Consider the following 101,049-nt stretch of genomic DNA (forward strand, 5'->3'; position numbering starts at 1 on the left):
GAACTGGAAACCGTTCTTTCCGCGGGTTTTTACGCTGTACATGGAATCGTCGGCGCGTTTGAAGGCGGTTTCCAGCGTATCCAGCGGATGGATCAGGGTTCCGCCGATGGATACGCCCACCCAGTCTTTTCTGTTTTTCCCCGCATCTGCAATATTCTTTAAGATCCGCTGCAGCAGTTCTTTTGCCTCTGTTTCATTATGGAGGTCATTGCACAATAAAAGAAATTCATCTCCTCCCATGCGGCATACAATATCATAATAACGAACTGTGGACCGTAAAACGCCGGCAACCCGTATGAGCACCTGGTTGCCTTCCATGTGTCCGTAGGTATCGTTAATATTTTTGAAATTATCCAGATCAATCACAAAAATCCAGGCCCCCTCACGTGATTTCGTATGATACAATTCCTCAAAGGTGCGGTAGTTGATCAGATCGGTCAGACTGTCCTTCTGAGCCAGCCGCATCAGGGCGTCTACTTTTTTCCGTTCCTCAGCCACCTGCATGGACAGCGTTTTCGGGTAATATTCCCCGTCTTTCTGCTCTATATTCGGCACAGAATGGTGAATGTGCGTGATCTTCCAGTCATCATCAAAACGTTTATAAAGGATGGTAAAGCGGCTGTCCATGTTGATAAAAACATCTTTATCATTGCTTTCCCACCAGATGAATATGCCTCCGTATACCAGATAAACTTCCGGGCTGATCTGCCGTTGTTCACACCAAAGATCCTTAAACTGAAACGCGATATCTTTCCGATCAGCCATCTCATTTGCAAATGAACGGGAAAAATCTTCTAAATTCCGAAAAATTTCATGTTTTCCTGTGCCTATTACTACGCAGTCCGGCGCAAACAGCTCCATGTTGGTATAGTTGTCGTCTTCACTTCCATGGAAATATATATTCCACAGGCTTTCTGTCTGCTTGATAAAGTCCATTCTGTTCCCTCCGTATAAATATATGATGTGGGTATAATATAAGCGTATCATTGTATTCGGATGACAAAAACGCCGTTTCTTCTTCTGTCTATAAAAATTCGGTCATATAAATTGATTATACCACATAGGCAGATATGTATCTACTAATAAAACATGAAAGTATAATTTATGACTATACAATTAAAAAAATGTTAAATTATGTTAACTGTATAAGCAGAAATGACCTTACAGTAAATCGACAATTATTTAAAATGTGAATACAATAAATAAACACAGAAGCAGACAGGAGGTAAGCGCAACAATGGGAGTGAACGAGGTAGATTATGTAAAAATCGGGCAGCGTATCCGAAAAGTCCGTACAGAACAAAGGCTGCAGCAGGCAGAGCTTGCTTATCGTGCCGGTATCACAACCTCTCATATGAGCCACATTGAAACCGCGCAGACAAAATTGGCGCTGCCGACGATTGTTAAGATTGCAAACGCGCTGTTCGTTTCGGTGGATGAACTGCTGTATGACAGTCTGGAACAGGTGCGGCCGGTGTATGATAAGAGGATTGCGGAAACGCTGTCTGACTGCGATCCAGATGAACTTCAGGCCCTGTCTGAAGTGATCGGAACCATAAAGACACTGGTTAGAAAAAAACATAAGGCTTCAGATACACTCTGATGTATAAAAATTCCTCTGTTTTCAAATACTACTTATTAAGAAATGGAAAGTACAGTCAATGGAGGAATTTATATTATGAAAGCTACGGGAATTGTAAGAAGAATTGATGATCTGGGACGTGTGGTGATCCCAAAGGAGATCCGGCGTACGCTTCGTCTGAGGGAAGGGACACCCCTTGAGATCTTTACAGACAGAGAAGGAGAGATCATTTTAAAGAAATACTCCCCTATGATGGAGCTGACTGCCTTTGCGGGCCAGTACGCCGATGCCATGGCGCAGTCCACAGGCCTGATCGTATGTGTTACAGACCGGGATCAGGTGATTGCCGTATCGGGAGGAGCCAGAAAGGAGCTTCTGCAAAAGACTATCAGCCGCGCTCTGGAACAGGTGATCAACGACCGTGCACCGGTGCAGACAGGAAAAGAGGAGAAAGACTTTGTGCCTCTGGTAGATGAGGAATTAGAAGGCGTTACCGCCCAGGTCATTGCCCCGATCATCTGCGAAGGAGATGCCATCGGAGCGGTGGCCCTTATGAGCCGGGAACCGCGGGTGCGGTTTGGAGAAATGGAGATGAAACTGGCTGTGACAGCAGCCGGATTTTTGGGGAGACAGATGGAAGGGTAAGAAGGAACCCGCCGCATATCAGGATGATCGTCCGATGCGGCGGTTTTTTGTGGGCCGGATGGACTGTACAGCGATTGTGCACTGCCAGTCAATCGGAATATGTGAGGGTTCAAGATAAAACTGAGCCATAGTCAGGAACAGCCTGGCTATGCTGCATCTTGAAAATTGAATAGTCATTCATCAGGCGCGCTCCCGATACTCCCTCGGGGTCATGCCGGTTGCCTGCTTAAAAACCTTGCTGAAATAGCGTGGGTTATCATAGCCGGTCATGGTACAGATTTCCACGATTTTTAAATCGGAGTTTTTCAAAAGCTCTTTAATATGTTCAATCCGTACTTCTGTAAGATATTCCACAAAGTTTTTTCCCGTTTTTTCTTTGAAGAGGCGGCTTAAATAGTTTGGGTGCAGAAAGAAGCGTTCCGCCAGGGAATTTAAGGTAATATTTGTGCTGTAATGCTGACGGATATAAAGCTGAACCTCCCGGATCACACCTTTGCCCAGCTGCTGCTCATCAAAACGATTTAATAAGGAGATCAGCCACTTCATATAGTCCATCATACAGGCTGTGCTGCCTGCATAGTCACTGCAGAGCAAAAGCCGGCCCAGAGTGTCGTTGAGCTGGATATGCAGATCTTCTTTTGGGAAATTCTGTTCCTGCAGGTAGCCGTTGAGTTCGACTAAAAAACGGATACATACGGTCTGGTACTGTGTGAGCGTCAAGTTCTGTGATAAAAGGGAGGAGAGAGTTTCGGAAAGCTGCTCTGCGGATTCATTGCGGGTGTCTGGATCGGTCAGAAGGCAAAGGATCGAGGAAAGCGACTCTGACACAGTGGAAACAGACTGGGAAAAGAGTGTTTCAATATTCTGATAGAGAATGACGCGCCCTTTCACGCCTGCACGGCGGTAGCGCAGGGCGCGGGCTGCCTCTTCGTAGGCGGTGTGGATTTCGCCAAGGCCATTTCTGGGTTTGCTTGTGCCAAATCCCCAGGTGGAAAAATCAGTTCCCAGCTGCTCAAGAACCGTGAGAAATGAATCAAATTCCCCGTCAGAACTGCATGGCAGGATGCAGAACAGTGAAAACACGTCATCGCTTAACACAATGGCAGAGGGCAGAATGGACGCGATCTGCAGCGACATCTGTTCTTTTTTTGCAGCAATTTCTGATTCTGGAAGTTCCCGGTTTAACAGCGACATGGAAAGACCATACCAACGGTCCAGAACCGGCAGATTATACTGACTGACATCTGCGTCTGCATAGCCTTTAGCGGCGGAGAGAAGCAGTGCTTCCAGACGGTGGGTGTGGATTTTGGATTCCTCCTGCCGATCCTCAAATTCTATGCGCAGGCGGTCCAGCAGGGCCTCCACTTCCCTGAGGTTGACCGGTTTGGTCAGGTAGTCTGCAGCGTCATAACGAAGGGCCTCCTGAGCATAGGAAAAATCAGCGAAACCGCTCAGGATCACACATTTGATGGAAGGCGCCTCCAGCCGCAGCGCCTTTAATAAGTCCAGACCGCTCCTGCCGGGCATACGGATATCGGTAAAGACAAGGTCGATGGGCAATTTTTCCGCCAGTGTCAGCGCATCATCTGCGGAATGGGCAATGCCGGCAACCTCAAAGCCGTGCTCCTCCCACTTGACAAACTGGGATAGTCCGCGGCAGACGATTTCTTCATCATCAACAATTAAAACCTGATAGCTCATATATATTTCAACCTCCTGTGCTGTCCGTCATATTTTCTGATACGGTTCGTATGGGGAGCGTAATGGTGATCGTTGTGCCTTTCCCCGGTGTGCTTGTGATATGGATTCCATAGGAATCCCCATAGAAAAGCCGGATGCGCTGATGGACATTTTGAATACCGATTCCTTTTTCTGATGCTTCGCTGCGTTCCAGAGTGGAGTTTAGGGCGTCAAGTTCTTCAGGCGTCATACCGCAGCCGTTATCCTCCACTGTTATCAAAAGCCGGTTATCCTTCCTGCTGGAGCAGAGCGTAATCCTGCAGCCGCGGTTTACGTTCCTGAATGCGTGTGTCACAGCGTTTTCCATCAGCGGCTGAAGCATAAACTGCGGAATATACAAGGTGTCGGTATCCCCCTGGGTGTCCAGACAAAGCTCGATTTTTTCACTGTGACGGAAATTGATGACATCCAGATAGGTGACGGCGTGTTCGATCCCCTCAGAAAGAGGAATGGTATTGCTTCCGGTTTTCATTCCCATGCGGCAGAGCCGGCTGAATTTTTCAATCATTTGAGTAACAGGACTTTCCCCATTGGCTTCATACATGGCCTCCCAACGGATGATATCCAGCGTATTGTAGAGAAAATGCGGGTTGATCTGCATCAGCATGGCGTCCAGCTGTGCATTTTTCCAGCTGATTTGTGCCCGCTGCCGCCTGATTTCAGAAAGATAGACCTGTTCTATAAGCTGATTTGTCTTTTCTGCCATTTCGTTAAACTGATCTCCCAAAATGGTGATTTCGTCATTCCCCGAATTTTCATACCGCGCCGTCCATCTGCCGTCTGCCGTTTTCCCCATGACGCGGACAAGGCGGCGGATGGGATCAGAAATACTGATGGTTACGTAGTGGGAAAGGATGAAGGCTGCAATGACCACACAGATCAAAACGAGAATACACAGGTTGCGGATCCGGCGGGCGTTTGCAAGAAGAACGTCCAGGTCGGCAATATAAGTGGCAAACATCTGTGAGCGCGGAATCTGCTGGTATGCAAACAGCAGCTTTCTGCCGTCAATTACGGTGCGTGTGATTCCGCTTTTATTTTCCAGCATACTGGCATAGAGGTCGGGATTGCTGGGAAAAGAAGGTGCCAAAATACTCGGATTGAACCATGTCAGTACGCCGTCTTTTCCCACCAGAAATGTATTGCCGTCTTTGTACGCGTCGTAACCGTCGATAGAACCGGAAAAAGCGTTTAAATTGACATTGAGCAGCAGTACGCCGAGGAAATTGCGGGTTGTCGGCTCATAGACGGCGATGCCCAGGGTAACGGTATTGCCGATCCCGTATACCGACTGATCATTGCGGTAAAAGGTATGAGACTGTGAACGGTCATCCATCCAGACCGGATAGCCATTCTGTTTCTGGGGGAGAAGGTAGAAATCACTGTGGTAAAAGCCGTCCAAATCCCGGATAAGGCCGTTGCGTACAAAGCCGTTTTCCTCCACCATGCGGTATTGTCTGCCTGGAGTGACAAACTGGACATTTTCAATATATTTCCGGTTCTGGCTCATGGTATAGAGCTTATATTCAATCATACGGGTGTTCTGCTCAGTCAGCGCCGCTTCTTCGGAGTCTGCGGGGCTGCCGATCCGGGCATTCTCTGAAACAGCAGCCAGCACCCTGGCGTCATCGTAAAAGCGCAGCGCAATATCCTCGTAGGTTTTCATCGTATCAGCCGCCTTAAGCTCTACATTCTGCACCAGAAGAGAGACATAGCGGTCCAGGCGTAAGTTGATTTCCGTAGAATACTGATGAAAGGAAAAAAAGGTTAAAAAAAGTGAGGAAGTCAGTAGCAGAAGCAGAAAGGAAAGATTCAGGCGCCAGAAGATGCCGACTCTGCGAAGCTGTTTTTTCATCCATAAATTGCTGGACTGCTGTAGTTTGGAAATAAGGTGGAATGTATGCATCGGCAACCTCCTGAGCTTTGGGTTTTTCTGTTATTATAACATTATTTCGTAAGAAATGCACAAAAAACAGCGTGAGATCGCCCACGCTGTTTTTGATATACCGTATGTATTATTTTTTATTTGCCTCATTAAATGCTGCAAGGGCTTCGTCCTCACAGAGTTTCTGCGCTGCCGCAAATTCCGTCTCAGGATCGGCATTCGGGTCGGTCAGGATCTTCTGAACGGCACGGTCTATATACGGACCGAAACTGGATTTTCCATAGAACTCAAGGCGTCCCACCATCTTGGCAGACTCAAGAACCTCCTTATACTCATCCGGGAACTCATAGAAATCGGTTACAGTCATATCGTCTCTTGGGATGATAACCGGGCTGGTTGCGCCTTTGGTTGCAAGGTTCTCGTAGTAGGAGGCGAGATAGGCATGGCTGGTGTAGAAGGAAATATACTCCCATGCGGCATCTTTCTTCGCCTGATCTGTCTTTGCATTGATGACGTAGCACTCCCCTGCGATTGCGGTAGATTGTTCGCCGGAAGGTCCTGCAGGAGGCAGGCACAGACCGAGGTCATCAGGATCCATGCCGTTAGAAACAGCATCGGTCACCCAGTCAGAGGCAAACGGCATCATACCGATTTTGCCAAGTGCAAAGTTTTTGGTCAGATCATTGAATTTCAGTGTCAGATCACTCTGAAGCACACCTGCGTTCTTTAAGGACTGGTAATACTTTGCAGCCTCAATGACAGCGGGATCTGTAAAGGTAAGCTCAGCGGTTCCATCTTCGTTCTCTTTCGTCAGATCACCGCCGGCCTGCCATACATAGTACTGGAAGAACCACTCGGTCCACTCTGCTGCAAGTGTGGCATAGCCGGAAACCTGATTGTCAGGATTGTTGATTTTTTTCGCCATTTCCAGTGCCTCATCCCATGTCTTTGGCGGCTCCTGCAGCCCTGCCTCAGCAAAGAGAGCTTTGTTGTAGGCAAACAGCATTGGATTGACGGCAATTGGTACGGCGTAAACGGAACCGTTTCTTGTAAACATATCAACATATTCTTTTGTAAAATTGCTCCACTCATCCCATGAATCCACGTAGGTGTTTAAAGGTTCCAAAATCCCGGAAGAAATGTAGGAATCCATCATGGTAAAGGAACACTTTACAAGGTCGGGGGCAGTGCCGGAAGCTACGCCCTGATAAAATTCATTTCCCGGATCGCCTTCCTTGACTACTTTATTGATTGTGATCCAGGGATGCTCTTCAAGGAACTGTTTTTCCATAGACAGCGACCAGTCGTCTTCGTTGCGGCTGGTCATCCATAAGGTCAGCTCTACCGGTTCCTTATCAGCGGCCGTCTCTGTACCGGCAGAACCTTCTGTGCCTGCAGTCTCAGGGGCCTTTGTGCCCGCTGCTGTCTCTTTGCCCCCAAAACTGCCGCAGCCTGCAAGTGCGCCTGCTGTCAGAGATGTACACAGCAGTGCAGCAAGAACTCTTTTTTTCATCGTAAGATCCTCCTTCTCCGTTTGTTCATGCATCTGACATGAACCCTTTTGATAAAGCTATCATAACAGATTTGGGAACGGATGAAAATAAACTAAAATTAACGGAAAATGAAAAAAAGGTCACATATTTTAAGATGTTTTCTCAGTGCCGGGAAATGGTTAAAAAAAGTGACATAAAAGTAAAATAGAAACATTTTCCCAGGAAAGGAAATTTTCTATACTTAAGAAAACGAGTGCGGAGGTGTAAGAATGCAGATGACGAAAAAAGAGAGGAGTATCGGAAAACCCGGCGGATACCTGTTTCGGAAAAAGGTGACGCCATGGTGTATTCTGTTTATTCCCATGGCGTGTACGGTCTGGCTTAAATATTACCCTATTTTAAATGCTTTTTTTATTTCTTTATTTAAATACGATCCGATCAATCCTCCGGGACGGTTTATAGGGTTTCAGAATTACATCAGTATGTTTCAGACACAGTTTTATTGGGACTCCTGGAAAAACACATTTATTTTCCTGCTGCTGCAGCTGTGTATGTGTTTCTTCATCCCGCTGATCCAGGCGCTTTTGCTGAATGAACTGACGAGACTGAAAAAGTGTCTGACAACCCTGTATATTCTGCCGGCGCTGATTCCCACATCCGTCAATGTTATCATATGGAAATGGATCTGGCATCCAGATTACGGTGTGGCAAATCAGATCGTTAAGTTCTTTGGAGGACAGCCCCAGGCGTGGCTGAGCGATCCGAATCTGGTAAAGTTCTGTATTATTTTCCCTGGTGTGCTGGGAGGCGGCCTGACGGTGCTTTTGTATCTCTCGGCTATACAGGGAGTATCGACGGATATTATGGAATCGGCAGCGCTGGACGGATGTACAGGCTTTAAGCGGATTATCCATATTATCATGCCGAATATTTCATTCATGGTGTTTATCCAGCTCATCATGTGTGTGATTACAACCATGCAGCTTCTGGATGCACCCTATATGTATGCGTCAGGCGGCCCCAGCGGAGCATCCACCACCCAGGGCATTTTTATTTACAAGACTTTTAATCAGGATCTGAATTATGGAGTAGGGTCTGCGGCTTCCGTTGTCCTGCTGTTAGTGATTACGCTGCTTACGGTGATGCAGATGCATTTTGAAAAGTCAGAAAAGGCATAGCAGGAGGGAGAAATACATATGCAACAGACAGGTAAAAAGAATAAAAACCGATGGAGAAGATCGGAGTCATTTCTTAAAATTGTGGCGGCAGTTATCTCGCTTCTGTTTGCAGCCCTGATGCTTTACCCGCTGATCTTTGCCATATCCAGTTCCATGAAGGACAACGCAAAAATTTATGAGGTGCCTCCGAAGCTTTTGCCGGATGCGGCCAACAGCGTCTCCCTGGTGCTGGATTATACGGGCATGGAATTTGACAGCGAAGAGCAGATGAAGGATGCCATGATGAAGGACAATGTGCTGGCAATGTTTGGAGTAAACTATAAGCTGTCCGATCAGTCCATTATGGAAATTCAGGTTTATGGAATGAAAGACGGAAAGACGGTTTTCCATTCCCGTGCTCATCAGATGAAGCTTCAGATGGAGCGGGATTACGGTGTATACAAGAGCACGGCCATTAAGAAAGAAGTGCTTTTGCACGGAGACCGTTATCTGCGGGCAAATGAGTCTATCGGCTATGAATTTGACGCTTCAGGCGGGTTAAAACTGCCGGAACAGGGGCTTTCTGACCACTTTTTAGAGCCGGTGTCCTCTCTTTTGTCAGAAAAATATTCCACCAGCGGAACCCTGGTAAGTGTGGGAGATCAGGTAAAGAATCTTCTGAACCTGGAAAGCTTTAAATATTATCTGGAAATGCCGGGCTATATTTATCCGAACAATGAGCGTATTGCGCACATGGGCTTTATGACGTTTGTGATAAACAGCGTGATCGTCATTGGATTTGCAATGGCGGCACAGGTAATTCTCTGTTCCATCTGTGCATTTGTTATCAGCAGGCAGCTTTCTGAGCGGGCGGCAAAGCTGGTGCTGCTGTTCTTCCTGGGAGGCATGATGATACCGTTTGCGAGTATCATGCTGCCGCAGTTAATCATGTACCGTGAGATGGGAGCTTACAATAACTATGCGGCTCTGCTGCTGCCGTTCCTCTATCCCTATGGTTTTTATGTCTATCTGTACAAGGGATTTTTTGACCAGATTCCAGGCAGCTATTTTGAGGCGGCGTCTTTAGATGGCGCAGGCAGTCTTTATCTGTACAGCAAAATATGTATGCCGCTGTCAAAGCCGATCATTTCCCTGATCGCGCTTCAGACCTTTATTGGAAACTGGAACGACTTTTTCTGGGCATGGCTGGTAACGGAGGATCAGTCGCTGTGGACATTAAATGTCGCGCTTTATAATATTTCAAACAATGCGGGAACAAAGCAGAATGCACTGATGGGCCTTTCCGTTGTGACTGTGCTGCCGGTTATTATTCTGTCCATCCTGTTCTCCAAGCAGTTAAAACAGAGTATTGTTGCCTCTGGTGTGAAAGGATAATGAAACGAGATGAACGATTTAAAGGAATTTAACCAACTGACCGAAGAATTAAACAGGATTGCCATTCATCTTCCCTGTGAAGAATGTACGGTAAATGCGGCAGATTTTGGCGTGCGCCCAGGAGAAGAATGGGATAATGCCAAAGCCTTTGGCGAGGCGCTGGCATACTGCAGGAAGGTGGGAGCGGCAAGGCTGACTGTGCCCAAAGGAGTTTACTATTTTAAGTCCTGCGAAGGGGACGCCCATATTTCCCTGGATGACATGGAGGATTTTACACTGGATGGAAACGGCAGCGAGTTTATTTTTGAATCGCTGTACTCTTATATCTCCATTCGGCGAAGTCGCCGGGTCCTGGTAGAGAATCTGATCCTGGACTGGAACTGGGAAAAGGCCCCTTTAGCAAGCGTGGGTGTTGTTACAAAGGTAGCAGAGGACGGCAGTTATCTGGAATGCAGTTTTCCTGAATACGAGAGTGTTTCTGCAGACATGAAGTTTTCCATTGTGGGGCCTTTTGATGCGGCCCGCTATACGCCGGGATGTCCGGGGGGAATTGAGTTTCGTCCGTACCGCAATGACCATGTGAAAAAAAGCGGGGATGAGGTTTCCGATGAAAAGATGCAGCAGCTGGTTCGGGAGCTGTCGAATGTTTTTCTGCCGAAACAGGAAAAGGCAGGGGAGAATGTGCTGCGGTTTTATACCGTGGATGCCAATTTTACTAAAGCGCATTTTAAACGTGGGGACTGTTTCCGTTTCCGCCATTATGAGTACAGTATTTTAACCGTTCCGATTGAGGATTCCAGAGATGTTACGCTGGATCATGTGACGATTTACGGTTCTCCGGGCAATGGGTTTGTGGGAAACGGAGATATCCATGGACTGCATTTTAAAAGCTGCCGGGTGACCGTGCGCCCGGGAACCATACGCAGTATTTCTACAGTAACAGATTGTCTGCACGTCTGCAATTCTCAGGGAAATTTCATCATTGAGGACTGTGAGTTCGGATATGCGGGAGATGACTGCATCAATATTCACGATAACTCATCCATGGGAATTGTGCCCATGGGGCCTCATACGCTGTTAGCGCTGCGCGTGACCAAAGAAGCGGTTCTGTTTGAAGCCGGCTATCCGGTGGAACTGCGCAATCCCGATCTGTCACCCACCGGTTTTTCCTCAGTGGTGCAGGAGGTTTCCTATCGTCCTGAGGAGCGAAGCTGCGTTTTGACATTTGAGGATCCGCTGCCAGAGAAACTGTCTCCTGATACGGTTCTCTGGAATAAGCGTTTTCAGACGCACAATTACATTATACGCAACTGCCGTTTTGTGAACAACAGAGCCAGAGGCGTGCTGCTTCAGGGCTCTAACGGACTGGTGGAAAATAATATTTTTGAGAACATTCAGGGCGCGGCCATTCAGATCGAGACAGGCTGCGAGTCACGCTGGAGTGAGGGGCATGGCGTGAAAAATCTGATCCTCCGGGGAAATATCATTCGCCACTGTGACTTAAATGCATGGCAGATGGCGGAGCTTTATATGGGCGTGTATCTTCCCGATGGAAGAACCGGAACGCCTGTCTTTGAGAATATTCTCATCGAGAATAATTCCTTTATCGACTGCCCCAGATTGGCTATGTATCTGTCCTCCTGCCGCAATGTGATTGTGCGCAATAATGCGATCATCAATGCGGGAAAGCTGCCTCTTGATGCGCATAATTACGGTTCAAGCACACTGGAAGGGCCTATTTACGGGGAAGAATATCATGGGATAATCCAGTTTGAGAAAGCCAGTGACTGCGCAGAGGAGGGGAACCGTATTATTTCCACTCTGCTGTAAAATATATACGGGTTTCAAAGCATATAAAATATGAAAACAGGCTGCCGACGACCAAAGTTTTGGGAAAGTCGGCGGCTGTTTTGTTTTATGAGCGTCAGAGGATATTAGCAATATTGGGTGAGAAAAATGAAAAACAGCGGAACGTAAATTTTTACGAAAAATTTTCCTGAAAAATGACGGCGGATGAACGGGCTGCACATATAAAATAAAAAAACCAAGGATATTTAGACAGGCTGCGGCAGCGAAGTAATGATGGAGGGGGTGATATGTTGTTTAAAGGACTGTTGTTTTGGGTGGAAATTACAGAAAAATTGTGAATGTTGTATAAAAAATAGTCGTACTTATTGTGCAAACAACCATTTACATTCATGTTCTAAATAGGTAACATAGAAATTGTAACCCAAAAGTAAACGATAACGTAAACATTTACGTAAACGTTTACGCAACAGTTTTCGCTGGCCGGCAGAAGAACTGAGGAAATTATGAGCAAATCAACAACTACACTGAAGCAGATTGCAGAAACAGCCGGGGTATCTATTACAACGGTGCACAGAGTGATGAATGGAAAAGAGGGCTGCGGAGAAGAGCTTAGAAGGCGCATTATGGAGATCGCAAAACAGCAGGGGTATGAGGCAAATTATGTGGCCTCTTCCCTCCGAAAGAAACCAGTCCATATTGCATTAATCTTTCCAAAGGGCGACGCAGACAGTCATTTTTATGTACAGGAGATTTTGAACGGATATTTTCAGGAAAGAGAGGAAATCGAGCACTATAATATCATTTTCCAGGAATATTATTATCCGGCGTATGATATGGGAAGTACAGCATTTCTAAATTTTCTGAACAATATTTATCAGGAAAAACCATTTCATTATGACGGGATGGTGATTTATAAGGAGGATCTGGGAGAGGACAGGCGTTATACGGCGCTGTTAAACCGGATTCTTGGAAAGCGTATTCCTGTTATTGTGCTGGAAAAGTGCGCAAGTGAAACGCCATATTCCTGCCTGGTAGGACCCGATGAGGCCCTGGCTGGAAAAATGGCTGCGGAAATGATGGCAAAGATGGTCTGTCAGGGAGGCAATATAAAGGTCTTTGGACAGGAGCTTCCCTTTGAGGACAGGAATGCCGCCGCTTTTTCAGAAGAACTTAAACGTCGCCGTTCAGATCTGAGCTGTGAAGTAGTCGCACTTAAACTCAATGAGGAGCAGTCGGAGAGGATCCAACGGGAATTGACTGGAAAAAATGCTTTTGAGGGGATATATTTTACCTGCGCCCGTCATACAGCCGCATTCCTCAGAACAGATCTGTCCTGCAGGCAGGGGATAGGCGCTGTAATCGGGAGTGAACTGTTTGAGGAAAGCTACCAGGCATTACAGACAGATACTCTTGATGCTGTGATTGATAAAAAGCCGTTCAGTGTGGGATATAAGGCTCTGAATTTACTGTTTAATAACATTGTGAAGAATGAGAAAATGCCTGTAAGGCAAAGTATTATTCCGCGCATTATTATTCAGTCCAATAGTTATGTTTATTACAGGAGAAGGAAAGAGAATTATGGCGGCAGCAAAGACTTTGAATACACAATATATTAAAAATGTAAAAAATGCGCCTGCATTTGGTCTGAAGGATAAAATTGGCTATATGTGCGGCGATCTGGGGTTTAACACCCTTCAGGTAATTGTGAACAGCTATCTGATGCTGTTCTGTGTTAACATACTGGAAATGGATGCGGTGCACTTTGCAGCGATTGTTTTTATCTGCAAGGCATTAGACGCGTTGAATGATACCTTTATTGGAAGAACGGTAGACCGGCGTTTGCCGACAAAGAATGGAAAAATGAAACCATACCTTTTGTGGTTTTCCATTCCCTATGCAATATTTACGCTGATATTATTTTTTAATGTTCATGCAATGCCCTATATGGCAAAGGTCGCCTGGGTTTTAATCGTATATTTTATTTGGGGAATTGTAGGAACCTTTATCAATGTTCCATATGGAGCAATGTCAAATATTATCACAACAAACCAGATTGAGCGTACAGAACTGTCAAATTTCCGAAGCATCGGCAGCTTTGTGGCAAGTATGGGAACGACTACAATCGCTCCGCTGCTGTTATTTGATCAGAATAATGATCCGGTGGCAAGCCGTTTCATCCTGCTGTCTGTTGTTTTAGGTGTGTTCTGTACCGTCTGTCTTGTTCTGGCTCATACGCTGATTCATGAGCGGGTGCTGGTAGAAGATGTACAGACCAGTGAGCAGGGAGAAAAAATCCATTATCTGCAGGTAGCAAAGTCTTTTTTGCATAACCGTGTCATGATTGCAGTTGTATCATCCTATGTGATTGCAAAGCTGTTTGTACAGCCTGTATCAACCTTAAATCAGTATGTATTTATGACATATTTTCAGGATACGTCCCGCCTGGCAATGGCATCCCTTACGACCCTGATACCCATGCTTTTGGGAATGGTTCTTTTAAAGCCCCTTGTAAAACGGTTCGGTAAGAAAAATCTCGTTACGTGGCCTCTTTTAGGAGCGGCAGTGCTGTATGCGTTTACCATGATCCTGCCGATCGGACCTACGGAATGGATCATCTGTCAGACTCTTGCATCTGCATTTACCACCTGTATGAATCTTCTGCTCTGGTCTCTGATTGCAGATGCTGTGGATTATCAGGCTTATCTGACCGGGCAGAGAAATGACGGAACCGTATATGCGACGATTACGTTTATTGTATTTTTTGCCGCCAGTGCCAGTACATCTGTAATTGCCCTTCTGCTGGAGGCAGTCGGCTACGATGCGTCACTGGGATCCATGGGGCAGCTTGCGGGCGTTCCTGAGCGGATCAAGATGTTAGGCGGCGCATGGCCCATGATCGGTATTATCCTGACATTCATTTGCTTTAAGTTCATTTACAACATCAGTGATGAGCGCATGAAGCAGATCAGCGAGGAGCTGCGCAGAAAGAGCGAGGAAACAGAGGAGAGAATTTTAAATGGAAAAGAATGAGTTAAAGCATGAGGTGACAAAGATTGCCGGGAATACATGGTGCATTGGAGAGTTTCGGCTGGTAAATGCATTTTTTGCTGCAGGAAGAGAGAAGGCGGCGTTAATCGATACGGGCTGCGGAATTGGAAATATCGGAGCTGTGGTACGGGAGCTGACAGACAAGCCGGTTGAGATTCTTTTGACACATGGACACGCAGACCACAGCGGAGGCATCTATACCCTGCCGGACAGTCCGGTCTATATGGAGCCGCAGGATGAGGAGATGTTTCGTGAAATGCCTGCAACTAATGAAATGCGCCGTCTTTATATAGAGACAAGGGTGCCGGTGCGGTTTCCGGGAGAGGGACATATTGAGGCGGTATCGGCGCTGGTGCCAAAGGAGGAGCCGGTATATCCCAAACAGTACATACCGGTAAAAGATGGGGACGTATTTGAACTGGGAGAACGGAAATTGACGGTGCTGCACACACCAGGCCATTCAGACGGCAGCGTATGTTATCTGGACAGCCGGAGCCGGATCCTGTTCAGCGGAGATACAGTCAATCACAGTATTATACTCATGCGGCAGCCGGACAATGATAAGAGACTGATCCGTATATACCATGAGAGCCTGAAAAAGATATGGGATTATCAGGAGCAGTTTGACCAGCTTGCCATCGGTCATGACGGAATATTGATCGATAAATCCATTGTCAGGGATTATCTGGAACTGACCGGGGGGATTCTTAACGGAAGCATTACAGGAAAGTACGAGGAAGTTGGATTCAGAAAAGGAGATGTAGCGCGTCTGGGACAGGCAGAACTCTGGTATCAGTGCGACGAATAACGGACAGATAAAATGCCATCCGCAGATGAGGAGAGCAGAAGCTTTCCTGTCTGCGGATGGCATTATTTTCACGCAGGGCTTTGTGTGAGTTTATTCCCCTGCAAGCCACTTTTGAAAATATGTGCGGATTACCCCGAAAGGCGCAGGCCCCATATCCAGGATGAACCGGTTAAATTCCAGCTGTGAATAGTTTGCCCCCTGGGCCTGCTTTGCTTCCCGCTCCATATTCAGGATTTCCAGATACCCCACATAGTAACTGAGGTAATTGCCCGGGTTTTCCATTATTTCATAATATATGGAGGAAACCACTTCCAGGTCGCTGATATTAAAGTAGAGCTTTAAGTAATTCTCCACCTGCGCCATATCCCAGCCGTCGTAGTGGATGCTGATGTCAAGGAGGGCATAAAGGGCCAGAGTAAAGGCGGCGTTGTGCTGCAGCAGTTCCCCTACGCCGTCCTCCAGGCCGTTATTCAGGGTATAGGCATAGTATTCCGCATAGGTGGCCCATCCTTCGGTGTAGCCCTTAAAATCCAGGATACTGCGCAGGTTACAGGTATTGCTGCGGTTGAAATACTGGGTCTGGTACATATGGCCCGGATAGCCTTCGTGCGCAATAGTGGTGTAGAGGCTGGAACTTCCGGTGGAACCGTTGTTGATGTAAATGGAATTGTCCTGAGGACGGTCCAAAGGTACGGTAAGGTAAAAGGCCGGACTTAAGATGCCTTCCAGGGCTTTTGGAACAGACTTTATGGTGTAGGAATATCCGTCAATGGGCGAAAAATCCTGTCTGCACTGATCCTTTAATGACTCCAGAATAGCCTCCGGCTGCTCTGGGGAGAAGGTGTAGGACTGAAGCTTTTCTGCCAGCCCCGGATCCTCAGATAGGAGTTCATCTACCGCAGACAGATCATCCGACATCTGGTCCATAACTGCTTTTTTCAGAGCGGGGATATCCTTATAGGAGGTGCCCGTTCCTGAATTTACCAGATACTGGTAATATTCCTTTCCCTTTGGAAAATAGCTTAAGCCCTTGTCATTGGTTCCCCGGCCCTTAAGCCCCTTAAGCCCCTCAATGAGATGCTCATAGGCCGGTACGAAATGTTCGTTGATCGCCGCCTTGTTCCGGGCAGTGTAATCCTCTTTTTCCTGGTCAGTCAGCCCATCTACTGCATTGAGCCGGGAGGTAAAGGTCTCGGTCATAAAGCTGTGGTCTGCGTCAATGAGATAGGCGTTGCAGGAGGTGATAACGCGGTCGATGACTGTATCACAGAGGCCCAGGCCCGCCTCGGTTTTCTGTTCCTCAAAGGCTATGATGCTGTCATAATAGGCGTCAATGGAGGACAGCAGAGAAAGGTAGTCCTCAATATCCTGCCGGCTGTAAAAGGTGTATTCGGATAAAAGGATGGGAAGCTGGGACTGAATACCCAGAGTGGTGGAGAGCGGCTGGTCATAAAGTTCCAGACCTTCCAGGGAAAGGCCTGTATTGAGATAGGATGAGAGAATGGTGTAGGTAAGAAGCTGATCTTCCCGCAGCCTGCGGCTGTCCATGGCTTTTAAGCGGTCATTCAGGTTTCTGACATCCTCAAGATCTTTTTTCGTATCCTCTAAAGAAACGGTTCCAAGGTCTTTGGGGTATTCAGTGATGCCATAGGCCGCCGGATCTGCCAGGGTATAGTGAAGGGTGATGGCGGACTGGGCTGCCTCCGTGCGGAAAAGTTCTTCCGTCAGGGTGTCAAAGTCGCTTTGAACCTTCAAAGAGTCCTCATCATACTGCTCATAGGAGGCAGAGGCGGTTCTGGCCGCAGATGGGTCTGCAAAAGGAGAGGGCACAGCGGGAGCTGCGCAGCCTGTAATCAGGCAGATGGATAAAAGCAGGGCTAACAGGGCCTGCAGCTGAAAATGCTTTCTGCATTGTCCGGATGGTCTTACAAACATAATATTCCTCCAAATCAGGGATAAGAGTATTCTTTGGGTGTGGATATTCAGGACAGGCGGTCTTCCTGAATTGTTACCTGGGTATTATATATTATATGAGGAGAAAAAACAACTTATGAGAGGCCCTGTCTTGACGAAAATGTGGGAAACGCTTATACTTAAACCATTAAAACGGGCAGGCGTGTCTGCGCTTTTTATGGCCCGAATCCAGAATAAAAGAGGAAAATAAAAAATGTGTCAGGACTGTAAAAAACCATATTATATTACAACGGCCATTGCATATGCCTCCGGTAAGCCTCATATCGGCAATACCTATGAGATCGTGCTGGCTGACAGCATCGCAAGATATAAAAGAGCCAGGGGATATGATGTATTCTTCCAGACCGGTACGGATGAGCACGGTCAGAAGATCGAGGAGAAGGCTGAAGCGGCAGGCGTGACGCCTCAGGAGTTTGTAGACCGCTCCGCAGGGGAGATCCGCCGGATCTGGGATCTGATGAACACCTCTTATGACAAATTTATCCGCACCACGGACAGGGAGCATGAGGCTCAGGTGCAGAAGATCTTTAAGAAGCTCTATGATCAGGGCGATATTTACAAGGGCGCTTACGAGGGGCTTTACTGCACTCCCTGCGAGTCCTTCTGGACCCCGTCTCAGTTAGTGGATGGAAAATGCCCCGACTGCGGCCGCGAGGTACAGCCTGCAAAGGAGGAGGCTTACTTCTTCCGCATGAGCAAATACGCTCCAAGGCTGATCGAGTATATCAATGAGCACCCTGAGTTTATCCAGCCGGTAGCCCGTAAAAACGAGATGATGAACAACTTCCTGCTTCCGGGCTTACAGGATCTGTGCGTATCCAGAACGACATTTTCATGGGGTATCCCGGTAACCTTTGATCCAAAGCACGTTACCTATGTATGGCTGGATGCTCTTACCAACTATATCACCGGTATCGGCTATGACTGTGACGGAAACAGCACAGACCAGTTTAAGAAATACTGGCCTGGGGATCTCCACCTGATCGGTAAGGACATTATCCGTTTCCATACAATCTACTGGCCTATTTTCCTGATGGCACTGGATCTGCCGCTGCCAAAGCAGGTATTCGGCCATCCATGGCTCCTTCAGGGCGACGGCAAGATGAGCAAGTCCAAGGGAAATGTGCTTTACGCAGATACTCTGGTGGATTTCTTCGGCGTAGACGCGGTGCGCTACTTTGTTCTTCATGAGATGCCGTTTGAAAATGACGGCGTGATTTCCTGGGAGCTGATGGTGGAGCGCATGAACTCTGATCTGGCAAATATCCTTGGAAATCTGGTAAACCGTACCATTTCCATGACGAATAAGTATTTTGGAGGCATTGTGGCTGACAAGGGCGTCTGCGGGCCGGAGGATGAGGATTTAAAGGCGGTTGTGTTAGAGGCTGTCAAGAAGGCAGACGCCAAGATGGAGCAGCTTCGCGTGGCGGATGCCATTACCGAGATCTTCAACATTTTCAGAAGAAGCAACAAATATATTGACGAGACCGCTCCCTGGGTGCTGGCAAAGGATGAGGCGCAGAAGGGTCGCCTGTCCACCGTTCTTTACAACCTGACGGAGGCTATTGCTATTGGCGCATCCTTACTGGAGTCCTTTATGCCTGAGACTTCTGCAAGGATCCTGGAGCAGTTAAAAACAGAGAAACGCAGCCTGGATCAGCTTAATACCTTTGGCCTGTATCCATCCGGCCATCAGGTGACGGACAAGCCGGAGATCCTCTTTGCCCGTATGGATGTAAAAGAGGTGCTTGAAAAGGCGGAGGCCCTTCAGGCCGCAGAGGCAGCCAAAGAGGACAAAACTTCCGATGAGAATGAAGAAGGAGAGGACGGGATCGATCTGGAGCCAAAGGCAGAAATTACCTATGATGATTTTGCAAAGCTGCAGTTCCAGGTAGGCGAGATTATCAAGTGCGAGGCTGTTCCCAAGTCCAAGAAACTGCTCTGCTCTCAGGTAAAGATCGGAACCAGAACCCGTCAGATCATCAGCGGCATCAAGGCTCATTACTCACCGGAAGAAATGGTGGGAAAGAAGGTTATGGTAGTGACCAACTTAAAGCCCGCCAAGCTTGCAGGCCTGCTTTCTGAGGGAATGATTCTCTGCGCTGAGGATGCAGAGGGCAATCTGGCTCTTATGACACCTGAGAAGAAGATGCCGGCGGGAGCTGAGATTTGTTAATATAAAATATGAGGCCGGAGGTTTTTGGTAAAACGGATGCCTCTGGTCTGCGCTGCCGCAGGATGTGAACCGTCAGGAGGGCGTTTGCATAATGCGGCAGTTTTGATATTGCCGGGATGTTCCTGTGTTCAGATATTGGCATTGGGCCGGTGAAGAAGGCAGGTACAGAAACAGCCTGAGACGGGCGGGAAGGAGATAGGGAGACATGATTTTTGACACACACGCCCATTATGACGACGAGGCTTTTGACGGCGACAGAGAGGAGCTTCTGGGCAGTCTGCAGAACCAGGGCATAAGGGCGGTGACGAATGTGGCTGCCAGCCTGAAAAGCTGTGAAACCACACTGGCATTGGCAGAAAACTACGATTTTATCTATGGAGCCATAGGCGTTCATCCCAGCGAGACGGCTGAACTGGATGAAAACGGCATGGAACGGCTGGAACACTGGTGCGGCTGTAAGAAGATCCGGGCAGTGGGAGAGATCGGCCTGGACTATTACTGGGAGGAGCCGGATCATGAGATACAGAAGAAATGGTTTGTTCGGCAGCTAGACCTTGCGCGCCGGAGCAGGCTTCCAGTGATTATCCACAGCCGGGATGCGGCCAGGGATACTCTGGATATCATGAAAGCAGAGGGGGCGGGAGAGATCGGAGGAGTGATCCACTGTTTTTCCTACACAAAGGAGATGGCCAGAGAGTATCTGAATATGGGCTTTTATCTGGGGATCGGAGGCGTCCTGACCTTTAAAAACGGCAGAAAGCTGGTTGAGGTGGCAGAGTACGCCCCTTTAAGCTCCATTGTGCTGGAGACGGACTGTCCCTATCTTGCGCCGGCACCTTACAGGGGAAAGCGCAATTCCTCATTGAATCTGGGAATCGTGGCACAGCGTCTGGCAGAGATCAAAGGTACAGACCGGGAGAGCGTTGAGCGGATCACCTGGGAAAATGCCGTGAAACTGTACCGTTTACAGAACCTTTAGACAGGATGTTCAGACAGTCCCAAAGGCATCTGCGAGACTGGCAAAGAACGTTTTGCGCCCCGGATTCCGGGCGTGCGCGCATCATACAGAAAAGCAGGTAAAACATACATGGATAATAAATTAGTTGATCCCAAAAAGACCATAGAAACCATCCAGAAATACCAGTTCGCTTTCCAGAAGCGGTTCGGTCAGAACTTCCTCATTGACAGCCATGTCCTGGATAAAATTGTGAATGCAGCCGGTATCACAAAGGAGGACTGTGTTCTGGAGATTGGTCCAGGCATAGGCACTATGACACAGTATCTGGCGGAGCACGCGGGCCGGGTAGTGGCGGTGGAAATCGATACCAATCTGCTGCCGATTCTGGCAGAAACCTTAAAGGATTATTCCAATGTGACGGTGATAAATGAGGATATCCTGAAGGTGGATATGAATAGCCTGGTGGAGGAGTATAACAACGGGAGGCCCATTAAGGTAGTGGCAAATCTGCCCTATTACATTACTACTCCTATCATTATGGGGCTTTTTGAAAGCAATGTTCCCATTGAAAACATTACGGTTATGGTTCAGAAGGAAGTGGCAGATCGGATGCAGGTGGGGCCTGGCTCCAAGGATTACGGAGCCCTGTCTCTGGCGGTGCAGTATTACGCCAGCCCTTATATTGTGGCAAATGTGCCGCCTAACTGCTTTATTCCAAGGCCGAATGTCGGTTCTGCGGTGATCCGCCTCACCCGTTATCAGGAGCCGCCGGTTCAGGTAAAGGATGCAAAACTGATGTTTCGCCTGATCCGGGCTTCCTTTAATCAGCGGCGAAAAACGCTGCAGAACGGACTGAACAATTCGCCGGAGCTGTCATTTTCCAAGGAGGAGATCGCAGCAGTGATTGAAAGCCTGGGACTGCCCGCAGCGGTGCGTGGAGAGGCTCTGACGTTAGAGCAGTTTGCGGCTTTGGCAAACGCATTTACAGAGCGGACAGAAAAGTAAGGTGTACAAACCGGTGGGAGGCTCCGGGATCAGGTGAAAGAAAGGAAGGGATCTATATGGCTATGAGCAAACGGACGGCCCGTATTCTTGGGGCGGCAGCTGCAGGAGGCGTTGTGCTGGTCACGATAAAAGAACTTCAGAAGGTAAAGCGCAGAAGGGAAGAGGAGAGACAGGAGGCCATTGACGCGGCGCTGGTACGCAATCGGGATTACGGCAGCCGCAGGGCGTATCTTATTGGCGGCGGTCTGGGTTCCATGGCGGCGGCGGCCTATCTGATCCGGGACTGCCATTTTCCAGGATCCCACATCACCATTTACGAGGGTATGAATATTCTGGGAGGCAGCAACGACGGCATCGGTACTCCCCAGAAAGGCTTTGTGTGCCGTGGCGGCCGTATGCTGAATGAAGAGACCTATGAGAACTTCTGGGAGCTGTTTGATACGATTCCGTCCCTTAAAAAGCCAGGACGCAGTGTGACCGAGGAGATCCTGGAGTTTGACCATGGGCATCCTACCTGCGCAAAGGCACGTCTGGTAGATAAGGACGGGAATATCTTAAATGTAAAATCCATGGGATTTAACCATGGAGACCGTATGGCTCTCCTGCGCCTCCTTCTGACCGACGAGAAGAAACTGGATGATCTGACCATTCAGGACTGGTTTAAGGAAACGCCTCATATTTTTGAGACGAATTTCTGGTATATGTGGCAGACAACCTTTGCCTTTCAGAAATGGAGCAGCCTCTTCGAGTTCCGCCGCTATATGAAACGTATGCTCTTTGAGTTTTGCCGCATCGATACGCTGGCCGGCGTTACCAGATCCCCCCTCAATCAATATGACAGTGTGATCCGGCCTCTGGAGGTGTATCTGCGGTCAAAAGGCGTGGAGTTCATGGAAAACTGTGAGGTGACGGATCTGGATTTTGAATCCGGTTCCGGCATAACGGTAAAAGCTCTGTACCTAAAGCGCCGGATTCAGGAGGAGGATGAGGACAGGGAATCCTTTGCTTTTGAGAAGGCAGCTCTGAAGCAGGGGGATCTCTGTATTATGACAAACGGCTGTATGACGGACAGCGCCACTCTTGGAAACCTGGATATGCCGGCTCCTGAGCCTTCCAAAAAGTCCATGAGCAGTGAACTCTGGTCCAGGATCGCGTCAGTGAAAATGGGAATGGGCGCACCGGAACCTTTTTTTTCAAAGCCGGATGAGAGCGCCTGGATGAGCTTTACTGTGACTGCAAAGGGGGATGCCATTTTAAAGGCTATCGAGGAATTTACGGGAAATGTGCCCGGAAGCGGAGCGCTAATGACCTTTAAGGATTCAAAGTGGCTTATGAGCAGCGTTGTAGCGGCCCAGCCTCATTTTGCCAATCAGCCGGAGGATGTGACGATCTTCTGGGCTTACGGCCTGTACCCGCAGGCTGTGGGTGATTATGTGAAAAAGCCCATGAAGGACTGTACGGGCAGGGAGCTTCTGACGGAGTATCTGCACCATCTTCATCCGACAGAGGAGAAGATTTGTGGACTGATGGATACGGTGATCCAGGTGATCCCCTGCTATATGCCCTATGTAGACGCGCAGTTTGAGCCTCGCAAATACACGGACCGCCCCGGCGTGATCCCCGCAGGATCTACGAATTTTGCCATGGTGAGTCAGTTTGTGGAGATACCGGACGACATGGTATTTACAGAGGAATATTCCGTGCGGGCAGCCAGGATGGCAGTATACGGACTGATGGATGTGCGCCGGAAGGTGATCCCGGTGACAGCCTACTGGAAGAGGCCGGGAGTGCTTTTAAAGGCAGTGTTAAAGGCGTACCGCCGGTGATGCGACTTTTATGGGGTTCTAATATTCTGCCGCATTTTAAGCAAGGAGATGTATATGGAAGGATTTTCCAATATTAAAAATAAGCTTTTGGCGGAGCAGGTTCAGGAACAGATTTACCATTATATTCTGGAACTGTCCATGAGGCCGGGAGATAAGCTTCCCAACGAATTTGAACTGGGAGAGAAATTCGGCGTAGGCCGCAGCACCATTCGGGAGGCTGTCAAACTGCTGGCTTCCCGCGGCGTACTGGAAGTGCGCCAGGGATCGGGAACCTACGTGGTCAGCACAACTCCTTCCGATCTTGATCCATTAGGCTTAAGCGGCGTGGAGGATAAAATTGCCCTGGCTCTTGATCTGGTGAATGTGCGCCTGATCTTAGAACCGGGCATTGCGGAAATGGCGGCTTTAAACGCGACGGAGGAGTCCATTCGGCAGCTGCGCTATCACTGCGACCAGGTAGAGGAGAAGATAAAGGCCGGCGATCTGTATATCAGGGACGATATTGCCTTTCATACCAGCGTGGCCCGGTGCTCTGGAAATATGGTTGTAGAGCAGCTGATCCCGATTATCGATACCGCAGTGCTGATGTTTGTAAATGTGACGCATCAGAAGCTGACAAAAGAAACCATTATGACTCACAGGGCTATTGTGGACGCCATTGCCGCCCATGATCCCATCGGAGCGAAAACCGCCATGATGATGCACATGACATATAACCGGAACATGATACTGAAACTGATGAAGGAAGAGAAAGAACAGAGGTGAGACAGGAGACAGATCCGGGGAAACTGTCAGATGATTTTGTAAGAAGAAATACCATGATCCATCCGATGAAAGTCTGGAATCTGTAAAAGATTCTGGACTTTTTGTGTATGATGCATAAAAATAAAAACAATTTTTCGGCATAAAGTAGAATGGTAATCTGATGACTTGAAAAAAAGAGGGCCAAATGCTATGATAAAAACAAAATACATCTGATGATTTTGAATGCAGGCTGCACAGCATGGCAAAGCGGCCGGCAAACATCAGATGCACGTACATACTTGGTTAAGAAGGAGGAATCATTAATCATGGAATTAAACAGTCAGAGAGTAAGGGCGCTTGCGCCGGAGAATGACCCGTTAAAGATGGGGATGGGATGGACCGTGGAGGATCTGGACAAGCCTCAGATCCTGGTGGAGAGTACCTTTGGGGACAGCCATCCCGGCAGCGCTCATCTGAATCAGTTTGTAGATGAGGCGATGCGGGGCATCTCGGATGCAGGCGCAAGAGGAGCCAGGTATTTTACTACGGATATTTGTGACGGCATTGCCCAGGGGCATGACGGAATCAACTACTCACTTGCTCATCGGGATATGATTGCAAATATGATCGAGATCCATGGAAATTCCACAGGCTTTGACGGAGGTGTGTTTATTGCCAGCTGTGATAAGTCTGTGCCCGCCTGCCTGATGGGGCTTGCAAGGCTGGATATGCCTTCTATCGTTATTACCGGCGGCGTCATGGATGCAGGTCCGGATCTTCTGACACTGGAACAGATTGGTATGTACTCCGCCATGTGCCAGAGAGGGGAGATTACAGACGAGAAGCTGACCTACTATAAGCACCACGCCTGTCCTTCCTGCGGCGCCTGCTCATTTATGGGAACTGCTTCCACCATGCAGATCATGGCAGAGGCCCTTGGGCTTATGCTCCCCGGCTCCGCTCTGATGCCGGCGACCTGTGAGGATTTAAAGGAAATGGCATATAAGGCAGGAAAGCAGATCACAGAGTTAGTTAAGAAGGGAATCAAGGCCAGCGATATTGTGACAGAGAAGGCATTTGAAAATGCTATTATGGTACACGCAGCTATCTCTGGCTCCACCAATTCCCTGCTCCACATTCCGGCTATGGCTCATGAACTGGGAATTGAGATTGACGCGGATACCTTTGACCGGATGCACCGGGGGGCGCATTATCTTCTGGATATCCGTCCCGCAGGAAAGTGGCCGGCGCAGTTCTTTTACTATGCGGGCGGTGTTCCGGCAGTGATGGAGGAGATCAAATCCATGCTCCATCTGGATGTGATGACCGTGACAGGAAAGACGCTGGGCGAGAATCTGGAGGATTTGAAAAAGAATGGTTTTTATGACAAGTGCGAAGGATATCTAAAGAAATGGGGCTTAAAGCGCACGGATGTGATCCGCACCTTTGACGAGCCTATCGGTGATGATGGAACTGTGGGAATCCTTCGGGGCAACCTTGCGCCGGAAGGCTCTGTTGTAAAACACTCCGCAGTACCGAAGGAAATGTTCAAAGCCGTATTAAAGGCAAGGCCCTTTGACTGTGAGGAAGATGCCATTGCGGCGGTTCTCTCCCACAGGATCCAGCCGGGAGATGCCGTATTCATCCGCTATGAGGGACCGAAGGGATCGGGTATGCCGGAGATGTTCTATACTACGGAGGCGATTTCCTCGGATCCGGAGCTGGGAAAGACCATCGCTCTGATTACAGACGGCCGTTTCTCCGGCGCTTCCAAGGGACCGGCTATCGGACATGTATCCCCGGAGGCAGCAGAAGGCGGCCCCATTGCCCTGGTAGAGGAAGGAGACCTGATTCGTATCGATATCCCGGAGCGGGTGCTGGAGATCGTGGGAATCCATGGTCAGGAGATGTCCAGGGAAGAGGTAGATAAGGTTCTGGCGGAGCGTAAGGCCGCCTGGAAGCCAAAGGCGCCAAAGTATACCAAGGGAGTTTTAAAGATCTACTCCGAGCACGCTGTATCCCCCATGAAGGGCGGATATATGGTATAAAAGGTTCTGTTACAGACGGTTGACGTCTGTTCCCAAACCCGCTATGATAAAGGAAAGATACAGGCATAGGAAAGGGGAGGGACAAAACCATGATATTCATCGGAGGCATCAGCCAGGGACAGAAGATAGTATCAGAGGGCCTGATCCGGCTTTGCGGCAGCTGCGGCAGCCGCGGCCGGTACCAGGTACTAATGATTTATACGTATTTCAGCTTTTTCTTCATTCCTCTTTTTAAATGGAATCGGCGCTACTATGTGAAAATGGACTGCTGCGAGGCGGTTTATGAACTGGAGCCGGAGGTGGGAAAGGCCGTTCTCAGAGGAGAAAATCCGGATATTACAGAGGCGGATCTTCGTCTGGTAAAGGAAGGACGGTATGCAGGAACCTGGAAGGAAGGTTCGGGAAAGGGTCATAAAAAGTGCATGAGGTGCGGCTTTGAAACGGATGAGGACTATAATTACTGTCCTGTCTGCGGAGGACGTATCTGAAACGCGGCAAAGGGAAAAGAATCCGGTTTCCCTTTGCCGTATTTTTTTTGCATTCAGGAGCACAAACGCCCAGTCAGGCAGCAATGGACTGGGGACAGCAAACATTTTACCAAAACCTGCTTTTCGATTTTACGTTCGTTTTTTATGATAGTAGAGGATTGACGTTAAGAAAATATTGAAAAGTATCAGAAACTGAAGGGAAGAAAAATGGCGAATATCTCATTGGTAAATGTGTGTAAGACGTATAAAAACGGCTATAGCGCAGTAAAGGACTTCAATCTTGAAATCCGGGATAAGGACTTTATCATCTTTGTAGGTCCGTCAGGCTGCGGCAAGTCCACTACTCTGCGGATGATAGCAGGTCTTGAGGAAATTTCCTCCGGAGAACTGTGGATCGATGACTGCCTGATGAACATGGTAGAACCGAAAAACAGGGAACTGTCCATGGTATTTCAGAATTACGCCCTGTATCCTCATATGAGCGTTTATGAAAATATGGCCTTCAGTCTTCGGGTGAGAAAGCTTCCAAAGGAGGAGATTGACCGCCGGGTGCGGGAGGCTGCCGGGACTCTGGAGATCAGCCATCTGTTAGACCGCAGGCCTGCGGCGCTCTCCGGCGGGCAGAGACAGAGAGTCGCCATTGGAAGCGTGATTGTAAGGCAGCCAAAGGTATATCTGATGGATGAGCCGTTGTCCAATCTGGACGCCAAGCTGAGGGGTCAGATGCGGGTGGAGCTTGCAAGGCTTCACAGGGAACTGGGGGCAACTATTATCTATGTGACGCACGATCAGGTAGAGGCCATGACCCTGGGAACTCGTATTGTAGTCATGAAGGATGGGAGAATCCAGCAGGTAGCCGCGCCGGCAGAGCTGTATGAGAATCCCATCAACCAGTTTGTAGCCGGATTCATTGGTTCGCCGTCTATGAATTTTCTGGAGGTTTCTGTGAAAAAAGAGAAGGAAATCACGTGGGTCTGTGGAAAAAGCTGGAGACTTCCCCTGGGCGCAGCGGCGGCCAGACGGGCAGCGGATCGGAGCTGTACGGGAAAACGGGTAATCCTGGGAATCCGGCCGGAGGATCTCCATCAGGAGGGACCGGATGGAGCGGCCCTGGAAATGGAGATCCACGTAAGAGAGCTTCTGGGGGCTGAGGTTATCCTTCATGGGGATATTGCAGGGGATATGGATGAAACAGGCGGGGCAGCAGATAAAAAGAGTCAGCTGGCCGCCAAGCTTCCTCCGGACTGTAATGCCCGTCCCGGCGAGCACATCCGCCTGTTTGCGGATATGAGCCGGATTAAGCTTTTTGATGCGGACACAGGGGAAAATATATTATACATATAAAAGGGAGCATTTGAAACATGAAAATCAGGGATTTTTTTAAGAAAACAGGCCCTTACGCCTATATCCTTCCCGCTATGATTGTTTTTGCCGTTTTCTTGTTTTATCCGTTTTTTAAGACTATTTATCTGAGTCTTTATAAGACAAATAAGATGGGCGAGGCAAAGCTGTTTGTGGGTTTTGGAAACTATACAGATCTTCTGACCTCCCCCGTATTCTGGGACAGCTTAAAGGTTACGGTGATCTTTGTAGTAATCGTGGTGGCGGGAAGCATGGCTCTGGGGCTTTTTGCGGCTGTGCTCTGCAATCGGACATTTCCGGGGATCCGGGCATTCAGCACGGCCTATGCGCTGCCCATGGCCATCGCCTCCAGTTCCGCAGCCATGATCTTTAAGATTATGCTCCACCCCTCGATCGGGATTGTGAATAAGCTTTTGGGACTTAATATCAACTGGATAAACGATCCCAGGTACGCTCTGGTCTGCGTGGCGGTGCTGACTGCCTGGTTAAACAGTGGAATCAATTTCCTGTATTTTTCCGCAGGCTTAAGCAGCATTGACGATTCCATTTATGAGAGGGCCTCCGTAGACGGGGCAGGCGGGATACAGCAGTTTTTTCGTCTGACCCTTCCGGGCTTAAGCCCCATTATGTTTTACACGGTAGTGGTAAATATCATTCAGGCCTTTCAGTCCTTCGGCCAGGTAAAAATCCTGACGGAGGGCGGCCCGGGAAATTCCACCAACCTGATCGTGTACTCCATTTACAGAGACGCCTTCTTTAACTACCGGTTTGGAAGCGCGGCTGCGGAGTCCGTGATTCTCTTTGCCATTATCATGGCGCTTACGCTTGTAATGTTTAAGATCGAAAAGAAAGGGGTCAGCTACTAATGGATCAGTCATTTGCAATCAAACGAGACGCCCGGATCACCAGGGAGCAAATCCAACGGCTTCATGAGGAGGCCAACCGAAGGGCCCTGCGCGTCCGCAGAATCCGCACGGGAATCCTGATTGGGCTTAATGTGGTCATGGCTGTTATTATCCTGCTGCCGCTCCTTTATGCCGTCAGCGTGGCCTTTATGCCCTCCAGCGAACTGTTTACAACGGAATTAAACCTGTTTCCGGCAAATCCAACGGGGGAAAATTTTGCCCAGGCCCTTGTAAAGGTGCCGCTGATGCGGTTTGTGCTCAATTCTTTTCTGGTGGCGGGACTGATTACCCTGGGGCAGATCATTTCCTGTTCTTTAGCGGCATTTTCCTTCTCATTCCTGGATTTTAAGGGGAAAGAGGCGCTGTTTATGCTGGTCATGGCTACTATGATGGTTCCCGGAGAGGCTACCATTATTTCCAATTATCTTACGGTCAGCAGCTGGGGATGGCTGGACTCCTATCAGGTGCTCATTGTTCCTTATCTGACCTCCGCTATGGGTATTTTCCTGTTCAGGCAGTTTTATAAGTCCTTTCCTATTTCACTGTATGAGTCGGCAAAGATCGACGGCTGCAGCAATCTGCGGTTTATCTTCCGTATCCTGCTTCCGCTGACAAAATCCGCCATCGGCGCAATGGCGGTGTACACATTTATCAACGCATGGAATATGTATATGTGGCCGCTGTTAGTAACTGGTTCTAATGAAATGCGTACTGTGCAGATCGGTATCAGTATGTTAAACAGTGTAGATGCCCAGTCAATTACGCTTATGATCGCCGGAGTGATTATGGTCATTATACCGTCTATATCCATTTTCGTTATCGGACAAAAACAGCTGATCCGGGGAATGTTCTCCGGAGCGGTCAAAGGCTGATGAAATACATAATGGTTTGAAAATAAGATTCCACTGGAGGAAAATGACGATGAAGAAAAGAACACTGATCCCTGTAATTGCTGCGGTAACAGCGGCCGCTGCCTTAAGCGGCTGCGGCGGGCCATCTTCTCAGACAGAGGCTGCAAAAGCTTCCCAGACGGGAACATCCGCCTCAGATACCGCTGCAGCTGGCCAGGAGACTGCAGGGAAAACTGATGCATCAGCCGGGGCAGGAGATGCCGCAGGACAGACCATCACCTTCTGGCATTCCATGGGAGGCGTCAACGGCGAGGCTATGGATTATCTGGTGAATAAATTTAATGAGGAAAATGATAAGGGCATTAAGGTAGACGCCCAGTATCAGGGAGAATATGACGATGCAATCAATAAATTAAAGAGCGCCCAGATTGGAAATATGGGCGCAGATCTGGTACAGATTTATGATATTGGAACACGCTTTATGATTGATTCCGGCTGGGTAATCCCCATGCAGGAGCTCATCGACGCAGACGGCTGGGACGCTTCTTCGCTGGAGCCCAATATTGCGGCCTATTATACTGTAGATAATAAGCTGTATTCCATGCCGTTCAACTCCTCTACGCCAATTCTTTACTACAACAAGGATATGTTTGAGAAAGCGGGCATCACAAACGTCCCTGAAAGCCTTCCTGAGATTGGGGAGATTGCGGAGGATCTGATGCAGAAGGGCGGGGCAGGTGAGCCCATTTCCTTAAGCATCTACGGATGGTTTTTTGAGCAGTTCACAGGAAAACAGGGGGCGGCCTATGTGGATAACGGAAACGGGCGCACTGGAGCTGCCACAGCGGTTGAATTTGATAAAAACGGTTCCGGCGCAAAAACGCTGGCTGCATGGAAGGAGCTTTATGATAAAGGGTATGCCCCCAATGTAGGCAAGGGCGGAGATGCCGGCCTGGCTGATTTCAGCGCCGGAAAGTCCGCAATGACCCTTGGCTCTACGGCGTCCTTAAAGCAGATTTTAGAGGATGTAAACGGCAAATTCGAGGTGGGAACCGCATATTTCCCCAAGGTAAGCCCGGATGATCAGGGCGGCGTTTCCATCGGCGGAGCCTCCCTGTGGGCGTTAAATAACGGGGATCCAGACAAGGAGGCAGCAGTATGGGAGTTCATAAAGTTCATGGTATCTCCTGAAAGCCAGGCATACTGGAATTCCCAGACCGGTTATTTCCCTGTTACCACTGCCGCTCATGATGAACCTGTATTTAAGGAGAACCTGGAGAAATATCCGCAGTTCGGTACGGCCATTGACCAGCTCCATGACTCTTCTCCAGAGTCTGCAGGCGCGCTTTTAAGCGTATTCCCTGAGGCAAGACAGATTGTGCAGACGGAAATCGAAAATATGCTCAATAACGGCGCCAGCCCTGAGGATACAGTGAATAAGATGGCGGAACAGATCAACAAATCTATTGAGGAGTACAATCTTTTAAATAATTAGAAATATGATCAAACTAATCGCAGTAGATATGGACGGAACCCTGTTAAATTCAGAGGGCCGCATTTCCAGGCGCAACGCTTACGCTGTCCAGTGCCTTCAGGCCCTGGGAACCGAGTTTTTAGTATGTACCGGAAGAAGCTATGAGGATGCTCTGCTTCCTTTAAAAGAGAGAGGAATCCGGGCGTCGGTAATCTGCATGAACGGATCCTGCATCTATGACTGGAACGGCAGGCTGGCAGACAAGACTGTTTTTCAGACAGAGCAGGTAAAACAGATCCTCCGGGCCGGAAAGGAATTTGGCGCTGTCTTTGATTTTATGACCAGTCGGGGAAGCTTTTCCATTTCCACAGAGGAGGAATTTCGGGACGCCTATGAAAGAGATATTCTTCTTCCTATGGCTGCATATTCCTATGAGGCGGTGAGAGACAGGTTTCATCTGGTAAGGGAGGAGGAGCTTTTTAGCCTGGGGCTGGAATTTTTCAAGATCTCTGTGCTTCATGCATCCTCGCAGACGCTCAATGACCTGAAGGAGCGCTTAAAGGAGATTGAGAATCTGGCTGTCGCCTCTTCTTTTTATACCAATCTGGAGCTGACACATAAGGATGCCCAGAAGGGAAAGGCGTTAGCGGCCTATGCCTCTGCACGGGGAATCCGGTTGGATGAGATCATGGCCATTGGAGACAGTGAAAACGATACCTCCATGCTGTCCATGGGCTTAAAATATACCATTGCCATGGGAAATGCCATGGAGTCGGTAAAAAAGACCGCCAAATGCCTGACACGCACCAACGATGAGGACGGAGTGGCATATGCTGTTGAGACTCTGATTTTATCCCAGGAGGCGCGTTCCAGAGGATAAAGCGGCGGCCGTTTTTAAGGTGGTTCCCAGAAAAAACTTGACACATACCAGTAAGCAGTGATATGCTGAGAAACAACAGGGAGCTTGTAGTGCAGGCTGAGAGGAAGTAATCGAACTTCGACCGATCGTACCTGATTTGGGTAATGCCAACGTAGGGAAATATTTCGACTGGATATGGACAGCAGGTTCATATGATGTATACACGGTCCGTTCCTTATGGGGCGGACCTTTTTGCGTCCGTCCGGCAGCCTCTTTGGGAGACGAATATTGATGTATTTGTACAACACCTGCAAGGAGGAAGATGAGATGGAATATACCACACAGATGGATGCCGCCAGAAAAGGCATCGTCACGAAAGAGATGAAAAAGGTAGCCGAAAAGGAGCAGTTTGATGTAAAGGAGCTGATGGCTTTGGTGGCCGAGGGACGGGTGGCGATCCCTGCCAATAAAAACCACTGCTGTCTGGATCCAAATGGAATCGGTTCCATGCTGCGGACCAAGATCAACGTAAACCTTGGCACCTCCAGGGACTGCAGGGATCTGGATATGGAGCTTGATAAGGTAAACAACGCGGTGAAGATGGGGGCAGAGTCCATTATGGATTTAAGCTCCTGGGGCGATACCCAGAAGTTCAGAAGAAAGCTGACGGCTGAATGTCCCGCCATCATCGGAACCGTGCCTATTTATGACGCAGTGGTATATTATCACAAGGCGTTAAAGGACATTACCACGGAGGAGTGGCTGAAGATTGTGGAAATGCACGCCCAGGACGGCGTAGATTTTATGACGATTCATGTGGGCATCAACCGCAGGACAGCAGACCGTTTTAAGGAAAATAAACGCCTGATGAACATTGTTTCCAGAGGCGGCTCTATTATCTTTGCCTGGATGGAGATGACAGGAAAGGAAAATCCATTTTATGAGCACTATGACAGGATTCTGGACATCTGCCGCAAGTACGACGTGACCATCAGCCTGGGAGACGCCTGCCGTCCGGGCTGCATCGATGATGCAACGGACATTTCACAGATCGAAGAGCTTGTAACCTTAGGCGAGTTGACCCGACGGGCCTGGGAGAAGGATGTGCAGGTGATCGTAGAGGGGCCGGGCCATATGCCTTTAAACCAGATCGAGGCCAATATGAAGATTCAGCAGACCATCTGCAAGGGCGCGCCTTTCTATGTGCTGGGACCTCTGGTGACGGATATTGCCCCCGGCTATGACCATATCACGGCAGCTATCGGCGGAGCTGTCGCAGCCTCCTGCGGAGCGTCCTTCCTCTGCTATGTGACTCCTGCGGAGCATCTGCGCCTTCCGGATCTCAATGACGTAAAAGAGGGTATCATCGCCTCTAAGATCGCAGCCCATGCGGCAGATATCGCAAAGGGAATCCGGGGAGCGGCTGACTGGGACCGCCGGATGAGCGAGGCCAGAAAGAAACTGGACTGGGAAAAGACCTTTGAACTCTCCATTGATCCCGAAAAGGCCAGAACCTACCGGGCCGCGGCAAAACCAGAGAAGGAGGATACCTGTTCCATGTGCGGCAATTTCTGCGCAGTGAAAAATATGAACCGGATTTTGGACGGAGAGATTGTAAGTATCTTTGATGAATGATGGATGTAAGGGAGTTTGGATATGAGATTTGACAGAGGACAGCTTTTGATTTATGCAGTGACGGACCGGGCCTGGACCGGGAAGATGAGCCTTTATGACCAGGTGGAGACTGCATTAAAGGGCGGCGCTACCATGGTGCAGATGCGGGAAAAGGGACTCACGGATGAAAACGTGCAGGACTATCTGGAAGAGGCCCGCAGGCTTAGAAGGCTGACGGAACGGTACAATGTGCCCTTTCTCATTGATGATCATGTAAAGCTGGCTCTTCTGTGCGGGGCGGACGGCGTCCATGTGGGACAAAGCGACATGGAAGCCGGACGCGCCAGGGAAATCCTTGGGCCGGATAAGATTCTGGGCGTTACCGCAAAAACCGTGGAGCAGGCGCTGAAAGCCCAGGATCAGGGGGCGGATTATCTGGGAAGCGGGGCCGTATTCGGCACCTCCACCAAGTCAGACGCCCTGCCAATGACCAAGGAACGGCTGGGAGAGATCTGCCGATCCGTTTCCATCCCTGTAGTGGCCATCGGGGGCATTTGCCTGGAAAATATTGAAAAATTACAGGGCAGCCAGGTGGCCGGTGCAGCGATCGTGTCCGGTATTTTCGGCGCCAGGGATATCGAAGCTACCACCCGGCAGCTCCGGAAAAAAATGGAAAAATGTTTGTAAAAACAGTTGACAGATCAAAAAAGACTGATTATAATGACCTCATCAAAAATAATGACAGAAACCGTTGAGCAGGAGTAAGTAGGATCATACCCTTAAGCGCAGAGAGCTTCCGGCTGGTGTAAGGAAGCGTTAAGATAGGATCTGAATGGACCTGTGAGGGCAGTCAGAAACCGGAGAACCGGGAGTATGGACTGACGGTGATCCCGCCGTTACCAGGGAGGACGCATGATGGTGCGTTGCAGAGCGGGCGTATGATTTGGATCCGGCAGTTGTGAAACACAGCATCAGGTTAGAGTTTAACTTGGTGCTTTTTTGTTTTCATTTTCAGGTGAAATGGATCTTTCGCCAACCAGGGTGGTACCGCAGAAGCTTATAGAGGCTTTTGTCCCTGCCGGCTGTAGAGAACAGCGGGTGGAGACAAGGGCCTTTTTTGATGGCAGGAAAGGAGTATGAAGATGATGATTCCCTCATGTGAAGAAATTTTAAAACTGGCAGCTGATTATGACCGGATCCCCATCTGCAGAGAGGTATTTGCAGATATGGTGACTCCCATTACTCTCCTCAGGAGGCTGGCGGAGCGGTCGAAGGAGTATTTTCTTCTGGAGAGCGTGGAAGGCGGGGAGAAATGGGGCAGGTATTCCTTTTTAGGATTTAATCCCATTCTGCGGGTGACCTTAAAAGAAGGACGGATGGTTATTGACAGCCGCACAGAGGAATATCCGTCAAAAACGCTGACAACGGCTGCGCCCTATGAGGAACTGCGGCAGATTCTTAACCGCTTTAAGGCGCCAAAGATTCAGGGGCAGCCGCCCTTTGCAGGGGGATTTGCAGGGTATTTTTCCTACGCCATGATCGGGTACGCGGAGCCGGTGCTGAAAATTTCCAGAGGAAATGGAGCAGATATGGAGCTGATGCTGTTTGATCAGGTGATCGCCTATGATCATCTGAAACAGAAAATCTCTATTGTGATGAATATAAAGACTGGGCGCAGGACAGCCGAACCGTCTTTCCCGTTTGCAGAGTATTTAATGGAAGAATATGGAAATGCCTGCCGCAGGATCCAGGAGACCATAGCCCTGATCCGGGATCAGACGCCGCCTGCTCCTCAGAGCGCAGGCCGGGCATCCGCATTTTCCTGCAATGTGTCGAAAGAGGAATACTGCCGCATGGTAGAGAAAACCAGGGAATATATCAGGGACGGAGATATTTTCCAGGCCGTGATATCACGGCAGTTTACGGCCTCCTTTGAGGGCAGTCTCTTAAACGCCTACCGGGTGCTGCGGACCACAAATCCATCCCCCTATATGGTGTATATGAATCTGGGAGAGACGGAGATCATCAGCGCGTCGCCGGAAACGCTGGTGCGGTTAAAGGACGGACGTCTTATCACCTTTCCGGTAGCGGGTTCCAGGCCCAGAGGCAATTCCCCGTCAGAGGATGAGGCGCTGGAGACGGAGCTGCTGGCGGATGAAAAGGAACTGGCAGAGCACAATATGCTGGTGGATCTTGGGAGAAATGACATTGGCAGAATCTCCTCATTCGGTACCGTAGAGGTTACGCAGTATCAGATGATCCACAAATATTCCCGGATCATGCATATATGCTCCCAGGTGGAGGGAAAGATTGGCGAGGGCTGCGACGGCTGCTCCGCCGTGGAGGCCCTGCTTCCGGCAGGAACCTTATCGGGAGCACCAAAGATTCGGGCCTGCCAGATTATTGAAGAGCTGGAGCAGGTTCCCAGAGGCATATACGGCGGAGCGCTGGGATATCTGGATCTGACCGGCAATATGGATACCTGTATCGCCATTCGCATGGCTGTAAAGGAGAATGGCTCCGTTACTGTTCAGGCCGGAGGCGGGATTGTGGCGGACAGCGTGCCGGAGCGGGAATATGAGGAATCCGAAAATAAGGCCGGGGCAGTGATGCAGGCTATCATGTACGCAGGGGAGGCGGATGATATATGATCCTTTTGATTGATAATTATGACAGCTTTTCTTATAACCTGGTTCAGATGATCGGGAGCATCCGGCCGGATATCCGTGTGGTGCGAAACGACAGGATCACCATAGGAGAGATCCGTACCATGGCTCCCGATCATTTGATCCTGTCTCCAGGACCGGGATATCCCGGGGATGCGGGGATCCTGGAGGACGCGGTGCGGGAATTAAAGGAAGAAATCCCTATACTGGGTGTGTGTCTGGGCCATCAGGGAATCTGCGAAGCCTTCGGCGGAACCATTACCCATGCAAAGCGGCTGATGCACGGCAAGCAGAGCCGGATTCGGGTGGAGTCCGGGGAAAATGGAACCTGTCCTTTGTTTAGAGGGCTTACTCATGAGATCATGGCGGCAAGATATCACTCGCTGATTGCTGATCCAGGGTCTCTTCCTAAGGAACTGGAGGTCACAGCAAGGGACTGTGAGGCCGGTGAGATCATGGCAGTGCAGCATAAAGCATATCCGGTGTACGGTCTGCAGTTTCACCCGGAATCCATATTGACGCCGGATGGAAGGAAAATACTGAAAAATTTCCTGGAAATTGGGAACTAGAGCAGGACAGAAAGGGGTATTTATATGATTCAGAACGCGATTCATCACCTGGTAGAGGGAAAGAACCTGGATTTTAAAATGACAAGAAAGGTAATGGATGAGATAATGAGCGGAGAAGCCACCCAGGCTCAGATATCCTCATTTCTCACCGCTCTCCGAATAAAAGGAGAAACCATCGACGAGATCACCGCCTGCGCTCAGGTGATGCGGGATAAGGCGCTGTGTCTGAGGCCGCCGTTTCCGGTTATGGACATCGTAGGCACCGGAGGCGACGAGGCCGGCACCTTTAATATCTCCACTACCAGCGCCTTTGTGGCGGCTGCGGGAGGGATTCGGGTGGCAAAACACGGAAACCGCAGCGTATCCAGCAAAAGCGGGGCGGCAGATGTGCTGGAGTGTCTGGGGGTGCGGCTGGATCTTACCCCAGAGCAGGCAGAGGCAGTACTGGAGCAGACCGGAATGTGCTTTCTCTTTGCCCCGGCCTATCATTCCTCTATGAAATATGCAGCCCCTGTCCGCAGGGAGATCGGCATCCGCAGTATTTTTAATATTCTTGGCCCTCTTTCTAACCCTGCAAACGCTTCCATGCAGCTTTTGGGCGTGTACAGCAGAAAGCTGGTGCAGCCGCTGGCCCAGGTGCTGGCAAATCTGGGAGTAACACGCGGCATGGCAGTATGCGGGGGCGACGGCCTGGATGAAGCTACGCTCACTGGTCCAACCCATGTATGTGAGATCCGTTTTGGAGAACTGACCAGCTATGATATTACACCAAAAGAGCTTGGATTGTCCCCCTGTGCTCCTGAGGATTTAAAGGGAGGCACGCCAGAGGAGAATGCACAGATCACAAGGGATATACTTTCAGGAACGCTCACCGGCCCGAAGAAAGATGTGGTAGTGCTGAATTCAGCCCTAAGTCTGTACCTGGGAACAGATCACTGTACGGTCAGAGACTGCATCAGGACGGCCAGGGAACTGATAGAATCCGGCGCGGCATTCCAAAAAATGGAAGAGTTTGCAGCGGCGTCAAGAATGGCTGCGGGAGAGGAAAAGGGAACAGATGATGCAGGATGAAATGACAGGGCTTTATTGTGATGGTACAGAAAAAACGCGTAGCCTGCGGCCTTCCTGTAAAATCAAGATCTGCGGCTTGAGCCGTCCTGAAGATATCCGGGCTGCAAACCGTATTCTGCCGGACTACATTGGCTTTGTTTTTGCCGAAAGTTCCCGTCGGATTACCGTGTCTCAGGCAGTGCGGCTGAAAGCGGCTCTGGATCCGCGGATCAGAGCCGTGGGGGTTTTTGTAAATGCACCCATAAATCTGATTTTGTCCCTGGCGGCGGAGGCACATGGCGTTTCTGCCGGGCCGGTGATTGATCTGATCCAGCTTCATGGGGATGAGGATGCTTCCTACATCCGGGAGCTTAAATCCAAAACACGCCTTCCCGTCATTAAGGCGGTCCGTGTCCGCACCTTCCGTGATATAGAATCAGCACAGTCTCTTCCCTGCGACTATCTTCTGTATGACACCTGGACTAAAGATACCTATGGCGGAAGCGGCAGCCAATTTGACTGGAGCCTTATCCCCCCAGACACCCGGCCCTTTTTCCTGGCCGGAGGAATCACCCTCCAGACCATTCCCCGCGCCGTTTCCTCCGGCGCCTGCTGCATCGACATCAGCAGCGCCGTGGAGACGGAGGGGAGAAAGGATGAGAGGAAGATGAGGGAGGCAGTCGGGACAGTGAGAGAGCAATAAGATCTTTTATTAAAAATCTTTTATTATAAAATGAACCAATCTCCCCTTAAATGCCTCTATATAACAGGTGCACCAAAATACAGCAATGAATCAGCTCTGTATTGCCGCGGCGATATATTGGATGCAGGACTGAGCAATAAGGAGGAACAGCCATGGAGGAACAGTGGGCCGCAGGTCTGGCGCGCAGGATGATATCGGGGGACCGGGATGCCTTTGATGAGCTGATGAAACAGTTTTACCCGGGACTTTTGCGGGCGGCTTATCTCATAGCGGGAAATCGGGCGGACAGTGAAGATATCGTTCAGGAGACCTTTGCTGCCTGCTGGGCCGGACGTATGAGGATCCGGGATCCTGAGCATATCGGAAAATGGCTCTACAAGACCATGACCAGAGAAGCATGGCGGACGGGCAGACGGGGCAGGAGAGAGCAGCCCGTGGAGGAAGTGTTTTCAGAGGATACGCCCTCTGGGTACTCGGTTCTGGACGAAGTGGTAAGCGCTTCCGGAAAACAGGAGCTTTTAAAGGCCATCGCCGCCCTTCCGGTAAAGCAGCGCACGGTACTGGTGCTTTACTATTACAACGATATGTCCGCAAAGGAAATCGCGTCCGTTATGGGCTGTCTTGAAGGAACGGTAAAATCCCGGCTGTTTACAGCCAGGAAGAATCTGAAAACAGCGCTGATGGCCAGGGATGCCATGGGAGAGGAGGCACTTTTATGAGGCAGCTTACAGACAGAGAAAACGAGATACTGGAGCGCACCTTGAGGGAAACGCTCAAAGAGCGGGCCAATGCCTTAAAGACCGGGCCTGAGGACGCAGAGCGTATGTGCAGAGCAGTAAATCAGAGGATAGAGGAGGAAGGTTCTATGAGGAGAAGATGGAATATAAGCAAAACAGCAGCAGTAACGGCAGCCATCTGTATCATTGGCGCCATGACAGCAGTAGCGGCGGGAAAGGCAACCATGTCTTATTCATTTTCCAGCCATGATGATGAATTTACCCAGTACAGCCAGCTGACAGCGGCGGAAAATGAGATAGGCTTTGACGTAAAGGCGCCGGAAACATTTTCAAACGGCTACCGCTTTGTGAGCGGCGTTCCCGTTTACAGCCAGGGACAGGACGAGTCTGGAAATGTAGTGCAGGAGCAGCAGGATCTGTCCCTTACTTATTCAAAGGAAGGACAGAAAGACCTGTATCTGGACGTATCTAAGAGCCCTCTGATGGATAAGGAGAGCGCCTGGGATCAGACCGAGGAGCACGGCGGCATCACCCTTGGCTACAGCAGCAATCATTACCGCATGGTTCCCCCGGACTATGAGATGACGGCTGAGGAGATCGCTAAGTCGGAAGCGGGAGACCTGATGATTGCCTACGGTTCAGATAAGATCACAGACCAGACCCTTCAGAGTCTTTCCTGGGAGGACAACGGACATTTATATACCCTGTTTGGCTTTGATACGGGACTGTCCCCGGAGGACTTTTATCAGATGGCCGGGGAGATCATTGATGGGAAATAACCCTGGTGCAGGCATCTACAAAGGCTGTGAATAATCCCATGGCAGCAGGATCTTTTTGCCAGAGATATTCCGGATGCCACTGGACGCCTAAAAAGAAGGGATAATCCGGTTTCTCAAGAGCCTCAATGATCCCGTCAGAGGCCCAGCCTGTGGCAGTCAGTCCCGGAGCCGGCTGGCGGACGGCCTGATGGTGGCAGCTGTTTACGCCGATGCGTTCCAGCCCGCCGCAGGCCTTTGCCAAAAGGCTTCCCTTTTTCACCTTTACATGGTGAGAGGGTGTGGTATAGTAAAAGGGCTGCTGGTGGGCCACAGGAAAATCCTGTTCCCTCTGGCTGGGAATATCCTGGTAAATCGTTCCCCCTAAAGCTACATTTAAAAGCTGGATTCCCCGGCAGATGCCAAATACAGGCCGTTTAAGCTCCATGGCCGCATGGAGCAGCCGGATTTCCATGGAATCCCTGGCCGGGGATACATTTTTGCAGGCGGGATGTGTCTCTTCCCCCAATAAAAAGGGGTGCAGATCCGGGCCGCCGGAAAAAAGAAAGCCGCTGCACATGGCCGCCAGCTGTCTCCAGTCCTCATCCGTACCCTCCAGGGGAAGCAGGATGGAAAGTCCTCCTGCCGCGGCAATGGCCCGCGGATAACCAGGGCGCAGGCTGGTATCGTTATTTTCTGTATTGTGAGACGGCGTGATGCCAATGATGGGTTTCTGAGAGATCATGTACAACATCCTTTCAGGGACTTTTATTTATGTGGAAGGCCTTGATCTATTCTATGCGGGTCACGGGCCGGATGAGTATATGTAACGATTCAGGCATATGTCAATTCAATATAAAAAAGACCACTGTTTCCTCCGCCGTACAGCGGGTTTGCAGTGGTCTTTTTATGTAGCTTCAATTAAGCCTCGATAGCGCCTGTAGGACAAGCAGCTGCGCAGGTTCCGCAGTCGATGCAAGCGTCAGCGTCGATTACATACTTGCCGTCTCCCTCAGAGATTGCATTTACTGGACATTCGCCAGCACAGCTTCCGCAGCTTACGCAAGCGTCAGTAATTACGTGTGCCATGATCAAAGTACCTCCTTTATTATTGTATACATTGTCTTTATATTCTATACTAAAATCCCTAATTATTCAAGAGGAAAATCGTTCCTTAACAGAATACTGATGTATAAATTCAAGAGCAAGGTTCATTGACATTCCTGCATATACCGCCTACAATGAAGCCAGACACAAAGCAAAAGGGAATTTTGGGGAGGCGTAAGGATGAAACTGGAGCTGCTGGAATGCTTAAGGCTGGTGACAGACAGCTATAACGTGGATGTTAGAATCTGCTCTCTGGGGGAGCAGAAACAGGAGCAGGGGGAAAACGATCCCGCCGGCTCCCGGTTTTTAAGCCAGGGACTTAAGAAACTGAGCCGGGATAAGGAGGGCGGCGTCCTCTATGTGATCTGCGATTCCTTTGATGAGGAATACTGTATGTTCCGCCTGCCAAAAGACCAGGCTGCCGTCATCGGGCCCTACCGCCAGAAAAAGCTGGAGTGGCATCATCTGAGCGAAGCCATGAGAAAACGGAGCATCCCGGCATCCGTGTTAGAGGAACTGGAAACCTGGTACAACTCCATGCCCGTGATCCGGGATTATGAAGCCTGGATGAACCTGATTTCATCCATCTGCCGTACCTTCCACAATACCGAAAAGACAACGGTTCATTTCATAGAATCCGAGCTGGAAACATGGGAGGACAGCAAATGGACCAAAGAACAGCAGGAGGAAGAGGCTGTTTCCATGAAGCTGATCGAAGAACGGTATAAGAGGGAGCGAGATCTGATGAATGCCATTTCTACAGGAAATATAGAAGAAGGCTTTCGTGCTCTTTCCGGTCTTGGGCGGTATAAGATTTCCAGAAGATACATGGATGTATACAGAGACCACAGAAACCTGCTGATTACGCTAAACACCATCTGCCGCAAGGCTGCCGAGTTCGGCGGCGTCCATCCCGTTCACATTGACCGTCTTTCTGCCAAGTTTGCAAAGCTGATCGAGACTGTATATACGGCGGAGGATGCAGCCAGAATACGCAGCAGCATGGTAAGAAAATACTCCCTGCTGGTGAACAACTATTCTTTAAAGGGCTATGCGCCCGTGATCCAGAAGGTGATAAATTATATCGATCTTAACCTGTCCGGAGATCTGTCATTGAAGAGCATTTCAGAGAAATTTTCCGTCAGCTCCGGCTATCTTTCAGAGCTTTTCCGCAAGGAGGTGAATTCCACCCTTACTTCTTATGTAAATCAGAAACGGATCCGCCGCGCCATATGGTATCTTAACAGCACCCAGATGCAGATCCAGCAGATCGCCGAGGAGGTAGGGATCGGAGATGTGGCCTACTTTATCAGGATTTTTAAGAAAAGCACAGGAAAAACGCCCAGGGAATACAGAAATATGCTTCACAAAAAAGAGGCCGAGAATTATAAAAATAAGGAAATTCAATAGACAAAAATTCCTGACTGACCCTTGTTTTTTACTATTTTTACCGTAAAAAATCCTAATTGTTTCGGATTATATGTGATAAGCTATGTGCATAGTGAAACAAAATATGTATCTGCTGGATAAGTGTCAGCAGATAAGAGAACGGACAGCAGCACAGATCCAAACATATACAGGAGGAATGAACCATGGGTAAGATTTTTATTTCCGGTTTCGCAGACGAGATCAGCCCTGATTTTGACGAACAGCTCCGTGTCGTCACGGAACTGGGCATGAAGTACATATCCCTGCGGACTGCAGACAAAAAGGGAATTGCCGACTATACAGCAGAGGAGGTCAGCGAAAAGCTTCTTCCAAGGCTGGAAAAAGCAGGAGTGAAGGTGTCCTCCCTGGGCTCTCCGATTGGAAAGATCCAGATTGATGACGAAGAGGCATTTGAGACGCAGCTTGGCCAGTTAGAAGAACTGTGCCGGATCTGCAGGGTATTAGACTGCCGCTACATCCGTATGTTCAGCTTCTATATGCCGGAAGGCTCTGATCCCGACAGCTATCGTGAGACTGTAATCGAAAAGCTGAAAAAGTTCGATGCCATTGCCGCTTCACACGGCGTTGTGCTGATCCATGAAAATGAAAAAGATATCTACGGAGATACCGGAGCGCGCTGCAGGATTATTTTAGACACCCTGGGAAGCCCTCATTTTAAAGCGGCATTCGACTTTGCGAACTTTGTACAGTGCGGCGAGGATCCTGAAGTCTGCTGGGAGCTGCTTCACGACCATGTGGCCTATATCCACATCAAAGACGCCGTATCCTCCAATCGGGAAAACGTAGTCTGCGGCACAGGAGAAGGAAAGATCCGCTTTCTGTTAGACCGGGCTGTTAACAGAGAAAATTATGAGGGATTCCTTACATTAGAGCCTCATCTGGTAATTTTTGACGCGCTCCAGTCCTTAGAGACGGAGTCTACAGAGAACATCATCCGGGAAAATAAGGCAAAAGACGGAGCTGAAGGCTACGCCATGCAGTATCGTGCGCTCACCAAAATCCTGGATGAGATCGGAGTATCGTACAAAACGGAAGCATAAACATATCATTCATTCAGCGAAAGGAGAAATAGAAACATGGATAAGATCAGATACGGCTTAATCGGAATCGGCGCACAGGGCGGTGCTTACGCAGGATTTTTAACAGGGAAGGGAGGATTCCCAGGTATGCCGGCGCCAGAGTGCCCGCCCCACTGCGCATTAGGCGCGCTTTGCGATATCGATCCTGCAAAGGAGGCTATGTGCAGAGAGAAGTATCCGGAGATTCCATTTTTTACAGACTGGAAGGAAATGGTAGAATCAGGCACTGTTGACGCTGTGATCACCACAGTTCCCCACTACCTCCATACAGAGATTGCCATTTACTGCCTGGAGCACGGTATGAACGTGCTGGTAGAAAAGCCGGCAGGCGTATATGCAAAGGATGTTCACCGCATGAATGACTGCGCGGCAGCTCATCCTGACGTAGCCTTCGGCATTATGTTCAATCAGCGTACCAATGTACTTTATCAGAAGATCAGAGAACTGATTGCTTCCGGTGAACTGGGACAGATCCGCCGTTCCAACTGGATCATCAATTCCTGGTGGAGACCGGACAGCTATTACCGCCAGAGTGACTGGAGAGCTACCTGGGGCGGTGAAGGAGGAGGCGTTTTAGTTAATCAGGCGCCGCACCAGCTGGATCTCTGGCAGTGGATCTGCGGCGTTCCAAGCAAGGTATATGCAAAGTGCCTTTACGGCTGCCACAGAGAGATCGTGGTGGAAAATGACGTTACTGTTGTGACGGAATATCCAAACGGCGCTACAGGAAGCTTTATTACCTGTACCCATGATCCCATCGGAACCGACCGCCTTGAGATCGACTTAGAGGGTGGAAAGATCGTAGTGGAGGGCAGCAAGACAGCTACCGTTTACCGCTTAAACAAGAATGAAGATGAGTTAAACGCCACCATGTCCATGATGGAGCTTGCAAAGATTACATCCGGAAATTCCGCTGGCGGCGAAGGCTTATATACCACAGAGACTTTTGAAAATACAGATGGATGGGGCGTACAGCATACCACTGTTATGGAGAATTTTGCCTGCCATATCCTGGAGGGAACCCCTCTGCTGGCTCCCGGATCTGACGGCATCAACGGCGTAAGACTGGCAAATGCAATCCTTCTGTCCGACTGGCTGGGCAGGGAAGTAGATATGCCTGTAGATGAGGATGTATATCTGTCAGAGCTAAACAAGAAGATTGCAGAAGAAGGCAAATTCCCCACAAGATAGGAGCGCTCAGGGAAACCGGATACCGGGGGATCAGCAAAAAATGCCGGGATTACAGAAAAGGAGATGGAGAAAGACAGATGAAACGGGCAGCGATCATCGGAATGGGAGATATTTACCCCATCCATATGGCAGCGATCCAGGCAGATCCGCAGATCATACTCTGCGCCGTCTGCGACAGTGACGAAGCAAAGGAAGCTCAGGCTCCTCAGGGAGTGCCATTTTACAGGGACTATAAGGAGATGATCCGGGCGGAGAAACCGGACTGTGTTCATATATGTCTTCCCCATTACCTGCATTACCCGGTAGCGAAAGAAGCGGCGGGCATGGGTGTCCACGTATTCTGCGAAAAGCCCATGGCAGTCAGCACAGCCGAGGCGGAGGCATTTTCCAGACTGGAAATGGACTACCCAAAGCTCCAGATCGGAATCTGCCTCCAGAACCGGAGAAATGAAACGGTAGAGCTGTTAAAAACATTCATAGACAGCAAGGAATATGGATCTGTTACCGGTATCCGGGGAAATGTGCCGTGGTACAGGCCGAAGGAGTATTATGACTGTAAGCCCTGGAGAGGCCGATGGGAGACCGCAGGAAGCGGCTGTATGATGAACCAGGCCATACACACGTTGGATCTGCTCTCCTATCTGGGAGGAAAGATCAGGGGTGTCAGGGCCACTGTCAGTCAGATTTTAGATTATGGTATTGAGGTGGAGGATACAGTCAGTGCCAGTCTGGATTATGAAAATGGAGCCAGGGGACTTTTTATGGCCACCAACGCCAATTTTAAAAATGAACCGGTGCAGATCGTAGTTCAGATGGAGAAGGGCGAGTTCCGTATTTATGACAATATTTTATATCAGGTTATGGAGGATGGAACGGTCAAAAAGCTGGCGGAGGATCGGAAAATGCCTGGAACCAAGTTTTATTACGGCGCCAGCCATCAGAAGCTGATCAGTGAGTTTTATCACTCTCTGGAAACAGGAGAACGCAGCTATGTAAGCGCAAAGGACGGGGAGATGAGCATCCGTCTGATCTGCGGGATCCTGAGAGCAGGAGAGACAGGAGCCTATATTTCGTTATAAAGGAGAGCTAAAGACATGAAAAAAGGGTTAATCGGTATTCAGATGAGTACCATCAAATCAAAAATCGATGAACTGGGAGCATATGGAACACTGAAGGCCTGCGCAGAACTGGGATATCACTGTGTAGAGGTTTCCCAGATCCCCATGACAAAGGAAAATGTAGAGGGCATGAAGAAGGCCTGCGATGAGTTCGGCATCAAGATTGCCGCCTGCAGCGCATCCTTAGAGCCTATGATGGAGGGGATGCCGGGAGAGTACCTGGTCAGCGATTTTGATAAGATCGTAGCAGACTGTAAAGCAGTAGACTGTGATATGCTGCGCATCGGTATGCTTCCCATGACCTGTATGGGCAGCCGGGAAAAGGCCATCGATTTTGTAAAAAGGGCAGACGAGATGGCAGCGCGTTTAAAGGAGCACGGCATTGACCTGTACTATCACAACCATCATGTAGAGTTTGTAAAATACGACGGAGAGTATTTGCTGGATATTATCAAGGACAATACAAAGCATATGGGATTTGAGCTGGATATTCACTGGATCCAGAGAGGCGGCGAAAACCCGGTAGAGTTTATCCGCAAGTATGACGGACGGATCCGTCTCCTTCATTTAAAGGATTACCGTATCGCGGAGGTAAAACTTCCGGAGGGGCCGTTTGATCCTAAGAAGTTCATGGAGGCATTTACCTCAAATGTACAGTTTGCGGAGGTAGGAGAGGGAAATCTTCCCATTAAAGCCTGTATTGAGGCCGGCCTGGCAGGCGGAAGTGAATACTTCCTCATTGAACAGGATGATACATACGGAAGAGACCCGTTTGAGAGCTTAAAGATCAGCCGTGATAATCTGATTAAGCTGGGATATGAGGATTGGTTCAAACTGGATTAAGTAAAAATACGCTTCACTGGAAGGAACAGGTTAAGTGACCTTGCTGGTGAAGCGTATTTTTTGCCTGTACAGGCTGTTTTTTGGGATGCAGCGATCGGGTTTAGGCCGTCAGTGCCGGCCTGACCGGCTCTCCCTCATTCCCGCGAGGATCACCTGTCTGGCCTTTGCCGCCGCCTCCTTTGACAGAGGGGGAGTGGATTCCAGAGGATAGGGGATCCCCAGGTTTTTATATTTTACCTTTCCCATATCGTGATAGGGGAGCACGTCCAGCGCTTTGATATTGGAACGCGTTCCCAGATACCGGCCCAGACGCAGAAGATATTCCTCCTTATCAGTGATACCAGGAACTACTACATGGCGGATCCATACGGGGATGCCCTTTTGCTCCAGATATGCCTCAAAGGCCATTACCGGCTGCTGAGGCTGGCTGCAGAGCTTTTCGTGCTCGTTGGGGTCAATGTGCTTTATATCAAGGAGCACCAGGTCTGTTACCGCAGTCAGCCTGTCAAACTGCTCCAGAAGGGCCGGGGAATCGGAGCGGAAGGTAATGCCGGAGGTATCGAGGCAGGTGTGGATGCCGCGTTTTTTTGCTTCTGCAAAAAGTTCTGTGACAAAGCCGATCTGCATTAACGGTTCTCCTCCGCTGACCGTAATCCCTCCCTTGGTGTAGAAGTGCTTCATTTTATCATACTGGGCCAAAATCTCATCCACAGAGGTAAGCGTCCCTCCCTTTGGATCCCAGGTGTCGGGATTATGGCAATAGAGACAGCGCATGGGACATCCGCTTAAAAATACCACCATGCGTATTCCCGGTCCGTCTACGGTGCCGCAGCTTTCAATGGAATGTACCCGTCCTGACATAATGAAAACTCCCTTCCTGTTAATTTACCATAAGATCTGCCGCAGCAGCGGGCAGATGTATTTTGGCACCTGCCCGGTCTGCCGTAAAGGCAGATACAGCGTTGGGTTTCTAATTAGATAGAACCGTGGAAGGTTCTGGAGATAACCTCGTCCTGCTGCGCCTTTGTCAGCTTGTTAAAGTTTACTGCGTATCCGGAAACACGCACGGTCAGCTGGGGGTATTTCTCAGGATGAGCCTGGGCGTCTAAAAGGGTTTCTTTGGAAAATACATTAACATTTAAATGGTGTCCGCCCTCGGCGGCATATCCGTCTAACAGGGCTACCAGGTTGTCGATCTGTGCTTCACTTGCTTTTACCATAACTATGTTCCTCGCTTTCTTAGAATAAAATGTGTTTCATTGTGTATCTGAAGCGGTATCTCCCGCTTCTGGCCCTTAAAGGCTGTGTGAATGCCCTTTAAGGGCCGTGGGACTTTTGGCAGTCTATGCGCAGTGGGCATTAGTTCTGGTCATCCAGCCCCTCAAACAGGTTTCCGCCGGTTTCGCAGGCAGCGCAGCCATTCAGCTCCACTTCCAGGTCGCCCATAAATACCTGATCGTCCTTTCCAAGAGCGCCGGGGATGATGGAGAAGGTGTTGGAAATACCATCCTGGGCGTCACGGAAGGGAAGCTTTGCAACCGATGCCAGGGAAGCAACAGCGCCACGGCTGTCTCTGTGGTGCATGGGGTTGGCTCCCGGAGCAAAGGGCTGTCCGGCCTTTCTTCCGTCCGGTGTAGAACCGGTATTCTTTCCATATACCACATTGGAAGTGATGGTCAGGATGGACGTGGTGGGGATACCGCCCCGGTAGGTATGATTGCCCTTGATATAGTTCATGAAAATGTGTACCAGGTCTGCTGCAATCTGATCTACCCGGTCATCGTTGTTTCCATATTTTGGGAAATCTCCCTCTACAATATAATCGGTTACAATACCGTTTTCATTGCGCACGGTTTTTACCTTTGCGTACTTAATGGCAGATAAGGAGTCAGCCACTACAGACAGGCCGGCAATACCGGTAGCAAACCACCGTGTTACCTTCTTGTCATGAAGCGCCATCTGGAGACGCTCGTAGCAGTAGCGGTCATGGTTGTAGTGGATGATATTCAGAGCGTTTACATAGACGCCTGCCAGCCATTTCATCATATCTTTATACCGGTCCATTACCTCATTATAATCCAGGTATTCGCTGGTAATCGGACGGTACTTGGGGCCGATCTGCTTTCCGGAGATCTCGTCCACACCGCCATTGATTGCGTAGAGCAGGCACTTTGCCAGGTTGGCTCTTGCGCCGAAGAACTGCATTTCCTTACCTACACGCATACTGGATACACAGCAGGCAATGGCGTAGTCGTCACCGTGGGTCACGCGCATCAGATCGTCATTTTCGTACTGGATGGAGGAGGACTCGATGGAAGTTTTTGCACAGAAACGCTTAAACGCCTCAGGAAGTCTTGTGGACCACAGTACGGTCAGGTTGGGTTCGGGAGCCGTGCCAAGATTGCTTAAGGTGTGAAGGTAGCGGAAGGACATCTTTGTCACCATATGGCGTCCGTCCAGACCGATGCCTCCGATGGACTCCGTTACCCAGGTGGGATCGCCGGAGAACAGTTCGTTGTACTCAGGAGTGCGGGCAAATTTCACCAGACGCAGTTTCATGATAAAGTGGTCTACAAACTCCTGAATCTGCTCCTCTGTATAGGTGCCTGCCTTCAGATCACGCTCTGCATAAATGTCCAGGAAGGTAGAAGTGCGCCCCAGAGACATAGCCGCGCCGTTCTGCTCCTTTACTGCTGCCAGGTAGCCGAAGTAGAGCCACTGGATTGCTTCTTTTACGTCCTTTGCAGGCTGTGAAATATCAAAGCCGTAGATCTGTCCCAGTTCCTTTAACTCCTCTAAAGCCCGGATCTGCTCGGAAAGCTCCTCACGCTCACGGATTACGTCAGAGTACATAATGGTTCTTGTGGAATCCTTTTCCTCCTTCTTCTCCTGGATCAGTGCATCTACACCGTAGAGGGCTACGCGGCGGTAGTCGCCGATGATGCGTCCGCGGCCGTAAGCATCAGGAAGGCCTGTGATAATGTGGCTGGAGCGGCAGGCTCTCATCTCAGGAGTATAGGCATCGAATACACCTGCGTTATGGGTCTTGCGGTGTTTTGTGAAGAACTCAACAATCTCAGGATCCACCTCATAGCCGTTGTCCTGGCAGGCTTTCATCGCCATGCGGATACCGCCGTAGGGCTGTAAGGAACGCTTAAAAGGCTTATCTGTCTGGAAACCGACAATGGTTTCCTTGTCTTTATTCAGGTATCCGGGTCCATGAGACGTAATAGTGGAAATGACTTTCGTATCCATATCCAGTACGCCGCCGGCCTCCCGCTCCTTTGCGGACAGCTCCATTACCTGGGCCCACAGATCCTCAGTATTCTTTGTGGGTCCTTCAAGAAAGGCATCATCGCCGTCATATGGGGTATAGTTTTTCTGGATGAAGTCGCGGACATTGATCTCGCGCTGCCATACACCCGGTGTAAATGTGTTCCATTCTGTTCTCATGGACGTTTCCTCCTGTAAAATGTGATCGGCTTTCAGATTCCGTTCATATCTGCTTTTAAAACAGGCAGCGGGGAAATCTGTAAAGCATTGGGTTTGGGATACGGTTTAATGGTATCTCATTGGATGAATTAAGTCTACTATAAGCCGGCTGTTTTTTCTGTTGCATTTGCAACGATTTACAGGATATTGTATACTGTATCCGAAAAAATACACAGCTTATATTCATAGAATACTATACCAGAAAATAATGAAAAGGACACAGGAAAATACAGGGCTTGCCAAAAAAAACAAAATGTATTATGCTGATAAAAGCGAATGGAAACGCAAAGAATACTTTTACAGCGAAAGTATGACATATCAAAGGAGGAAAAAATATATGAAGATTGAAAAGACAATGCTCATCGGCGAATTGATCAATATGCATGAGCTGATTCCGCAGATGCTTATGGGTGCTGGTATGCACTGCCTGGGCTGCCCTGCTTCTCAGGCTGAGTCCCTGGAAGAAGCCTGCATGGTTCACGGCATCGACTGCGACACTCTGGTATCTCAGATGAACGAGATCCTGGCTGACAAGTAAGAAAGGGCCGGATAAGAAAAGGGCGCACGAAAGCGCTGGCTGGAAACGATCCGAGAGGACTGCTTTGACATACCGGATGCGGTATGCCTGAGCAGTCCTTCTGCTTTGGCTGTGAACATTATGGCTGATTGATATATTCCGCCGCAAGTTTGTTCGCCTCATATGTGGTTTTCTCTTCGTCCATACGGGTCAGCGTTCCTTCCTTTACAACCACATTTCCATTGACCGCTATATAATCCTCGTTGCTTTTTAATCCGATGGTACAGAGCGCACGTCATTGCCTGTTCATTCCAGGCTTTCGATCTCACAAAAATAGTTTAAGCCCTGTTGGGAATCAGTCTTTTTCAAAATTATAAATGACACGGCAGATATAGTTTAAATCCAGATTCAGCTCATGAATCGTTTTTTCATGTCTATCCATAGAGTATCTCTCTTTCTTCAATTATAGCATGGATTCAGGGAAGATGGCAGTAATGATTTTATGAAAAGGAAACCAGGAGGATGTGCTGCTGATGGGAGGGGGTAATAAACGCTATCCATGTACATCCCAAAGAATGAGAAATTATTATAACAATTATATTTGGGGGTATCAATGTTAATAACTGAAGAATATAACACATAAAAATTGGATATACTGCACAAAAAATGTTTAAAAAGGTGTTAAAAACAGGAAAAGCAGGCTCCAATGGAACCTGCCTGAAAGGGCTGTAAACAGATGCAGCAGAGGTGCATTTCTGGTAAACTGCCCTAAATCAGCTGTAATTTTTTCAGTGCATTTTCCCCGATAACAACCTCATAATGCTCCTTAAAATAAGCTTCGCTGGCGTGATCGCCGGAGAATTTTGAGCCGTATTCGGCTAAGATATTACATACTCTGGAGAAATCGCGGTCATCGGCAGCCCCGCGGTTTAGAACCAGATAATACTGGCGTGTATGGGGTTTTTTGTAAAGGGCATTGGATGCGGTGCAGATGTCTGCCGCTGCCTTTGCGGCTTCAGCAGTCCGATCCAGACTGTCAAAAAGGAAGATGCGGATTGGCTTTCCTACCGGTTTGTCAGAACCGCTTTCAGTCTCCTCGGACGTCGGCCCATGGTCGGGAGCATCACTCATATGCCCGGCCATAAGGCGGCCAATATCCCCTGCTCCTTCCAGAAACTCATCCGGCAGTCCGGAAAGTGCAGGATTTGCCTCTTCTGGTGCAGAGGGAGAGAATCGGGCAAAGCGGGTATCTAATTCCTCTGGATCCTCGATCTTTGTGATCACCAGCATAATGCTTTCAGAAGAAAGAGGGATCGCCTCGACCATCAGCGGAATATCCTCCGCCTCAAATCCCACTTCGCTGGAGGCTCGCTGGATCATTTCGCGAAACAGATTTCTGGCTTTTTCCGTACCGTAGGCAAGTTCAATAATGTTGATATTGCGGGCGCTTAAGTCAAAGCTGGTAAGGGTACATCGTATCTGATTTTCATTGATTCGTTCTATCTTCATCGGATCACTTCCTGTTCTGTATAAAAATGTGTAGACTTCCACAACATAAATATACTACATAACAGGGGAAAATATCAATGTAGATATGAAAAAAATTTAAAGTGGTTATCCTGTCGACCATAGACAAGTTACATAAATGAGAGTAAGATTGCGGCATGAGATGATATTGTAACGAAAGGAGGGGGAAGAAGGAGAGAGGTACTGTTTGGAAAGTATGAATTGATCCGAAAGGCGGGGTCAGGCCGTGCAGGTACAGTCTGGAAGGCCCGTCATCTGGGACTGGACGAGTACCGTGCAGTCAAGTGTGTGCCTAAGTACAAGGTGGATCACGCTGCATTCTGCAGGGAAGCTCTGGTACTTAAGGAACTGAAGCATCCGGGAATCCCCATGGTTTATGACCTGGAGGAGGATGCGGATCATTTTTATCTGATCGAGGAATATCTGGAAGGCCATTCTCTATATGCCCTGATAAAAGATCAGGGTACATTTCAGGAAACGTCGGCAGTTCGGTACGGACTGCAGATCTGTTCTCTTGTTGAATATTTACATCATTCTTGTCATGAACCCATTTTACATTTAGATTTACAACCAAATAACCTGATCATCTGGAACGATACGGTGCGGCTTATTGATTTTGATCATGCGGCGGATCGAATCTGCGCCAATGCCCCAGGAAAGCGTTACGGCACGGAAGGCTGTGCAGCGCCTGAGCAATATACCTCTGACCAGCCCTTAGATGAAAGGACCGATCTTTATGCCATTGGTGCGGTCCTCCGATTCATGGTACAGGGAACCCTGAAGCCGGACGCCGGCAGGAAACCGGAGCTGTCAGACGCCTTTGAGGCGGTGATCGGGAAATGTATGGAGCGGGATATGGACCAGCGGTACAGATCTGTGAAGGAGGTAAAGGAAGCTCTGGAACGGGTTTTGGCTGCAAAACGGTCGGCGGACCGATGGAGCGGGGGAAAGGTCGCAACAGAGCATATGGCAATATCATCTCAGAAAATCGTCCTTGTGGGCAATCGATCCGGAGCAGGGGCAACCCACCTGGGGTTTGGTCTCTGCGCCTATTTAAATGGGCGGGGAATGAGAACCCTCTATGTGGAATGCAACCATTCAAGGGCTGTGAGAAATCTGGCAGAGGCTCTGGGAGGGGCCAGAGCAGATGAAAACGGGATCCTTAAGCTGAAGGGAATCGCCCTTCGGCCCTGGTATGGGTCGGCAGCGGATCTTGGGGAATTAAAGGAGGAGTTTGAAGTTGTTCTGGAAGATTTTGGGACAGACTGGAAAGGGGCGGCACAGGAATTAGAGGGAGACAGCCAGGGCTGTGTTGGCGTTGTTTGTCATAACCTGTGGGAGAGGGAACAGACAGAACGCATGGCAGAGGTATTTTCCGAAGTGAAAACGGATGGAAAAAGGCAGTTTTCTTTGGTGATTGTGCGGCGGGGACCGGGCAAGGGGAAGCGGGAACGAAAAAGAATTTTCCCGGAAACTGCGATGTTTGCAAGCCCCGCATATGAGGATCCTTTCTGCCTGGACAGGGAAACGGAAGGATTCTTAAAAGCAGTGTGGAAAAAGGTTTCAGAGCAGATGGAAGGAGATTTGGATGCTGCTCCAAATAGGACAGTAAGCCCAAGGAGGAGATGGCTGTGGCGGTGAATGTACAGAGAACCCGTATTACAGGGATCATCGGAGCGGGAAGGGCCACGGGAGCTACCCACCTGACCTTGTGGAGCGCTAATTATCTGTCCGGCTGCTGTCAGAAAAGGACAGCAGTGGTGGAGTGGAGCGGGCACAACAGTCTGATTCGGTTAAAAGCTGGGCCGGAGGGAAAGAAAGCAGAGGAGGCGAAAGCGTTTCGGATTCTGGATGTGGACTATTATCCTCAGGGGGAAAAGGAAGCTTTGGCGTCCTGTATCCGGTCCGGCTATGAAGAGATCCTTATTGACTTTGGCCCCATGAGACCGCAGATCCGGCCAGAGTGGTTCCGGTGCTCAAACAGGATCCTTACCGCGGCCCTGTCAGAATGGAAACTGAATGCATTTCTGGGATTTCTTACAGAAGAGGAAACGCTGGGAGAAGGATGGAGCTGTATGGCTGCCTTTGGCAGCGAGACCATAAGAAGAGAGATTGAGAAACAGTTTCGTATTCCTCTCAGAAGAATCCCACTTTCAGCAGATGCGTTTCTGGTGGACAGGAGGGCCATGGAGTGGTTTGCAGATGTATTTGACAAAAGATAAGAAGAGCAGAAGCCTTTTTCAAGGGAAGTGGTATGTCACGTTTTACCTCCAGGGGAGAAAAGGGCTTCTGTCGGGAGGTTTACATTTATGTATAAAGAGCAGACAGAGGTTAAAAGGCAGCAGATGAATTACCTGGATGGCCTCAGACGTTTTAAAGACAAGGGAGTAGCCGTGCTGGTAGACGGAATTGAGTGTCTGGAAGAGGAGTGGAATCGTATCTTTGAGACAGGAGAGGACGGCGGCTTTTATATGGGGGATTTTATCTGTTCGGAACAGGGCAGATTAAAAGAAATACGCTTTGACCGCGTCTACCTGACTGCTCCCGGAAAAATAGGAAGATAAACGAATAAGATTTTTCTTCTGATGGGAATGCCGTTTTAAAACTGCTGTTATCAGGATGGGATGCCGTTCTGGCCTGCAAGCAGACGGTGGAGTTTAAAACGGCATTTTCCTATTTTTATTCCTCTTTCCTGTGATTCTATGGTAGAATAGAAAATATATCAGAGTGTTCCGGCTTATCCTGTGAAGATGGGGGAAGGAAAGAGCCTGGGAGCACGTCACACAGGATCGGAGGATAAAAATGAGGAGCAGAAGAAGAAAGAAGCGCGCTGTGGCCCCTCTCCTTTTGACAGTGTTTGCGTTGCTGCTGCTTGCAGGAGCACTGGCAGGCTTTGTCATCGGAAGGCGGTATATGCCTGGAAAGGAACTGGCGGATAAGGCAGAATTATTCCAGGTCAGGGGCGATGAGGTGGCAATTATTTTAAATAATGAGCTTCAGGATGAAAAGGGAATTTATGAGGACGGGCAGGTGTATCTTCCGGTAAGCTGGGTGAATAAGGCTGTCAATGAAAGATTCTACTGGGATCAGACGGAACAGCTTTTAGTATATACACTTCCAGAGGAGATCGTCTATGCCGATGAGAATACAATGGGAGAAGCGGGCCCTCTTTTAAAGATAAAGGATAAAGAGGCCTACCTGTCTCTGGGACTTGTGATGAATTATTCCGACATCCGTCAGCAGTCCTTTGACACCAGCCAGATCAAAAGGGTGTTTATTGATACGCTCTGGGAGCCGATGCAGACGGCCAGGATCCGCAGAAAGGGAATTTTGCGGGAAAAAGGCGGAATTAAAAGCAATATTATCACTGAGCTTTCAAAAGACAGCATGGTACAGGTTTTAGAGCCCATGGAGCGGTGGTCAAAGGTGCGGACGGAGGATGGATATATAGGTTATATTAAAAACAGCCGTCTGGGAAAGCTTCAGGAGACAACGCCTGTGAGCGAATTTAAAGCTCCTGTATATACAAGCATTTCCATGGATGAAAAGGTGCGTCTGGGCTTTCATCAGGTGACGAAAAAGGAAGCAAATTCTACTCTGGAAAAGTATGCCAAAGTGGCAAAAGGAATGAATGTTATCGTTCCTACCTGGTTTAATGTGACGGGAAATGACGGAACCTATACCTCCCTTGCAAGCAAAGACTATGTGGATCAGGCTCACGCAATGGGGCTTAAGGTATGGGCTATGGTGGAAAATGTGAGCACCAGGGAAAGTGTACAAAAGCTGGATACAAAGGAACTGATGTCTGTAACCAGCAAACGGAAAAAACTGATTGAAAACCTGATGAAGGAAGCGGATACCTACGGCTTTGACGGCTTTAACCTGGATTTTGAGAGTCTTAAGTCAGAGGCCGGCCCACATTACGTCCAGTTTATCCGTGAAATGTCGGTTGCCTGCCGCAAACGGGGACTGGTGCTGTCCGTGGATAACTATGTGCCTTCAGCTTATACTGCATTTTATAATCGTAAGGAACAGGGAATTGTGGCTGATTACGTGATTGTTATGGGCTACGACGAGCACTATGCGGGAGGAGAGCCGGGACCTGTGGCTTCTATTTCTTATGTAAAAAACGGGATTGCGGATACATTGAAAGAGGTGCCGAAGGAAAAAGTGATTAACAGTGTTCCCTTTTATACAAGAGTCTGGACGGAGAAGGATGGGAAAACCACTTCAAAGGCCTACGGAATTCGGGATGCAAAAAAGTGGGTGGAGGAAAATGGAGTGGAGCTTGAATGGCAGGATGAACTGGGAGTATATTATGGACAGGTTTCCGGGGAAAACGGTACTCAGTCTATCTGGATGGAGGAGGAAAAGTCCCTGGGGCTTAAGATTGACCAGATAAGGGAGTATAACCTGGCGGGAGTTGCCTGCTGGAAACTGGGATTTGAGGACAGCAATATCTGGGATATTGTGTCTCAGGTACAGTAAACAGGAAGAGAAAGCTGTATAAGCGTCATTCACATTCATGTGAATAGGTTGGGGGAAATGATAATATACTGAATTAAAGGGTGTGAAAATGGCTGCTGCGGCAGCCGGGAGTTTTGCAGCATGAAACAGTGGACGTGGCAGACCGTAATGGGGTTTTTGCTGCTGGGGGCCGTAACCCTTCTTTCCTGGCAGGCGGGCTCTCTGGCAGCATCCGGGGTACTGACGGTTCAGAGTCGGGAGGGAACAGCTGAGACAGCCCGTCCGGTAGTGGTGATTGATCCTGGACATGGAGGTAAGGATCCGGGAAAGGTTGGGGTGAATGGTCAGCTGGAAAAGGATATCAACCTGTCCATTGCACTGCGCCTAAAGAATTATCTGGAGTATTCAGATGTAACGGCCGTTCTTACGAGAGAAGAAGATACGGGACTGTCCCCGGCCGGAGGCCGCTATAAGAAGATGTCTGATATGAAAAAACGATGCCAGATTATAGAAGAGGCGAAACCGGATCTGGTAGTGAGCATCCACCAGAACAGCTATCATGAAAACTCCATCTTTGGGGGGCAGGTATTTTACTACAAAACTTCCCAGAAGGGCAAGGTGCTGGCACAGATCCTGCAGAAACGGTTTGATTACGTTCTGGGTTCAGCAAACCGCCGTCAGGCAAAGGCCAATGATAATTATTATCTTCTTCTTCATGTAAAGGAACCAATTGTAATCGTAGAATGCGGTTTTTTAAGTAATCCGTCAGAAGCTGCAAATCTGCAGACGGAAGAATACCAGGATCGGATGGCTTGGACGATCCATATGGGAATTATGGAGTACCTGAATAAAGAGAGAGCGTAAGGTTATCTTTGTATGTACGCAAAAAAGAACTTACAAAAGCCATAGAAACAGGTTATAATATCCGGGAAAAAATAAAAACAGGCGCATGACGCAGCGAGATCATACATACAGCAGGATCGCAGCGAGTCAGAGCAGGAAGCGGATACCCCGCATCCCTTATCTTTGACCCGCAGCGCCTGCTGTTTTTTATATAACGCAGCTGATACGCCGAAGGAGGAATTATGCCGCAAAATAAGAAAGAAAGTCTGATTTACACTGTCCTTATGTGCTTTGTGATGGTGCTTTGGATGAGTATGTACAATGTCGCCCTTCATATGGGTGGATTCAGCGCAGAGTCGGTGAGAGAGGGATGGATGGGCTTCCCTCTGGCTTATATCTGCGCGCTCTGTCTTGACTGGTTTGTGGTGTCCGGCCCCGCCAAAGCAGCAGCTTTTCGGTTTTTCGCAGACCGCGACAGCAGCCCGTCAAGAAAGGTAATCGCTGTGTCCTGCTGCATGGTGGTTCCCATGGTCATTTTCATGTCTCTGTATGGCGGTCTGGAAATGTGTATAGTTACCGGTCAATGGAGGCTGCTGCCCCTTGTATGGCTCACCAATATTCCGAAAAACTTTGTAATGGCTCTGCCTTTTCAGCTGCTGGTGGCCGGGCCCGTTGTCAGAACCATATTCCGCCGGGCATTTCCTGTGGGGACGATTGTATGAGAGCAGATGAGGGCCGTTTATGGCCCTTTATTCATTTCTCAGGCAGCCCTTTAATATGTCTGCCTCTCACTGCAGTCCCGAAATTTTATTTCCCAGTCCTCTGATACCATCTGGTCTGGTACTGTCCATTGCGGGGAGCGGGATTCGGTAGAGATCTGCGCGGGTAAGAAATGCGGACGGCCGGAACGTGGCGCGGTTTCTGAAGCAGAGCAGCCGAATGCAGGAGACGGGGTGCAGCAGCCGGCTTTCGGGGAAACAGGAAAGGATTGACAGATATGTTTGCTGCGGTTAAACTGGGTGAGGCTATACAAAAATCCGCCGCCGGCAAGAAGGGATAACACTTTGTAACCCTCTGAGCGGAAAAATACCCCCATACCTGGGGGAAGGGAGGAAGAAGAGTGAGATGATACAGAAGAAAAATGAAACTTTGGGGACAATCATGGCGGTCTGCGGGGGGATATGCTGGGGATTTTCCGGCTGCTGCGGCCAGTTCCTGTTTGAGGCAAAGGGAGCTAAGGCGCCATGGCTGGTATCCTTGCGGCTGCTTTTTGCAGGACTTATTATGATTGCGGTTGGCTTTAGCCTACATGGCAGGCGAAATATGGACATATTGAAGAAAAAGGCAGATACCCTGCGCCTTCTGCTTTTTGCCTTTTGCGGCATCAGCCTGTGCCAGTTTACCTATTTTATGGCTATTGAAGCGTCTAATGCGGGAACGGCCACGGTTCTGCAGTATCTATCGCCGGTACTTATTCTTCTGGTTGTCTGCTTTCGGGAAAAGCGTTATCCCGGATGGCTGGAACTGGCGGCCATCTTTTTATCCCTCCTCGGTACCTTTGTGCTCGGTACCCATGGAAATATCCATACCTTCTACATCACGGGAAATGCCCTGTTCTGGGGGCTGGCTGCTGCGGTCAGCTCCGTTCTTTACAATATGATCCCTGGAAGCCTGATCCTGCGCTATGATATCTATCAGGTCCTGGGATTTGGTATGTTTTTCGGGGGAGTCCTTATGTGTGTTCTGTTCCGCCCCTGGGAATATGAACTTATATGGGATACTGAAACCGGAGCCGCTCTCATCAGCGTTATTGTGATTGGAACGGCTGTTGCCTTTGGCCTTTACCTTCAGGGAGTTTCCATGATCGGCCCGCTAAAAGGAAGTATACTGGCAAGTGTAGAACCGCTGTCCGCAGTAATTATTTCCGTTTTCTGGCTGGGAACATCCTTTGCGCCGGCGGATTTTCTGGGGTTTGGGATGATTCTTGGGGCGGTGCTTATGCTGACAGCGGCTCAGGGAAAAATGTCTGATCCCATATAAAAAGGTTCCGATCACAGGGGGAGGATATGATGGAGATTTTGCTTGTGCTAATGATACAGTGAAGCATCAGAACGGTCTTTTGTCAGGGGCTGCAGGCTACGCTCCAGAATCCCGTTCATATAGGCTATGATGATCCCGTAATTGGTTACAGGCACGCTCTGATCCTGGGCTGCGGCAAGGCGGTACTTCATTTCCCGCTCCGTCAGCATACAGCCGCCGCAGTGGATGACCATATGGAAGGAGGATAGATCTTCCGGAAATTCACGCCCGGAGGTAAAGATAAACGCAGGTTCTTTTCCGGTATAGGAACGTATCATGGCTGGAAGCTTGCAGGTGCCTATATCTCCGCACTGCCGCTGATGGGTACAGCCTTCTGAGATCAGAATCCGTGATCCATCCCGTACAGTTTCCAGTGCTTTGGCCCCTCTGGCAGTCTGCCACAGGTTTCCTTTGTACCGGGCAAAGAGAACAGAGAAGGAGGTCAGGCCGATGTCGGGCGGCGTTATCCTGTCAACGATGGGAAAGACCTGGCTGTCTGTGATCACAAGCTTTGGTTTCTCTGCCAGCAGTGCAAGGGTGCCGGACAGATTGTCCTCCTGACAGACAATGGATACAGCCTTTCGGTCTAAGATGTCACGTATGACCTGCTGCTGAGGCAGGATCAGCCGTCCTTTTGGGGCAGCCTTATCGATGGGAACCACAAGCACTACTGTGTCCGACGGCTCAATCAGGTCGGCCAGGAGGCAGCGGTTTGGGTTGTCCGCCGGTTTTATTGCTGCGATGGCTGTTTTCAGCTCACTGATCCCCGTGCCGTCTGCGGCACTGACCCATAGTCCTGGTTCAAAGCTGCCTTTCGTTTCGCAGAGATCGGCTTTATTAAAAACAATGATATAGGGGATTCTCTTTTGCTGGAAAATTTCTTCCAGCTCCCGTTCTTCCCTGCTTATACCCACAGTACCGTCCGCTACGATCACGCCGATATCGGTGCGGTTAATGGCCTGCCGGGCTTTTTTTATACGTAAAAGTCCCAGTTCTCCCTCATCATCCAGTCCGGGAGTGTCTATGATAACTACTGGCCCCAGCGGCAGCAATTCCATGGATTTAAGAACCGGATCAGTGGTAGTGCCCTTTATGTTTGAGACGATGGACAGGCTCTGGCCGGTAATGGCATTTACAAGACTGGATTTTCCGGCGTTTCTCTTTCCGAAAAAGCCGATATGGATTCTTTCCCCGGAGGGTGTCTGATTCATTGTCATAGATATATCTATTCCTTTCCCTTTGCCCAGGCACAAACTGCGGTGAAAATACTGCCTGGGCGTATCATATGTTACAGGCTGGTACAACGTATAATTGACAGCAGACCAGCCAGACGGCAGTTAATTCAAGATACGGTCCACTAGAATCGAAAATCTCGGTTTCCTTTTTCAATTTCCGTAAGATTTCTGAGTACAATCTCCCGGACGTTCTCTTTTGGGATACTGCCGAGCTCGCGCAGAATCATGGTTTCTCCGATGGTTCTGGTGTCAGGGGAGGCATAGTCACACAGGTACTCCTTCAGCGTCATAAGGGCGTTTGGATGGCAGCAATTTTGTATCTGTCCGCTTTTGCACAGGCTCATAAATCGGTCGCCGGTGCGTCCCTCACGGTAACAGGCAGTACAGAAGCTGGGGATATAGCCCAGGGTCATAAGCCAGTTGACAACCTGATCCAGAGTGCGGTTGTCGCTGACGTCAAACTGGGAAGAATTTTCCTCATAAGGCTCCAGCTCGGCGTAGCCTCCTACGCTGGTTCTGGAACCACCGCTGAGCTGGGATACACCTAGCCGCAAAAGCCGTTCGCGGCATTTTTGGCTCTCCCGTGTGGATACGATCATGCCGGTGTAGGGAACTGCAATACGGATACAGGCAACCAGCTTTGCAAAGGTATCGTCATCAATGCCGTTGTCAAATGCATCGGGGTCGATATCGTCTGCCCGACGGATCCTGGGGACGCTGATGGTATGGGGACCAACGCCGAACACCGTTTCCAAATGCTCTGCGTGCATGAGAAGTCCGGCGAATTCATAGCGGTACAGCTCCAGGCCAAAGAGGACGCCCAGCCCTACGTCGTCAATCCCTCCCAGCTGGGCTCGGTCCATAGCCTCAGTATGGTAGGCGTAATCATGCTTCGGCCCGGTGGGATGGAGCGATTCATAGCTTTCCTTGTGGTAGGTTTCCTGGAACAGAATGTAAGTACCGATTCCTGCCTCCTTCAGCCGTTTGTAATTATCCACCGTAGTGGCGGCAATGTTTACGTTTACACGGCGGATCAATCCGTTTTTATGCCGTATGCTGTAAATGGTATCAATGGACTCCAGTACATATTCGATGGGGCTGTTTACCGGATCCTCGCCGGTTTCCAGAGCCAGACGCTTATGCCCCATATCCTGAAGGGCAATCACTTCTCTTCGTATATCCTCCTGGCTCAGCTTTTTTCTGGCAATGTGCTTATTTTTTGCGTGATACGGGCAGTAGACACAGCCGTTGATACAGTAATTTGACAGGTACAGGGGGGCAAACATTACGATCCGATTGCCGTAAAAATCCTTTTTGATCTGTTCGGCCAGGGCGTAGATCTCTCGGTTTTTCTCTTCCAGCTGACAGACTAAGAGGACAGAGGCCTCGCGGTGCGTCAGTCCTTTTCTGAGAGCTGCTTTTGCGAGGATCTCGCTGATAAGGGTCTCGTTGCGGCTGTTCTGATGCGCATATTCCAGCGTATCCAGGATCTCCTGATGATTGATAAATTCCTCGGCTTTTGATGATGACGGGTCATACTTATACATGGTTTATTCTCCTCTCTTTGGGGTCAGAACCAGTCTTTTCCCTCAGTAAGATATTTTATATGACAAGCGGTGAATCACCGCGTCCCATAACAATTTCGCATCCTATGGCGGACATTTTCTTTTTCAGGGAAGAAAGAGCTTCGGCCGCTTCGTCCCCGGTGCAGATTTTATTGTCGTAAAGAAGATATTTTTTTCTTACATTCAGCGGTGACAGGTTAGGCATCACCACATTTGCTCCGCCGAGAATACCAAGCTCCCTTCCCTCCGGGTGGATAGTCCCCAGGGCTGTGGTGGCGGGGAGAAGGACCGCAGGGAGCATCAGGCGAACCAGGGCAAGAAGGAATAAAGTATCCTCCAGCGTTCCGGGACTTTCACCGGCAAATGGGGTGGCGTGCTGGGGGATGAACGGTCCTATGCCGACCATATGGGGATTCAGCGTTTTCATAAATACCATGTCATCCGCCAGACATTCCGCAGTCTGGCCGGGAGAGCCTACCATAATGCCGCAGCCGGTCTGGTAACCGATTTCTTTTAAATGAAACAGGCACTCCCTGCGGTTTTGGCCGCTTAAAGGTTCGGGATGAAGACGGCGGTAGTGGTTTTCGTTCGCTGTTTCATGGCGGAGAAGATAGCGGTCAGCTCCGGCATCAAACCAGGACTGGTAGGCGCTGCGGTCATGCTCACCTACAGCAAGAGTAATAGCACAGTCAGGGTATCTCTGCCGGATTTGCCGTATCAGTTCGCGGAGCCGGTCAGCTGTAAAAAACGGGTCTTCTCCCCCCTGCAGCACGAAGGTTCGGAAACCGAGTTCGTAGCCCTTTTCGCAGCAGGAGAGGATCGTGGACTCATCTAACCGGTAGCGATCTGTTTCCCGGTTGCTTTTTCTTAAACCGCAGTAATAACAGTCATTTCGGCAGTAATTGGTGAATTCGATCAGTCCGCGGATGTACACCTTGTTTCCAAAGATTTTTTCTTTTGTCAGCCTGGCGCGTTCGCAGATCAGGGCCAGTATGGAGGGATCTCTTTCGGCCTGCCATTGTCCAAATAAATCTATCCACTGATCCGGGGACAATTCTCGTACGGTTTCCAGGCGGCAGATCAGGTCACTTATCTTCATTTCTTACACCACCTTTGAGTAAACTGCTTTGGTACTGATCCCGTCCAATCTCCCCAGCTTTCCTGAAAGGGCGCTGATTATATCCGAGGGGGCATCCACGGCGATACTGATGATATTGATATTGCGTTTGGCATAGGGGATACCCATGCGGCCAATGATATAGGAACCGTACTCATGCAGGATCCGGTTCAGGGCTTCCACAGACTCTGCCTTTTCTACTACAATTCCAATCAGTGCTACTCTTGAATTCATTTTTGACCTCCTGTGTCAGAGCCTATGGGCGATCAGCCGGAAGCGGCAAAAAAAGCACCCTTAAAAAAGGGTGCAGGAAATACATCCAGTCATGCCCCTTCCGCCTCAGAATGTCTCTTTGGGTCAGTGTCATCTGTTCTGATCGATATGCTCTTGTCCCTTGCTGAAAGAAAAGACTCGCAGCTTGGGAGAATTGAATTGTATTTTGCAATAGTATAGCACAGACGCCGGGAATATGCCAGATGCATTTTTATTTAAGAAGTGGGATTTTTGAACCGGAGGCGTGGCCTGGTCAAAAGGGAAAACTATTTAAGTGAGAACTGAAAAGGCCGAAACCCTGGCAAAATAAAGGTTCCGGCACAAAATAAAAAAAGCGCGAGACGGGATTCGAACCCGCGGCCCCCACCTTGGCAAGGTGGTGCTCCACCACTGAGCCACTCGCGCATATATAAAACAGATATTCTATTTTCAAAGCAGGTGATGGGAATCGAACCCACGTATCTAGCTTGGAAGGCTAGTGTTCTACCATTGAACTACACCTGCACAGTGCCCAAAGTCGGAATCGAACCAACGACACGAGGATTTTCAGTCCTCTGCTCTACCAACTGAGCTATCTGGGCATCCCTTATCAGTGACACCTCGTATCGCTGACAACGGTGATATTCTACCTTTTTTTTTGACGGCTGTCAAGTCTTTTGGGAAAAGAATTTTAAAAAGTTTCAAGATTCCCATTTTAAAACGTGTGAGGTGATTGGGCGGCTGCTGACCGTCATCAGATATATTCCCTGTGTCCGCTTGCATCGGGGATTTCCTCCTCTTCACGGTATTTTGCTACTGTCCTGTGTGATATGGTAATTGGGCGTTCTGCCAGTTTTTCCGCCAGAAGACGGTTGCTGTATGTTTTCTTTTGTGCCCAGACAGGGTCTGAGATTGTTTTGTCTGAAGTTTCAAATCCACAGACATCCCCTTCTTTCGTAAAATATCTGTTCTAGGTATAGCAAAAACCGCCGTCTAGTCAAAGAGGCTAAGACGGCGGTGAAGGATGGCTGCTGTAAAAATGTTGTCAGCTTGTTAAAAAGCCTTTGCCAACGATCTCGCTGGAATTGGAGATCAGCATAAAAGCGGTAGGTTCTACCTTTCTGATGTAGTTGCGCAGCTTCAGGGCCTGGCTGCGTTTCATGGTGGTCATGATAACGGTCTTATCATGGTGGGAAAATGCACCCTCTGCATGGTAGACCGTAGCGCTGCGGTTTAGGGTATGGATAATATAATCACAGATGGGATCTGGATTATCACAAATGATATTGAAACATTTGCAGAGATTGATATTTTCAATTACATCATCAATCACAAGGGATTTTGCTGCAAGGCCGATAGTGGAAAACAGGCCTGTTTCCGCATCGAAAATGAAGAAAGATGCCAGTACAGAGGCTACATCCACCAGCATCAGTACGGTACCGATATTCATGCTGGTGTGTTTCTTCATGATCATGGCGATAATATCTGTTCCGCCGCTGGAAGCTCCAATATTGAACAGAATAGCAGTTCCGATCGCCGGAAGAAAAATAGCAAATATCAGTTCGAGAAGCGGCTCTGTGGTCAGAGGATGCGTCATGGGGTATATTCTTTCCAGTACAGAAAGGCTGACTGACATGACAACAGTGGCGTATACAGTCTTTAAACCAAAACTTCTGCCCAGAAAGATAAAACCCAGGACAAGAAGTGCCATATTCATAATGGATGTGAAATCACTGGCAGACCATTGAGTCATCTCGCTGACTACCGTGGAAAAGCCGGTGATGCCGCCAAAGGCGAAGTGGTTGGGGAATTTGAAAAAGTAAATCCCCACTACCATAATCCAGATGCTGATCGTGATCGTTCCATACTCGGCGACTGCGTGCCAGAATGGATTTTTGATTTCTTTCATAATGAAAGAATACCCTCCCTTATAATATTGTATTTTAGATATCAAAACAATGTTTGGATTCAACCATATAATAAGCATGTTTTACCACAAGCGCAACCACCTTTTTTCCTAAAAGAGGTACAATGAAAAGGTTGTGAAAAATGTCCGTGGGTTGTAGACAAATGTGGGTATTATGTACACGGATCCCTGGCAGACGGAGAAGGGATAATATAAAAACACTCTCTTTCAGAGAAACGGTTTAATATCAGGCCGCTTCTGGAATGAGAGTGTTTTCATGTCTGCAATTATTCTGGATAAAACCGGAAAGGCAGGGGATGTGTTTTGTTTAGCGTGTTACACAGGTGCGCTGCCGTCCCAGGAACCGTCCGAATTCACAAAATAGCCATCGGGTGTCCTTTCGTTTTTATACATGGAACCATAGGGACGGTTATTTGCGCTGGTGGAATCTGTATTAAAATAATACCACTTTCCGTTAATATCTCGCCAGCCGCTTTCCATACCGCTGTTCTGATCGATCCAATACCATTGATTGCTGCTCTGATCAAGAACCCAACCAGTCTCAGCATAGCCGTCATGGTCAAAGGCCCACCATTTGCCGTTGATATTCTGCCATGCTACCTGATCCTGACCGGATACAGGGTTCATATGGCCGGCCTCCCAGGTTCCATCTGCATAGCCATACCACCATCCTTTTTCATTCTTTTGCCAGGAGCCGGAGCCGCCGTGTTCAGCATCGCCCAGGCTGCCTGAGTGGTTCATGGATGGGCCGGAGGAGGAACCTCCAGGGCCGCTGCCGGAGGAGGAACCACCGCCACCGCTGGGTCTGCCGCCACCGCCGCCGGAAGAGGAACCGCCGCCGGAAGAAGAACCACCACCGGAACCGCCGTTATTGCCGGAACCACCACCATGATTGCTGCCCCCATCAGACAGGTCAATATCGAGATGGATTTGTGCATCGCTGTAGACCGGAGCGGTATAAGAATCTGCCGTGGGCTCGTGGTAGTATATTTCAAATGCGGTTTTTTCAGCTACGGGCATTGTAAATTCGATTTGAGCATGGCCATTCTGGAGCGCTGCTGTTTTTTCTGTGCCGTACGCAGTTCGTACAGTTACGTCTCCTGAGGGTACGTCCCCTCCGTTGACACCAGTCACCGTAATATCAGTTAGAACCTTAAGCGCCTCTTTGTCTGTTACCTGATAGGAAGCCGAAAGGACAGGACCTGCGGGTGTAATCTCTATATAGCCGTCGAGTGTGCTTTCAGCCAGCCATTGAGCCTGACCTGGAATCTGCCAGGAAAGTTTGTATTTTCCCGGAAAGACCACATCGGTAAGAACTTCGTCCGAAAGATCGGCTCCCTTGTATTTTCTCGCAGTGAACAGTATCTGGTCTTTTGCAGGAAGAAGTTCCGGCAAAACCTCAGTCTTATCATCGGACAGAACCAGAGTGTATTCTGGAATCTGGGATTGCCCGTTATAGGGAACAGATGGGTAGCTGCCGGTTTTCAGCTCCACGGGAACCTTGCTGACATATAAAACTGCCTTTGCAGCGGAACTGTCAAGATCCTCAGCAATGTCTCCCCCGCCATATTCCACAGAAACCGTATTTTCGCCAGGCCGGAATCCGGTGGAGGGAAGGACGGAAAGGGGGGAGAAAGAAACAGTTCCCGCAGCGTCCGTTTTCTTCGTTTCAACAGGGGTTCCATTGATCAGCAGCCGCATTTCATTCAGCTTTGGCGCTTCTGATGCTGCTTTGCCGGAACGCTCCGCTCTGGCGGTGATATTCAGAGTCTGCATTGGAAAGGCCTGGTTTACAGTTGCCCCATTGTGCGAGATGTCGATGGTTACCTGACTGGGGTAAACGATAACCTCGCTGGCAGTCCAGCCATCGCCTTTTCGTTTCATGCCGATATTTGTCTGGCTGTCATCGGGTGAAAAGTCCAGCTTTCCGTCAGAATTTGGATCTGTCACCTGAAGATACGTATGCCCAACCGTAACGCGTCCTGATTTTCCGTTAAAATAGCTTCCGGCTGCAAAACGAACCCGTCCGGTAAAGGTATTGGCTGTCAGGCAGGCATCCTGCTTTAAAATGAAAGTGCCGCCAGAGCCTTTGAGTGTACCGACCGCAGGAAGGGAATTTAATCCGGACATATCAAGAGCCGATCCGTTCTGCAGATCAATATCGATACTTCCTCCGGCGCTGCCCGTTAAGCTGGAAGCCATAATGGTGCCGCTGGTCAGGGTCAGGCCTGTAATATCTGTCAGAGCCATGCTGGCAGGATAAACGGGGCAGGCGGTTACATAGGTGGAACTTGCCCCCGCTCCTTCAATGGCTTTTACCGTATGGCCGTTTGCAAGATCTATGGTAATATCACCGGATGTATATTTCGGATTTGCCACAGGATCCGGAGGTTCGGTTATATCAAACATATTGTCGGGATCAACATTGGAACGGTCCGAGCCGCAGGCATATATGTTTCCTGTTTTAGATCCTTTATTGATCAGGATATGAGCGTCACCGCTTTCACTTTCAAGGCCGCCGCCGTATATATTTCCAAGCTCACAGCTCCCTGTTACAGTGATAGCACCATGATCTCCGGAATAGCTGGAAGAATCCGGAGTCCCGCCGGCGTACAGATGTATTGCCCTGGCTCCGGCGCCTCGTTTTATATTGGAAAGGGTCAGGTGGTGTCCGTTGGCAAAAATAGCAGCCCGTACTTTGCTGGTCAGGCTTAATGTCACATTTTCAATGGTTACGTCAGCGCCGAGGACAATACCGGAAGAACGGACAAGAAAGTCGGCGCTGTTCTGTCCGGGAGCCGGACGGATGGTGACGTTTTTATCAAAGACATAGGTCTTATAATTTCCCTGGTCATTGAGAAATGCTTTATTAATGATATAAATTGTTCCGCCGTCCGCCACGTTTTCCATGGCGTCTTCAAACCGGTTGTATGGAAATTCCACAGAGCCGTTGCCAGAGGTATCGGAGTTTTGAAACTGTGCGTAGGTGTAAACATTCATGGGATCTTTTGCAGTTGAATAGACTGACGCTGCTTTCGTTTCCTTTCCGGTGCACATACTCAGATCTCCATTTTCTCCCCCGCAGACGGCACAGTCCGTATTAACGGCATCAGCAGTGCAGCGCACATCACAGGTACATGACTCCTGCCTGTCTGCCGGAAGGTTTTCTATAGGGGGAGGGGAAGAATTATCCGGCTGTCCGGCATCTGGGCTGCAGATGCCGCAGTGGAAGGTACAGGGACTTCCTGGCTTTGCCGCGCGGTATCCGCAGGCGCTGTCATGAACATGGGTACAGTTTGTTTGTTGAGTAATACAGCCGCTTTCAGCGCTGCATACATGGGTGCAGTTTACCGGTTCCCTCCGGCGGGCTGCGGCAGATGTGGCCTCCGGATCCGTTTCGGATTCGGAATAGCACTCAGCCGTGTGTACATGAATACAGTTTTTAACAGAGATGAAACAGTCGTCATCGTGCGTATGTGTGCACGGAGCGCCTGGATCCGCAGGCGTGTAACCACATTCCTGCGTGTGGACGGGATGGTGCTCGCACAGGCCTCCCTGCCCGATTGGAGCTTCCGCCCGAACCGTAAATGAGGTCTGGGCAGTGACCATTATCCCACATAGAAGTAAGGCCATGATTTGTTTGATTTTCTTCATAGTCTCTCCTTGGAAAGAATTTCCAGAATCTTTTGTGTTCATGGTGTTAAAAGTATATCATTTATATGAATATTTTTCCAGAGGAAAAAATTTCAGACGGGAACACAGGGATAAAAGCGCCATTGCTTTTTTTCGGATAATGTTCTAATATAGTGTCCACAGGACTCTCTTTTCTGCAGGACTGCAGACGAGAGGGAATATAAATGCAGAATGAAGCAAAGGAGAAGCCATCATTATGAAAGAAACAGCATTAGTTATCATGGCGGCCGGAATCGGCAGCCGTTTCGGAGGCGGGATCAAGCAGCTGGCTCCTGTGGGGCCTAATGGGGAGATTATCATGGACTATTCCATTCATGATGCCATTGAGGCAGGGTTCAGCAAAGTAGTGTTTATTATCCGCCGGGACCTGGAAAAGGATTTCAGGGAGATTATCGGCAGCCGGATCGAGAAACAGATCCCCGTTATCTATGCTTATCAGGAGCTTTCTGCTCTTCCGGAGGGATATGAGGTGCCGGAGGGCAGAAAGAAACCCTGGGGAACAGGACAGGCAGTCCTTATGATCAGGGGACTGATCGACTGCCCCTTCCTTGTGATCAATGCAGATGATTACTATGGTAAGGAAGGCTTCAGGCGGATTCATGAATATATGGTAAATGAGATGGATGAAGATGCGGATGTGTATGATATCTGTATGGGAGGCTTTGTACTGGAAAATACCTTAAGCGACAATGGAAGTGTAACCAGAGGCGTCTGCCATGTGGAAAATGGGTTCCTTAAAAATGTCACGGAAACCTATGATATCCGCCGCAGCGCAGACGGGATTTTGGCGGCAGACGAAACCGGAAACCCTGTATCTGTAGAGGCCGGACAGCCAGTGTCTATGAATATGTGGGGACTTCCTGTTAGCTTTTTAGATGAGTTGGAGAAAGGTTTCCCCAGTTTTTTAGACAGCTTAAAACCGGGAGATATTAAGGCAGAGTATCTCCTTCCTAAGATCATTGATGATTTAGTACAGACAGGACGCGCAAGAGTCCGTGTTCTGGATACGCCTGATAAATGGTTTGGCGTGACCTATCAGGAGGATAAGCAGGCAGTCGTGGAGGCGATCCGCGGACTGATTCGGGACGGCGTTTACAAAGAAAAGTTATTTGATTAAAGAAACGCATATTTTCCATTTTCAGGGTCTATACTACTATCAGAGGAAGAGGACGTGTCTTGTGTCCTCTGACCATAAAAATGGTGAAAACACTTCACCTTCCGTGGATAAGGGGACAGTACAGACATGAAATTGTGGAAAACATCCGGCATCCTGAAACGGGAAGATATTTCATACTATGATACAGCGGGAGAGTTTGAGGCAGAGCGTTTTGCTGTAAATTTAAACCGCATGATCATGGAAGAAATGGAAGAAAAAGGGAAAGAGGGCGTTATGTTCCTGTGTATCGGAACAGACCGGTCTACGGGGGACAGTCTGGGGCCTCTGGTAGGCCATAAGCTGCGCAGACGCTCTCTGCGGGGCGCGGCGGTGATTGGCACTCTGGATAAGCCGGTTCATGCCATGAATCTGGAGCTTTATGTCCGTTACATCCGGGCTCATTACTCCCGTTACGTAGTAGTAGCCATTGACGCCTCTGTGGGCAGCCCGGATCATGTGGGCTACGCTACCCTGGGGCGCGGCGCTCTGCAGCCGGGACTTGGAGTGTCAAAGGACCTGGAAGCAGTGGGAGATATCTCCATTACCGGCATTGTAGGCGGGGCCGGCAGCCGCGATCCGGTGATGCTCCAAAGCGTTCGTCTGTCCATGGTGATGAAGATGGCCGACTGCATATGCGAAAGTATTTCCCTTGTCGAACGATTTTGGGAAAATGCCGCCATAATATGACAAACTTTGCGGGAAAGACCTGCTATACTGGGACATATCTGGAAACGGATGTGTCTTTTTTTACGCATTTGTAGGACAAATTCATAAAAGGGGTGAGCAGATGGGAGAATTATATGAGCTGTTTCCGAAGCTGCCAAAAAATATACGGCAGATTGGAGAGCGGGATCAGGTATTGAAACTGTATGTGGAGGATTATGTTAATACATATTTAAAACAGTTGCGGCCCCCAAAGGGATCGGATTTGCGTGTGGGACTTCTTTTGGGAAGCAGGGAGATCCATGAGGATGTGCCGTATGTTTTTGTAGATGGCGCTCTGGAAATGGAAACGGTTACAAAGGAGGGGGAGAAGGTAGCCTTTACAGAGGACGCCTGGAAAAAGGCATATCAGGAGGTGGAAAATCGTTTTCCAAAACGAACGGTTCAGGGATGGTTTCTGTGCGGAAATCCGGGTTGTACGTTAAATCCTCTGAATTACTGGAGGGAACATAGCCATTATTTTACGGGAAAGAACCAGCTGATGTATTTAAACAGCGGTTTAGAAGGGGAAGAGTCGGTGTATATTACCTCTTCGGACGGATTTTATAAGCTGCGGGGATACAGCATTTATTATGAACGAAATCAGATGATGCAGGACTATATGATTGCCAGAAAGGACGTTCCCAGAGCAGAGGCCGGTGTTAATGACCGGGCGATTCAGGACTTCCGACAGAAAATGGAAGAACGCAAAGGCGAGGTGATTCGTCACCGCAGTACGGTAGGGGCGTTGTCTATGGTGTGTACGGCTCTGGCTATTACCGTGCTGGCAGGCGGAGTAGCTATGTTTAATAACTATAAAAAAATGCACCAAATGGAAAATGTGATTGCCTCGGTACTGCCGGAGGGGGTTGTCCGGTCTGGACTTCTGGCTTCCGGAAAAGAGGATGACGGAAAATGGATCGAGGAGGCTGCCGCAAAGGTGTATCCTTCTGAGGAAACAGCCCGGACGGAGACAGAGGTTACGGCAGGTGAAAAGCCCGCTGCGGTAACGCCTGAGACCATGGAGGAGAGGGATAACGAAACAGAAGAGACGGTCATAAAGAGTCAGGCGCCTGAAGGCGTGACGGAAGAAACAGTTCTTGAAAATGAGAAGAGCACCTCTGCGGAAACCGTTTCTGCCCCGTCTTATAAGGTTTATACCGTGGGCGAAGGGGAGACGCTCTATGGCATCTGCTTTAAGGTATATCACAATGTTAACAGGGTAGATGAAATCTGCCGTATCAATGACCTGGGAGATCAAAACAGTATTTATGCGGGGCAGAAACTTCTGATGCCGTAATCGGCTGTTAAAGCGCAGAATCGGACGAGCCGGCGCGTTTTGGTAATTCTCATTTTCCTAGTGCGCATATCCTGAAAATGTTGTATACTTAATCCGTATATCAAAAATCAGGAGGCCGCAAAATGGGCAATAACCATTCAATGAGCCGTGAAAATAAAAAAAATCAGCTGAGAAAACAGGTTGTTCCGGCGGCTGCGGCTTACCCTAAAGACGAGGACAGTGAGGAGATCCTGCGCAAAGCCCATCAGAGAACCATTAAGCGCAGGCTGCGTATTGCCATGATAATAGGTATTCTTGCAGCGCTTGCAGCAGCGGGATTATTCTACTATGACCGCTATCAGTCATTTGCAGACTACCAGGTAGTCTGGGAGTCTGGCTTCACAGAAGATGGGCAGGGGGAGAGCATTGCGGCGGAGGGAAACTTCTGCGGCTTTGTGGATTTTGCCGACGGTGTGATCAAATACACGAAGGACGGCGCTTCCTATCTGGACGCCAGGGGAAAAGCCGTATGGATTTTAAGTTATGAGATGAAAAATCCCATAGTGGCTGTAAACGGTGATTACGCTGCCATCGGGGACCGTCAGGGCAATTCCATTTATATTTGCGACAAAAACGGACAGCAGGGACAGGCAGCTACCTCTCTGCCTGTTCTGGCGCTCTCTATTTCTGCAAAAGGTGTTACGGCTGCGGTGGAGGAGGATTCCAGGGCCAGCTACATTTACCTGTATAAAAAGGACGGAAATCCTCTGGATATCTATGTAAAATCCCTTCTTTCCGGCGATGGATATCCGGTGGATGTAAGCCTTTCTCCCAGTGGGACACAGTGGATCACTTCCTTTATGTACCTGGAGGACGGGATGATCAGGAATAAGGTGGTATTTTACAACTTCGGTCTGGGAAAGAACGATCCCAAGCGGGTGGTAGGCGTGTTCATGCCTCAGGATCTGGTAGATGCCATGGCGGGCCGGGTACATTTTATGGATGACAGCCATGCGGTAATATTTACGGACAAGGGACTGCAGTTTTTCTCTACCCGGATCGAGACCTCGCCGGAATCCAAGGCCCAGATCCTTTTAAATGAAAATATCCGCAGCATCAGCTATTCGGATCAGTATGCCGCTGTGATTACGGACAACTCCGAGGGATCGGATCCATATCGCCTTCATGTGTATCGTTCGGACGGCAGCCAGGTATTTGAAAGAGCCTTTACCTACCAGTACAGCGGTTTTGACATTGACGGAGATCTGGTTCTTCTTTATAATGATAATTCCTGCCGCGTCTATAATATGGCAGGGACGGAGAAATTCAATGGCACCTTTGATTTTTCGGTGTCCAAGATATCCGCCGGCAGCCTTCCGGGCACCCTTTTGGTTATGGGGCCGCAGAAGATTCAGGAGATCCGTATGCGGTAGAAGGAAATGATTCATGATGGATAACAGCCGGATCCCAGTCCGGCGTATGAGCCATAAATATATGATTGCAGAAAGGAAGAAATACTATGGGGATGAAATGCATTGGCGTAGACGTAGGAGGCACCAGCGTTAAGCTGGGAATCTTTGAAACTACCGGAGAACTGGTGGATAAATGGGAGGTAACAACCCGTAAGGAGGAGGGCGGAAGGCATATTCTTGCAGATGTAGCCGCCTCGATCCGTGAAAAGGTATCATCAATGGGGCTGGACCTGAAAAGGGACGTTGTGGGAGCGGGACTTGGCGTTCCGGGACCGGTGATGCCGGATGGAAACGTAGAGGTCTGTGTAAACCTTGGATGGCATAATGTAAATCCGCAGAAGGAGTTAAGCGGGCTTTTAGACGGACTTCCTGTGAAAAGCGGCAATGACGCAAATGTAGCTGCTCTCGGTGAAATGTGGCAGGGCGGCGGTAAGGGCTACGGCGACCTTGTGATGATCACCCTTGGCACCGGCGTAGGCGGCGGCGTGATTCTGGATCAGAAGATCGTGGCCGGACGTCACGGCCTGGGTGGTGAGATTGGTCACATCCATGTGAGAGAGGATGAGAAGGAATACTGCAACTGCGGCGGTCAGGGCTGCGTAGAGCAGATCAGCTCTGCGACCGGTATTGCAAGAGAAGCCAGAAGGAAGATGGAGTCCACAGATACGCCATCCTCTCTTCGCGCATACGGCAATGCAGTGACTGCTAAAAATGTGCTGGATGCAGCCAAGGAGGGCGATGGACTGGCGCTGGAGGTGATGGCGGTGGTAAGCCGTTATCTGGGCCTGGCGCTGTCTCAAATTGCCCTTATCATAGATCCGGAGATCTTCGTCATCGGAGGCGGCGTCTCCAAGGCCGGCCAGTTCCTCATCGACATGGTGCAGAAGGATTATGACCATTTCACCCCCATTTCCCCCAATAAGCCAAAACTGGGACTTGCTACCCTTGGAAATGACGCGGGGATTTATGGTGCGGCCAGACTGATACTGTAGGCAGGGGATGGAGAATCCTCTCCTGGTATATTTTTATAAGGCGGTGTTCCTGTACGTAAGGAATGCCGCCGTTTTCATGTTTGGCTCTGGAAACCTGCAGTACAGATGAGATAAATTCTTTCTGCGCTCTGATGAGCAGCCGGTAATCTGCAATCAAAAACAGCGGACACCGCACTACTCATGCAGTATCCGCTGTTACAGGCAGTATGAACAGAAAATGTTCTACTGTCTCCAGACTCCGTTTTCGTCTACCCAGAAGTGATCTGGTGTATAGCAGTTGGCATACATGGCACCGGTGGCGGGATCCAGATAGTAGTACAGGCCATTTACCTGAATCCATCCCGTAGCCATATATCCCTGGGCGTCGAAATAGTACCACTTGCCGTTTATCTCCTTCCACTGGGAGACAGGATAGGTGCCGTCGCTGTTCTGCCACCACCAGCGTATATTGTCGGCGGCTTTTTTCCAGCCCTCGGAGGCGCCGACTGACTGCCTGGAGGAGCTGACCCAGCTGCTCTTGGCATTATTGCTGGATTTGACGGAACGAACCTTGAAGGTGTAGTTTCCGCTCTGGGTCATCCAGGAGGAGAAATCGTAATGAGTATCATATACAGACAGGGTAGAGCTTCCGCCGTCAGGAGACGTTACAAGAGAACCGTCGCGGTACAGCTCAACCTGAAAATATTTGGCAGAGTTCACGTCGTCCCATACAGCAAGGCCGGGAGTGCTGGAATCCCAGTCTGCATTTGAAGGGGCGGGAGCGTCACTCATATCGGCATCCTCGTCGAAAATAAGCTTTACAGTGATGGTCATGGTTGCCCCGCCGTCAGATTTTTTTGCATTTACGAACTTGATCTTGTCAAAACGGGATTTGATGGAGCTGTCCAGGGTAAATTTGAAGCTGCTGGAGGAGGTACCGGAGAAGGTGTAGTCGTCCTCGTTTTCCAGTCCCAGGGTGATATCTACCTCTGGAGGATTGGACTTGGACCAGTTATCTCCCTCGTCATTTACCACCTCTACTGCATCTACATAATAAAGGTCTGTGTTGTCTCCGGTGGGTGTTGCCTCCACCTCTCCGCCGCTGCTTCCCGCGCGGATGTCTGAATCAAGGGTCAGATAAATCTTGCCTACCTTTGTCTTGCTGTCAGCCATGGCGGCAGGAGCGAAGGCAGAGGAGAGAAGGGCTGCAGCCATAAAAAAGGCCGCTGCTTTTTTAAATTGGGTCATAATCTTCCATCCTTTCTCTGTGAGAGCCGTAACCGGCGGCTCTCATATGATTCGCTGTAACAGGAAACCCGTACAGGATAGATTCTGCCGAATATGGCGGCAGAATTTCCGTACAGAGTGTGTCCGGTTGGGTTCATACTCCCGAAAATATGACGGTAAAGAAGTTCGGGAGTATTCGCTTATGAGGAGTATACCATAAAATGGATCTGGTGGAAAGAAGAGACTTGCAATCAAAGGAATTTAAGAAAACTCCCCGCTCTGAACAGTTACGAAAAAAGCAAAATACCCCCATTTATCCAAAATAGATGGATCGGGGGTACCGTCAGCAGACAGAGGTGGAGGATGGCTGCATATGGCGGAAAGCTTACAGAGCAGTGGAACGGGGCAGCGAGAAAATAAACTCAGTCCCCACTCCCTCTGTACTGATGACGTCGATATTTTCACCATGGGCCTGTAAAATCTCTTTTACAATAGAAAGCCCAAGTCCGGTGCCTTTTTTATCCTTTCCACGGGAGAGATCCGTCTTATAGAAACGTTCCCAGATCTTCTTTAGGCTGTCCTTTGGAATACCGATGCCTGTATCCTTTACGGAAACAAATACCTTCTCATACTGGCCGGCGGCCTGGATATAAATCATGGAATCGTTGTGGCTAAACTTGATGGCATTGTCAATCAGGTTATAGAGAACCTGCTGAATCTTTCCCATGTCGGCGTATACCATCTGGATGGTGTCGGAAAAGGTAAGGTCGAAGCTGATATTTTTCTGCCCGCAGGTACCCTCAAAAGAGGCTGCCGTATCCTTGATGACACGGTTGATGTCAAAATTGGTCCGGGTCAGGTAGCCTTTCGCATCCAGCGAGTTTAAAGTCAGCATACTTTCCGTAAGTTTGTGGAGACGTTCTGTCTCGGAAATCACCCTGGAAAGGTATTTTTCGTACATATCAGGCGGGATGGTGCCGTCTAATACCGCTTCCAGATAGCCCTTGATGGAGGTCAGAGGAGAGCGGAAATCGTGGGATACGTTGGCAATAAAATTCTTCTGGTATTCTTCCATTTTATTCAGCTCGTCAGACATATAGTTGAGCGTGTCAGCCAGATAGCCCATTTCATCATGGGTGTTTACCTGAATCCGGTAGTCCAGATGTCCGGCGGCATACTCCTTGGCTCCTACGGTGATCTTGCGCAGAGGCAGATAAACAGTCTGGGTAAATACCAGCAAAATGATCATAGACAGGCCGAATACCGCCGCGGAGGTAATATAAAGGATGTCCAGGATGCCTCTCTGGGACTGAGAGATCTGGTTTAAGGGGAGGTGGATGATCACATAGCCGTAGGTTGTGTAATTTCCTGTTACAGGGGAGGACACGGTGAGGACATCCTCATCAAAAAGGCCGTAATAATTTCCGATGGTATAGGAGCGGCTTCCGGAGGCAGTGGGATCAAAGTTGGGAATCACCGTCTGGCTGCGGCCGCCGTCCCTGCTGTCCATGAAAATGGATCCCTGGTTGTCCGCAACCCAGATTTCTGCCCGAAGGTAGGCGCCAAGGCTTTTTAACTGGGCAGAAAAAGCGGTCAGATCCTGGTGCTTTCCCTCATACATCTGGCTGCAGGAGGCGGCAATGGCATTCGCCTCGTCATAAAGGGCCTCAGAATGATCCCGGATGAGGAAATCTCTTGTGATCCGGGAGGAAAAGGTGGCAATGGTGATAAAACCAAGAAGGCCGAAGATCAGATAGCCCAGTACAAACTTGGAGTAGAGTGAACGGGTCATGGAATCACCTCTTTACCTCAAATTTATAGCCGATTCCCCATACGGTGGTAATGGACCAGTTGGCATGATCCTTGATTTTCTCCCGGAGACGCTTGATATGTACGTCCACAGTGCGGGTGTCGCCGATGTATTCATAGCCCCAGATATGGTCCAGGAGCTGTTCTCTGGTAAAAACCTGGTTAGGAGAGGATGCCAGGAAATAGAGAAGTTCCAGCTCCTTGGGAGGCATCTCCACGGAATGGCCCTTGTAAAGAACGGAATAATTGGTCAGGTTTACGATGAGATCCGGGTATTCCACATATTCGCCCTGCTGCTTTGGCTCTGAGGACACCGCGGCGGGAGCGGACTGATAACGGCGCAGAACCGCCTTTACACGGGCTACCAGTTCCTTGGAGTCAAAAGGCTTGATCATATAGTCATCAGCCCCTAACTCCAGTCCCAGAACCTTGTCAAAAATCTCACCTTTAGCCGACAGCATGATAATAGGAACCTGAGAGCCGGCCCGCAGCTCTCTGCATACCTGGTAGCCATCTATGCCCGGAAGCATCAGGTCTAAAAGTACCAGATTGGGCTTAAATTCCGAAAACACCCTCAGGGCCGCTTCGCCGTCTCCGACGATCATGGTTTCATAACATTCTTTCATTAAATACAGGGAAATGAGTTCTGCGATATTCGCATCATCATCTACAATCAGGATCCGCTGTTTCTCAGCCATTGGTGAAAGTCCTCCTTGTTGGTTGTGTATACTCCCGGACACGGTGAGTTCTGGCTTTGGGAGTTTATTTTATTTAAAAGTCACGATAGTAACGCCGTCTCCGCCCTCACCGAATTCGCCCAGGCGGAAGTCTTTAACGTATTTTAACTGGCGCAGGCGTTTGTGGCAGGCTGCTTTTAAAGCTCCGGTGCCGCGGCCGTGTACCACCCGGACGCTAGGCATATGGGCCAGATAGGCGTCGTCCAGATATTTTTCCATGGCAGGAACAGCCTCATCCGTGGTCATGCCGATGAGGTTTACCTCCGATCCCACGGAAAATGATTTGGACATTCGGATCTGGCCGCTGCCGCTTCCATTTCCTTTGGCCTGTGAAAATGTCTTTTTCGCTTTTGAGGAAACGCCGGACGAGCCGCCGTAGGTATGGGACGAGCCGTCGCCTAAGGTGGCGCTTATATCGTCCTCGCGGATCAGTTCCAGATCCTTTATATTGACCTTGGAGCGAAGAATACCCATCTGGACGAACAGGTCGCCTCTGGCATCAGGAAGAGAGCTGACCGTGCCTTTTAAGTTCATGGAAAGAACCCTGACGCCGTCTCCTACCTTTAATTTCTTTGGAGAGACGGGCTGATTAGGGCCTTTTGTTTTGACAGCCAGCTTGTCGTCCGTCTTTTTTAACTGCTCCCTCAGCCTGGTTCTCTGGGCCTCCAGTTCTTTTCCTACGCCGGAATCAGCGGCCAGCTTGTTGATCTGACGGATGGTCTGATCGGCGGTTTCCTTGGCCTCTCTCAGAATGCGCTGGGCCTCCTCAGAAGCATTTCGGATCAGCTTGTCCTTGCGTTCGTCCAGCCGTTCTTCTTTCTGGGTGAGCCGTGATTTCAGCTGAGCGATCTCTTCTTTATAAGAGCGGATCTCCTCCTGCTCTTTTTCGATGGTGATGCGGCTGGTCTCCAGGCTGGCTAGAAGATCCTCAAAGGACTGGTCTTTGGACTCCAGATGGGTCTTTGCATCCTCGATAATGAAATCGGGAAGCCCCAGTTTTTGGGAAATGGCAAAGGCGTTGCTCTTTCCGGGAATACCGATAAGCAGACGGTAGGTGGGCTGTAAGGTTTCCACGCTGAATTCGCAGCAGGCATTTTCTACGCCTGGGGTGGTGAGAGCAAAGACCTTTAACTCACTGTAATGCGTAGTGGCCATGGTGCGGCATTTCATATTGTGGAGGAAGGACAGGACGGCGATGGCCAGGGCTGCGCCCTCGGTGGGATCCGTCCCTGCGCCCAGCTCGTCAAAGAGGCAGAGGGAGCGGGAATCTGCCTGCTGTAAAATATTTACAATATTTGTCATGTGGGCCGAGAAGGTACTGAGGCTCTGTTCGATGCTCTGTTCATCGCCGATATCGGCAAAAACCTCGTCAAATACGGCCAGCTCCGAGCCTTCCCAGGCGGGAATGTGAAGTCCCGCCTGGCCCATAAGGGTAAAAAGTCCCACTGTCTTTAGGGAAACGGTTTTACCGCCTGTGTTGGGGCCGGTAACGATAAGCAGATCAAAATCTTTTCCCAGCCAGACGTTGACAGGAACTACCTTCTGGGGATCCAGAAGGGGATGGCGTCCGTCCTTGATGTGGATGCGGCCCTGGTCATTAAAAACAGGGGCGCTGCAGCGGTACTGGCGGGACAGGGCGGCTCTTGCAAAAATGAAATCTAGCTGGGCCAGAAGTTCCATGTTCAGACGCAGCTCCTCGATGTGAGGGGCTGCCTCATTGCTCAGTGAGGCCAGAACGGCTTCAATCTCCTTCTGCTCCTGGATCTCCAGTTCCCGTATCTCATTGTTCAGCCTGATAATGGCCATGGGCTCGATAAACAGAGTGGAGCCAGTGGCAGACTGATCATGTACCATGCCGGATACCTGGCTCTTGTATTCTGCCTTGACAGGAAGGCAGTAGCGTCCGTCCCTCATGGTGATCACGGCATCCTGAAGGTAGGTGCGGTGGGAATTTAAAATGGTATTTAACTGGGTGTGGATCCGGTCAGCGGCAGCCTTGATAGAACGGCGCACCCGTGAAAGGCCGGGGCTGGCGTCATCTGCCACTTCATCCTCGGAAATGATACAGCGTTTGATTTCGTTATTTAAGGGTGTAAGAGGCTCAAGGGCCTGGAAAAACGGATCCAGAGAGTCGGGAACATATTCGGCGGCTTCCGTCTGCTTTGGCGGCTTCTGGCCCGGAAAGCGAGGCGTAAAGACAGGCGTATCCTCCGCATCCCGGCGTCCGTAGGATTTGGCTCTGGCTGCTACGGTAAGAACAGAACTGATGGAAAGAAGCTCCGGGATGCTTAAGGAACTGCCGATCTCCAGCCTTTTTAAGGAGCCGCCGATCTCTCTGAGACCGGAAAAAGACACGGAACCCTTTAAACGGACCCGGTCAGCTGCGTCGGTAGTCTGGGCCTGGCGGGTACGTATTTCCTCCAGATCAGAGGAGGGGGTCAGTTCTCTGCAAAGCGCCTTTCCCAGAGGAGAGGCCGCATGGGATTCCAGTTGAGTGATAATCTTTGTATATTCTAAGGTTTTTAAGGATTTTTGGTTCATATTTATAGGTAACCTCCTGTGGATGGTAAAACATTTCAGCTTCGCTGTATAACCAGCTCTGGGGCTAGTATACCACATCCCAGGGATATTTTGATAGGAAAAATTCTGTTTCTCTGCTGCGGCAACAAAAACTTGCATATTATGCGGGAGAACCGTATAATAAGAGGTGAGATTCTTCGTAAGGAGGAGCGAGATGGCGGATAAGCAGGAAGATAGAGGAACGGACGATGGCCAGGAAAAACGGAGACAGTTTATCCACGAAAAGATCGTCCGCCAGCCGCCTACCAGGCGGCAGATCATTGTCAGGATCTTTAAGACGGGATTTTATGGGATGGTTTTTGGTGCGGCGGCGGCCGTTTGCTTTGCCGTGGTGAAGCCGGCGGCAGAGAAACTCCTGGGTACTGAGGAAACAGAGCCGGATCCCATTACGATTGCAAAGGATGAGCCGGATGCCACGCAGTCTGCGGAGTCTGAGACAAAGGCAGCTTCAGAGGAGACGGAGCCGGTGGAGGACATGGTGCGGTCTGAAATGGAGAAATACCCGTATTCCATGGATGACCTGAACCGTCTTTACGGCAATCTCCATGACCTGATCCAGGAGTGGGAAGGCGGTGTGGTTTCCGTCCATTCCATTCAAAGAGAGATGGACTGGTTTGACAATCCCATCGAGACTACGGGACAGTATTCCGGCGTGGTGATAGCGCGTACGCGGGGCGAGATCCTGATTCTGGTTCCCGATGAGGCGGTCGCCACAGCCGATTCCATTGAGGTGTCATTTTCAGACGGTACGATTCTGCCGGGCGCGGTAAAACAGAAGGATTCTGTGGCCGGTATGGCTTTGGTGAGCGTAAATGGAGCGCAGATGGAGGACAGGCAGTATGACCATGTAAAAGCTATCGCCCTGGGCAATTCCTACAGCGTAAAGCAGGGAGATCTGGTGGCGGCGATTGGTTCCCCGGCGGGCGTTACCGGTTCCAGCGGATACGGATTTATTTCCTATGTGGTCCGCAGCGCCAAGGCAGTGGATGGAAGCACACGTATTTTCTATACGGATACGCCGGGAGATGCCAGGGCGGGCACATTTCTCCTGAATACAGATGGGGAGCTGATTGGCTGGGCAGCGGAAGGCTATAGCCCGGATGACAGCGGCCGGATGACGTCGGTTATGTCTGTATCCGATTACAAGGGGGCGCTGGAGCTGATGAGCAATGGCCTCCCGGTTCCGTATTTCGGTATCCAGGGCCAGGAGATCACGGCGGCCATGGCCCAGAGCGGGATGCCCAAAGGCATATACATCACCGAGGCGGTGGCTGACAGTCCGGCCTATAACGCAGGACTGCAGCCGGGCGATATACTGACAAAGCTGGGAAAGACGCCGGTGACGACTCTGAAGGAACTGCAGAGCCAGGTGGAAAAGCTTCAGGCAGGAACGAAGATCAGTGTAAGTGTACAGCGCAGCAATGGCAAAGACGAGTACAGGGAAATTATATTTGAAGTGACCGTCGGAACCAGATAAAAACGGAACGGGAGTCCGAAGGAAGCGGACTCCCTTTTCATAGCATGGAGGCAGTGGTTCGGGACGGCGGGAAAACAGGTGCAGAAACAGGAGTCAAGCTCGCGTATAAGCCTGATTTTGCGCCTGTTTTCCCGTCAAAGATTCCTGGATCGCTGCGCATGGAGCAAAAAGAAAAAGAGAGATGAGGTATAAAAATGAGATATATTGAGACATTCCGCGAGGGCATCCACACATCAGATGTGTATCTGTGCAAGAACCGGCAGATCCAGCTTACAAAAACAGGAAAGGAATACGGGAATCTGATTCTTCAGGATAAAACCGGCACTATTGAAGCAAAGATCTGGGATCTGTCTTCACCGGGAGTCGGGGAGTTTGAGACTATGGATTATGTTCATGTGGAGGCGGATGTGACACTGTTTCAGAACGCTTACCAGCTGAATGTACGCCGGATCCGCAAGGCGAGAGAAGGGGAGTATGTGGAGGCGGATTACCTGCCTGTTTCCAAAAAGGACATTGCAAAGATGTATGAGGAGCTTTTGGGCTTTATCCGCAGCGTGAAAAATCCATGGCTGAACCAGCTGTTGTCAGGATATTTTGTAGAGGATAAGGAATTTGCCAGGGCTTTCCAGTTCCATTCCGCCGCCAAAACCGTGCATCATGGCTTTGTGGGAGGGCTGCTGGAGCATACATTAAGCGTGGTAAAGCTCTGCGATTACTATGCGGGGTATTACAGCAGCCTGAACCGGGACCTGCTGCTGACAGCGGCTATTTTCCACGATATCGGAAAGATGCAGGAACTGTCCCGTTTCCCGGAAAATGATTACACTGATGATGGCCAGCTTCTGGGCCACATTATGATCGGTACGGAAACGATTTCCGCGCGGATCCGGGAGATTCCCGGTTTCCCGGCCCGTCTGGCGTCTGAGTTAAAGCACTGTATCCTGGCCCATCATGGGGAACTGGAATACGGCTCTCCCAAAAAACCGGCCCTGTTAGAGGCACTGGCTCTGAATTTTGCCGATAACACCGATGCCAAGATGGAAACCATGATCGAGGCGCTGTATGCCGGCGGGGCGAATAAAGGATGGCTGGGATATAACAGGCTCTTAGAGACCAATATCAGAAAAACAACGGAGTAAAACAGTGGAAAAGAATCAGGAATTTACAGTTACCATTGAAGATATGAGCGAGGACGGGGCCGGAATCGGGAAACTGGACGGTTATATCTGGTTTATCAAGGATACGGTTATCGGCGACAGGGTTCGGGCCAGGGCCATGAAAATGAAGAAATCCTACGGTTTTGCAAGGCTCATGGAGGTTATTGAACCGTCGCCTGTCCGGGCAGAGCCGCGTTGTCCTGCTGCCCGTCCCTGCGGGGGCTGTCAGCTTCAGTTCATGAAATACGAGGAACAGCTGGTATTTAAGGAGCGCAAGATCAAAAATAACCTTATGCGGATCGGAGGATTCAGGGAAGAAGAGATCCCCATGCTTCCAATCATGGGGATGGAGTATCCGTGGCGCTATCGGAACAAGGCCCAGTTTCCCTTTGGACTGAATAAGAATGGGGAGATCATAACTGGATTTTACGCCGGACGGACTCACGATATTATTGAAAACGAGGATTGTCTGCTGGGAGTGGAGGAGAATAAGGAAATCCTGGGGATCATCCGCGGCTTTATGCAAAGGAACAGGATTAAGCCCTATGATGAAAAGACCCATAGAGGGTTGGTACGCCATGCTCTGATACGAAAGGGATTTAAGAGCGGGGAAATCATGGTGTGTCTGGTAATCAATGGGAAAAGCCTGCCTTATGGAGAGCGGCTGGCAGAGGAGCTTATGCAGATTCCAGGGATGACAAGCATTTCCTACAGTGTGAATGAAGAAAAAACCAACGTGATTATGGGTAAGGAGATCGTGAATCTGTACGGGCCGGGATATATTACAGATTCCATCGCGGATGTCACCTATCAGATTTCCCCCCTGTCATTTTATCAGGTAAACCCGGTGCAGACAGAGAAACTGTACGGAACCGCTCTGGAATATGCGGGTCTTACAGGGGAGGAGACGGTGTGGGATCTGTACTGCGGAATCGGAACTATCTCCCTGTTTTTAGCGCAGAAGGCCAGGAAGGTATATGGGGTGGAAATCGTTCCCCAGGCCATTGATGATGCCAGAAGGAATGCAAAGCTGAACGGAATGGGGAATGTGGAATTTTTTGTAGGGAAGGCGGAGGAAGTTCTGCCGGAACAGTATGAGAAAAGCCATATCTATGCAGATGTGATCGTGGTAGATCCCCCAAGAAAGGGTTGCGACCAGATGTGCCTTGACACAATCCTGAGGATGCAGCCGAAACGGGTGGTTTATGTGAGCTGTGATTCGGCTACACTGGCAAGGGATCTGAGGTATCTGGCAGATGGGGGGTATGTGGTGGAGAAGGTGAGAGGGTGCGATATGTTTCCGATGAGTGGGCACGTGGAGACGGTTGTCTTGCTTTCCAAGGGAGAAATCGACTCGAAGAAAGTGCGTGTGGAGTTCTCATTGGAGGATATGGATATGTCCGGGTTCCAGAATGATGCCACATACGGACAGATTAAAGAACGTGTGTTGCAGCAGACCGGCTTAAAGGTTTCCTCTCTTTATATCGCCCAGATTAAACAGAAATATGGTATTATTGAGCGAGAGAACTACAACAAGTCGAAGTCTGAAAACGCCAGACAGCCGAAATGCCCGCCAGAAAAGGAAGCGGCGATTACAGAGGCATTGAAGTTTTTTGGAATGATTTAAGGACTACCAACACAAGGGAGATGGATTATGTTTTACGAACCGCAGACATTGATTATTGTATATAAAGACGAGATGCTTGCTAATCAAATGAAGAAGATGATTGAAACAAAAGATGATACAGATGATTCTATAACCGGAACACAAGATAGCAGTATCAATGTAGTTGCTTGGACGGAAAAGGTATGGCTTGCCAATAAGAAAGCCGGAAATATTACTTCAAAGGTTTTATTCTTGGGGGATATTAAAGGTGTAGATAAACTAATTCCTGTAATCGATGTTAAATTCAGCAGACATGGAATCCGCTATGGATGGGCAGGGAATCAGGCTGTCATCTATGTGTCTCCAAATGAGATTAAATCAGTTGAAAGCTATCGTGCATTTCATGATGAGTTAGAAACCCTTCCAGCACCGCAGATGGTTAAAGATGCTATCAAGCCAAAGGTAACTGTTAAGCGGGAAACGGTATCTGCCGATGAAACACAGGTTGAGGCGCAGCCTGCTGAGCAGAAAAAAAGCTTTTTTACTAGAGGAAAAACTATAGCAAAGAAAGTTGGTCATACCATCGGAGATGCTGTTACTGATGCAAGTGAACGTGCAATGGTTTTTTCGGAGGAGAACTTTAGAAACAAAAAAGATATGGAACGTCAAATGCTGTTCTTTGGAGTAATCTATCTTTATAATGAGGGGCTTGAGGCATTCATGAAATCATAGAGGTGATGGACATGACAGAATTACAGGATGTAAAATGTGGTTGGGAATTTATGGCCAAACTGATGGGGGATGATTTGGCAAGTCGAAGTGCCTATACAGACTATACTACCAATGTATTGCAAAATCAGCAAATAGCCGCACAAAATCTACACATACAAGAAATAAATATAGCAATTGACGAATTGGCAAGAAACATAAATGAACATCCACACTTGAATTTGGGGGTGGAACAATTTAAAGGATATGTTGCGGAAGAATTTGTTTCTGGAACTTTTAATATAGATGCTCTCAAAAAAGGTTCCAAACATATGGCGTTTACATTGCAGGATAATGGTTACGGGAGCGTTGATATAGGCACTAATTTTGGGAAAAGCTATAGTTTGAAATATTCCAACCTGGCCGAAAAGGCGGAAAACTATCAAGCGATACTGAACAAAGAAACTCATTTGCCAAAGTATCAAGGACAGGAGCGCCTTATAGCACCGGAACAGGTTGATGAGGCAAAAGCATATGCAGCAAGACGTGCAATCAAAGATATGTACACTAGACCTGATGTATCTGCCTCTCACAAGGATACCGGAGATCATTTGGTAGGCGTGGTTTCTGATGGAGAGGGAGTTCAGTCCCAAGAACTATCCATTAAGGAAGCGAAGGCAATCGCAAAAGAAGCGAAAAATGGAGGCTTTGATCCGGAGAAACATGGTATCTCCAAAGAGGTCTATCTTGCTGAGGTTAGAGTTGATTATCTAAACCAAGCAGTAAAGGCAGGTTTAACAGCAGCGACTATTACTGCTATCACGCAGTTAGTACCAGAGTTGTATAAGGCAATCGACTATTTGATAAAGCATGGGGAGATCACATTAAATCAGTTAAAAAAGGCTGGTTGCAAGGTTATCTCCACAAGCGGAGAGGCGTTTTTACGTGGTTCAATTGCCTATGGTGTGGAGATGGCAATTCAGGAAGGCCTTTTTGGAGAGGGCTTGAAAGCAGTTAATCCTTCCGTGGTCGGTGTTGCTGTGACGGTTATTCTCGGAACAATCAAGGACAGCCTTCTTGTTGCTACTGGAAAAATGACATCAACAGAAATGGGTATCCAGTTTGTTGATACTCTTGTGGTTTCATCGGGATATTTAGTTTCTATGAAGATAGGTGGTGTTATTGCACAGGCGCTCTTTCCAGAATTGCCTGGAATAGGGTTTGCAATTGGAAGCCTGTTGGGTTGCTCTGTTGCCGTTGTGTATAACATTGGCAAGAAAAAACTTATCTCTTTCTGCGTGGATACGGGTTTTACCTGCTTTGGCTTAGTGGAGCAGAACTATGAACTTCCGGACGAAGTTCTTAAAGAACTTGGTATTGATACTGTAAAAATCGGCAGAGCAAAAGTTAGAAGAACACAGATTAAAAGAACCGAAGCTACCACCAATGTGGGTAGGACATCCTATGAAACAGTAAATATGACTGTCCTTCGTAGAGGTGTGATTGGGGTTAATAAAATAGGTTATGTTTTATAATGGAAAAAACACAACACCGTTCATCGGTCGTTATGATCGGTGAACGGTGTTTGCTCATAATACTTCGTCTGTTATGGCGGCGCTAAAAGCTTCTCGTACAAACTTTTTGATTTGACGGGCGTTGGAAAGACAGTAACTATTTGTTTTGAGTAACGATACAATTTTTCTGGAATCAATAACGGCTCGCTCTCCTTCATCCAGCTTGCTGTACTGTCTTTCAATCTCACGATCTAAAATCTTTTGTACCGCTTCTGGTTGTAAATCTGTAAAATGAATAACCGCATCAAATCTGGAATAGATGGGGTCACCAAGACGTTCACGAATTTGTTCTTCAGACAAAAAGTTCGATGTGCAAATAATAATTGCATTTTTCATCGTTACGGTGTAATTCTTATCTGCAAAAATACCTTCGTCAAATAGCTGGTAGAAGGCGCTGTAGAAAACTGGGTTTGGCTTATCAAACTCATCCAATAAAATCACATTTGATTCTCGCTCAAGAAGTTCCTTGGCAAAGCTGTTTTGATTATGCTTTCCACCAAATAGGTACGAGGTAAATTCTTCGCTGTGCAACATAGAAAACTGCTTGCGAAACAGCCTCTCGTTGAGCTTTTCGGCAATATATTTGGCGGTTTCCGTTTTTCCTATGCCCGTATTTCCATAGAATAGCATAACACATGGTTTACTAAAGCGTCCCTTTGCAACATCATATAATGTACCAATAATTTGCCTCTGGGCAATAGGTTGTCCAATAATTGCGTCAGGGAACTCATGTTTAATTTCTTTGAGCATACCCATATCCAAAACCTTATAGTCTTGTCGTTCTATGGAGTGCTCCGCAGATGAAAGTTCAGCAATATGTTTTGCAATGCTGTCTGGAGGATTTTGCAAAAACAAATTGTCGATGTCAAAGCGGAAAATAAAACTTACAAAGCTTTCAATAAGGCTTTCCGTTAATGCGGGATAGTCGTCCGAAAATGCAACGACATTTTCGTAATAAGGTAACTCCTCATCAGTGTAGTCACGTCCGTCATCAAGTTTTAGTTTCCGGTGTTTCTCGTCATCACGAATTGCTAGATCAACTATCGAGTCATAGCTATTAGGAAGTTTTTCGGTAAAGGTTGCAAGGCTTCCATAGTAAATGTGAATGTTCATACGCAGATCCCCGCCAGAATGACATCGTATACTTTAAGAGATGTCGCCGCACTTGCTGTGGTATCAGATTTTACAATATCATATCCACTAATTTCTTTTTTCTTTTCACTAAACTCAGATTGCATTTCCAGACTATGCTCAGATATTGTTCCAACATATATTGCGTGATAGTCCAATTCCATTTTAACAATATCAGAAATGGAATAATTATTTCTAAATGCGTTAATGTTAAAGCGAAGAACCACTTTTTCTGAAGGCTGTTGAACAATAAGCTCATAATAGCCACGCCCAGAACTTAGTGCCTGATCCATAAGAGCAAGATTGAAATTTAAGCCTTGTGCTACTTCTACTTTGCCATCCGTCATTGTTAAATACGGAGTGAGCATTTTAAAGTAAGTAAACGATCCAGGAAAAGCGTAAGGTTTGCACTTTGTGAAAACAGTTATATGAGATTTAGCTTCATTCTCTGCACATCTGATATAATCTGTTAAAACAGTATTTTCTATTGCCTTGGAGAGAATGGATTGACCTTCTCTTGAGGCATCAGCGCTGCCATCAATCCCCATCCCAGCAGTGATTTTGGTCAAAAGATTGATCTTAGTTCCGGCCTGTGCCTCCGCCCCAGCTGCTAATTGCGTGGTTTTTGTTACTATTTTTTCTTCCTTATCAGTGCTTTTTCCACCGTCTAGGATATAAAGCAAATCTGTTGCTGATCCTTCATCAAAATAAATGATTTTGATGAAAGTCTTTATTTTTTTGGCTTTAGCCATTATCACACCTCCGTTGTTTTCATGTCATGGATATTTTCTTTTTCAAACTACATTTTCAGCTTAGATAATCTTGTATAAAGAAAGTAATGGAGTCCAGATTGGGTCTCTCCCCTTGGCTCTGGGTTTCCAATAGGGGCGAGTAGCATCCCTGTTGGCACACGACTTTCCTTGGAAAGTCTAGTGTGTTATACCTTTGCTTCCGGCTGACGCTGGAAAGGGGCTGGATTCGCCATCTGCTGTGTGGGCAGATAGCGGTTGACAGACGCTTTTCAGCGTCAGTAGGGCAGGCGGATTTTGTACGGTCACGAACGAAATCAGGATTTGCATAGAGAGCAAAATCCGACTGGCCGGAAAAGGAAGCAGAGGTATATTAAAGCCCCGCCGCAGACTAATACCACCACGGCAGTTCCAGCCAAAGGTTGTCCAGCGCCAGTGCCTCAGTTGACCTTGCACGGCTCTCACTGAGATGGAAATGCAGAGCTGTTCCCACCAGAGGATGCTCCATATCGTCCTCAAAGCCAAAACGATAGAGCAGATAAACTTGTTCCCGTTTTGAGATGCGCCGCAGTCCTTCATACAGCTCTTTCCGGTTTTCTTCTTCCACCATCATCTGTTCTGGCTCTGACGCATATGGGTCGGCAATCAGGTCAGAACGCTGCACGGAATCCTCGCCGGGAAGCAAATCATCCAGATTGATTCTCTCCATGGGGATACCATCTTTGTCAGACTGCATCCGCTGTTCAAAGGTTGCAAAAGCAGAGGAAATCAAATCCATCATGGCGTTTCGGACAGCCGGTCCCGCATAGGTCAGGAACTTTATTTTCTTCGCAGGATCATACAGGGAGATTGCCCGAAGCAAACCGATACTTCCCTCCTGGATCAGGTCGTCATGGTCAATGCCCAGCTCACTATTTCCCAGACCAACGCTGATGTATAATTCATTTGCGGTTTTCCGAATGTATCCCAGATTGTTGTGTATCAGCTGTGCCTGTGCCCGAATATCTCCCTGCTGCGCTAAGGCGCAGAGCCGCTCATTGTTCATCCTCTTCACCATTTTGCTTTTTCTGTATATTTTCCATCATGTGAAGAAGCGCCTGCTGTAGTTCTGACAAAGCCTCTTCTTCTGCCAGCCCCGTCTGGGATATGGGCTGTACAATCATGGCAGCAAGCTGCTCAGGAGAAACTGACGGATGCCGGAGGTCTTGACCTTTTGTCAATTCTGAAAACATCTGCTCGGTAAGCTCTTTTGTCATATTCTGAGAAATCCCTTTCTCAGAGGCCATATCTTTTTTGATCTCCCGAAGAACCGCCATAAATTGATTTTGAATATTAGTCAGATCCGCCTGATAGACCGGAACTTTATTCAGGGAAACCGTCTGTGCCGCTTGCTGCGATGCTTTCCTGATGTCCGGCTGTTCCTTTCCTGCTGCTAAAAGCAAGGAACTTAAAGACTGTAGAATCTGATTCTGCGCCGTAAAACCGGAAGCCATCGTTTCGTCAAAATACAGGGAAATCATGTTCGTCAGCTGAGCAAAACGGCGGTTTTCCAATAAACGGCTTACTACCGATGGATTTACCCGTCCAATATAGAGGTTCCGTGCCGCTTCGGCGGAAAGTCCAAGCTCAGAAATCTCATAATTCTTCTTGTCCGGCACGTCGGTCAGGCAAAGCAGAAAATCGGAGGACACATGAAAAATGCGGGCAATGCTGATAATCTGCTCAGTAGTCAGCTTATTTTTCGTTCCTTTCAGGAACCGGCTGATGGAACTTTCTGCAACACCAATTTGGGAAGCAAGCTCTGCCTGCGTGATTTTATGTTCCTTCATCAAATCTTGAAGTCTCTGTTGCGGGGTTTCGCTTGGAAGATATTCCTGTTCCATAGGCGGCTCACCTCGTTTCTTTTCTGTATTTCCCACTTTTAATGCGGGCATCTGCGGGCTTCTCTGCATCTTCCGGGATAATCCAGCGGCTGCCTGCTTTTTGAGCGCCGGAGATACGATTCTGGTTGCAGAGGATGCCGACCCGCCGGGGAGAAATCCCCCATTTTTCTGCAATTTCAAACGTAGAAAGATATTTCATAACCAGCCTCATTGTTTATAATTCTACTTCTTATTATATTCCATAACAGGAATAATCTCAATCCACATTTCGCCAAGAATGCCGCTTCGTTTCTTGCAGTTTTGCAAGATTTCGGAGCGTTTTTTAATTTTCTTGCAGGACTGACGGATTTTTTAAACCATGACCTTTTCTGCCGTACATTGAGGTGACAGGAGAAACCTGTACGAAAATGAAGGAGGAAATAGCATGAACATTTTTGCAAGAGTCAAAGAGAGCGTAACCGTTTTACAAGCAGCGGAACACTACGGTGTAAAAATTCAAAGAAACGGGATGTGCCGCTGCCCGTTTCACGATGACCGGCACCCAAGTATGAAGCTGAACGAGGATTACTTTTACTGCTTTGGCTGCGGAGCCACTGGCGATGTAATCGACTTCGTGGCAAAACTGTTTGATCTAAACAGCTACGAGGCGGCGCAGAAGTTAGCCTATGACTTCGGTATTGACCCGGATAAGCCGCCTGCTGCGGCAGCACTGTCAAAACCGAAATACCCGCTGGCAAGAGCATTCCGGCAAGAGGAAATGCACTGTCAGCGGGTATTGTGCGATTATCTGCATCTTCTGGAAAACTGGAAGGTGCAGTATGCACCTGAAACGCCGGAGGATACTTTGGATGGCCGGTTTGTAGAAGCCTGCCAGATGCTTGAGTACATTGAGAATCTGGCAGACATTTTGACCTTTGCAGAGCTGGAAGTGCGTGTCAAAACTGTTGATATGCTTAGCAAAGATGGCACGATCAGCAGTCTGGAAGAACGCTTGAAGCGACTGAAAAAGGAGGTAGACAGTCATGAAGAACCGGAAATTGCCTGATTCTCCTATTTGGTTTGACGGCACAAGTATCAACGAAGCCCTGTTTTGTGAGGAGTTCTTGCAGACACACAAGATTATCTTCACAAACGGGGCGTTTTTCACATCCGAAGGTCGTGTGACAGATGAACTGCCATTGCGAGGAGAGATTTTTGAGGAACTGAAATGCTGTGCGGTCAGCAACATTCCCCGCAAAATCAGCAACATTGTGGAACTGATGAAGCTGGCGGCACTGGCAGAGGATTTTCCTCCGGGAGCAGATCGGATTCATCTTGCCAATGGGACGCTTTTTCTGGATGGAAGGTTTGTGGAGGGAAAGCCAGATATTGTGCGGAACCGTTTACCAGTAGTTTACCGTTCAGATGCTCCGAAACCTGTCCTTTGGCTGAAATTTCTGGACGGGCTGCTCTATCCGGAGGACATTCCTACTTTGCAGGAATTTATTGGCTACTGCCTGATTCCCAGCAATAAGGGCCAGCGGATGATGGTGATTAAGGGGAATGGCGGCGAAGGAAAATCTCAGATTGGCGCTGTGTTGGGGGCGCTCTTAGGCAGCAATATGAAGGACGGCAGCATTGGAAAAATATCAGAGAACCGTTTTGCACGTGCCGACTTGGAGCATATTCTCCTGTGCGTGGACGATGATATGCGGATGGAAGCTCTGCGCCAGACGAATTATGTAAAGTCCATTGTCACCGCCCAAGGTAAAATGGACTTGGAACGCAAGGGCAAGCAGAGTTATCAAGGGTGGATGTTTGCTCGTTTACTGGCCTTCTCCAACGGAGATTTGCAGGCATTGTTTGATCGGAGCGATGGGTTTTACCGCCGCCAGTTAGTGCTGACTACAAAAGAAAAACCGGCTGACCGTGTGGATGACCCCGATCTTGCAGAGAAGATGAAAGCCGAGGTGGACGGCATTCTGCTGTGGGCTTTTGAGGGATTGCAGCGCCTGGTTGCTAACAATTTCAAGTTCACCGAAAGTGACCGCACCAGAGAAAACCGGGAGGCGGTGAAACGAGATAACAACAACATTTTTGATTTTCTGGAATCCGAGGGGTATATCCGGCTGAAAGCGGATAGTACCATCAGTTCCAAGGAGCTATATGAGATTTACCGGATGTGGTGCGAGGAAAACAATCTGACCCCATTGAAACGCCGCAGCTTCAGCGATGCCGTCATTGCCAGCCAGAACAAGTACAATCTGGAATACTGCAACCGGATTACCAACGCTGCCGGACGGCGGGTATGGGGCTTTCTGGGAATTGAAGCGATTGCCAGACCCAATATAAACGGGTTTTGCAGTGTTTCAGAGGATACGTACGTACCGGAGGAATGGAGGGAGTAAGTTTTTTCTGACTTCCGTATGTATGTACGCAGCATTTACCCACAAACACCGTTATATAAAAAATCTGCCTATCCTCAGACTCTTTCTTTTTAAGGGTAAAAATCAAGATAAATGAGAATCGGAAAATATTTGACCGTTGGAAGAAATCATTTCATGAAAACGTGCTTCTCGAAACAATGAAGCAGATTGATGGAACAGTGGGGATATGCACCAGTTTCACTCAAGTTACACGGAACAGAAAAGTCAGAAGGTGCGGTTAATGGATAGGACATCGGCAGCAAAATTCTGAACGTATTTCATCATAACGGGAAATTTTGCGAACCAGCGAAGCGGTTACGCCAGAGGGTGTACCTGCTTCGCTATTTTATTAAATAAATTTAGGAGGATTTTGAATATGAGTGTACGAAACGAAATCAAGGCACAGATTATTCGTGCCGGTTTTACCATGCAGGAGGTAGTTGACCGGCTCCATGAGGAATATGACTGGTCGGACAGCGTTTCCAACCTGTCTGCCAAGCTCCAGCGGGAATCCATCCGCTATAAGGAAGTTGTGGAATTGGCTGACGTGCTAGGATATGATATCATCTGGCAGAAATGGAGGGATAGAGTATGAGTAAGCCACAATACGCTATTCTCCGTTTTGCCAAGTATAAGGGGCCGGAAATCACTAATATCGAAGCTCATAATGAGCGTACCAAGGAAAAATACGCCAGCAATCCCGATATTGATACGAATCGCAGTCATCTCAATTTTCATCTGGTTGAGCCAAAAGGTCGCTACCGGACGGAAGCAGAAAGTCAGATTAAAAAAGCCGGTTGCCGTACTCGCTCCGACAGTGTGCGGCTGGTGGAAGCTCTTGTGACTGCCACGCCGGATTTTTTTCAGGGAAAGAAGAAAGCCGAAATCAAAGTCTTTTTTCAGGAGGCGTTAGCTTTTATCCAGCAAAATCAAAACCCTAAGACCATAATATCCGCAGCGGTGCATATGGACGAGAAAACGCCCCATATGCACCTTTCTTTTGTCCCGCTAACTGCGGACGGCAGGCTCAGCGCCAAGGAGATTGTGGGAAATAAGAAAAAATTGACGGAGTGGCAGGATAAGTTCTGGGAACACATGGTGAAGAAATTTCCGGATTTGGAGCGTGGCGAGAGTGCCAGCCAGACTGGACGTAACCATATCCCGCCTAGAGTGTTCAAAGAAATGACTCGCCTGACCAAACAAAAAGCCAAGCTGGAGGAACTGCTGGCCGGTATTGGAGCCTTTAACGCAAAAAGCAGAGCTGCCGAGATTGCAGCTCTACTGGATAAGTATATCCCAGCGGTGGAGCAGATGCACAGCACAATGAAGAAGTATCAGGTGGCATTTACGGAAACCACCGTGGAGAACAAAAAGCTGAAACAGGAGAACGCTCAGCTGGAGCAATCTTTAGAGAAAGCAACTCAAGAAAGCACTTTAAAGCAGCTGGCCGATGCCAAGCTGCGGCGGGACTATGCTGACGCCGTTGCTGTGTTAGATCGCCTTCCAAAAGAAGTGCTGGACGTGTATGCCCGTGGTGGTCACGGGAGAAAGGAGCGGCCTATTGAGCAAGATTTATGACAATCCAAAATATAATGCGGCATTTGACCGCTGTATTGATGTGATGGCTAAATTGATGCAGAAGTATGGAACTCAGGTTTTGAAACAGCAAGGAGCAGATATTTCTTCTATGCCGGAGCAGCCAGACACGGAACAAAGTAGCTCTTTCTCTAACGCCGCTTAAAAGTTTATAATTTACACGTTGCGTAATTATTTGGTTGGTGCTATAATAATTACGCAACGTGTGTTTTTTGTTTACGGAGAAAATGCGATGGACTGTAAAGCCAAAATAAAAGAACTGCGGGAAATGACAGGTATGAACCGCAAAGAATTTTGCAAATTTTTTAATATTCCTTATCGGACGGTGACGGAATGGGAATTGGACAACCGTCATGCGCCGGAATATGTTCTGCGCCTGTTGGAGTATTACATTCGCAACGAGGGATTGATAAAATCACCAGCAGAGATAAAACAAGCCGGAGAAAGGAGTGCCAGCCATGAAGAAACGAACTAAGTGCTATATCTACACAAGAGTATCCACTTCCATACAGGTGGACGGATACAGCCTGGATGCACAGAAGGATAAGCTGCGGAAGTACGCCGAGTATGAAGATATGACTATTGTCGGCGAGTATTCTGACGAAGGCTTTTCCGGCAAGAACATTCAGGGACGGCTAGAATTTCAGCGGATGCTGAACGACATTCAAGACAGCAAGGACGATGTTTCGTTTGTGCTGGTATTCAAGTTGTCCCGCTTTGGTCGAAATGCGGCTGACGTTCTCAATTCCTTGCAGCTTATGCAGGATTTTGGTGTGAATTTGATTTGTGTGGAAGATGGCATTGATTCTTCCAAGGATTCCGGAAAGCTGATGATTTCCGTACTTTCCGCTGTGGCAGAAATTGAACGTGAGAATATTCGGACACAGACAATGGCAGGTAGAGAACAGAAAGCCCGTGAGGGAAAATGGAATGGCGGTTTTGCTCCTTATGGCTACAAGCTGGAAAACGGTGAACTGCTGATTGCTGAAGATGAGGTGGAAGTAGTAAAGCTCATTTACGACAGATATATCCATACCAATGATGGGCTTAATGGCGTGGCAAAGTATTTGAATGACCATGGATATAAAAAGAAAATCCGTCAAAACGGTACTATCCCGGGCTTTTCTTCTAACTTCGTGAAGGATGTTCTGGACAATCCTGTTTACATGGGAAAAATTGCCTATGGCAGACGCAGGACAGAAAAGAAAATGGGAACAAGAAATGAGATGCACGTGGTTGAACAGGATGAGTTTCCAATTTATGAGGGACAGCACGAGGCAATCATCTCCGAAGAAGATTGGAGCTTGGCACAGGAAAAGCGTAAAATCAATGCTTTTAAGCGGGAAAAGGTAACTGATCCGGAACACGCACATATCTTATCCGGCATTCTGAAATGCCCCTGCTGTGGCAAAAGTCTTTATGGGAATATTGCAAAGGCACACAGCAAGGACAAGAAAACCCGCTATTACTATTACTGCAAAAACACGGTTGGAGCTACCGGACACAAATGCACCTTCCGTGTGAATATTGAGCAGAAAGAAATGAACCGCATGGTTGCGGCTATCGTATCGGCTATGGTCAATGACCCGCAGTTTTCCAAGGCAATCAAAGAAAAAATAGGCACATCTGTTGACACTAAAGATTTAGAGAGTCAGCTTGCCGCATTGCAGGCGCAGCTCCGGCAGACCATGGGAATCAAGACAAGGCTGGAGCGCCAGATGGATACGCTGGATATTGACGATCCGCACTTTGACCGAAAAGTTTTGGATTTACAGCGCCGGTATGATGAACAGTATGGTAGAATAGAAGAAATCGAAAGCCAGATAGATGACGTTAAAAGCCAGATTTTGAATATCCGACAGGAGAAAATCTTCGGCGACAATATCTACCAACTTCTGCTGGCGTTCGATGAAGTGTACGGCGCTGCTACGGAAATCGAGCAAAAAGAATTTATGCGTGCGTTTATTGAACGAATTGACCTGTATCCGGAGAAGCAGAAGGATGGTAACTGGATTCGGAAGATTGTGTTCAATTTTCCGGTGCCTGTGAATGGGCAAGAAGTGAAAGAACTGCCCTTGTAATCTGAGACAATGCTCGAGACGATATGCTTATTGTCCAAACTCAACACAAAACAACACATTGAAGTGGAGGTAAAGATGGATGAGTTGGATGTTACAGCTGCGGAGATCAAGGCATACGTACTGCAAAAACATGGTTTGAAGGTATCCAGTCTTTATATTTCTCGAGTCAAGCGGAAGTGTGGTCTGGATGTGGGGCAGAACTATAATCTATCAAAAAAGGAAGATGTAAAAGTGCCACAGTGCCCGCCAGAAAAGGAAGCAGCGATTATGGATACACTGAAACATTTTAGGATGATTTAAAAAGATACTTCATTTTAAAAAGATGTAAATGAAGAAGTACTTAATTACACATTCTAATGTAGAATACGGGAGATGAATTGATGTTACTATTTTCAACAATACTTGAAATTAATGATACTATGACAAAGGATAATTTTATTCAGTTAGTGCTTGAGTGGAATCAAAAAGTCCGCATTCTGAAAATATAATTCATGGTATTGAGTGGAACGGCGAGCGGAATATCCGATATGGAACAGATTCTTTGTGGTTGGCTATTGAGGAATACCGTAATCAAAATATAACAGCGGTTCGTTATGAAAAGACAGAGGCAGATGGAGTGGTTTGGGATACAGATTACATTATGAATTTTAGTGATATGAAGATGTCGATACAACTTGATCGTAGCTATCTTGAAAAGGCTTTGGCCATTGATCCATCTTTTTCAACACCGCATTTTATAACTCTTTTGATTGAACACGGGTATTTAAGTGATGATAGAAATCTTCCTATACTGCGAAAGCCTGTTTTTGTTAAAGAAGATAATCTTGAAATACTAATAGATGTTATCAATGGAGATACCAAATATCGTCTTCCAGTTGTTTACATATCAAAAACTTACTATGGAGAGGACCCAGTTGATATTTGGCGTCTTGCGGGTCGATTGAAAGGTGTTGCTCATGTTCTTGTTGAAGAAGGAACATATTTAAATACAAGAATCAGACAGTTATGTAATGATAAAAATGAGTTCTATGGGGCAATTGGTGTATATTTCCCTAACGCTACATACGGGCATAGAAAATATATGTATCGAGATTATGAAGGGGCTGATATAGTATTATCTGAGAAAGTCATTCGCAGTGTAATTCAGTATAGCAATGCCCAAATGATGGATAAGCTGTATACTTGGCAAGGTGTAAATAATGCCTTGTTACGTGATCGATTAAGTAGCAAAGGTGTAGAACTTCTGCAAGCGAAAATTGAAAAAGATCGAGTTGTAGCTGAATCAGATGAATTAATTGAATCAGTAGATGAGGATATTCAAAGTCTGAAAAAACAGGTTGAAGCTTTGACCCGTGCTAATAAGGCGCTTACTTATGAAAATCAGGGATTGCGTGCCAAAATGAGTAATGCAGATAATATGCCAATTTTATTCTTGGGTGAAGAGGAAGATTTTTTTCAAGATGATATCAAAGAAATTTTGTTAGATGCATTGGAAAGCGTATTGTCTAATTACGTTTCGCAGTCACGTCGAAAAGATGTATTACAGGATATTATTGCAAGTAATGATTGCAAGCGAAGGGTGGCAGAACGAGGTGAGCAGCTAAAGAATTTACTTAAGGGGGATAAAACAATGTCTGGTTCTATAAAGCGTACTTTACAGGATATGGGCTTTGTAATTACAGAAGAAGGTAAACACTGTAAGTTAACATATTATGGAGATGGGCGATATATGGCTACTTTGGCAAAGACACCTGGGGATAGTAGGAGTGGTATGAACATTGCATTAGAAATTATAAAGATGATGTTTTAAAAATAATGGTGTTGATATTGGAATATGCCATACTTGTTGATGAAGAGTTAATTTGACATAAACAGGGACACGATCGGCTGGATTCGCAGAAAAATCGAATACAGGAGGTCGCTTATGGAACACTTACCGAAGAAAACCTGTCAAAACGGCATCAGCTACACTCTGGTCGGTGACTATGACATCCCAGACTTACAATTGCCGGAAGAAAGCCGCCCCATTGGAATTTGGGGACGGATGCACAAAGCCTATCTGGCTCTGTACCATCCAGTCCAATACAATGACCTGATTTTGATCGACAAATTATGGACATATCTGGCAGATCTGAATGAGCAGGCACAGAACCGGCTGGATTGCATCATTGCTCAGATGAAAGAAGCTGAGGGAATCACAGAGGAATTGAAAGCCTAGGATCAGATGGCATGGGTCAGGGCAATGAATAGCATCCGCAACCGGGCAGAAGAAATCATTCGGTCTGAAATGATTTACTGCTGAAGCGTCAGTTTTCCAGTTCAGCCAGTTCTACAATAATATTGCTCTGCCGGAACAGCCAGTCCGAAAATTCCTTCGGGCTGGCTGTTTTCTTGTGTGCCGAGCATGGTACTAATCTTGCTGGTGCAAGTCCAGCCACGGGTATTTACCGCCAAGTGTAGTGAACCACAAGTCGGTATCAGTAATGGTATGGATGGAGGAAGTGGTGTAGCAAAGTTCTTGAGCCTACGGACAGAAACTTGATTAGGCGATTAGGCGGGTAAGGTTGCAAGACAAACCGAAGCCCAAAAGGTAAATGTAAACCGAAGTTGTAAATCAAGAGGTTGTTGAACGAAAGATTAGTGTCTTACCTCGGGAGACCCTACTCACATATCAAAAGATATGGTCGAAAAAGGTTGGGAGAGGGAGTCAGATGATGTCATAGTAGGTGTAAAAGTCGAAGGACGGAAACGATTTATAGTACGATTCGTTATGTTTAAAATAATACATTAATTGAGAGAGTATGAGAAAATTTCTGTAAATAAGATTCTTCTATGATAATGAAGGGTGGGAAACTTCTAAATCAGGTTTTTCACCCTTGTTTTATATATAACAGGTACTTCCATGCATGTCAAGAGCAGGCG

At 48.6% G+C, this 101,049-nt stretch carries 87 protein-coding genes, 3 tRNA genes, 2 pseudogenes and 1 riboswitch (1 of these 93 cut by a window edge); of the genes and pseudogenes, 61 read left to right on the forward strand and 31 right to left on the reverse strand.

From position 1 onward, the window contains the following. Positions 1-936 carry the 5' portion of a diguanylate cyclase gene (locus HW447_RS10690; protein ID WP_176255254.1) on the reverse strand. It extends 15 nt beyond the left edge of the window, so the window shows 936 of its 951 coding nt (coding positions 1-936); it begins with the start codon at positions 934-936; its stop codon lies beyond the left edge, outside the window. Positions 937-1,237: 301 nt separating this feature from the next. Between HW447_RS10690 and HW447_RS10695 the strand changes: the two genes are divergently transcribed. Then, on the forward strand, positions 1,238-1,603 hold the full coding sequence (locus HW447_RS10695; protein WP_176255255.1) for a helix-turn-helix domain-containing protein: 366 nt from the start codon (positions 1,238-1,240) through the stop codon (positions 1,601-1,603). 75 nt (positions 1,604-1,678) lie between these two features. Then, the gene (spoVT, locus tag HW447_RS10700; protein ID WP_176255256.1) at positions 1,679-2,227 is read left to right on the forward strand and encodes a stage V sporulation protein T; all 549 of its coding nucleotides are present in this window, start codon (positions 1,679-1,681) and stop codon (positions 2,225-2,227) included. A 180-nt stretch (positions 2,228-2,407) separates the two neighbouring features. On the opposite strand, the gene HW447_RS10705 is transcribed toward spoVT, so the two are convergent. The 3 genes from HW447_RS10705 to HW447_RS10715 form a co-directional block, all read right to left on the reverse strand. Further along, the gene (locus HW447_RS10705; RefSeq protein ID WP_176255257.1) at positions 2,408-3,928 is read right to left on the reverse strand and encodes a response regulator transcription factor; all 1,521 of its coding nucleotides are present in this window, start codon (positions 3,926-3,928) and stop codon (positions 2,408-2,410) included. A 7-nt stretch (positions 3,929-3,935) separates the two neighbouring features. After that, entirely contained in the window at positions 3,936-5,873 is a 1,938-nt protein-coding gene (locus HW447_RS10710; RefSeq protein WP_176255258.1) for a sensor histidine kinase, read from the reverse strand. Positions 5,874-5,982: 109 nt separating this feature from the next. After that, positions 5,983-7,365, reverse strand: coding sequence for an extracellular solute-binding protein (locus HW447_RS10715; protein ID WP_176255259.1), 1,383 nt, complete (start codon positions 7,363-7,365; stop codon positions 5,983-5,985). Between the two features lie 255 nt (positions 7,366-7,620). Between HW447_RS10715 and HW447_RS10720 the strand changes: the two genes are divergently transcribed. The 6 genes from HW447_RS10720 (at position 7,621) to HW447_RS10745 (ending at position 15,562) form a co-directional block, all read left to right on the forward strand. Beyond that, positions 7,621-8,523, forward strand: a complete 903-nt coding sequence (locus HW447_RS10720; protein ID WP_176255340.1) for a carbohydrate ABC transporter permease — start codon at positions 7,621-7,623, stop codon at positions 8,521-8,523. Between the two features lie 18 nt (positions 8,524-8,541). Next, the gene (locus HW447_RS10725; RefSeq protein ID WP_176255260.1) at positions 8,542-9,897 is read left to right on the forward strand and encodes a carbohydrate ABC transporter permease; all 1,356 of its coding nucleotides are present in this window, start codon (positions 8,542-8,544) and stop codon (positions 9,895-9,897) included. 9 nt (positions 9,898-9,906) lie between these two features. Then, on the forward strand, positions 9,907-11,727 hold the full coding sequence (locus HW447_RS10730) for a right-handed parallel beta-helix repeat-containing protein (RefSeq protein WP_176255261.1): 1,821 nt from the start codon (positions 9,907-9,909) through the stop codon (positions 11,725-11,727). Positions 11,728-12,209: 482 nt separating this feature from the next. Next, a complete protein-coding gene (locus tag HW447_RS10735; RefSeq protein WP_176255262.1) occupies positions 12,210-13,322 on the forward strand; it encodes a LacI family DNA-binding transcriptional regulator in 1,113 nt (370 codons plus the stop codon). Beyond that, positions 13,285-14,736 (forward strand): MFS transporter, encoded by a 1,452-nt coding sequence (locus HW447_RS10740; protein WP_176255263.1) that lies wholly within the window; start codon positions 13,285-13,287, stop codon positions 14,734-14,736. Before HW447_RS10735 ends, HW447_RS10740 begins: the two co-directional genes overlap by 38 nt. Continuing rightward, complete coding sequence (locus HW447_RS10745) at positions 14,723-15,562, forward strand: MBL fold metallo-hydrolase (RefSeq protein ID WP_176255264.1); 840 nt, start codon at positions 14,723-14,725, stop codon at positions 15,560-15,562. The genes HW447_RS10740 and HW447_RS10745 overlap by 14 nt, the downstream gene beginning before the upstream one ends. 90 nt (positions 15,563-15,652) lie before the next feature. Here the strand turns inward: HW447_RS10745 and HW447_RS10750 are convergent, their stop codons facing one another. Next, the gene (locus HW447_RS10750) at positions 15,653-17,497 is read right to left on the reverse strand and encodes a DUF885 domain-containing protein (protein WP_176255265.1); all 1,845 of its coding nucleotides are present in this window, start codon (positions 17,495-17,497) and stop codon (positions 15,653-15,655) included. Between the two features lie 232 nt (positions 17,498-17,729). Here HW447_RS10750 and metG point away from each other — a divergent pair, with 232 nt between their 5' ends. The 20 genes from metG to HW447_RS10850 all read left to right on the forward strand — a co-directional run bounded on the left by metG (position 17,730) and on the right by HW447_RS10850 (position 40,350). After that, on the forward strand, positions 17,730-19,712 hold the full coding sequence (gene metG / locus HW447_RS10755; RefSeq protein ID WP_176255266.1) for a methionine--tRNA ligase: 1,983 nt from the start codon (positions 17,730-17,732) through the stop codon (positions 19,710-19,712). A gap of 205 nt (positions 19,713-19,917) precedes the next feature. Beyond that, positions 19,918-20,691, forward strand: a complete 774-nt coding sequence (locus tag HW447_RS10760; RefSeq protein WP_176255267.1) for a TatD family hydrolase — start codon at positions 19,918-19,920, stop codon at positions 20,689-20,691. Between the two features lie 108 nt (positions 20,692-20,799). Then, entirely contained in the window at positions 20,800-21,675 is an 876-nt protein-coding gene (rsmA, locus tag HW447_RS10765; protein WP_176255268.1) for a 16S rRNA (adenine(1518)-N(6)/adenine(1519)-N(6))-dimethyltransferase RsmA, read from the forward strand. Positions 21,676-21,731: 56 nt separating this feature from the next. Next, complete coding sequence (locus tag HW447_RS10770) at positions 21,732-23,501, forward strand: oleate hydratase (RefSeq protein ID WP_330589173.1); 1,770 nt, start codon at positions 21,732-21,734, stop codon at positions 23,499-23,501. 54 nt (positions 23,502-23,555) lie between these two features. Then, positions 23,556-24,266 (forward strand): FadR/GntR family transcriptional regulator, encoded by a 711-nt coding sequence (locus HW447_RS10775; protein WP_176255269.1) that lies wholly within the window; start codon positions 23,556-23,558, stop codon positions 24,264-24,266. Positions 24,267-24,571: 305 nt separating this feature from the next. Next, positions 24,572-26,293, forward strand: coding sequence for a dihydroxy-acid dehydratase (gene ilvD, locus HW447_RS10780; RefSeq protein ID WP_176255270.1), 1,722 nt, complete (start codon positions 24,572-24,574; stop codon positions 26,291-26,293). A gap of 89 nt (positions 26,294-26,382) precedes the next feature. Beyond that, a complete protein-coding gene (locus HW447_RS10785; protein WP_176255271.1) occupies positions 26,383-26,781 on the forward strand; it encodes a zinc ribbon domain-containing protein in 399 nt (132 codons plus the stop codon). 207 nt (positions 26,782-26,988) lie between these two features. Then, positions 26,989-28,125: an ABC transporter ATP-binding protein gene (locus HW447_RS10790; RefSeq protein WP_176255272.1), complete on the forward strand. Its 1,137-nt coding sequence runs from the start codon at positions 26,989-26,991 to the stop codon at positions 28,123-28,125. 17 nt (positions 28,126-28,142) lie between these two features. Continuing rightward, positions 28,143-29,009, forward strand: coding sequence for a carbohydrate ABC transporter permease (locus HW447_RS10795; protein ID WP_176255273.1), 867 nt, complete (start codon positions 28,143-28,145; stop codon positions 29,007-29,009). Next, entirely contained in the window at positions 29,009-29,920 is a 912-nt protein-coding gene (locus HW447_RS10800; RefSeq protein ID WP_176255274.1) for a carbohydrate ABC transporter permease, read from the forward strand. Before HW447_RS10795 ends, HW447_RS10800 begins: the two co-directional genes overlap by 1 nt. Positions 29,921-29,969: 49 nt before the next feature. Continuing rightward, a complete protein-coding gene (locus HW447_RS10805; protein WP_176255275.1) occupies positions 29,970-31,394 on the forward strand; it encodes an ABC transporter substrate-binding protein in 1,425 nt (474 codons plus the stop codon). A 4-nt stretch (positions 31,395-31,398) separates the two neighbouring features. Beyond that, positions 31,399-32,253 (forward strand): Cof-type HAD-IIB family hydrolase, encoded by an 855-nt coding sequence (locus HW447_RS10810; protein ID WP_176255276.1) that lies wholly within the window; start codon positions 31,399-31,401, stop codon positions 32,251-32,253. A 66-nt stretch (positions 32,254-32,319) separates the two neighbouring features. Further along, a riboswitch (TPP riboswitch) is annotated at positions 32,320-32,429 on the forward strand. Between the two features lie 130 nt (positions 32,430-32,559). Beyond that, positions 32,560-33,867 (forward strand): phosphomethylpyrimidine synthase ThiC, encoded by a 1,308-nt coding sequence (thiC, locus tag HW447_RS10815; protein ID WP_176255277.1) that lies wholly within the window; start codon positions 32,560-32,562, stop codon positions 33,865-33,867. Between the two features lie 21 nt (positions 33,868-33,888). Further along, positions 33,889-34,533: a thiamine phosphate synthase gene (gene thiE, locus HW447_RS10820; RefSeq protein ID WP_176255278.1), complete on the forward strand. Its 645-nt coding sequence runs from the start codon at positions 33,889-33,891 to the stop codon at positions 34,531-34,533. A 455-nt stretch (positions 34,534-34,988) separates the two neighbouring features. After that, positions 34,989-36,497, forward strand: coding sequence for an anthranilate synthase component I family protein (locus HW447_RS10825; protein ID WP_176255279.1), 1,509 nt, complete (start codon positions 34,989-34,991; stop codon positions 36,495-36,497). Continuing rightward, a complete protein-coding gene (locus tag HW447_RS10830; protein ID WP_176255280.1) occupies positions 36,494-37,081 on the forward strand; it encodes an anthranilate synthase component II in 588 nt (195 codons plus the stop codon). The genes HW447_RS10825 and HW447_RS10830 overlap by 4 nt, the downstream gene beginning before the upstream one ends. Before the next feature lie 24 nt (positions 37,082-37,105). Further along, entirely contained in the window at positions 37,106-38,152 is a 1,047-nt protein-coding gene (gene trpD, locus HW447_RS10835) for an anthranilate phosphoribosyltransferase (RefSeq protein ID WP_176255281.1), read from the forward strand. 1 nt (position 38,153) lies between these two features. Next, complete coding sequence (locus tag HW447_RS10840; RefSeq protein WP_176255342.1) at positions 38,154-38,834, forward strand: phosphoribosylanthranilate isomerase; 681 nt, start codon at positions 38,154-38,156, stop codon at positions 38,832-38,834. A gap of 152 nt (positions 38,835-38,986) precedes the next feature. After that, on the forward strand, positions 38,987-39,553 hold the full coding sequence (locus tag HW447_RS10845) for an RNA polymerase sigma factor (RefSeq protein WP_176255282.1): 567 nt from the start codon (positions 38,987-38,989) through the stop codon (positions 39,551-39,553). Continuing rightward, positions 39,550-40,350 carry a hypothetical protein gene (locus HW447_RS10850; RefSeq protein WP_176255283.1) on the forward strand — a complete coding sequence of 267 codons (801 nt, stop codon included), beginning with the start codon at positions 39,550-39,552 and terminating at the stop codon, positions 40,348-40,350. Before HW447_RS10845 ends, HW447_RS10850 begins: the two co-directional genes overlap by 4 nt. On the opposite strand, the gene HW447_RS10855 is transcribed toward HW447_RS10850, so the two are convergent. Together HW447_RS10855 and HW447_RS10860 are read right to left on the reverse strand one after the other, a co-directional pair. Then, entirely contained in the window at positions 40,334-41,071 is a 738-nt protein-coding gene (locus HW447_RS10855; RefSeq protein WP_243176275.1) for a gamma-glutamyl-gamma-aminobutyrate hydrolase family protein, read from the reverse strand. The two genes, HW447_RS10850 and HW447_RS10855, sit on opposite strands and share 17 nt — an antisense overlap. Positions 41,072-41,247: 176 nt before the next feature. Continuing rightward, entirely contained in the window at positions 41,248-41,415 is a 168-nt protein-coding gene (locus HW447_RS10860) for a DUF362 domain-containing protein (RefSeq protein ID WP_176255285.1), read from the reverse strand. Between the two features lie 198 nt (positions 41,416-41,613). On the opposite strand from HW447_RS10860, the gene HW447_RS10865 reads away from it, so the two are divergent. From HW447_RS10865 to HW447_RS10885, 5 genes are all read left to right on the forward strand, one after another. Further along, positions 41,614-42,843: a helix-turn-helix domain-containing protein gene (locus HW447_RS10865; RefSeq protein ID WP_176255286.1), complete on the forward strand. Its 1,230-nt coding sequence runs from the start codon at positions 41,614-41,616 to the stop codon at positions 42,841-42,843. 182 nt (positions 42,844-43,025) lie between these two features. After that, positions 43,026-43,922 carry a sugar phosphate isomerase/epimerase family protein gene (locus HW447_RS10870; RefSeq protein WP_176255287.1) on the forward strand — a complete coding sequence of 299 codons (897 nt, stop codon included), beginning with the start codon at positions 43,026-43,028 and terminating at the stop codon, positions 43,920-43,922. Between the two features lie 36 nt (positions 43,923-43,958). Then, the gene (locus HW447_RS10875; RefSeq protein ID WP_176255288.1) at positions 43,959-45,152 is read left to right on the forward strand and encodes a Gfo/Idh/MocA family protein; all 1,194 of its coding nucleotides are present in this window, start codon (positions 43,959-43,961) and stop codon (positions 45,150-45,152) included. A gap of 77 nt (positions 45,153-45,229) precedes the next feature. After that, positions 45,230-46,231, forward strand: a complete 1,002-nt coding sequence (locus tag HW447_RS10880) for a Gfo/Idh/MocA family protein (protein WP_176255289.1) — start codon at positions 45,230-45,232, stop codon at positions 46,229-46,231. Between the two features lie 15 nt (positions 46,232-46,246). Next, positions 46,247-47,113 carry a sugar phosphate isomerase/epimerase family protein gene (locus HW447_RS10885; protein WP_176255290.1) on the forward strand — a complete coding sequence of 289 codons (867 nt, stop codon included), beginning with the start codon at positions 46,247-46,249 and terminating at the stop codon, positions 47,111-47,113. A gap of 108 nt (positions 47,114-47,221) precedes the next feature. Here HW447_RS10885 and pflA read toward each other — a convergent pair whose 3' ends face one another. The 3 genes from pflA to pflB all read right to left on the reverse strand — a co-directional run bounded on the left by pflA (position 47,222) and on the right by pflB (position 50,566). Beyond that, on the reverse strand, positions 47,222-47,974 hold the full coding sequence (gene pflA / locus HW447_RS10890) for a pyruvate formate-lyase-activating protein (protein WP_176255291.1): 753 nt from the start codon (positions 47,972-47,974) through the stop codon (positions 47,222-47,224). 113 nt (positions 47,975-48,087) lie between these two features. Further along, a complete protein-coding gene (grcA3, locus tag HW447_RS10895) occupies positions 48,088-48,333 on the reverse strand; it encodes an autonomous glycyl radical cofactor GrcA3 (RefSeq protein WP_176255292.1) in 246 nt (81 codons plus the stop codon). 139 nt (positions 48,334-48,472) lie between these two features. Then, on the reverse strand, positions 48,473-50,566 hold the full coding sequence (gene pflB / locus HW447_RS10900; protein WP_176255293.1) for a formate C-acetyltransferase: 2,094 nt from the start codon (positions 50,564-50,566) through the stop codon (positions 48,473-48,475). Positions 50,567-50,942: 376 nt separating this feature from the next. Here pflB and HW447_RS10905 point away from each other — a divergent pair, with 376 nt between their 5' ends. Next, the gene (locus tag HW447_RS10905; RefSeq protein ID WP_176255294.1) at positions 50,943-51,143 is read left to right on the forward strand and encodes a DUF1858 domain-containing protein; all 201 of its coding nucleotides are present in this window, start codon (positions 50,943-50,945) and stop codon (positions 51,141-51,143) included. Between the two features lie 747 nt (positions 51,144-51,890). On the opposite strand, the gene HW447_RS10910 is transcribed toward HW447_RS10905, so the two are convergent. Next, complete coding sequence (locus HW447_RS10910) at positions 51,891-52,631, reverse strand: adaptor protein MecA (protein ID WP_176255295.1); 741 nt, start codon at positions 52,629-52,631, stop codon at positions 51,891-51,893. A gap of 219 nt (positions 52,632-52,850) precedes the next feature. Here HW447_RS10910 and HW447_RS10915 point away from each other — a divergent pair, with 219 nt between their 5' ends. The 7 genes from HW447_RS10915 to HW447_RS10945 all read left to right on the forward strand — a co-directional run bounded on the left by HW447_RS10915 (position 52,851) and on the right by HW447_RS10945 (position 59,999). Continuing rightward, complete coding sequence (locus HW447_RS10915) at positions 52,851-54,290, forward strand: serine/threonine protein kinase (protein ID WP_176255296.1); 1,440 nt, start codon at positions 52,851-52,853, stop codon at positions 54,288-54,290. Continuing rightward, the gene (locus HW447_RS10920) at positions 54,281-54,871 is read left to right on the forward strand and encodes a hypothetical protein (RefSeq protein ID WP_243176276.1); all 591 of its coding nucleotides are present in this window, start codon (positions 54,281-54,283) and stop codon (positions 54,869-54,871) included. The genes HW447_RS10915 and HW447_RS10920 overlap by 10 nt, the downstream gene beginning before the upstream one ends. Before the next feature lie 87 nt (positions 54,872-54,958). After that, positions 54,959-55,213, forward strand: a complete 255-nt coding sequence (locus tag HW447_RS10925) for a hypothetical protein (protein ID WP_176255297.1) — start codon at positions 54,959-54,961, stop codon at positions 55,211-55,213. 238 nt (positions 55,214-55,451) lie between these two features. Continuing rightward, a complete protein-coding gene (locus tag HW447_RS10930) occupies positions 55,452-57,137 on the forward strand; it encodes a glycosyl hydrolase family 18 protein (RefSeq protein ID WP_176255298.1) in 1,686 nt (561 codons plus the stop codon). Between the two features lie 120 nt (positions 57,138-57,257). After that, on the forward strand, positions 57,258-57,980 hold the full coding sequence (locus HW447_RS10935) for an N-acetylmuramoyl-L-alanine amidase (RefSeq protein WP_176255299.1): 723 nt from the start codon (positions 57,258-57,260) through the stop codon (positions 57,978-57,980). Positions 57,981-58,201: 221 nt separating this feature from the next. Then, positions 58,202-58,681 carry a DUF2798 domain-containing protein gene (locus tag HW447_RS10940; protein WP_176255300.1) on the forward strand — a complete coding sequence of 160 codons (480 nt, stop codon included), beginning with the start codon at positions 58,202-58,204 and terminating at the stop codon, positions 58,679-58,681. 439 nt (positions 58,682-59,120) lie between these two features. Next, on the forward strand, positions 59,121-59,999 hold the full coding sequence (locus tag HW447_RS10945; RefSeq protein WP_176255344.1) for a DMT family transporter: 879 nt from the start codon (positions 59,121-59,123) through the stop codon (positions 59,997-59,999). 47 nt (positions 60,000-60,046) lie between these two features. Here HW447_RS10945 and hydF read toward each other — a convergent pair whose 3' ends face one another. The 10 genes and pseudogenes from hydF to HW447_RS10995 all read right to left on the reverse strand — a co-directional run bounded on the left by hydF (position 60,047) and on the right by HW447_RS10995 (position 69,788). Next, positions 60,047-61,255: a [FeFe] hydrogenase H-cluster maturation GTPase HydF gene (gene hydF, locus HW447_RS10950; RefSeq protein WP_176255301.1), complete on the reverse strand. Its 1,209-nt coding sequence runs from the start codon at positions 61,253-61,255 to the stop codon at positions 60,047-60,049. A gap of 140 nt (positions 61,256-61,395) precedes the next feature. Continuing rightward, positions 61,396-62,820, reverse strand: coding sequence for a [FeFe] hydrogenase H-cluster radical SAM maturase HydG (hydG, locus tag HW447_RS10955; protein ID WP_176255302.1), 1,425 nt, complete (start codon positions 62,818-62,820; stop codon positions 61,396-61,398). A 55-nt stretch (positions 62,821-62,875) separates the two neighbouring features. Further along, on the reverse strand, positions 62,876-63,937 hold the full coding sequence (gene hydE, locus HW447_RS10960; RefSeq protein ID WP_176255303.1) for a [FeFe] hydrogenase H-cluster radical SAM maturase HydE: 1,062 nt from the start codon (positions 63,935-63,937) through the stop codon (positions 62,876-62,878). Positions 63,938-63,940: 3 nt separating this feature from the next. Next, on the reverse strand, positions 63,941-64,189 hold the full coding sequence (locus HW447_RS10965) for a TM1266 family iron-only hydrogenase system putative regulator (RefSeq protein ID WP_176255304.1): 249 nt from the start codon (positions 64,187-64,189) through the stop codon (positions 63,941-63,943). Between the two features lie 372 nt (positions 64,190-64,561). Continuing rightward, positions 64,562-64,633: transfer RNA gene (locus HW447_RS10970), tRNA-Gly, on the reverse strand. Positions 64,634-64,661: 28 nt separating this feature from the next. Continuing rightward, positions 64,662-64,732: transfer RNA gene (locus HW447_RS10975), tRNA-Gly, on the reverse strand. Positions 64,733-64,736: 4 nt separating this feature from the next. Continuing rightward, a tRNA-Phe gene (locus HW447_RS10980) sits at positions 64,737-64,809 on the reverse strand. 152 nt (positions 64,810-64,961) lie between these two features. Further along, positions 64,962-65,099 (reverse strand): annotated as a pseudogene (locus HW447_RS18410) (RNA polymerase factor sigma-54); the annotation flags it as partial. Between the two features lie 153 nt (positions 65,100-65,252). Then, positions 65,253-66,116 carry a YitT family protein gene (locus HW447_RS10990; protein ID WP_176255305.1) on the reverse strand — a complete coding sequence of 288 codons (864 nt, stop codon included), beginning with the start codon at positions 66,114-66,116 and terminating at the stop codon, positions 65,253-65,255. A 333-nt stretch (positions 66,117-66,449) separates the two neighbouring features. After that, on the reverse strand, positions 66,450-69,788 hold the full coding sequence (locus HW447_RS10995; RefSeq protein ID WP_176255306.1) for a hypothetical protein: 3,339 nt from the start codon (positions 69,786-69,788) through the stop codon (positions 66,450-66,452). A 235-nt stretch (positions 69,789-70,023) separates the two neighbouring features. Here HW447_RS10995 and HW447_RS11000 point away from each other — a divergent pair, with 235 nt between their 5' ends. The 5 genes from HW447_RS11000 (at position 70,024) to HW447_RS11020 (ending at position 75,428) form a co-directional block, all read left to right on the forward strand. Then, positions 70,024-70,944: a sugar phosphate nucleotidyltransferase gene (locus tag HW447_RS11000; RefSeq protein WP_176255307.1), complete on the forward strand. Its 921-nt coding sequence runs from the start codon at positions 70,024-70,026 to the stop codon at positions 70,942-70,944. Positions 70,945-71,070: 126 nt separating this feature from the next. Further along, on the forward strand, positions 71,071-71,670 hold the full coding sequence (gene yyaC / locus HW447_RS11005) for a spore protease YyaC (protein ID WP_176255308.1): 600 nt from the start codon (positions 71,071-71,073) through the stop codon (positions 71,668-71,670). Positions 71,671-71,770: 100 nt separating this feature from the next. Beyond that, on the forward strand, positions 71,771-72,985 hold the full coding sequence (locus tag HW447_RS11010) for a LysM peptidoglycan-binding domain-containing protein (RefSeq protein ID WP_176255309.1): 1,215 nt from the start codon (positions 71,771-71,773) through the stop codon (positions 72,983-72,985). A gap of 122 nt (positions 72,986-73,107) precedes the next feature. Continuing rightward, positions 73,108-74,397 (forward strand): DUF5711 family protein, encoded by a 1,290-nt coding sequence (locus tag HW447_RS11015; RefSeq protein WP_176255310.1) that lies wholly within the window; start codon positions 73,108-73,110, stop codon positions 74,395-74,397. Between the two features lie 86 nt (positions 74,398-74,483). After that, positions 74,484-75,428: an ROK family glucokinase gene (locus tag HW447_RS11020; RefSeq protein WP_176255311.1), complete on the forward strand. Its 945-nt coding sequence runs from the start codon at positions 74,484-74,486 to the stop codon at positions 75,426-75,428. A gap of 222 nt (positions 75,429-75,650) precedes the next feature. Here HW447_RS11020 and HW447_RS11025 read toward each other — a convergent pair whose 3' ends face one another. The 4 genes from HW447_RS11025 to HW447_RS11040 all read right to left on the reverse strand — a co-directional run bounded on the left by HW447_RS11025 (position 75,651) and on the right by HW447_RS11040 (position 81,721). After that, entirely contained in the window at positions 75,651-76,655 is a 1,005-nt protein-coding gene (locus HW447_RS11025) for a hypothetical protein (protein ID WP_176255312.1), read from the reverse strand. A 364-nt stretch (positions 76,656-77,019) separates the two neighbouring features. Then, positions 77,020-78,426: a sensor histidine kinase gene (locus HW447_RS11030; RefSeq protein ID WP_176255313.1), complete on the reverse strand. Its 1,407-nt coding sequence runs from the start codon at positions 78,424-78,426 to the stop codon at positions 77,020-77,022. A 4-nt stretch (positions 78,427-78,430) separates the two neighbouring features. Beyond that, positions 78,431-79,141, reverse strand: coding sequence for a response regulator transcription factor (locus tag HW447_RS11035; protein WP_176255314.1), 711 nt, complete (start codon positions 79,139-79,141; stop codon positions 78,431-78,433). 69 nt (positions 79,142-79,210) lie between these two features. Then, a complete protein-coding gene (locus HW447_RS11040) occupies positions 79,211-81,721 on the reverse strand; it encodes an endonuclease MutS2 (protein WP_176255315.1) in 2,511 nt (836 codons plus the stop codon). 193 nt (positions 81,722-81,914) lie between these two features. On the opposite strand from HW447_RS11040, the gene HW447_RS11045 reads away from it, so the two are divergent. The 5 genes from HW447_RS11045 to HW447_RS11065 all read left to right on the forward strand — a co-directional run bounded on the left by HW447_RS11045 (position 81,915) and on the right by HW447_RS11065 (position 88,243). Further along, a complete protein-coding gene (locus HW447_RS11045) occupies positions 81,915-83,237 on the forward strand; it encodes a S1C family serine protease (RefSeq protein ID WP_176255316.1) in 1,323 nt (440 codons plus the stop codon). 194 nt (positions 83,238-83,431) lie between these two features. Then, positions 83,432-84,376: a 3'-5' exoribonuclease YhaM family protein gene (locus HW447_RS11050; protein WP_176255317.1), complete on the forward strand. Its 945-nt coding sequence runs from the start codon at positions 83,432-83,434 to the stop codon at positions 84,374-84,376. Between the two features lie 4 nt (positions 84,377-84,380). Next, complete coding sequence (gene rlmD, locus HW447_RS11055) at positions 84,381-86,021, forward strand: 23S rRNA (uracil(1939)-C(5))-methyltransferase RlmD (RefSeq protein WP_176255318.1); 1,641 nt, start codon at positions 84,381-84,383, stop codon at positions 86,019-86,021. Positions 86,022-86,048: 27 nt separating this feature from the next. Continuing rightward, positions 86,049-86,732 (forward strand): hypothetical protein, encoded by a 684-nt coding sequence (locus HW447_RS11060; RefSeq protein WP_176255319.1) that lies wholly within the window; start codon positions 86,049-86,051, stop codon positions 86,730-86,732. An 11-nt stretch (positions 86,733-86,743) separates the two neighbouring features. Further along, a complete protein-coding gene (locus HW447_RS11065) occupies positions 86,744-88,243 on the forward strand; it encodes a hypothetical protein (protein ID WP_176255320.1) in 1,500 nt (499 codons plus the stop codon). A gap of 54 nt (positions 88,244-88,297) precedes the next feature. Here HW447_RS11065 and HW447_RS11070 read toward each other — a convergent pair whose 3' ends face one another. The 5 genes from HW447_RS11070 to HW447_RS11090 form a co-directional block, all read right to left on the reverse strand. Continuing rightward, positions 88,298-89,395, reverse strand: a complete 1,098-nt coding sequence (locus HW447_RS11070) for an AAA family ATPase (RefSeq protein WP_176255321.1) — start codon at positions 89,393-89,395, stop codon at positions 88,298-88,300. After that, positions 89,392-90,165, reverse strand: a complete 774-nt coding sequence (locus HW447_RS11075) for a DUF6414 family protein (protein WP_176255322.1) — start codon at positions 90,163-90,165, stop codon at positions 89,392-89,394. The genes HW447_RS11070 and HW447_RS11075 overlap by 4 nt, the downstream gene beginning before the upstream one ends. Before the next feature lie 388 nt (positions 90,166-90,553). After that, on the reverse strand, positions 90,554-91,219 hold the full coding sequence (locus tag HW447_RS11080; protein WP_176255323.1) for a sigma-70 family RNA polymerase sigma factor: 666 nt from the start codon (positions 91,217-91,219) through the stop codon (positions 90,554-90,556). Next, complete coding sequence (locus HW447_RS11085; protein ID WP_176255324.1) at positions 91,197-92,045, reverse strand: helix-turn-helix domain-containing protein; 849 nt, start codon at positions 92,043-92,045, stop codon at positions 91,197-91,199. Before HW447_RS11085 ends, HW447_RS11080 begins: the two co-directional genes overlap by 23 nt. 7 nt (positions 92,046-92,052) lie before the next feature. Next, positions 92,053-92,244 carry a MerR family transcriptional regulator gene (locus HW447_RS11090; protein ID WP_176255325.1) on the reverse strand — a complete coding sequence of 64 codons (192 nt, stop codon included), beginning with the start codon at positions 92,242-92,244 and terminating at the stop codon, positions 92,053-92,055. 225 nt (positions 92,245-92,469) lie between these two features. Between HW447_RS11090 and HW447_RS11095 the strand changes: the two genes are divergently transcribed. The 10 genes and pseudogenes from HW447_RS11095 (at position 92,470) to HW447_RS11140 (ending at position 100,429) form a co-directional block, all read left to right on the forward strand. Then, a complete protein-coding gene (locus HW447_RS11095) occupies positions 92,470-93,090 on the forward strand; it encodes a CHC2 zinc finger domain-containing protein (RefSeq protein ID WP_176255326.1) in 621 nt (206 codons plus the stop codon). After that, complete coding sequence (locus HW447_RS11100; protein WP_176255327.1) at positions 93,068-94,432, forward strand: DNA primase family protein; 1,365 nt, start codon at positions 93,068-93,070, stop codon at positions 94,430-94,432. The genes HW447_RS11095 and HW447_RS11100 overlap by 23 nt, the downstream gene beginning before the upstream one ends. Before the next feature lie 394 nt (positions 94,433-94,826). Beyond that, positions 94,827-95,045, forward strand: coding sequence for an LLM class flavin-dependent oxidoreductase (locus HW447_RS11105; RefSeq protein ID WP_176255328.1), 219 nt, complete (start codon positions 94,827-94,829; stop codon positions 95,043-95,045). Beyond that, on the forward strand, positions 95,042-96,028 hold the full coding sequence (gene mobV, locus HW447_RS11110) for a MobV family relaxase (protein WP_176255329.1): 987 nt from the start codon (positions 95,042-95,044) through the stop codon (positions 96,026-96,028). The genes HW447_RS11105 and mobV overlap by 4 nt, the downstream gene beginning before the upstream one ends. Further along, positions 96,012-96,191, forward strand: coding sequence for a hypothetical protein (locus HW447_RS11115; protein WP_176255330.1), 180 nt, complete (start codon positions 96,012-96,014; stop codon positions 96,189-96,191). Before mobV ends, HW447_RS11115 begins: the two co-directional genes overlap by 17 nt. A gap of 87 nt (positions 96,192-96,278) precedes the next feature. Then, the gene (locus tag HW447_RS11120) at positions 96,279-96,521 is read left to right on the forward strand and encodes a helix-turn-helix domain-containing protein (protein WP_176255331.1); all 243 of its coding nucleotides are present in this window, start codon (positions 96,279-96,281) and stop codon (positions 96,519-96,521) included. Then, complete coding sequence (locus tag HW447_RS11125; RefSeq protein ID WP_176255332.1) at positions 96,505-98,127, forward strand: recombinase family protein; 1,623 nt, start codon at positions 96,505-96,507, stop codon at positions 98,125-98,127. The genes HW447_RS11120 and HW447_RS11125 overlap by 17 nt, the downstream gene beginning before the upstream one ends. Positions 98,128-98,202: 75 nt before the next feature. After that, the gene (locus tag HW447_RS18265) at positions 98,203-98,427 is read left to right on the forward strand and encodes an RNA methyltransferase (protein ID WP_330589179.1); all 225 of its coding nucleotides are present in this window, start codon (positions 98,203-98,205) and stop codon (positions 98,425-98,427) included. Positions 98,428-98,674: 247 nt separating this feature from the next. After that, positions 98,675-99,937, forward strand: coding sequence for a hypothetical protein (locus HW447_RS11135; RefSeq protein ID WP_243176278.1), 1,263 nt, complete (start codon positions 98,675-98,677; stop codon positions 99,935-99,937). Positions 99,938-100,051: 114 nt separating this feature from the next. Beyond that, a pseudogene (locus HW447_RS11140) lies at positions 100,052-100,429 on the forward strand (TnpV protein). 4 nt (positions 100,430-100,433) lie between these two features. Here the strand turns inward: HW447_RS11140 and HW447_RS18130 are convergent. Beyond that, the gene (locus tag HW447_RS18130) at positions 100,434-100,565 is read right to left on the reverse strand and encodes a hypothetical protein (RefSeq protein WP_279285693.1); all 132 of its coding nucleotides are present in this window, start codon (positions 100,563-100,565) and stop codon (positions 100,434-100,436) included. Positions 100,566-101,049 lie beyond the last annotated feature (484 nt).

The sequence above is a fragment of the Enterocloster alcoholdehydrogenati genome (genome assembly GCF_013282095.1).
GTDB classification, from domain to species: domain Bacteria; phylum Bacillota; class Clostridia; order Lachnospirales; family Lachnospiraceae; genus Enterocloster; species Enterocloster alcoholdehydrogenati.

Coding starts and splice junctions, on each gene's coding strand:
- HW447_RS10695 (WP_176255255.1), top strand. CDS start 1,238: ATGGGAGTGAACGAGGTAGATTATGTAAAAATCGGGCAGCGTATCCGA.
- spoVT (WP_176255256.1), top strand. CDS start 1,679: ATGAAAGCTACGGGAATTGTAAGAAGAATTGATGATCTGGGACGTGTG.
- HW447_RS10705 (WP_176255257.1), bottom strand. CDS start 3,928: ATGAGCTATCAGGTTTTAATTGTTGATGATGAAGAAATCGTCTGCCGC.
- HW447_RS10710 (WP_176255258.1), bottom strand. CDS start 5,873: ATGCATACATTCCACCTTATTTCCAAACTACAGCAGTCCAGCAATTTA.
- HW447_RS10715 (WP_176255259.1), bottom strand. CDS start 7,365: ATGAAAAAAAGAGTTCTTGCTGCACTGCTGTGTACATCTCTGACAGCA.
- HW447_RS10720 (WP_176255340.1), top strand. CDS start 7,621: ATGACGAAAAAAGAGAGGAGTATCGGAAAACCCGGCGGATACCTGTTT.
- HW447_RS10725 (WP_176255260.1), top strand. CDS start 8,542: ATGCAACAGACAGGTAAAAAGAATAAAAACCGATGGAGAAGATCGGAG.
- HW447_RS10730 (WP_176255261.1), top strand. CDS start 9,907: ATGAACGATTTAAAGGAATTTAACCAACTGACCGAAGAATTAAACAGG.
- HW447_RS10735 (WP_176255262.1), top strand. CDS start 12,210: ATGAGCAAATCAACAACTACACTGAAGCAGATTGCAGAAACAGCCGGG.
- HW447_RS10740 (WP_176255263.1), top strand. CDS start 13,285: ATGGCGGCAGCAAAGACTTTGAATACACAATATATTAAAAATGTAAAA.
- HW447_RS10745 (WP_176255264.1), top strand. CDS start 14,723: ATGGAAAAGAATGAGTTAAAGCATGAGGTGACAAAGATTGCCGGGAAT.
- HW447_RS10750 (WP_176255265.1), bottom strand. CDS start 17,497: ATGTTTGTAAGACCATCCGGACAATGCAGAAAGCATTTTCAGCTGCAG.
- metG (WP_176255266.1), top strand. CDS start 17,730: ATGTGTCAGGACTGTAAAAAACCATATTATATTACAACGGCCATTGCA.
- HW447_RS10760 (WP_176255267.1), top strand. CDS start 19,918: ATGATTTTTGACACACACGCCCATTATGACGACGAGGCTTTTGACGGC.
- rsmA (WP_176255268.1), top strand. CDS start 20,800: ATGGATAATAAATTAGTTGATCCCAAAAAGACCATAGAAACCATCCAG.
- HW447_RS10770 (WP_330589173.1), top strand. CDS start 21,732: ATGGCTATGAGCAAACGGACGGCCCGTATTCTTGGGGCGGCAGCTGCA.
- HW447_RS10775 (WP_176255269.1), top strand. CDS start 23,556: ATGGAAGGATTTTCCAATATTAAAAATAAGCTTTTGGCGGAGCAGGTT.
- ilvD (WP_176255270.1), top strand. CDS start 24,572: ATGGAATTAAACAGTCAGAGAGTAAGGGCGCTTGCGCCGGAGAATGAC.
- HW447_RS10785 (WP_176255271.1), top strand. CDS start 26,383: ATGATATTCATCGGAGGCATCAGCCAGGGACAGAAGATAGTATCAGAG.
- HW447_RS10790 (WP_176255272.1), top strand. CDS start 26,989: ATGGCGAATATCTCATTGGTAAATGTGTGTAAGACGTATAAAAACGGC.
- HW447_RS10795 (WP_176255273.1), top strand. CDS start 28,143: ATGAAAATCAGGGATTTTTTTAAGAAAACAGGCCCTTACGCCTATATC.
- HW447_RS10800 (WP_176255274.1), top strand. CDS start 29,009: ATGGATCAGTCATTTGCAATCAAACGAGACGCCCGGATCACCAGGGAG.
- HW447_RS10805 (WP_176255275.1), top strand. CDS start 29,970: ATGAAGAAAAGAACACTGATCCCTGTAATTGCTGCGGTAACAGCGGCC.
- HW447_RS10810 (WP_176255276.1), top strand. CDS start 31,399: ATGATCAAACTAATCGCAGTAGATATGGACGGAACCCTGTTAAATTCA.
- thiC (WP_176255277.1), top strand. CDS start 32,560: ATGGAATATACCACACAGATGGATGCCGCCAGAAAAGGCATCGTCACG.
- thiE (WP_176255278.1), top strand. CDS start 33,889: ATGAGATTTGACAGAGGACAGCTTTTGATTTATGCAGTGACGGACCGG.
- HW447_RS10825 (WP_176255279.1), top strand. CDS start 34,989: ATGATGATTCCCTCATGTGAAGAAATTTTAAAACTGGCAGCTGATTAT.
- HW447_RS10830 (WP_176255280.1), top strand. CDS start 36,494: ATGATCCTTTTGATTGATAATTATGACAGCTTTTCTTATAACCTGGTT.
- trpD (WP_176255281.1), top strand. CDS start 37,106: ATGATTCAGAACGCGATTCATCACCTGGTAGAGGGAAAGAACCTGGAT.
- HW447_RS10840 (WP_176255342.1), top strand. CDS start 38,154: ATGACAGGGCTTTATTGTGATGGTACAGAAAAAACGCGTAGCCTGCGG.
- HW447_RS10845 (WP_176255282.1), top strand. CDS start 38,987: ATGGAGGAACAGTGGGCCGCAGGTCTGGCGCGCAGGATGATATCGGGG.
- HW447_RS10850 (WP_176255283.1), top strand. CDS start 39,550: ATGAGGCAGCTTACAGACAGAGAAAACGAGATACTGGAGCGCACCTTG.
- HW447_RS10855 (WP_243176275.1), bottom strand. CDS start 41,071: ATGATCTCTCAGAAACCCATCATTGGCATCACGCCGTCTCACAATACA.
- HW447_RS10860 (WP_176255285.1), bottom strand. CDS start 41,415: ATGGCACACGTAATTACTGACGCTTGCGTAAGCTGCGGAAGCTGTGCT.
- HW447_RS10865 (WP_176255286.1), top strand. CDS start 41,614: ATGAAACTGGAGCTGCTGGAATGCTTAAGGCTGGTGACAGACAGCTAT.
- HW447_RS10870 (WP_176255287.1), top strand. CDS start 43,026: ATGGGTAAGATTTTTATTTCCGGTTTCGCAGACGAGATCAGCCCTGAT.
- HW447_RS10875 (WP_176255288.1), top strand. CDS start 43,959: ATGGATAAGATCAGATACGGCTTAATCGGAATCGGCGCACAGGGCGGT.
- HW447_RS10880 (WP_176255289.1), top strand. CDS start 45,230: ATGAAACGGGCAGCGATCATCGGAATGGGAGATATTTACCCCATCCAT.
- HW447_RS10885 (WP_176255290.1), top strand. CDS start 46,247: ATGAAAAAAGGGTTAATCGGTATTCAGATGAGTACCATCAAATCAAAA.
- pflA (WP_176255291.1), bottom strand. CDS start 47,974: ATGTCAGGACGGGTACATTCCATTGAAAGCTGCGGCACCGTAGACGGA.
- grcA3 (WP_176255292.1), bottom strand. CDS start 48,333: ATGGTAAAAGCAAGTGAAGCACAGATCGACAACCTGGTAGCCCTGTTA.
- pflB (WP_176255293.1), bottom strand. CDS start 50,566: ATGAGAACAGAATGGAACACATTTACACCGGGTGTATGGCAGCGCGAG.
- HW447_RS10905 (WP_176255294.1), top strand. CDS start 50,943: ATGAAGATTGAAAAGACAATGCTCATCGGCGAATTGATCAATATGCAT.
- HW447_RS10910 (WP_176255295.1), bottom strand. CDS start 52,631: ATGAAGATAGAACGAATCAATGAAAATCAGATACGATGTACCCTTACC.
- HW447_RS10925 (WP_176255297.1), top strand. CDS start 54,959: ATGTATAAAGAGCAGACAGAGGTTAAAAGGCAGCAGATGAATTACCTG.
- HW447_RS10930 (WP_176255298.1), top strand. CDS start 55,452: ATGAGGAGCAGAAGAAGAAAGAAGCGCGCTGTGGCCCCTCTCCTTTTG.
- HW447_RS10935 (WP_176255299.1), top strand. CDS start 57,258: ATGAAACAGTGGACGTGGCAGACCGTAATGGGGTTTTTGCTGCTGGGG.
- HW447_RS10940 (WP_176255300.1), top strand. CDS start 58,202: ATGCCGCAAAATAAGAAAGAAAGTCTGATTTACACTGTCCTTATGTGC.
- HW447_RS10945 (WP_176255344.1), top strand. CDS start 59,121: ATGGCGGTCTGCGGGGGGATATGCTGGGGATTTTCCGGCTGCTGCGGC.
- hydF (WP_176255301.1), bottom strand. CDS start 61,255: ATGACAATGAATCAGACACCCTCCGGGGAAAGAATCCATATCGGCTTT.
- hydG (WP_176255302.1), bottom strand. CDS start 62,820: ATGTATAAGTATGACCCGTCATCATCAAAAGCCGAGGAATTTATCAAT.
- hydE (WP_176255303.1), bottom strand. CDS start 63,937: ATGAAGATAAGTGACCTGATCTGCCGCCTGGAAACCGTACGAGAATTG.
- HW447_RS10965 (WP_176255304.1), bottom strand. CDS start 64,189: ATGAATTCAAGAGTAGCACTGATTGGAATTGTAGTAGAAAAGGCAGAG.
- HW447_RS10990 (WP_176255305.1), bottom strand. CDS start 66,116: ATGAAAGAAATCAAAAATCCATTCTGGCACGCAGTCGCCGAGTATGGA.
- HW447_RS10995 (WP_176255306.1), bottom strand. CDS start 69,788: ATGAAGAAAATCAAACAAATCATGGCCTTACTTCTATGTGGGATAATG.
- HW447_RS11000 (WP_176255307.1), top strand. CDS start 70,024: ATGAAAGAAACAGCATTAGTTATCATGGCGGCCGGAATCGGCAGCCGT.
- yyaC (WP_176255308.1), top strand. CDS start 71,071: ATGAAATTGTGGAAAACATCCGGCATCCTGAAACGGGAAGATATTTCA.
- HW447_RS11010 (WP_176255309.1), top strand. CDS start 71,771: ATGGGAGAATTATATGAGCTGTTTCCGAAGCTGCCAAAAAATATACGG.
- HW447_RS11015 (WP_176255310.1), top strand. CDS start 73,108: ATGGGCAATAACCATTCAATGAGCCGTGAAAATAAAAAAAATCAGCTG.
- HW447_RS11020 (WP_176255311.1), top strand. CDS start 74,484: ATGGGGATGAAATGCATTGGCGTAGACGTAGGAGGCACCAGCGTTAAG.
- HW447_RS11025 (WP_176255312.1), bottom strand. CDS start 76,655: ATGACCCAATTTAAAAAAGCAGCGGCCTTTTTTATGGCTGCAGCCCTT.
- HW447_RS11030 (WP_176255313.1), bottom strand. CDS start 78,426: ATGACCCGTTCACTCTACTCCAAGTTTGTACTGGGCTATCTGATCTTC.
- HW447_RS11035 (WP_176255314.1), bottom strand. CDS start 79,141: ATGGCTGAGAAACAGCGGATCCTGATTGTAGATGATGATGCGAATATC.
- HW447_RS11040 (WP_176255315.1), bottom strand. CDS start 81,721: ATGAACCAAAAATCCTTAAAAACCTTAGAATATACAAAGATTATCACT.
- HW447_RS11045 (WP_176255316.1), top strand. CDS start 81,915: ATGGCGGATAAGCAGGAAGATAGAGGAACGGACGATGGCCAGGAAAAA.
- HW447_RS11050 (WP_176255317.1), top strand. CDS start 83,432: ATGAGATATATTGAGACATTCCGCGAGGGCATCCACACATCAGATGTG.
- HW447_RS11060 (WP_176255319.1), top strand. CDS start 86,049: ATGTTTTACGAACCGCAGACATTGATTATTGTATATAAAGACGAGATG.
- HW447_RS11065 (WP_176255320.1), top strand. CDS start 86,744: ATGACAGAATTACAGGATGTAAAATGTGGTTGGGAATTTATGGCCAAA.
- HW447_RS11070 (WP_176255321.1), bottom strand. CDS start 89,395: ATGAACATTCACATTTACTATGGAAGCCTTGCAACCTTTACCGAAAAA.
- HW447_RS11075 (WP_176255322.1), bottom strand. CDS start 90,165: ATGGCTAAAGCCAAAAAAATAAAGACTTTCATCAAAATCATTTATTTT.
- HW447_RS11080 (WP_176255323.1), bottom strand. CDS start 91,219: ATGGTGAAGAGGATGAACAATGAGCGGCTCTGCGCCTTAGCGCAGCAG.
- HW447_RS11085 (WP_176255324.1), bottom strand. CDS start 92,045: ATGGAACAGGAATATCTTCCAAGCGAAACCCCGCAACAGAGACTTCAA.
- HW447_RS11090 (WP_176255325.1), bottom strand. CDS start 92,244: ATGAAATATCTTTCTACGTTTGAAATTGCAGAAAAATGGGGGATTTCT.
- HW447_RS11095 (WP_176255326.1), top strand. CDS start 92,470: ATGAACATTTTTGCAAGAGTCAAAGAGAGCGTAACCGTTTTACAAGCA.
- HW447_RS11100 (WP_176255327.1), top strand. CDS start 93,068: ATGAAGAACCGGAAATTGCCTGATTCTCCTATTTGGTTTGACGGCACA.
- HW447_RS11105 (WP_176255328.1), top strand. CDS start 94,827: ATGAGTGTACGAAACGAAATCAAGGCACAGATTATTCGTGCCGGTTTT.
- mobV (WP_176255329.1), top strand. CDS start 95,042: ATGAGTAAGCCACAATACGCTATTCTCCGTTTTGCCAAGTATAAGGGG.
- HW447_RS11120 (WP_176255331.1), top strand. CDS start 96,279: ATGGACTGTAAAGCCAAAATAAAAGAACTGCGGGAAATGACAGGTATG.
- HW447_RS11125 (WP_176255332.1), top strand. CDS start 96,505: ATGAAGAAACGAACTAAGTGCTATATCTACACAAGAGTATCCACTTCC.
- HW447_RS18265 (WP_330589179.1), top strand. CDS start 98,203: ATGGATGAGTTGGATGTTACAGCTGCGGAGATCAAGGCATACGTACTG.